Source organism: Amycolatopsis echigonensis (assembly GCF_002846615.1).
In the GTDB taxonomy this organism is placed as follows: Bacteria; Actinomycetota; Actinomycetes; order Mycobacteriales; family Pseudonocardiaceae; genus Amycolatopsis; species Amycolatopsis echigonensis.
In genome coordinates, this window is the sequence record NZ_PJMY01000003.1 from 7,861,665 (window position 1) to 7,975,700 (window position 114,036).

Here is a 114,036-nt window from a genome sequence, read left to right on the forward strand (position 1 = left end):
CCGGCCGGGGAACCTCCGCGCGTACATCGAAACCTCGGTCGCGTTCCTGCGCGACTATCCGCACTGCGAGCGGGTGCTGGTCGAGATGGCCGCGCACGCCGACGACCGCGACGGCTGGGCGATGACCGGCGTCATGGTCGGGCAGCTGCGCACCGGTGCGCTGCGGCGGCAGCTGGAACAAGGCCGCGAAGAGGGAGCGTTCGGCGACATCTCGCCGGACATCGCGGCGCTCTCGATCGCGCAGGCCATCGACGGGGTCGCGGCCGCGTACGCCGCGGATCCGGCCATCGACCTGGACCGCTACGGCCGGGAGCTGGCCGACCTGTTCGCCCGCGCCACCGCGCGGTGAACGCTGCCCGGCGGGACGCCGCCGGGCAGGGGGCCGGTCAGGTGTCGGCGCCGCGGAAGTCTTCCGGGGACACGGAGTCGAGGAACTCGCGGAACTTCTCGACCTCGTCCTCCTGCTCGTCCGGGATGATCAGCCCGGCTTCCTCGAGCACCGCGTCGACCGCGTGGATCGGGACGCCGATCCGCAGCGCCAGCGCGACCGAATCGCTCGGGCGGGCCGAGACCCGGATGTCGCCGTCGAAGACCAGCTCGGCGAAGAACGTGCCTTCCTTGAGGTCGGTGATCACGACCTGCTCGAGCTCGCGGCCGAGCGCGCCGATGACCTCTTTGAGGAGATCGTGGGTCAGCGGCCGGGCGGGCCGGACGCCTTGCTGTTCGAGGGCGATCGCGGTGGCTTCGACCGAGCCGATCCAGATCGGCAGGTACCGCTCGCCCTCGGTCTCCCGCAGCAACAAGATCGGCTGATTGGCGGGCAGTTCGACCCGCACTCCGACGACGCGCATCTCGCTCATCGGGCTTCGCCTCCCTCTCGTGCACACGGGCCGCAGCGCTGGCGACGGCTGACGACCGTTGTCTCCGACGCTACCCGTCATCCGGGCGCTGTGCTCGCTCGCAGCGGACTTTCTCGGTTCGTGGTCTCGCGAACCGTCTCTCACGGTACGGCATCCCGGCGCTCAGGTTCAGTCATTGACAAGTGACGAAAACCGCGTCTCGGGCATGCGGGGTCAATCGCCGGCGACCCCGCGGATGCCGGCTTTGACGAGGAGCGTGTGCAGCGTGACCGACAGCGCGGCCAGCTCGCGCACGACCTCGTCCGCGCGGGCTTTCGCGTCCGCGTCACGATGCCGGTACGCCGGGGTCACGATCTGCTCCAGCAGGCCGACCTCGCGGTCGGCCGCGGCGCGGAACGCGCGCAGATGCCGCGGTTCGAGCCCGAATTCGGTCATCGCCTTGACGGTGCGCGCGATCAGCACCGATTCCGGGCCGAAAAAACCCGCCGCGCCGGGGCGCAGCAGGCCGTACTGGCACAGCTCGGCCAGCATCGCGTCGTCGATGCCCGCCTGGTCCAGCAGGTCTTCCTGAGTGAGCCGGGTGTCCGGCCCGGTCTCGAAGTCCGCCGCCGCGGGCAGTCCGGCCGGATCGCTCCCGTCGCCGAGCGGCACGAGCCGCCGCGGGAGCTGGGGGGCCGCCGGGACCGGCGCGGGCGGTTGCGCGCCCGCGTCGGCCGCGTCGAGCTGCTCCTTGATGACCTTCAGCGGGAGGTAGTGGTCGCGCTGCGCGGACAGCACGTACCGCAGGCGTTCCACGTCCGCGGGCGAGAACTGCCGGTACCCCGAGGGCGTGCGGCCCGGGCGGACCAGGCCTTCCGCCTCGAGAAAGCGGATCTTGGAAATCGTGACATCGGGGAAGTCCCCGCGCAGCTGCGCGAGCACCGCCCCGATGCTCAACCCGTCCCGCCGGGCCTCCTGACGACCGGGCTGCCCGGCCGCCGTCACTGCGCCCCCTGGCCCCCGTGCCCCGGGCCGGTCAGGAAGACCAGGCGGAACTTGCCGATCTGCACCTCGTCGCCGCCGGCGAGGACGGCCTGGTCGACCGGCTCGCGGTTGACGTAGGTGCCGTTCAGGCTGCCCACGTCGATCACGACGAACTCCCCGCCCTCGCGCCGGAATTCCGCGTGGCGGCGGGAAACCGTGACGTCGTCGAGGAAGATGTCGCTGTCGGGGTGCCGTCCCGCGCTGGTGGTGTCGCGGTCGAGCAGGAAGCGGGAGCCCGCGTTGGGCCCGCGCTTCACGACCAGGAGGGCGGAACCCGGAGGAAGGGCGTCGACGCCCTGCACCGGTGCCTCGGCGGCCGGCGCGGACTCCTGCTGGCCTTCCATGTCGGCCAGGAAATCGGCCCGGAAGACAGAGGTCCGCTCCGGAGACTGCTCCGGGGGAACGCCGGGCCCGTCGTTCGTGCTCACCTGAGCTCTCCTCTACGCATGAAGTGTTGTCATCGACCAAGAACGTGTAGCTGCCAACGTACCGTGCCCGACCGGCCCGGAACCCTCGGGCTCCCCTTGAGGCTCCGGGCGCCGGGCCGGGCGGCTCAGCCCTTGATGAGCGCCTGGTAGGCCTCGGCCTCGAGCAGCGCCTCGAGACCGGCCGGGTCGTCGAGCCGGATCTCCACGAGCCAGCCCTCGCCGTAGGGGTCGGAGTTGATGAGCTCCGGCGAATCGGAGACCGCGGAGTTGACGGCCACGATCTCGCCGTCGACCGGCGCGAACAGCTCCGAGACGCTCTTCGTGGACTCGACCTCGCCGAACGGGTCCCCCGCGCCGACCTGCTTGCCGACCTCGGGCAGGTCGACGAACACGACGTCGCCGAGCTGGTCCTGCGCGTACTCGGTGATGCCCACCCGCACGAGCGAACCCTCGCGGGTCGCGACCCACTCGTGTTCCTCGGTGTAGCGCAGTTCTTCCGGAGTGGTCAACGCCGCTCCCCTTCCTGATGCTGGCTTTCCTGCGGACAATCTTCTATCACCGGGTGCGCAGCGCGCGAGCCGCCTGCACGACGTAGAGCGCGCCGGACCAGACATACAGGACGCCGCCCCACACCATGAACGCGTACGCGATCGGCCGCGCGACCGCGGCGACGTCCGAGCCGCCCTGCGTGAGCAGCAGGAACGGGAAGGCGTACATCAGGACGAAGGTCGCGCCCTTGCCGATGTAGGTGACTTCGGGCGGCGCGAACCCGCCGCGGCGCAGCAGCAGCACGCAGACGCCCAGGACCAGCTCGCGCAGCACCAGCGGGGCGACGACCCACCACGGGACGATGTCGCGGATCAGGAACGCGACGAGCGTGGCGAGGATGTAGAGCCGGTCCGCGGCGGGGTCGAGCAGCTGCCCGAGCCGCGACATCTGGTCGAGCCAGCGGGCGAGCTTGCCGTCGAGCCAGTCGGTGAGCGCGGAGAAGATCAGCAGGGCGAGCGCCCAGCCGTCCTCTTTCGGGCCGAGCAGCAGCCACAGGAACACCGGGACGCCCGCCAGGCGCAGCAGGGACAGCAGGTTGGGAACGTTGAGCGCCTGCCGCCACAGGGAGGGCTCCGTCTTGGGCTCGTCGGGGACCGTGGTCACGCGGCCAGCCTAGAGCGAGCGCGGGCGCGAGGTTTCTCCCGGCGGGTGAAGTTCAGGGGTTCCGCCTCGGCAGGCGGTGGTTCAGGCTGCGAGGGGCGGGCGGCGTTGGTGCCCCGCTTGTCGCAGTCGGTGCCTCCCGCCCAGACGGAGCGGCATCGCTGGTCGGCGCGGCGTCTGGTTCTCGGGCGTCCCCAAGTGAGCCTTTCGCACTAGCGCGCGGGGCTTCTCGCCCCCTGCCGACAGGCCGGGCTCGCGAGGCCGAGATCCGTGAGGGCCCCAAGGGAATCAGAGCCCCCTCACAAACTTCCGCGGGCGCGAAGTCCCGCGGGCCGTCTCAGCTCAGCCGGTGCTGCGCATTGCGAAGCGAACCCGCAAGCACACCGCACTGCCGAGAACGCCCCAAGGTGGCAGTGAATGCGTCAAATGCACCCAATGCGGCGTTCGGTGCGTTGAGCGCACCCGATGCGGCATTCGGGCGCTCGGCACGACGGAGGATCGGACGAACCCGCTCGCCCGGCACTGGACCGATTCCGCCGACGGCGCGAGCAGATCGGCCACGCGAGCGCATCGCTCGCGGGAGCGGATCGGCTGCGCCAAGCTCATCGCTCGCGGGAGCGGATCGGCCGCGCAACCGGATCGCTCACGGGAGCGGATCGGCGGCGCAAGCAGACCGGCGGCGCGGGCGGATCGACCGCAAGCGGGTCGGCGGCACGCACGATGCGGCGGCACGGGCGATGCCCAGCGAGTGAATCGATGCCGGGGACGAATCGGCACCGGGGCGTATCCGCACCCGGGGACGAAGCCGGGGGTGAATCGGTGCGGTGGCACGGAATCCGGCGGATCCGCCGGTCCGCGGCCGGGACCCCTCCCCGGTTCCGGCCGCGGACCGGCGGAAGTCTCAGCGGGTGTGCCGCCTGCTGGCCGCGCGGCGGTGGCTCCAGCCGCGGCGCCGCAGCTGCGCGTTGCTCAGCGTTTCCGGACGGCCGCGGCCGTCGGTGCCCACCCAGCGCGGGCGCACGGCTCCGGCTTCGAGGACGTAGGGGCGGCCGCCGCACCACACCACGCTGCAGGGTTCGGTCGGCGGGTCGGTCGGGGCGTCGGGGTCGGCTGCGGGGGCGGTTTCGGGGCTCATGCTCTCGGTGACTCGTGCTCTCTGGCGTCGGGCTTCGGGGACCTGGAGCGCGCGGGGCGCCTGTCCTGTACGTCGGCGCGGGCCCGCCGAGCGTTAACCGCCCCGGGCCGGATTCCCCCGAACGATGCGCCCCGGCGATGCGGATTTCTCAGTCCGGAACCGGAAACCAACCGTCCACAGTAGACTGAACACCGGCCGCTCCGGTGTGTCGGTGCCGCTCAGCGGGGGCGCGAGGGGCCAGAATGAGCGCGACCCCGGAGAAAGGATCGCGGTGCTCCCGTCGAAAACCGTGTACGGGCCGCTGTGTGCGGCTGTGGTGGTTTTGCCCGCGCTCACCGCCTGTTCGGGGGATCAAGCGCCACCCGCGGCCGCGTCGTCGGCGCCCTCCGCGATCGCCTCGGCCGCGCCGAGCACGCACGCTCCCCCGCCGCTGCCGCAGACCGCCGGCGCGAGCAGCCCGCCCGCCGCGCCCAGCAGCACCGCGGCCGCGCCGAAGCCGTCGAACCAGCCTCCGCCGTCCGCTCCGGGCACGTGCGGCACCGTCACCGCGGCGAGCGGGATGACGTTGTACGTCTACGACAACAAAGCCATCCCGTGCGCGGACGCGATGGCTCTGGTCAAGAAGTTCCACCAGGCGATCAACGGCCGCCAGGCCGCGGGCTCGAACAACCCGGTCAACGCGACCGTCGACGGCTGGCTGTGCGTTTCCGGCCCGCCCGCCGCGCAGGGCGGCACCACGTGCAGCAAGGGCGAGCAGACCGTGCTGGCGGCGGTGGTTCCGGCCGAGTAACGACACCCGGCCGGAACCGCCTCTCAGGACTTGAGATCCGGGAAGTCGTCCTCGCGGAACTCGCCCTCGGGCCGCTCGCCGCCTTCGCGGCCGCGCAGTTCAACGCGGCGGATCTTGCCCGAAATGGTCTTCGGCAGGTCCCCGAACTGCAGCCGCCGGATCCGCTTGTACGGCGCGAGGTGCTCCCGCGCGTACGCGAGGATCGCCCGCGCGGTCTCGGCGTTCGGCTCGTGCCCGGAGGCGAGCACGACGTACGCCTTGGGCACGGCCAGCCGGATCGGGTCCGGCGCGGGCACCACGGCCGCCTCCGCGACCGCTTCGTGCTCCAGCAGGACGCTCTCCAGCTCGAACGGCGAGATCCGGTAGTCCGACGCCTTGAAGACGTCGTCGGTGCGGCCGACGTACGTGATGTAGCCGCGTTCGTCGATCGAGCCGACGTCTCCGGTGTGGTAGTAGCCGCCCGCGAACGCCGCCGACGTGCGTTCGTCGTCGTCCGCGTAGCCCGCCATCAGGCCGACCGGTCGGTGCGCCAGGTCGAGGCAGATCTCGCCCTCGGTCGCGCGCTCGCCGGTGACCGGATCGACCAGCGCGACCGCGAACCCGGGCAGCGGGCGGCCCATCGAACCGGCCACGACGTCCTGGCCCGGCGTGTTCGCGACCTGGACGCTGGTCTCGGTCTGCCCGAAGCCGTCCCGGATGGTGACGCCCCACGCCTTCTCGACCTGCTCGATCACCTCGGGGTTGAGCGGCTCCCCCGCGCCGACGACCTTCTTCGGCGGCGTCTTCAGCGCACTGAGGTCGGCCTGGATCAGCATCCGCCACACCGTCGGCGGCGCGCAGAAGCTGGTGATGCCGCAGCGGTCCATCTGCGCCATCAGAGCCGCCGCGTCGAACCGCGTGTAGTTGTACAGGAACACCGTCGCTTCGGCGTTCCACGGCGCGAAGAAGTTGCTCCACGCGTGCTTGGCCCAGCCCGGCGACGAGATGTTGAGGTGGACGTCGCCCGGCTCCAGCCCGATCCAGTACATTGTGGACAGATGGCCGACCGGATAGGAAACGTGCGTGTGCTGCACGAGTTTCGGCTTCGCGGTGGTGCCTGAGGTGAAGTACAGCAGCAGCGGGTCCTCGGCGCGGGTGACGCCGTCCGGGGCGAAGTCGGCAGACGAGGCGTACGCGGTGTCGAAGGCGTGCCACCCGGAAACCGGTTCGCCGACCGCGATCCGCGTGTAGTCGCCCGCGACGTCGGCGAACTTCTCCGTGTCGACCGCGCGGACGATCACGTGCTTCGCGTGGCCGCGCTCGACCCGGTCCACGAGGTCGGCCGGGCCGAGCAGGGTCGACGCCGGGATCACGACGGCGCCCAGCTTGATCGCGGCGAGGATGGTCTCCCACAGCTCGCCCTGGTTGCCGAGCATGACGATCACCCGGTCGCCGCGAGCGACGCCGAGGCCGCGCAGCCAGTTCGCCACCTGGTTGGACCGGGCCGACATCTCCGGGAACGTCCAGCGGTTCTCGGTGCCGTCCTCCTCTACGATCCACAGCGCGTACCGCTGCGCGTTCGCCGGGTCCGCCGCGATCGTGTCGAACCAGTCCAGCGCCCAGTTGAACTCGTCCAGCCGCGGCCACGAGAACTCGCGGTAAGCGGTGTCGTAGTCCTCGCGATGGGCCTGCAGATAGTCCCGCGCCGCGCGGAATGCCTGGTAGCCGGTGACCTCAGCGCCGTTGCTCACGTCGTACTCCTCGTGCTCGCCTTCCGTGCCTGTTCTACTCGCCCTTGAACTCCGGCGCGCGTCGCTCCAGGAACGCCTGGACGGCTTCCTGGAGGTCCTTGCTCGGCAGGAACGCGGAGTTCCACGCGGCGACGTAGCGCAGGCCCTCGGCGACCTGGCGTTCGGTGTTGGTCGACAGCACCTGCTTGGTGCCCTGGACGACCAGCGGCGGGTTCGCGGCGATCTCCGCGGCCAGTTCGCGGGCCTTGGCCAGCAGCGTCTCCTGGTCCGGGTACACGTCGTTGACCAGGCCGATCTTCTCCGCCCGCGCGGCGTCGATGTCCTTGCCGGTCAGGGCGAGCTCGCGGACGTGGCCCTCGCCGATGATCGGCGCGAGCCGCTGCAGGCTGCCGATGTCGGCGACGATCGCGACCTTCACCTCGCGGACGCTGAACTTGGCGTCCTCGCTGGCCAGGCGGATGTCGGCGGCGGTGATGACGTCCACGCCGCCGCCGATGCACCAGCCGGACACGGCGGCGACGACCGGTTTGCGGCATTCGGCGATCGAGCTGACCGCCTGCTGCAGCCGCTGGACCTCGCGGTGGAACTCGGTGCGCGGCCCGGCCAGCGCGTCGCCGGCCAGCAGCGGAGCCCAGCTGCCCATCATCGCGGGCAGGTCGAGTCCGTAGGAGAAATGCTTGCCGCTTCCGGCGAGGACGACGGCGCGCACGCGCGGGTCGGCGTCGAGGGCGGCGAACACCTGCGGCAGCTCGCGCCAGAAGTCGGGGCCCATCGCGTTGCCCTTGCCCGGGCCGAGCAGGGTGACCTCGGCGACCGGGCCGTCGAGGCCGACGCGGAGCGAGGCGAGTTCGGGAAGGGCGGCTACTGGTTCGGTCATGCGATCATCTTGACTCATCGTCCGCACCCCAGCTCATCCGGTTGACACTGTGCCAACACAGCCGCGGGATGCTTTCCTGGAGACCCGAGGTGGAGAGGGAGGCGCCCGTATGGACCCGGCACCCGTGCCCGTCGCCGACGCCCCGCCGGCGGAACCCGCGGCGGCCCGCAAGGCCCGGCCGATCGAGCTGTCCGGCTCGTTCCGGCACGAGGGCCAGCGCCTGTGCTACACCGAATACGGCAGCGGCGACCGCGTCGTGGTGCTGATGCACGGGATCATGTTCACCCGCCGGATGCACGCGCCGCTGGCCCGGCGGCTCGCCCGCGCGGGATTCCGCGTGGTCACCCTGGACCTGCTCGGCCACGGCGATTCCGACCGGCCGACGCAGTCGTGGCGCTATTCGATGCCCGCGTTCGGCGAGCAGGCCGTCGCGCTGCTCGACCATCTGGAGATCGAGGACGCGGTGGTCGGCGGCACCTCGCTGGGCGCGAACGTGGCGCTGGAGGTGGCTGTCGCCGCGCCGTCGCGGACGCGCGGGCTCATCGTCGAAATGCCGGTGCTGGACAACGCGATCATCGCCGGGCTGCTGACTTTCGCGCCGCTGCTGTTCGCCGCGCGGTTCCTGCCCGCGACGGTGCGCGGCGTGTCGCTGGCCGCGCACCTCGTGCCGCACGGCAACCAGTGGGTGGACGTCATCACGGACACGCTGAGCCAGGAACCGGCGCCGATGGCCGCGTTGCTGCACGGCGTCCTGTTCGGCCGGATCGCGCCGCCCAAGTCGATCCGGGGCACGATCACCACGCCGACGCTGGTGATCGGGCACGAGGGCGACCCGATCCACCCGTTCGGCGACGCGGGCAGCCTCGCCGAGGACCTGCCGAACGCCGAGTTCGTGCAGGCTCGCAGCCCGGTCGAGCTGCGGTTCGACCCGAAACGGCTCAGCGCGGCGATCCGGGACTTCGCCTTCCGCCGCTATCCCGCCTGATTCCCCCGGCCCCGAGGTCCGTGAAGGACTCCTTGAGGGAATCAGATTCCCTCAAGGAGTCCTTCACGGAACGTCTCGGATCAGTCCTCGTCGGGATCGGGGAACTGCGGCGGTGCCTGCAGGTCGTGCGCGCGGAACAGAACGGCGTGCTCGACGCCCGCGGCCTTGCCGCTGATCGCCGTGAACTGCGGAATGAAGTCCGCGGGCGCGGGATGGTCCGGGAGTGCGGCCAGGTACGCGGCGTGCGCCTCCAGGGACGCGACGCCGCGCCGCAGCGGCTCGCCCGTGACATCGACGCCGTGCGTCGCGCCGGAACCGGGAAGTCCCGGGACGAGGTACCAGCGCGCCGAATGCACGGCCAGGCCCTCGTCGTCGATCTGCTCCGGGAAGACCCACCGGTTGCCCGCGTCGCGGATCGCGTCGAGCGTCGCGAGCCCGGCCGCGCGGTGGTCGGCCTGGTCGAAGCCGTAGGGCGTTTCGACGTCGAATCCGCAGCCGAGCACGACGTCGGGCTTGAACCGGCGGATCTCGCGGGAGATGTCCCGACGCAGGTCAAGGCCGTAGACGAGCACGCCGTCCGGGTGTTCGAGGACGGTCAGGCGCTCGACGCCGACGGCCGCGCAGGCGTTGCGCTGCTCGGCGACGCGCAGGCGGGCCGTCTCCTCGGGCGGATTCGGCATGCCTGCCTCGCCGCGGGTGAGCAGGAGGTATCCGACCTCGATGCCGCGCGCGGTCCAGCGCGCGACGGCCGCGGACGTGCCGTACTCCATGTCGTCCGGGTGCGCGACGACGCAGAGCACGCGCCGGAAGGATTCCTCGGGCAGGGCAGGCAAGGTCATAGCCGCCATCTTCGCGCGCGGACGGCCCCGCTGTCTGCGTTATCCCGCTTGGTTCCGGTCCAGACCGGCCACCGGGCCGAACACGATCACCGCGGGCGGCCGCACGCCCGCGGCCTCCGCTTCCTCGGCCACCGAGGCGAGCGTGGACCGCAGCACGCGCTGGGTCCGCATCGTCCCGTCCTCGACCACCGCGACCGGCGTGTCGCCCGGACGGCCGCCTTCGAGCAGGGCGGCGGCGAACTTCGGCAGCCGTTCGACGCCCATCATCAGCACGATCGTCCCGCGCATCCGGGCCAGCAGCGACCAGTCCACCAGCGACCGCTCGTCCCCCGGCGCGACGTGCCCGGACACGACGACCACCTCGTGCGCGACCCCGCGGTGCGTCACTGGGACGTCCGCCACCGCGGGCACCGCGAACGCCGAGGTGATGCCCGGGACCATGGTCACCGGCACGCCGGCTTCGGCGCACGCCTGGACCTCTTCGAACCCGCGGCCGAACAGGTACGGGTCGCCGCCCTTGAGCCGGACGACGAACTTGCCTTCCTTGGCCTTCTCGATGAGCGTCCGGTTGATCACGTCCTGGCTCGCCGCGCGGCCGTACGGGATCTTCGCCGCGTCGATGACCTCGACCTCGGGCGCGAGCTCGTCGAGCAGCTCGCGCGGTCCGAGCCGGTCGACGACCACGACGTCGGCGCGCGACAGCAGCCGCCGGGCGCGGACGGTGATCAAGTCCGGGTCGCCGGGCCCGCCGCCGACCAGCGCGACCCCGGGCAACGTGCCTTCCGGATACGGCTGGCGGCCGTCCTCGATGGTGCCCGCGTGCAGGCCGTCCAGCATCGAATCGCGGACCGCGGCCGAGCGGAGCGGTTCTCCGCCGGACAGGACGCCGAACAGGAGACCGCCGTGCCGTCCGGTCGCCGGGGTCACCGCCGAGCCGGACTCGCCCTCGTCGGCGCGGACGCAGAAGACGCGTTCCCGCTCCGCCTCGGCGCAGATCGCGGCGTTGGTCTCCGGGTCGTTCGTGCAGGCCAGCGCGTACCAAGCGGCGCGCAGATCGCCCTCGGCGTAGCGGCGCTGATGCCACACCAGCTCCCCCGCGTCCGCCATCCCCTGCACCGACGGCGTCGTGTGCGGCGACACCAGTTCGACGCGGGCGCCCGCGCTGATCAGCCGGGGCAGCCGGCGCTGGGCCACGGAACCGCCGCCGAACACCACGACGCGGCGGCCGGTCAGGTTCAGGCCGGAAAGGTAGTGCGGGTCGTCCATGCTGGGAATCTAACAGCGGCGCGAAGCTCCTCGTTCAGGGCAGCGGAGGGAAGGAAGGCGGAGTTATGGGCGGGGTGCCGCTTTCGCACGCCGAGTGTGGGTCATGCCACTGACAGATCTCGGAACGACGGTGCCGACTGTCCCTTTCCGGCAGTTCACCCGACGGATCCGGGCGCGGCTGGACGAGCCCCGCGTCCGCCCAGCCGCGCCTCCGTTTCAGCTCCTCGCCGCCGTCGGGTAGGGCAGCAGCGCCATCTCCCGCGCGTTCTTGATCGCCGTCGCCACCTGTTTCTGTTGCTGCGGCGTCAGTCCGGTGACCCGGCGGGCTCGGATCTTGCCGCGGTCGGAGATGAATTTCCGCAGCAGGTCGACGTCTTTCCAGTCCACCGTGGTGATTCCGGCCGCATGGAAGGGGTTCGGGCGACGGCGCGGCGTCCGGTCCGGTTTAGGCATCGCGCTCACCAGCTCGACTTCGAAACGCCGGGCAGTTGCCCGTTGTGCGCCATCTGCCGCATGCGCACCCGCGACAGCCCGAATTTGCGCAGGTATCCCCGCGGACGGCCGTCGGCGGCGTCGCGGTTGCGGATGCGCGTGCGGCTGGCGTCGCGCGGCATCCGTTGCAGTGCAACCACTGCGTCGGCCTTCTCCTCGGCCGACGCGGTCGGCGATGCGATCACCGCCTTGAGCGCGCGCCGGCGTTCCACGTACCGCGCGGCGATCACCTTCCGCTGCTCGTTCTTCGCGATTTTCGACTTTTTCGCCATCAGCGTTCTTCCTTGAATTCGACGTGCTTGCGCGCCACCGGGTCGTATTTGCGCAACACCATCCGGTCCGGGTCGTTGCGTCGGTTCTTCTTGGTGACATACGTGTAGCCGGTCCCCGCGGTCGACCGCAGTTTGATGATCGGCCGGATATCGGTGCTCTTCGCCATCTAGAACTTCGCCCCCTTCGCCAGGAGACCGGCGACAACGGCCTCGATGCCGTGTTTGTCGATCGTCTTCATGCCCTTCGCCGACACCTTGAGCCGCACGGTGCGGCCAAGGCTCGGCACGTAGTAGCGGCGCGTCTGCAGGTTCGGCTCCCACCGGCGCGACGTGCGGCGGTGCGAATGCGAGACCTGCTTGCCGTAGCCCGGCGCGCGGCCGGTGACCTGGCACACGGCTGACACGGACCCTCCCAAGTTGATAGTGACATTCATGTTCAACTACGCTCGCCACCGTACCCCGACCCGTCGTCTGGAGATCCAGTGCCCCTACGTCCGCGTGTCCCGCTCGTGCTCTGCGGCGGGATCGCCCGCACCAGGCAAGCCGACGCCCTCGCCGCGCTCCTGCTCCGAGCGAGCCCCGGCACCGCCGTCGTCCACCACGACCTCCGCGACATCGGATCCGGCATCGTGCGCCGCCGGATCCGCCTGCGCGGCCGCGACGAGCTGACGCCGCTCGAACTCGCGCACGGCTGCGTCAACTGCACGCTGCGCGAGGACCTGCTGCCGCTGCTGCGCCGGCTGGCCCGGATGCCGCAGGTCGACCGCATCGTGGTGCGGCTGGACGAGGCGATGGAGCCGGAGCCGGTGAGCTGGGCGATCCGCAACGTCCTGGTCGGCGACCGCCCGGTGAGCGACGACGTCGAACTCGAAGCGGTGTTCACCGTGCTCGACTGCGCGACCTGGCTCGCCGACGTCACCGGCGACGACCTGCTCGCCGAACGCGGTCTGCACGGCAGCCCCGAGGACGAGCGGACGGTCGCGCAGGTCGCACTGTCCCAAGTGGAATCCGCGGACGTCCTCGTGCTCGCCGGAGCCGCACCGGACGCCTGGTGCGCGGCCAAATCCTCGGCCGTGCTGGACCGGGTCGCGCCGTCCGTCCCGCGGGTCGAGCTGGCCCGCACCGACGCCGCCGGGCTGTTCGCCGCGATCCCGGCCGACGCGCGCCGCGGCGAGGTCACCGACCTGCACGGCGCGTTGCTGCGCGGGGCCCCGCCCCTGCATCCGGACTGCGGGATCGAACTGCTGCGGTTCACCGCGCAGCGCCCGTTCCATCCGGAGCGGCTGCACGAGGCGATCGACCTGCTGCTCGACGGCGTGGTCCGCACCCGCGGCCGGGCTTGGGTGGCGAGCCAGCCGGACGTCGCGTTCTGGATCGAATCGGCGGGCGGTGGGCTCGGCATCGGGCACGCCGGGCCGTGGCTCGCCTCGCCGGACGGACCGGACTGGGCCGACGTCTCCCCCGAACGCCGCACGCTCGCCTCGCTGCGCTGGGACCCGATGCACGGCGACCGTGCGCAGGAGCTAGTGATCGTCACCGACCAGGCCGCTCCGGCGGAGATCGAGAGCGCGTTGCGAGCCGCCCTGCTCACCGACGCCGAACTCGCCGAAGGCGAAGCCGCCTGGCGCGAGTACCCCGATCCGTTCGGGGACTGGCACGAGGACCCCTGCGAAGAAACCGAAGAACCCGACCGGCACGCGAACGCCGCCAACCAGAAGGACGAAACCCTGTGAAACCCGGCATCCACCCCGACTACCACCCGGTGGTCTTCAAGGACTCGTCGACCGGCGACGCGTTCCTGACCCGGTCCACCGCCACCTCCGACCGCACGATCGCATGGTCCGACGGGAACACCTACCCGCTCGTGACGGTGGACATCAGCGCGTGGTCGCATCCGTTCTGGACCGGCACCCAGCGGATCCTCGATTCGGCGGGCCAGGTCGAGAAGTTCCACCGCCGCTACGGGCAGCGCAAGAGCGGAGGTGCGCACTGATGGCCGTCCCCAAGCGGAAAATGTCGCGCAGCAACACGAGGTCCCGCCGCTCGCAGTGGAAGGCGGCGGTGCCGGACCTGGTGCCGATCGTCGTCGACGGCAAGCGGAAACTGGTGCCGCGCAAGCTGATCAAGCACTTTCAGCGGCTCGAGCGGTGAGCGTCCCGGTCACTGTCCTTTCCGGATTCCTGGGTGTGGGCAAAACGACGCTGCTCAACGAGATCCTGGCCAACCGCGACGGCCTGCGGGTCGCGGTTATCGTGAACGACATGAGCGAGGTCAACATCGACGCCGCGCTCGTGCGGGACAGCGTGTCGCGGACCGAGGAGCGGCTGGTCGAGATGACGAACGGGTGCATTTGCTGCACGCTGCGCGAGGATCTGCTCGACGAGGTCGCCCGGCTCTGCGAGGACGGGCGGTTCGACCATCTGCTCATCGAGTCCAGCGGGATCTCCGAGCCGATGCCGGTCGCCGCGACGTTCTCGTTCCCCGCCGAGGACGGCTCCCCGGTGCTGTCGTCGGCGCGGCTGGACACGATGGTCACCGTGGTGGACGCGGCGAACTTCGCTCGGGAACTGGCCCGCGGGGACAGCCTCGCCGAGCGTCGCCTGGACCAGTACGAAGGCGACGAACGCACGGTCAGCGACCTGCTGATGGACCAGATCGAGTTCGCGGACGTGCTGCTGCTGAACAAAACCGACCTGGTCGCTCCGTCCGAAAAGGACCGGCTGCTCGCCTCGCTGCGCCGCCTCAACCCGGCCGCCGACGTCGTGCCCGCCGAGTTCGGCCGGGTGCCGCTGGCGCGGGTCTTCGGCACCGGCCGGTACGACGCCGAACGAGCGCGGCAAGCACCGGGCTGGGTGGCGGAACTGAACGGCGACCACGTGCCGGAGACCGAGGAGTACGGCATTTCCAGCGTCGTCTTCCGCTCCGCCCGCGCTTTCGACCCGGTGCGGCTGTGGGAGTTTGTGACGACGCGGCTCGACTCCGGCGAGTTCGGCACGGTGCTGCGGTCGAAGGGGTTCTTCAGCCTCAGCACCCGTTCGGGCACGCTCGGCCTGTGGTCGCAGGCGGGCAGCGTCGCACGGTTCGAGCCGCAGGGAGTCGCCGACGAACCCCGGCAGGAGCTGGTGTTCATCGGTGTCAGTCTCGAGCACGCCGCGTTGCTCGACGCGCTCGAAAGCTGCCTGTCCGACGCTGTCGCCGCCAACGACCCGTTCCCCGAGTGGGAACCGGTTCACGTCCACTGAGGACGGATCCGGCTCACGGCCGCAGCACCGTGAGCCGGAACCGTCCGCCCGCCTCGGCCGCGTGCTCCACCGCCTCGCCCGCCGAGGACAGCGCGAACTCGTCCACCTCGAACTGCGTCAAGTCCAGCAGTCCGCACCGAGCCAGCGCGATCAGCTTCGGCACCGCGTCGCGCGGATACATCCACCGGCCCCGCACTGTCACGCTGTTCAGCATCAGCCACGGATACGGCAGCGCCAGTTCGTCGCCGACCCCGCCCATCAGCACCACGCGGCCGAACTCCCGGACCGTCATCGCGGCCGCGCGCACGGCGGCGACCGAAGCCGACGGCGGCAGCAGATCCAGCACCAGATCAACCGGTCCCGCCGCAGCCGCCCGCATCGCCGCGCGGTCGCACCGCTGACCAGCACTGTCTCCCCCGGCTGCAGTCCGCCGTCGAGCAGGCCGCCGTAGGGCACCAAGCACATCCCGAGAGCTGCCCACCGGCCGGCGTCGGCCTCGTCGATCTCGCCCAGCGGGGCCGCGTTCTCGGTCGGGACCATGATCCGCTCAGCGAAGCCGCCGTTCCGGAAGTGGCGCTGCAAAGCCAATCCTCCGTCGCCGCGGGCGGTCAGGCCCTGCAGCACGATGTCCGGCGTAACCGCGTCGTCGCGGGAGCGGACTGTCGGATCGCAGCGGACCCAGTCGCCCGGCCGGAGTTTCGTCGCGTCCGGACCGGCCGAACGCACGCGGCCGACCGCGCCGGTGCCCAGGATCGCGGGCAGGTCGAGGAGATACCGCCGGACGCCGCTGATCACCTCGGCGGTGTAGTGCAGCACTGGCGCCGCGACGACGTCCACAACGACTTCCCCGGTGCCCGGCACCGGTTCCGCGACCTCCTCGACCGACAGCGGACGCCCGAATTCCTTGAGCACGGCAGCTTTCACCGGATCCTCCTTCTCTCTCGCCCCATCGTCGGCGAGGAGGGAGAAGGCAACCAGGAGCGCGCCGCTACCAGGATGGTTCGTCCGGGATACCCGTTTCGCACGAGTTGAACAGGCTAGGTTTATCAGTCTAGGCTGTTGATTGTGGCGGATCGGACGATGGACACCCAGACGCGCCGCGGCGGGCGCTACAAGTGGGTCGCGCTCTCCAACACCACGCTCGGCGTCCTGATGTCGGCGCTGGACGGGTCGATCGTGATCATCTCGCTGCCCGCGATCTTCCGCGGCATCGGCCTGGATCCGCTGGCCCCGGCCAACATCGGCTACCTGCTGTGGATGATCCTCGGCTACCTGCTGGTGTCCGCGGTCCTGGTGGTGACGCTCGGGCGGCTCGGCGACATGTTCGGCCGCGTCCGGATGTACAACGTCGGCTTCGTGATCTTCAGCGTCGCCTCGGTGGCGCTGTCGTTCGACCCGTTCCACGCGGGCGGCGGGGCGCTGTGGCTGATCGGCTGGCGGGTCGTGCAGGCGGTCGGCGGCTCGATGCTCACCGCGAACTCCGCGGCGATCCTCACCGACGCGTTCCCACGCGAGCAGCGCGGAATGGCCCTGGGCGTCAACCAGATCACCGCGCTGGCCGGGCAGTTCCTCGGCCTGGTCGCGGGCGGGCTGCTGGCCGAACTCGACTGGCGCGCGGTGTTCTGGGTGAGCGTGCCGTTCGGCATTTTCGGGACGGTCTGGTCGATCCGCAGCCTCCGCGAGATCAGCCGTCCGCAACGGGCGCGGATCGACTGGGGCGGCAACGTCACCTTCGCCCTCGGCACCGCGGTCATCCTCGCGTCGATCACCTACGGCATCCAGCCCTACGGCGGCGCGGCGACCGGCTGGGGCAACCCCTGGGTGCTCGGCGGGCTCGGCGCCGGCATCGCGCTGCTGGCAGGGTTCTGCGTGATCGAGACCCGGGTGCCGTCGCCGATGTTCCAGCTCTCGCTGTTCCGGATCCGCGCGTTCACCGCCGGGAACCTCGCCGCGCTGCTCACCGCGATCGCGCGCGGCGGGATGCAGTTCATGCTCATCATCTGGCTGCAGGGGATCTGGCTTCCGCTGCACGGCTACGACTACGAGAAAACCCCGCTGTGGGCGGGGATCTACCTGCTGCCGCTCACCGCCGGGTTCCTGATCGCCGGCCCGGTGTCCGGCTTCCTCTCCGACCGGTTCGGCGCGCGGCTGTTCTCCACCGGCGGGCTGCTCCTGGTCGCCGGGTCGTTCCTCGGGCTGCTCGCGCTGCCGGTGGACTTCAGCTATCCGGCGTTCGCGCTGCTGCTCGTGCTGAGCGGGATCGGGCAGGGCATGTTCTCCGCGCCCAACACCTCGGCGATCATGAGCAGCGTGCCGGACAACCAGCGCGGCGTCGCCTCCGGCATGCGCTCGACGTTCCAGAATTCCGGGACGTCGCTGTCCATCGGCGTGTTCTTCTCGCTGATGATCGCCGGGCTGGCCGGTTCGCTGCCTTCGACGCTGACCGGCGGGCTCCAGGCGCACGGCGTCCCGGCGGACGTCGCCGCGAACATCGCCCAGCTGCCGCCGGTGAGCACCCTCTTCGCCGCGTTCCTCGGCAGCAACCCGGTCGCGCATCTGGTCGGACCCGGGCTGCTCAATCAGCTCTCCCCCGCCGATTCCGCGGCGCTGACCGGCAAGGAGTTCTTCCCCAATCTCATCTCCGGGCCGTTCCACGACGGACTGGTCACGGTCTTCGTCGCGGCCGCGGCGATGGCGCTGGTCGCCGCGCTGGCGTCCGCGTCGCGGGGAAAGCGGTACTTCCATCAGGACTAGCCCGCCCATCGCGAGCGCTGGGATAAGGTGGGCCGCGATGACTACCGGGACGGCTTCGCGCCACTCACGGATCGGCTACCCGGCGCTCTTCTGAGCGCCGCGCGGGCTCCTCCTCCTTCGTCGTTGGCACCGAAACCTCAACGACGACAGGAGAAATTCATCCCCGACAAGACTGTCCAGATCCCCACCGCCGACGGTGTCGCGGACGCCTTCGCCGTGTTCCCTGACGACGGCAAGCAGCACCCCGGCGCGCCCCGCGCCAGTGCTCGAACTTCCGGAGCTCATCGGCGAAGACGAGCGCCCCGGACTGTTCGCGCGTGCTGCCGTTGATCGAAGCGCACACCCCCGAACTGGTCCTGCGCGACGCCAGCGCTTACCTCGGATTTCTCACCGCCCAGCCCGAAGTCAGCACCGGTCCGGTCGGGGTGACCGGCTACTGCATCGGCGGCCTTCTCGCCGTCCGCACCGCCGCGGCGCATCCGGATCAGGTGGCGGCTGTGGCGGCATTCCACGCGCCGGTGGGCGCGGCGGGGTCCGAGAGCTTCTCGCGGATCACTGCTCAGGCGCATTTCGGCCATGCCGCATCGGACCTGACGCCGGAGACTCTCGGCGAACTCAACGAGGCTCTCGATGCGTCAGGGGTGAACTGCACGTCCGAGATTTATCCCGGCACGGTCCACGGGTTCACCATGGCGGACACCGACGCGTTCAATTCCGCTGGTCTGCACCGTCACGGGGAACGGCTGCTGCCGCTCCTCGGGCGCACCCTCTGAACGTCCTCCCGGCCGGATAGCGCAGCGCGCGCCGTTTCGCTGGTCGCGCCGGACGGCCGAACCCCACTGGCCGTTCGGTTGCGCTACTGCGGAGACGGCGTGTACAGCGCTCCGAGGAACTCCACCAGCAGCCGCTCCCGCAACGGTTCCGGCGCGGCGGCCAGCAGCGCGTTGATCGGCGCCATCCGCTCCGGCAGCCCGTCGCCGCCGGTCAGGCCCGCCGCGGCGAGCAAGCCGCCGAACTGCTCGGCCGTCAGCGTTTCCGGGTCCAGTGCGGCCACGAACGCCGCGACGTCCGGATCGACCCGCACCGGGCCTTCCGCCCGCGCTGCCTCGACGGAAGCCGCCAGATCGGCGAGGAATTCCGGCTCGCTGCCGTGGTTCGCGGCGGTGACGGTGAGATGCAGGTTCAGCGGAGAAGTCCCGTGCGCGAACTGCGGCTGGACGTACCAGCCGCGCGCCTTCATCTCGTCGGCGACGGTGAACAGGTCGAAACCGTCCGAGCCGGTGAACGCGACCAGCGTCGACACCGGATCGCCCAGCACGCGCAAGCCCGGAATCCCCGCTACACCAGCACGAATCCGCTCGACGGCCTCCCGCGCACGCGAGGCCAGCTTGAGGTAGCCGTCCTCGCCGAGATGGTGCACGACGGCCCACGCGGCGGCGAGCGGGCCGCCGGAGCGGGTGCTCTGCAGCGTCGGGTTGAGCATCGTGTACCCGGGCCAGGCCGCGCTCGCGAAGAAATGCGTCCGCCGGAGTTCCGCCGAAGCGTGCAGCAGCACCGAGACGCCCTTGGCACAGTAGGCGTATTTGTGCAGGTCCACCGAAATGCTGGTGACGCCCGGAACGCGGAAGTCGAACGGCGGCAAGTCCGCGCCGAGCTTCGCGAAGTACGGCAGCACCCAGCCGCCGATGCACGCGTCGACGTGCATGCGCACCCCGCGTGCCGAAGCGGCGGCGGCGATCTCCGAAATCGGATCGACGACGCCGTGTGCGTACGAAGGCGCGCTCGCCACGACGAGCACGGTGGAATCGTCGATCGCCGCGGCCATCGCCGCCGGGTCCGCACGGAAGGTGTCCGGATCGACCGGTACCACGATCTTCCGCACGCCGAACAAATGCGCGGCCTTGTGGAAAGCGGCGTGCGCGGTTTCCGGAAGCACGATCGACGGAGACGCGACGTCCGGCCGGGCGTCGCGGGCGGCGAGGACCGCCAGCAGGCACGATTCGGTGCCGCCGGACGTCACCGTGCCGACGGTGTCCGGCGTGCCGCCGAGCAGTCCGGCCGCGCGGGCGACCAGGTCGTTCTCCATCCGCAGCAGGCTGGGGAACGCGGTCGGGTCGAGCCCGTTGGCCGAACTGGCCAGCGCGTGCGCGGCGGCGGCGATTTCGTCTACTTCGGACAGCCCGCTGTCGTACACGTAGGCCAGCGTGCGGCCGCCGTGCGTCGGCAGGTCGCCGGAGCGGAGTTCGCGCAGCCGCGCCAGCACGTCGGTCACGCCGGCCGTTCCAGGACCGAACGGCGCAGCAGCGGGATGCCGAGCGCGATCAGCACGGCGGGCAGCACCGACGCGCCGAGCACGATCGCGGTGATCGCCGAGGGCGGCTGTGGGACGGCGGTCGTGCCGGTGCTCGACACGTAGCTCCCGGCCTGCAGCACGAGCCCGAACAGCCCCGGCCCGAGCGCGAGCCCGAGGGTCTCGGACGCGGTCCACACGCCGGCCGTGACGCCCGCCCTGGTTTCGCCGGTCCGCTCCTCCTCGGCGCTGATCAGGTCCGGCAGGATCGCCAGCGGGAACACCGAAATGCCCGCGTACCCGACGCCGGCGAGCGCCACGAACACCAGCGTCGCGGCGAACGGGAGCCGGTCGGCGAAGTACATCGCCACCAGCCCGACGAAGAACGACGTGGTGGCGATCCGGAACCCGGCGAGCTTGCCCCAGCGCGCGCCCAGCCGCGGCCAGACCGGCATGGTGATCAGCGCCGGGCCGACGAACCCCACGAACAGGTAGGTGCGGTAACTCGGGTCGCCCAGGACGTGCTGCGCGAAGTACGGGATCGCGGCCAGCACGGTGCCGATGCCGAGCGCCTGGATGAAATAGACGCCCATCAGCCACCGGAACGAACGCCACTGCGCGATGGTGCGCGCCAATTCCTTGAGCCGCACGGTGTTGGGCCGCAGCGAGCCGACCGGCGCGCCCTTCAGGCCGAAGTAGACGCCGAGCGTGGCGGCCAGGATGATCACCGCCATCACGAGGCCCATCACCCGGTAGCCCGCCACGCCGGGCAGCAGGTCGGTGATCGCCGGGGCGCCGCCGCCGGACACCAGCACCGCGACCGCCAGCACGCCGATCCGGACGCTGGTGAGTTTCGTGCGTTCCTCGGCGGAATCGGTCAGCTCGGCCGGAAGCGCGTTGAACGGCACCTGGAAGAACGCGTACGCGGTGGCGCACAGGAAGAACATCACGACGACGTACGTCGCGTCCCACAGCGGCGTACCGAAGCCGGGATGCGCGAACAGGGCGAAGAACAGGACCGCGACGCCGAGCCCGCCGCGCAGCAGGAACCGCCGCCTGCTGCCGCTGCGCGCGAGGTCGGCGTCCGACAGCCGCCCGGCGACCGGGTTGAAGACCACGTCCCACGCCTTGGGCACGAACACGATGATCCCGGCCGCCGCGGCGGGCACCGCCATCGTATCGGTGAGGTACGGCAGCAGGAGCAGCCCCGGCACCGTGCCGAACCCGCCGGTGACGAAGGAGCCGAGCGAGTAGCGGAATCTCGTGCGGCGGGACAGCGACGCCAAAGGTCCTCCTCGAGGGCGGAACGACGAACGCATGCCTAATGGATCTTCGCCGGTTCCCGGTAGTGGTCGGGAGGAATCGTGCCACCGTCGTGATGCACCGGCAGTACCGGGCCGACTACGCCGTCGTGAGTGCCTGTCGCGGTTCTAACCGGGAAAGGCACTCACGAGCTTCTCTCCTCAGGACAGCGCTTTCGCCGCCCGGGCCAACGACCCCGCGTCCCCGCGCAGCAGCAGCGTCGTCACCACCGTGGCCTCCCAGGCGGCCAATTCCTCCCGGATCTTCTCCGGGGGCCCGATCAGCGAAGTGTCCTCGACCAGCGACGTCGGGATCGCCTTGACCGCTTCCTCCTTGCGGCCGGCCAGGTACAGCTCCTGCACCTTGTCCGCGACATCCGCGTACCCGAGCCGGGCGAACACGTCGTGGTGGAAGTTCACGCTCTTCGCGCCCATCCCGCCGATGTACAGCGCCAGCGGCGGTTTGATCCAGCTCGCCGCCTCCTCGACGTCGTCGTGCACGATCACCGGCACCGACGCGGCCACCTCGAAATCGGCCAGGCTCCGGCGCGCGCCCGGGCGGGCGAAACCCTCTTCCAGCGCGGCCCGGTAGAAGCCGTCGGACTTGGGCGAGAAGAACAGCGGCAGCCAGCCGTCGCAGATCTCCGCGGCCAGCGCGACGTTCTTCGGGCCTTCGGCGGCGAGGTAGATCGGCAGGTCGGCGCGCAGCGGATGCACGGTCGGCTTGAGCGGTTTGCCCAGTCCGGACCCGCCCTTGAGCGGCAGCTGGAAGAACTGCCCGTCGATGGTCACCGGTTCCTCGCGGGCCAAGACCTTGCGCACGATCTCGACGTACTCGCGCGTGCGCGCCAGCGGCTTCGGATACGGCTGGCCGTACCAGCCCTCCACCACCTGCGGGCCGGACGCGCCCAGCCCGAGCACGAACCGGCCGCCGGACAGGTGGTCCATGGTCAGCGCGCTCATCGCCGTCGCGGTCGGGGTGCGCGCGGACATCTGCACGATGTTGGTGCCGAGCTTGATCCGGCTGGTCGCCGCGCCGAGCCAGGCCAGCGGCGTGAACGCGTCCGACCCGTACGCCTCGGCCGACCACACCGAGTCGAACCCGAGCCGTTCGGCTTCGAGCACGGATTCCCGCGCGCCCGGGATCGGCCCGCTACCCCAGTACCCGAGGTGAAAGCCCAGCTTCATCCAGCCCTCCTGATCTCGAAGCCCGTGAAGGACTCCCCGCGGGAATCAGATTCCCGCGGGGAGTCCTTCACGGCACGTCCGGCGAGTAGTGCTCCGGTTTCCCGCGCTCGGCGAGCGGGGGAAGATTGCGGCGCGGGGTTTCGACCGGCGGCGTCCCCGGGGCCAGTTCGCCGCGGGCGCGCCGCCAGCCCGCCCGTGCCCGCGGATGGTAGCGGCGATCGTGCGGAACCAGCGTGAACACCGCGTTGATCAGCTTGCCGACGCGCCGGTGCCGCCGCGCGTCCCGCCCGGTCCAGCGGAAACCGAGCAGGTCGCGCACTTCCGGGTCGTACATCCCGACGGTCAGCCACACGAACTGTTTCGCGATGATCTTCGCGACCGGTTTCCACAGCGCGTCCGGCAGCCACGGCAGGAACGGCGGTTTCGCGATGCCGCGGAGGTCGAGGACGTCGCGCGTGGCTTTGTTGTCCTCCAGGACCTCGGCGCACATGTGCTTCCAGTACCGCTGGAAGTCCTCCCACGACTCGGGCACCGGCCGCATCGTCATGTCGTACATCCGCCACCAGCGCACGTGCTCGTCGAACAGCGTGCGCTTTTCCTCTTCGCCGATGCCGCCCATGAAATTGTCGGCGATCAAGATCGTGCTGACGAAGAACGTCGAATGCGCCCAGTAATACGTGTCCGGGTCGAGCGCGTGGTAGCGGCGGCCTCGCGCGTCCACGCCCTTGATCCGGTCGTGGTAGCCGCGCACCTCCAGCGCCGTGCGGTGCGCGAGCGGGCCGTCGTAGACCACGCCCCCGATCGGGTACAGCGAACGGAACAGCCGCTGCCAGCGTTCCTCGAAGAACTTCGAATGCTGCTCGACGCCCGCGCCGAGCCCCGGGTGCATGTTCTGCATCGACCCGGCCCACAGCGCGATCAGCAGCCCGCGCCAGTCGCCGAAGTATTTCCAGGTCAGCGAGTCCGGCCCCAGCGGCTCCGGTGCGTCCCTGCTCATCGCGGCTCCTCGGCGGGTCGGCGAAGTGACTACAGCTGTTGTCAGGTTAGGATGTGACAACATCTGTGGTCAACTCGGGACGGGAGCGGGTATGCCGGGCCGCACGTGGGCGGGCACGACGCTGGACGACCGCAAGGCCCAGCGTCGCGCGCAGCTGCTGGCCGCCGGGCTCGACCTGCTGGGCGAGCAGGGCAGCGCGGCGGTGAGCGTCCGCGCGGTGTGCCGGGCCGCGAAGCTGACCGAGCGGTATTTCTACGAAAGCTTCGCCGACCGGGAAAGCCTGGTCGCCGCGGTGTACGAGGACGTCGGCGACCAGGCCCGGAAAGCGTTGGCCGACGCGGTTTCCGGCGAGGCCGATCCGAGCCGCCGCGCCGAACGCGCCGTCACCGCGTTCGTGGAGCTGGTGCTGGACGATCCGCGCAAGGGCCGCGTGCTGCTGCTCGCGCCGCTCACCGATCCGGCGCTGACCCAGCGCGGCCTGCACCTCCTCCCGGCGTTCACCACGCTCGTCGGGGAACAGCTTTCGCGCGGCGACGAAACCGGCCGCCAGCTCGTGGCGATCGGTCTCGTCGGCGCGCTCAGCAACGTGTTCATCGCTTACCTCGACGGCACGCTGAAGGTGAGCCGCGAGCGTCTCGTCGAGCACTGCGTGCAGCTGGTGCTCGGCGCGGACGCTTTCGACCCGGAAGCTCACTGAGCGGCTGCCCGCTCGTCGCGCAGCCGCAGCGCAATGTCGATGATCATGTCCTCCTGGCCGCCGACGTAGCGTTCTTCGCCGACCTTGTAGAGGATTTCGTGCGCCGGAACGCCGTAGCGCTCGGCGGCGCGTTCGGCGTGCAGCAGGAAGCTGGAGTACACGCCGGCGTAGCCCTGGATGATCGACGACCGGTCCATCACCGGCAGCCGGGTCAGGTACTTTTTCACCACGTTCTCCGCGGCTTCCATCAGAACGTCTTTGTCCACCCCGGTTTTGATGCCGAGCCGGTCGAAGGTGGCGGCGAGGACTTCCGTCGGCGAGTTGCCCGCCCCGGCGCCGAGCGCGGCGAGCGAACCGTCGATCTGCCGGGCCCCCGCGCGGTACGCGAGCACCGAGTTGGCGACGCCGAAGCTCAGGTTCTGGTGCCCGTGGTAGCCGACCTGGGCTTCGTCGCCGAGTTCCGCGACGAGCGCGGCGACGCGGTCGGAAGCGTCGTCCAGGATCAGCGCGCCCGCGGAGTCCACGACGTAGACGCACTGGCAGCCCGCGTCGACCATGATCCGGGCCTGCTTCGCCAGGTCCTCCGGCGACGACATGTGCGACAGCATCAGGAACCCGACGGTTTCCAGGCCGAGATCGCGAGCCGCGCCGAAGTGCTGGATGGACACGTCGGCTTCGGTGCAGTGCGTCGCGATCCGCACCGCGCCCGCGCCGAGGTCGGCCGCCGCGCGCAGGTCGGTGACCGTGCCGAGACCGGGCAGGAGAAGCACGGCGATCTTCGCCTGCTTCGCCTCGTCGACCGCGGCGGCGATGAGCTTTCGCTCGTCCACCAAGGAAAAACCGTAGTTGAAGGTCGAGCCGCCGAGACCGTCGCCGTGGGTCACCTCGATGAGCGAGATGCCCGCGTCGTCGAGCGCGCGGACGGTGTCGCGCACCTGCTTTTCGGTGAACTGGTGCGCCATGGCGTGGCTGCCGTCGCGCAGGGTGGTGTCGACCAGCCGGACGTCGGTGTTGTTCACGCGGCCACCTCCTGAGCGGCGAAGAGATCGCCGACGCGCGCGGCGGCGGCGGTCATGATGTCGAGGTTGCCCGCGTACTTGGGCAGGTAGTCGCCGTTGCCCGCGACTTCCAGGAACACGCCCACGCGGGCCCGGCCGCTCCAGTCCGGCCGCGGCCGGTCGAACTGCGGATCGGCCTTGAGCGTGTAGCCCGGCACGTACTGCTGGACGTCTTTCACCATGCGGTGCACGGATTCGCTGATCGCGTCGAAGTCGGCGTCCGGGTCCACCGCGCAGAACACCGTGTCGCGCATGATCATCGGCGGGTCCATCGGGTTGATGATGATGATCGCGCGGCCCTTGTCCGCGCCGCCGACCTGCTCGATCGCCTGCGCGGTGGTCTCGGTGAACTCGTCGATGTTCGCGCGCGTACCGGGACCGGCCGACCGCGACGACACCGACGCGACGATCTCCGCGTACGGCACCGGCGTCACCCGCGAAACCGCGTGCACGATCGGGATGGTCGCCTGGCCGCCGCAGGTGATCATGTTGACGTTCCGGTCGGTCAGCTGGTCGGGCGGATTCACCGCCGGGCACGTCAGCGGGCCGACCGCGGCGGGCGTCAGGTCGATCGCGCGGATGCCGGCCTCGGCGTACCGCGGCGCGTTGGCTTTGTGCGCCTTCGCCGACGTCGACTCGAACACCAGCTGCGGCAGTTCCGCCCGCGAGAGCAGCCAGTCGACGCCCTCGGCGGACGTCTCGAGCCCCAGTTTCGCCGCGCGCGCGAGCCCGTCCGACGCCGGGTCGACGCCGACCATGTAGCGCACTTCCACGTGCTCGCTGCGCTGGAGTTTTGCCAGCAAGTCCGTACCGATGTTGCCCGGGCCGACGATCGCGGCCGTCACCTTGCGTTCCGCCATGCCTGCACGGTGCTCGCCGGGATGGGGCACACTCAACCCATGCGTACCACTGGACGGAACGGCGACGGGCTCGTGACCGCCCGCGTCGCCGCCGTGCTGGAAGCGTTCCGCCCCGGCGACGACGCGCTGGGCGTCTCCGAACTGGCGCGCCGGACCGGGCTGGCGAAAACGACCGTGCACCGGCTGGCCGGGCATCTCGCCGACACCGGCCTGCTGGAACGCGACGGCACGTCCGTCCGGTTAGGACTGCGGCTGTTCGAGATCGGCCAGCTCGCGGTGCGCCGCCGCGGCCTGGTCGAGGCGGCGCGGCCCTACCTGGCGGATCTGCGGGAGGCCACGCGGAACACGGTGCATCTCGCGGTCCTGGAAGGCACCGAGGTGGTGTACCTGGACGTGCTGCGCGGGCCGGACGCACCGGATCTGCCCTCGCGCACCGGCGGGCGGTTTCCGGCGCACGCGACCGGGGTCGGGAAGGCGATCCTGTCCCGGTCCCCCGAGGACGTCGTGACGCGCGTGATCGATGCCGGGCTGCCCCGGGTCAGCGCGCGGACGATCACCGCGCCGGGGTTGCTGCGCCGCCAGCTGGCGCGGATCCGCGAGGACGGGATCGCGTTCGAGCGCGAGGAATCCGGCGTGGGCGTGGTATGCGCGGCCAGTCCGCTGGTCGACGCGAACGGACTCGCGGTAGCCGCGGTGTCGATCTCCGGATGGGCGACGCGGATGCGCACCGAACGGGTCGCGCCTGCCGTGCGGACCGTGGCGCTGGCGTTGTCGCGGACCGTCGCCGAAACCTGATCACCGTCCCTAGGATTGCCCTTTGCTCATCCGCAGAATCAGGGCGAGGGCGTCGTCCGGGCGGGTTCCCGGAGTCAGCACTTCCTGCAACAGCAGACCCCGAATCGCGGCAACCGCGACAGTCGCCATCGTCCGCGCTTCCCCGGCATCGCGCCCTTCGCGTTCGGCGAGAGACGCCAGCATCTTCGTCAGATCGTCGAGCGAGCCGATGAACTCGCGGAAGTCCTCCGGCCGGTACGCGGCCAGTCCCGCGACGTGGAAGAACCCGCGGACCCGCGACAGCAGCTCCGGGCGGGTGTAGGTCCGCCAGATCTCCACGACGAACTCGTCAAAGGTGCAGCGGCGGGCGGTTTCGGAAAGCACCTCGTTGTCGCGGGATCGCTGCGCCTCGAGCATGGCCGTCAAGACGCCCGGCAGCGACCCGAAGTGGTAGCGCAGCAGCGCGTGGCTGGTTCCGGCCCGGGCGGCGACCTCCCGGAGCGACACGTCCGGCGAGGGAAGGGCCTCGTCGAAGGCATCGAGAAGCCGGGCCAGGAGGCGCGTGCGGGCGTCGTCTCGGGGTTCCGCGCTTGACAGGCTCACTCCGGCAGTTTATCCATTGGAAAAGAACGCTGCAACGGCGGAGGGAACACTCGTGGGACGTTTTCAGGTAGTCGGCGCGACAGTCGTCGACGGGTCCGGCCGCGATCCCGCGGACGTCACCATCGCCGTCGAAGACGGCCGGATCGCCCAGCCCGGCGCGTCCGGCGAACGCCTCGAGGCCGACGGGCTGACGATGACGCCCGGCCTGATCGACGCCCACGCCCACCTGGGCCTGTCGAGCCCGATCGAGCCGCAGTTCTCGTTTCGGCTCAGTGCCGCCGAGATCGCGGCCGACATCTTCGCCACGGCCGGCGCGGCGCTCGACGCCGGCTTCACGACCGTCCGGGACACCGGCGGGATCGACGGCGGCGTCGTCACCGCGATCGCCAAGGGCAAGGTCCGGGGGCCGCGCGTGCTGTCGTGCGGGCCGGTTCAGTGCCAGACCGGCGGGCACGGCTACTACGGAGCCGAGTGGGAACCCACCGAACTCTGGAGCAGCCACCACATTCCGGGTCTCTGCGCCCTGTCCATGCAGTCGGGAAACGCGAACGAGCTGCGCGGCAACGTGCGCGAGGCGTTCCGCCGCGGAGCCTCGTTCCTGAAGCTGTGCGTGACCGGCGGGGTGGTCAGCGCGCACGACCAGCTCACCGACACCCAGTTCACCGTCGAAGAAATCGCCGTCGCGGTCCAGGAGGCCGCGGCACGGAACACCTACGTGACGGTGCACGCCCACAACAACGAGGGCATCCGGAACGCGGTCGAAGCCGGGGTGCGCTGTGTCGAGCACGGCACCGACCTCGATGAGCCGACCGCCGCCCTGATGGCCGCGCGCGGCGTCACTCTCGTGCCCACCTTCGCGGTCGTCGAGCAGCTGCTGCGGGACTCCGCCGGCACCGGGCTCAACGAGTCGATCCGCGATCGCGTGCTGGGGGTTCGCGAGCGGATGGCCGAGGCGCTCGCGGTCGCCAAGGAGGCCGGGCTGCGGATCGGGCTGGGGTCCGATCTCATCGGCCCGGGCCAGGACCGCCGCGGCGAAGAACTCCGATTGCGTGCCGAGCTCGAAACGCCGATGGAAGCTCTCGTGGCGGCCACCAAGACCAACGCCGAAATCCTCGGCCTGTCCGGCGAGGTGGGAGTCATCGCGCCCGGCAGGCAGGCGGATTTCGTGCTCTGGAACGGAAACCCGCTCGACAATCCGCAGCTCTTCTCCGACCGTGACAACGCCGTTGTCGTCGTCCAGGCCGGACGTATCGTGAAGGACCTCCGATGACCGCCATGTGGAACGGCTGCCTCGCCGACACCGACTACTTCGAAATGCGTTCCCGGGGCGGGCACGAGTACGGCGTCTGGGTCACCACGCCGCCCGGCTACGACCCCGCCACGCCAGCACCGGTCATGTATGTGCTCGACGGCAACTGGACCGTGGGCATGACGGCTCCGCTCATCGTCACCCAGGCGGATCCCATGCAGCAGATCCGGCCGTACGTCCAGGTCAGCGTCGGCTACGCGGGCGAGGAAGCACAGCACTGGGCGACGCTGCGCAACCGCGACCTCGTGCCGCCCGGGGAGCCGGTCGCCCCGGAATTCGTCGATGCCGTGGAAATGGGAGTCGACACGGGCAGAATGACCCGCGAGCAGGCCGACGCCTACCTCGCCGAACTACGCGACACCCGTGCCGATGCGTTCCTGGCCTTCCTCACCGAAGAACTGAACCCGCGGATCGAACGCGAATACGGGACAGCGGCGAGCGGTCACGGCCTCTTCGGCTACTCCTACGGCGGGCTGTTCAGCCTCTACGCCTGGCTCAGCGGCTGCACGCTCTTCGAGAGCATCGGCGCGGGCAGCCCCGGCGTCGTCGGTGAAGACAGCCAAATTTTCGCCCGGCTCCGCGAGCTCGGCGACAACCTGCCCGCCGCCAAGCTTCACGTGACCGTCAACGAACGGGAGCTTTTCGGCGACCTGGCGGTTTACCAGAACCTCGCGAAGAACACGGCCGTTCTCCTGCACCGCCTCGGCTCCCGCGACGGAACCGTCACCAGCGAGGTCCTGCGCGAAACACACGTGACCGGCCTGCAAGCCTCGTTCCTCAGCTACCTCCGGACCTGCCGTTCCCAGTAGCCGCGGCGGGCCGCGCACGCGCCGCCACTCACGGCTCTCCTTACTGAGCAGCCACCGCCCGCTCCCCCGGCACCGCCCGCACCGCCGGAACCTCGGCCAGCAACCCGCGCCGGGCCAGCTCCGGCCGCACCCCTTCGCCGAACCAGTACGCCTCCTCCAGATGCGGATACCCGGAAAGGACGAACTCCGACACCCCAGCCTCGTGGTACTCCTCGATCAGGTCCGCGATCTCCGCGTAACTGCCCACGAGCGCCGTCCCCGCGCCGCCGCGGACCAGGCCGATCCCGGCCCACAGATGCGGGTGGATCTCCAGGTCCCGCGCGGTCGTGCCGGCTCGGCCGCCGTGCAGGGCGACCATGCGCTGCTGCCCGACCGACTCGCTCGCCGCCAGCTGTGACTGGGCCTTCGCGATCTGCTCCGGGCTCAGCGCGTCGAGCAGCTTCTGCGCCTCCGCCCAGGCCTCCGCCGAGGTGTCGCGCGCGATCGTGTGCAGCCGGACGCCGAACCGGACCGTCCGTCCCTCCTGCTCCGCCAGCTCCCGCACCTTGGCGATCTTCTCCGCGACCTGGGCGGGCGGCTCGCCCCAGGTCAGGTACACGCCGGCGTGCCGCGCGGCGACCGGGAGCGCCGCCGCCGAGGAGCCGCCGAAGTACAGCGGCGGCAGCGGATCCGGCGCGGCGAGCGTGGTGGCTCCTTCGACGCGCAGGTGGTCGCCGGCGAAGTCGAACGGCTGGCCCGACCACACGCCGCGCACGATGGAGAGGAACTCGTCGGTCCGGGCGTAGCGGGCGTCGTGGTCGTGCCAGTCGCCGAAGCGGCGCTGTTCGATCGCGTCGCCGCCGGTCACGATGTTCAGCAGGACCCGGCCGCCGGACAGCCGCTGGAACGTGCCGGCCATCTGCGCGGCGAGCGTCGGCGAGATGACGCCCGGCCGGAACGCGACCAGGAACTTGAGCCTGCTCGTCTCGCGGATCAGCGCGGCGGTGGTCAGCCAGGCGTCCTCGCACCAGGTCCCGGTCGGCGTCAGCACGCCCTCGAACCCGAGCCGCTCGGCCGCGCGGGCGACCTGCGCGAGATAGTCGAGATCGGCGGGCCGCTGCGCGCTCGGACCCTGGGATTTGTTGGCGTGGAAGCGTTCCACGATCGTCCGGCCGTCCCCGGTGGTCGGCAGGAACCAGTGCAGTTTCACGCTCATCCGTTCCTCCTCGCGGCCTCGATGTCGGGCCCGTAACGGCGGTCGACGAACGCCGCGAAGTCGACCTTCCCGGGCAGCGTGCCCTCGTTCGTGAACGCGTCGGAGAGCTGTTGTTCGGACGCGACGACGGAATCGTCCAGCGGAATCGGACGGTCCCGTCCGGCGGACACGGCTTTCTTCGCCACTTCCGGCTTCAATCCGGTTTCCGCCGCCCACGCGCGCGCCCATTCGTCCGGATGCGAGTTCGCCCAGAGCTGGGCTTTCACCACGCGCTGCACGAAATCCTTGATCGCCGAGTTCTTGCCCGGATCGGCCAGCGCGGTGGTGCTGGCGGTCTCGAAGGCGAGCCCGTTGGACGCGCCGCGACCGTCGGCGAGCACCCGGGCGTGGGCATCGATCTGGGCCTGCGCGGTGTAGGGATCCCAGATCGCCCACGCGTCGATCTGGTGCTGTGTGAACGCGGCGAACGCCTCGGACGGCTGCAGGAACGAGATCTTGATGTCCTTGGTGGACAGTCCGGCCTTCTTCAGCGTATTGAGCAGCTGGCCGTGCGCCGAACTCCCCTTCGCCACGCCCACCGTCTTCCCGCGCAGGGAAGCCACATCCGTCAGCGGAGAATCCGGCGGCACCAGAATCGTTTCCCGCTCCACATTGCTCTTCGCCACGCTGACCACGGAGATCTTCGCCTTCGACGCCGCCGCGAAAATCGGCGGTGTATTGCCCACCCGGCCGACGTCGATCGCGCCCGCCGACGCCGCTTCCAGCAAGGGCGGCCCGGACGTGAAGGTGGACCATTCGATCCGATACGGCGTGCCGCTCAGCTGATTCGCCGCGGTGAGCAGGGATTTCACCCCGCCCTTCTGGTCGCCGACGCGCAGCGTGACCTTCTTCAGCTCCGCGGGCGACACCGCGGCGGGCACCGGCGCGCGACCGTCCGAAGCGGACGACGAGCAGGCGGCGAGCCCGGTCAGCAGAAGCGCCGCGGCCAGGACGTTACGCAGGTGCACCTTCGGTCACTCCCAAATCGGCCAGGACGCGGCTGCGCACCTCGGCATTGTCGGCGGCCTTCCGCGGACGTGGCTGGCCGAGAACGTGTTCGGCGACGATGTGGCCCTCGCCCAGGACCAGGATGCGGTCGGCGAGCACGAGCGCTTCGTCGACGTCGTGCGTCACGAGCAGCACCGCGGGCTGATGTGTGCGCCAGAGATCCTCGACGAGCCGGTGCATCGCCAGCCGGGTCAACGCGTCGAGTGCGCCGAAGGGCTCGTCCAGGAGCAGCAGATCCGGCTCCCGGACCAGTGCCCGGGCGAGCGAAACCCGTTGCGCCTCACCGCCGGACAGCGTGAGCGGCCACTTGTCGGCGTGCTCCGCCAGCCGCACCTCGGCCAGCGCTTTCTCCGCGACGGCGCGGTCGTTGTCCTGCCGCAGGCCGAGCACGATGTTGCGCCAGACCTTGCGCCACGGCAGCAACCGCGGCTGCTGGAACGCGACGGAGACCGTCCCGTCGACACTGGTCGTGCCCTCGATCTCCTGGTCCAGCCCGGCCAGCACCTTCAACAGCGTCGACTTCCCGGACCCGCTTCGCCCGAGCAACGCCACGAACTCGCCGCGGCCGATGTCCAGGTTCAGTCTAGTGAGGACAGTCCGATCCCCGAACTTCTTCGCGAGGTCACGGACCTCGACTACCGGGCTCGCCATCGCAGGGCCCTCCTTTCGAGCAGCCGGACGAGCGCGTCGGTGACGAGGCCCAGCACGGCGTAGACCACGAGCCCGACCACCACGACGTCGGTGCGCAGGAATTCGCGGGCATTGTTGATGAGATAACCGATCCCGGCGTCCGCGTTGACCGTCTCGCCGACGATCAGCGCCAGCCACGCGACGCCGAGCGACTGCCGCAGCCCGACCAGGGCCTGCGGCAGCGCACCCGGCAGGACGACGTGCCACAGCCGTTCGGCGCGGGTGAATCCCAGTGCCCGAGAGGCTTCCACGAGCTGCGGGTCGGCGGTGCGGATTCCCGAGTGGACATTCAGATACAGCGGGAACGCCACGCCCAGCGCGACCAGAAAGATCTTGGTCTCCTCGCCGATTCCGAACCACAGGATGAACAACGGGATCAGTCCGAGGAACGGCAAGGTGCGCAGCATCTGCACCGGCGGGTCGACCAGTGCCTCGCCCCAGCGGGACAGCCCCGCGACGGCCCCGAGCAGGAGCCCGGCGATCGCCCCGAGCGCGAATCCCGCACCGACGCGGCCCAGCGAAACCACGAATGCGCTGCCGAGTTCGCCGCTGCGGGCGACGTCGACTCCGGCTTGCAGGACAGTCCAGGGCGAACTGAGTTTGTCGGGCGGCAACGCGCCGGTCGAGCTGGCGAGCTGCCACGCCGCGACCAGCGCGACCGGGCTGATCCAGCGGCGCAGCGACGGTGCCCGCCAGCGGTGCGCGCGTTTCGGCGCGGCCGTTTCGGCGCGCGGCAGCACGCCCGTGGTGGAAATCGACACGGATTTCTCCCGGGTGGGGTTTTCGTTTCAGGGAAAGGAATTCAGCGGCGGGACAGACAGACCGCGCTCGCCTGCTGCCGGAGGTCGACGTGCAGGCGGCACACGAGGAGGACGCCGCGTTTCATGCCCCGAGCTTCGATCCCCGGACGGGTGAAGTCAATGTCGCGCCGCACGGCTCTCACGCACTGGAACCTGCGCGGCGGTGTACGGAGTTTGTTCACCGAGCGGGCGCGCGGAGGCCCGCGATGCGGGACGGGTTTCCCCGTCCGCTGCCGAACATGGGACGTCTCGGGCTGTTGCGCGGTCGCTCCAGCTGTCGCGGCGACCGTCTCCGGGGGCGTTCCCCCGTCGAAGCCGAGGGCCCGGCCGGAAACCCGCCGCCGCAACGGTGACTGGCCGATCCCGCTCAGCACCACCCACCTGAGGTGAACACCGGCGTTCTGGGCTCAGCCCGAAATTGTCGGTGCTGTGCGGTACAAGATCACTATGTTCATTTCGCAGGCACTGCAAGCGTTCCTCGCCCGTCACCCGCACTGCGCGCCCCGTCTGCGCGACGGGGCCGTGCGCGCCTTGCCAGCACGCGTCCGACCGCACAGCCGGCGGCCCGAACCGAGACCCAGCTCAGCCGCCGAACATCCTCCGCCATTCTTCGAGCGACCGCGGCCGGAACACGAAATTCGTGCTCTTCACCCGCGACAGCGACGCCGACGATTCCGGCGAATACTGGTGCCCCGGGTACACCACCGGATCGCCCGGCAGGGTCGCCAGCCATTGCAGGCTGCGGAAAATCGCGTCGGCGTCGCCGCCCGGGAAATCGGTCCGGCCGCAGCCCTCCAGGAACAGCGTGTCCCCGGAAACCAGCCGGTCGCCGACCAGGAAGCACTGGCTTCCCGGCGTGTGCCCGGGCGTGTGGAGCAGCCGGATGTCGACCGAGCCGACCGTCACGACGTCGTCGTGGTCGTGGGCGCGCAGGTCGGTGTCCGACACCCCGGTCACCCGCCGCACCCACTCGCTTTCCTGCGCGTTGACGTGGATCGGCACCTGCCGCAGCGCGAGCAGTTCCGCGATCCCCGGCAGCGAGAAGCCCATCATGTCGCCGCCGACGTGGTCGGGGTGGTGATGCGTGGCGAGCACGCCGGTCAGCCGCATCCCGTCGGCCTCCAGCGTCTCGACCAGGTCGCCGACCGCGTACGCCGGATCGACCAGCACCGCCTCGCCCGACTCGCGGTCCCCGATCAGGTAAGCGAAATTCACCATCTGGGTCGCGACGGGGTCCCCGACGGCGAAATCGCGGCCGGCGAGCAGTTGGCGGAAGTAGAGCTGGTCTGCCATGCCCCGCAGCCTAACGGTCGCCGGTCACTCCCCCACGGACCCGTCGGCGAGTTCCCGCAGCGCGTCGAGGTGCCCGACGTGCCGCGCGGTTTCCTGCACGACGTGCGCCAGCACCCAGCGGACGGTGAACTCCCCGGACCGCCGGGTCCGGTCCTCCGGCGTCAGCCCGGCCAGCGCCGCAGCCGCCCGGTCCCACTCGGCGCGGTAAGCCGCGACGACCCCGGCGACGTCGTCTTCGGGGGGCAAGTCCCAGCTCGGATCCGGCGAGCCCGGCCACAGCGACGGCTCGCCGGAACCGCCCGCCTCGATCACCAGCCACCACCGCTCGACCGCGGTCAGGTGCTTGAGCACGCCGAGCGCAGTGGTCCGCGGCGAGCTGGGCAGCGGCGCCGCGGCCGCCCGCTCCCGGGTCAGCCCGGTGACCTTTCGCACCGCGGTCGCCCGGAGGAAGTCCAGGAACCGCGTCTGCACGGTCATCTCGTCGCCGTCGAGCGGATCCGGCCAGATGCGTTCTGCCTCCCCCATGGCCCCGACCGTACTAGCACTGGACAGGAATACGCTCGGTGTCATGGTGTGGGGATTTCTGTGCGCGCTGCTGTCCGCGGTGGCCTACGGCGTCGCTTCAGTGATGCAAGCGGTGGCCGCGAAGGCCGCGCCGGACAAGGGCGGCGCCGGGGTCGACCCGCGCTTGCTGCTGCGGGTGCTGAAGCAGTGGAAGTTCGTCGTCGGCCTGGTGCTCGACGGCCTCGGATTCGTCGCGCAGATCGCCGCCCTGCACGTTCTCCCGCTGTTTCTCGTCCAGGCGACGCAAGCCGCGAGCCTCGCGGTGACGGCCGTCGCGGTGCGGGTGTTCGGTGTCCGGCTCGGGGCGCGCGAATGGACCGCGGTCGGCGTCGTGGTCGCCGGGCTCGCGCTGCTCGGTTCGTCGGCAGAAAGCGAGGGCTCGAGCGAGGTCGGCCTGGGCTTCCGGCTGGCGCTGGCCGGTGCCGCCGTGGTCCTCGGGATCGCCGGGCTTCTCGTCGGACGCGCCGGCGACCGGATCCGCACCGCCGGGCTCGGGCTGGTCGCCGGGCTGAGCTTCGGGCTGGTCGCGGTGGCGGGCCGGGTCATTCCGAGCCTCGCGCCGTTGGACCTGCTGCGCGACCCCGCGCTGTACGTCGTCGCCGTGGCGGGCGCGCTGGCCATGCTGTTCTTCGCCACCGCGCTGCAACGCGGCGGCGTCACGACCGCCACCGCGATGATGGTGCTCGGCGAAACGGTCATGCCGTCGCTGATCGGCGTGCTATTGCTCGGCGACCGGACGCGGCCCGGCTTCGCTGTCGTCGCGCTGATCGGGTTCGTCCTCGCGGTCGCCGCGGCGCTCGCGCTGGCCCGCTTCGGCGAGCCCGAACCGGCCGTCGTCTCGGCCGGAGGGCAGCCCCCGGAGGCGGAGCCCGCAGGTCGCGACGCCCGCCGGTAGCTCCCTCGCCTCGGCTCGGCCAGGTCGACCGCTGAGGCGTGCCAGCACCCAGCGCGACCATCAGCGCTCCGGGCCCCGGAGCACCCGCCGACGAAGAAGGCGGCGACCCCGGCGAGCGGGCCGTTCCCCGGCTCCGCGCCGACGGACGATTCACTGCCGATCGGCGCGCTGGCACTTCGTGCGCACCACCCCGCCACCTCTCGGCCAAAAGTTAGGCTAGCCTTTCCTGCGAGTGGACGAAAGGGAGGAACCGGCGCGCGGACCGGCCTCCTCCGCACGAACGGAGGCGCCGATGACCACCGGCCGGGACGTCCTGCGCAGTGCCGTCGCCGGGCAACGGAAATCCGTGCTCGCCGCGTCCGTGCTCGCCGCCGGGCACCAGGCCGGCGAAGCGCTCGTCCCCGTGGTGATCGGCGTCGTGCTGGACCGGGCCGTCGCCGACAGCTCAGCGCTCACCCTCCTGAGCTGGCTGGCCGCGCTGGCCGTCGTCTTCCTCGTCCTTTCCTCCAGCTACCGCTTCGGCGCGCGGGCCGCCGAACGCGCGTCCGAACGAGCCGCGCACGAGATCCGGCTCGCGGTCAGCCGTCGCGTCTTGCACCCTCGCGGCGGCGCGGAGAACGGTTCCCTCGCGGGGGAGTTGGTCAGCGTCGGGACCTCGGACGCCCGCCGGGTCGGGATGATCAACGCGGTGCTGCCGTTCGGCATCGCCGCGCTCGCCGGGCTGATCGTGAGCGCGGTCGTGCTCCTCCGGATGTCGGTTCCGCTCGGACTGCTCGTCCTCCTCGGCACCCCGCCGCTGCTGTTCCTCGCCCACCTCATCGGCAAGCCGCTGGAGAAGCGCAGCGAACTGGAGCAGGAACGCGCCGCGCACGCCTCGGGCGTCGCAGCCGACCTCGTCAGCGGGCTGCGGGTGCTGAAGGGCATCGGCGCGGAACCGGCGGCGACGGCGCGGTATCGGCGCACCAGCCGGAATTCCCTGCAAGCCACCATCCGCGCGGCCCGCGCGCAGGCGTGGCACAACGGCGCGCTGCTCGCGCTGACCGGGATCTTCATCGCGATCGTCGCGCTCGTCGGCGGCTCGCTGGCCGCGCACGGCGAGATTTCCGTCGGAGACCTCGTCGCCGCGGTCGGGCTGGCCCAGTTCCTGCAGACGCCGTTCACCATTTTCGCCTGGGTCAACGGGCAGCTCGCCCAGGGCCGTGCTTCCGCCAGCCGGGTCGCCGCGGTGCTCAGCGCACCCCCGGCAGTCCCGGACGGCACCGGCGCATTGCCGGCTCCGGCTCGCGGCCACGTGACGTTTTCCTCGGTATCGCACGGGAAACTCCGCGAACTCGGCCTCACCGTCCCGCCCGGCGAACTGCTCGGCGTCGTCACCGCCGACCCCGCCGCGGCCACCGATCTCCTCGACTGCCTCGGCCGGTTCGCCGATCCTCGCGCCGGCACTGTGCACGTCGACACGGTGGATCTGTCCACTGTGGATCCCGACCGGGTCCGTGACGTCGTGCTCGTCGCCGCGCACGACACCGATCTGTTCGAGGGCACCGTGGAAGACAACGTCCGAGGCGGAATGCCCGCCGTGCCCGACGGCGTGCTCACCGCCTCAGCCGCCGACGAGGTCGCCGCGAATCTCCCCTCCGGCACCGCCACCACTGTCACCGAACGCGGGCGATCGCTGTCCGGCGGGCAGCGACAACGGGTCGCCTTGGCGCGCGCCCTCGCCACCGAAGCACCGATCCTGGTGCTGCATGACCCGACCACGGCCGTCGACACCGTGACCGAAGCCCGCATCGCCACCGGAGTCGCGGAGCTCCGCCGAAACCGGACCACCATCGTGGTCACCACCAGCCCGGCGCTGCTCGCCGTGGCCGACCGGGTCGTGCTGCTCGAAGACGGGCGGGTCACCGCTGACGGCAGCCACGCCGAGCTGGTCCGCGCCGAGGCGGCATACCGAGCGGCGGTGCTCTTGTGACCGAACGCGAACTCCTGCCGGTCGCCGCTGGACCGCGCATCCGGGCTGTCCTGCTCGACCTGCTGCGGCAAGCGAAAGGCCGCGCGATCGGGTCCTTCGCCTTCGTGGTCGGCGCGACCGCGATCGGCCTGCTCACCGCTCCCCTGCTCGGCCGCGTCGTCGACCTCGTCGCCACCCGGCAGCCCGCGTCCGCGCTCGGCTATCCGGTGGCCGGCCTCGTCCTGGTCGCCGCGACGTCCGCGACCGCCACCGCCATCGGGGTTTCGACGCTCGCCCGGCTCGGCGAAACGATGCTCGCCGACCTGCGCGAACGGTTCGTCGACCGGGCTCTCGGCCTGCCGCTGGAGCAGGTGGAAAAGGCCGGTTCCGGCGACCTGACCGCCCGGGTCACCAACGACGTCTCGGTCGTCGCCGAAGCGGTCCGGCAAGCCCTGCCCGCGCTGGCCCGTTCGGTGCTGACGATCGTGCTGACCCTGGTCGCCATGGCGGTCCTCGACTGGCGCTTCCTCGCCGCGGCGCTGCTCGCGGTCCCGATCCAGCTACACACCGTCCGCTGGTACGTCCGCCGCGCGACCCCCCTGTACGCGGCCCAGCGGGCTGCCGTCGGCGCGCAGCAGCAACAACTTCTCGACACCATCGGCGGAGCCAAGACCGTCCGCGCGTTCCGGCTGGCGGACGCCCACGTCGACCGCGTCCGCGAGCGCTCGAACAGCGCGGTCAACCTGGCGTTGCGCGGGGTCCGCCTCGCCACCCGGTTCTACGGGCGGCTGAACCTCGCCGAGTTCGTCGGGCTTTCCGCCGTACTGGCCACCGGTTTTCTGCTGGTGGGCGCGAATCTCGCCACGGTCGGCGTCGCGACGGCGGCCGCGCTGTACTTCCACAGTCTCTTCGGACCGATCAACACCGCGCTCGCCCTGGTGGACGACGCTCAGGCGGCGACCGCGAGCCTGTCCCGGCTGATCGGCGTGGCGGATCTGCCTTCACCGGCCGAATCTAGCCGCGTGAGCCGTCCGGTCGACGCGTCGGTGAAGGCCGTCGGCGTTGGACACTCCTATGTGGACGGCCATCCGGTGCTGCGCGACGTCGACCTCGAAGTCGCGCCGGGCGAGCGCGTCGCACTGGTCGGGACGAGCGGAGCCGGGAAGACGACACTGGCCAAACTCGTCGCCGGGATCCACCAGGCCAGCAGCGGCACGATCTCCGTCGGCGGCGTCCCGCTCGACCAGCTCGGCCCGGCCGCCACCCGGCGCGCGGTGGCGTTGATCAGCCAGGAAGTGCACGTTTTCAGCGGGCCGCTGGCCGACGATCTCCGCCTGGCCGCTCCCGAGGCCAGCGACGAGGATCTCCGCGCCGCAGTGGCCAAAGCCGGTGCTGCCGAGTGGGTCGAAGGCTTGCCGGACGGGCTGGCGACGGTCGTCGGCGAGGGCGGGCATCGGCTGACCGTCACGCAGGCTCAGCAGCTTGCGCTGGTCCGGCTGGTGCTGGCCGACCCGCCGGTGGCGATCCTCGACGAGGCCACGGCCGAGGCGGGCAGCGCTGGGGCGAAAACGCTGGAAGCCGCCGCGGCCGCCGCGCTCGAAGGCCGCACCGGGCTGATCGTGGCCCACCGGCTGACCCAGGCGGCGGCTTCAGACCGCATCGTTGTCCTGGACGCAGGGGTGGTCGTGGAATGCGGGACGCACGACGAACTCGTCGCCGCGGGCGGCCGGTACGCCACGCTCTGGACCGCCTGGTCCGGCCTGCGCAGCCACCGTCCGTGAGGGACTCTGATTCCCTCACGGACGTTCAGTCTTCTTGGGACTTGATCAGCGAGAGCGGACGCAGATCGGTCCATGTCTGCTCGATGTGGTCCAGGCACGCCTGCCGCGCGTCCGGACCGAAGGTGGTCCGCCAGCCGTCCGGCACGGCCACGAAATCCGGCCACAGGCTGTGCTGGCCCTCGTCGTTCACCAAGACCCGGTAAACGCCGTCCGGGTTTTCGAACGGATTCGTCATGGTTCAGTCCCTTCCTCAGCGGATCCCGCTGACCGCGTACTCCACCGGATCGGCCTCCGCGACCCTCCGGTCCACAATGGACTGCAAGATCTCCCCCACCCGCACCGCGGTGTTCGAGAGCAGCGACGACGTGATGCCGTGCGTGTGTTCGGTGCCGCCCTGCAGGTAGAGCCCGCCGCGCACGGCCGGATCGGTGGTGATCCGGTAGTCGCGTTCGACCTTCAACCGGCCCTCGTCGTCCCGGCGGCACTGACTGGCCAGTGCGCCGAGCAGCGGCGTCGGGTCGGCGGGCAGGTAGCCGGTCGCGTAGACGACGGCGTCGGCTTCCAGCAGCGAGCGTTCGCCGGTGGCCAGCGATTCGACGGTCGCGCGCACGTGGCTGCCCTGGTCGGCGACCTCGACCGGCCGCGAGACGTTGAACAGCCGCAACCGTTCCACGCCAAGCACCTTTTCCTGGTAACGCCGCCGGTACAGCTCGTCGATGAGGTCGAGATCGACCGCGGAGTAGTTCGTCGCGCCGTGGTAGCGCATCAAGCGGTCCTTGACCGGTTCGCTTGCCGTGTAGAAGGAATCGACCGCCTCGGGGTCGAAAATCCGGTTGGCGAACGCACTGTCGTCGGCAGGGCTGTAGCCGTAGCGCGCGAACACCGCGCACACCTCAGCGCGCGGGAATTCGTCGTGCAGCAAGGCGGCGACCTCGGCCGCGCTCTGACCGGCGCCGATCACCACGAACCGCCGCGGGTCCGTGCCGCGCAACGACTCGACGCGATGCAGCAGCTCGCTGTTGTGCCAGATCCGTTCCCCGGCAACGACCCCGTCCGGCAGCTTCGCGCGCAATCCGGTGCCCAGCACCAGATTCCGCGCCCGCAGCTCGGTGATTTCGCCGTCCGCTTCGGCGCGCACGTCGAAGTACGCGATCTCGCCGCCGTCGCGCACCGGTTCGACCGAGACGACTTCGCTGCCGTAGGACACCAGGTCGTCGACCTTCGCCGCGGCCCATTCGAAGTAGTCGTGGAACTCGACGCGCAGCGGGAACAGGGTCTTGTGGTTGATGAAATCGACCAGCCGGCCCTTCTCGTGCAGGTAGTTCAGGAAGGTGAACGCGCTCGCCGGGTTCCGCATCGTGACCAGGTCCTTGAGGAACGACACCTGCATGGTCGCGGTGTCGATCAGCATCCCGCGATGCCAGCCGAAGCGGGGCTGGCGCTCCAGGAAATGCGCCGTGACCGTCTCGCCCGAGCCCGCGTTGTGCTCGGCGAGGGCGATCGCGAGCGCGAGGTTGGACGGCCCGAACCCGACTCCGACCACGTCGTACACCGGCACCTGGCTGTCCTCGGCCCCTGCTCGTGACATGAAAGTCCCCTAGCGCGGCACTGCCGCATCACCGTTTCCCGACTGATCACTGCCCAAGGAACCCTAACCTAACTTAGGTAAGCCTCAACTAGTACTGTCCGGTGATGTTCGTCCCGACCACGAAAGGTGCACCGCCGATGCGCGTGGCCATGTTCGGCTACCAGACCTGGGGACATCGCACCCTCAAGGCCCTCCTCGACGCAGGCCACGACGTGCGGCTGGTGGTCACCCACCCGCCGAGCGAGCACGCCTACGAACGGATCTGGAGCGATTCGGTCGCCGAACTGGCGCAGGAGCACGGAATCCGCACGCTGCTGCGCATGCGCCCGGACGACAGCGAGCTGCAAGCCGAACTGAAGGCCGCGGACCTGGACCTGATCGTCGCGAACAACTGGCGCACCTGGCTGCCGCCGGAAATCTTCGCCCTGCCGCGCCACGGCACGCTCAACGTGCACGACTCGCTGCTGCCCGCCTACGCCGGCTTCTCCCCCCTCATCTGGGCGCTGATCAACGGCGAGCCGGAGGTCGGCGTCACCGCGCACATGATGAACGACGAACTCGACGCAGGCGACATCGTGGCCCAGCGCGCCGTTCCGGTCGGCCCGCGCGACACCGCCACGGATCTGTTCCACCGCACCGTGGACCTCATCGAGCCGCTCGTGACAGAAGCCCTGGCCCTGATCGAATCCGGCACCGTAGTCCCGATCGCGCAAGACCGGACCAAGGCAAGCTTCTTCCACAAGCGCGCCCCGCGCGACAGCCTCATCGACTGGACGTGGTCGGCTGAGGAACTGGACCGTCTGGTGCGTGCGCAATCCGACCCGTACCCCAACGCGTTCACGTACCACCGCGGCTCGCCACTGCGCATCCTGCAAGCCTCGGTTTCGGACGGCCGCTACGGCGGGACGCCTGGCCGGATCTTCATCCGCGAAGGCGAGGGAGTGGTGATCGTCGCCGGCCGGGACGCGCGTCGCGGCCAGTCGCCGGGTCTGCGGGTGGAACGGGTCCGGACGGCCGATGACCGGGAGCTGCCGGCGACGGAGTACTTCACGACTATGGGCGGATATCTCACCGACCGCCCGTAGGTGACGCGCTGTCTCTCGGCAGCGGACCTGGCTCTGACTTGAGCCAGGTCCGCTGCTTAGCAATCTTGTACCGATTGCCGGTCGTCATGTGGCCGTCCAATGGGGAACTGGGGCACCCGCGCGGCCGGTCTGCGCCGCCGTCCCGGTTCGCGACCCACTAGCGCTACGGGTTGCGGACCGGCGGCACAAAGCGGCCTGCAGCATGGCCATATCCGGGCTCGGGGACGGCAGATCGGGTGCGGTCTTCGAGATGGCGGCGAGAACGTCCGGGTCGGAGTAGATCTCCTCGGGGCTGCGCAGCATGCCCATGAGTTCCCAGAGGGCACGGAACGCCGTGGCGTCGACAGCGGCCGCGGCCCGCAGGTGTGCAAAGCCGATCGGTTGAGCGCCTCTCCCCTGGACAACGAGCGGAGTGCCGAGGACGACGTGCCGCAAGGCGGCGAGCCTGGCCAGGTCAGTTCTGGCCTGCTCCTCGTAGTAGGGGACGACGTGGTGGGCGATCCGGGCGTCGAGGGCGAGGACCTGCGCGACGGGCTCGCCGGAGTGTTCGGCGAGGACGTCGGCTACGTCGGCGGCTCCCCAGGCGGCCAGGCTCAGGCCTCGTCCGAAGGTGGGGTTGGTGGTCGAGACCGCGTCGCCGACGGGCAGAAGCCCGGTGGCTCGCGGTGTCGCGTCGACGACCAGGCGGCGGAGCGTGTTCCGCGGTGCGACCATCTGACGGACGGGGCTGATCGGATCCATGCACGGCATCCAGGGGGCATGGGTCGGCAATGCCCGCAGCACGGCGTCGTACACGTCCTCGTGGGCCAATTGCCGGTAGCGGCGGTCGGCGGTCAGCGGAGCCACTGCGGTCTGCACGGCACCGCTGTCGGAGCAGAACAGCACCGCGGTGAACTCGTCGAAGGGCACCACGATTCGAGTGTTGGCAAGGCCGGGCAGAGCGGCCTGGGTTCGCAGCCGGTAGTGGCGTCCGTAGTACGTGACGCCGCATTCGGCCGACTGATTCTCAGCCGGGCGGGCGTCGAGTTCTTCGAGCCACTTGTCGACGGGCGAGCGTCGGCCCGAGGCGTCGACGACCGCGTCGGCGGAAATCGGGCCCTGCGCCGTGCGCACCCCGCAGACGTGCGGAACCGGACCGGGCCGAGCCACCAGGCCGGTGACCCGCTCGGCGCGGATCTCGACGCCGCTTTGCCGGGCGGCGGCTCGACGCAGGACCCAGTCGAAAGTGGACCGCCGGGTCATGACCGTGGTGAGCCGTTCGTCGCCCGGCCGGACGGGCAGGCTGGCCAAGGTCGGCGGCCGCCGATCCGCCAGCGTGGCTTCCACCGCTCCGGCGTCGATCAGGTCGGCGAGGACGTCGGGCAGTCGCTCGGCCAGCACCAGGCGGCAGCGAGGCATGACGATGTGGGGCTGCACCGCCTGGGGCGCGCCCGGCCGGTAAGCCTCTTCGGCTGCTGTTTCGGGATCAGCGGCGGGAGCCAGGTCGTCCTGGTCCAAGACAACGACCTCGCGACCGTCCCGGGCGAGCAGGAGCGCCGAAAGGAGTCCGGCTGGTCCGCCGCCCACTATTGCTACCGACATGGTCCTGCTCCTGCACTCGAGAAAGAAACCGGACGCCCCGTGCGGGGACTCTGGGTGCTTCGCCCGACCGTGTCGGTGCCCCGCGACTGAAGCCCGCGGGCATGCCCGCGTCCGAGCACGATGCGGCTCGGAAACCGCGGATGGTGCTCCCGGCGGTCCGCCGGCCCGCCCAGAGATCGGGGCGGGGCCACGCGCGCGCCGGTCACCGCGTCGCCTCCACGACGGGCACGCCCAGGCGGCCACCGGCGGCCAGCGCCTCGTGGATGGAATCGAGGAGCCCCTCGTGTCCCCACGGCGTGTCGTCGCAGCTGCCCGGAACCCAGGTGTCGTCCACGGTCCGCCCGCCCCAGCCGTATTCCAGACGGAACCGCGACGGGGAGGAGAAGTAGGCGCTGACGGTGCCGTCTGGCGGGTGGTAGCCCAAGGCGACCGGCTGGTCGACGCCGGCGTGGCGAGCGGTGTCCATGGCGCGGCCGAGGTCGTGGATGCTTTCGGCTTGCACGAAGAGGTGGTCGATGCCGGTGATGCCGACGTCGAAAAGGACCAGGCTGTGGTGCCGGCCCCCAGCGCGCAGGAACGCCGCCCCGATTTCGGGGATTTCCTCGGAGATCCGCAAGCCCATCACGTCGCGGTAGAACTGCAAGGAGGCGTCGAGATCGCTGACGTAGAGGGCTACGTGGCCGACCCCGAGCTCGCCGGTGACGAAGCCCGCCATCCCCGCCGCCGGCTCGAACCCGCGGTCCGAGCGGGCGACCGGCGTGGCGAATTCGACCCGGTTCCCCGAAGGGTCGACACACCACAGCAACCGATCGACACATCTGCGATCGAGCTCGTCCGCCGAGCCCTCCCGAAGGCGGACGCCGGCGTCGTCGAGGCGGTTCCCCATCGCCTCCAGGGCGTCCCCGTCGGGCACTTCCCATCCCAGATACCCGAGACCCGGCTGCCCGGCTTCGACCACGATCCGCTGCGCGCGCTCGTCCGCACGCAGGCGGACCGCCCCGGACCCGTCCTGTTCCGGCCTGAGCCCGAACACCTCGGCGTAGCCGGCCCATTCTCGCGGGGCTTCGGTCCGGACTCCGACATATCCCAACGCCGTTACCGTCATGATCTCCTCCTTTGTGCTGGACAGGAGGAGCATGCGGCGGCCGGGCCGGACTGCCATCGGGGGTTTCCCCCTATCGGCCCCCGATCCGCGCCAGGGCGGCCGCCACCTCGCCTCGCCGGCGCAGGCCCAGCTTGGCCAGGATGCGCCCGACGTGATGCTCGATCGTCTTGGGACTCAGGTAGAGGCGACGGGCGATCTCCTGGTTGGAAAGGCCCTCCGCGATCAACCGCGCCACGTCCAGCTCCCGCCCGGTCAACTCGGCCAGGGCCGAGCTCCCCCCGTCGGCGACCCGGGCACCGAGCGACCGGAGATGGGATCGGGCCGCCGCCGCGGCCGTTTCGGCGCCGAGCCGGGTGAAGATCGCCAAGGCTCCCCGTGCCTCGACTTCCGACCAGGACGGATCGGTGCCCGCGACCGCGCGGGCCAGTTCCAGGCGAATGGCGCCGCCCAGAAGGGGTTTCTCCTCGTCTTCCAGGCAGGCGAGCGCTCCTTCGCACTCCGCGGCCGCCGACGCGTGGTCGCCCCGCGCGGCTGCGACCCGCGCCGCGGCCAGACGGGCCTCGGCCGCCAGCGACGAGATCTCGGTCTGCGACGCCGCCTGCTCCAGCGCCTCGGCCGCCTGGGCTGCCCGGTCAAGATCTCCGCCGGCAACGGCCGCCTCCACGACCAGCGCCCACAGCGGTACTGCGCGCAACCGGTCCCCGGGGATCTTTCGCAGCGCGGACAGGACCGTCGCGACGGCCCGATCCGGTTCCCCGCGGCCCAAGGCGACCCGGCCGGAGGCCTCGGCCAGCTCCAGCCGGTCCTCCCAGCCTTCGAGCAGCGCAGCCGCCTCTTCGACCCGCCCTTGCAGAACCCGCAGCGACACCAAACTCGACAAGCATTCCCACAGGGTCACCGGTGAGGAGCGCCGCCCCGCCTCGACCGCCTCTTGCAGGAGAACCTCGGCTTGATCCCATCGACCGCACGTGCACAGCGCCGCGCCGTACTCGCTGCGGCAATGGCTGACCTGATAGGCGCCCATCGTCAGACCGCGTTCGTTCCACTGCTCCTCGAACAGGCGGGTCCACTCCGCGGCCCGGGCGGCGTCACCGGTTCGGGCCGCCGCCGACAAGATGGCGCAGAACACCGCCGATGCCATTCGCGGATTGGCCACCTCGCCGGCCGTGACCGCCGCGCCAGCCTCGTCGAGGCGGGCCAGGCCTTCGGCGATCCGTCCGGCCGAGACCAGCGCGAGGCCGCTGTCGGCCAGCGCTCTCACCTCCAGGTCCGCATCGCCGAACTCGCGAGCGATCGCCAGCGCCCGCTCGGACGCGGCCGTCAGCGCGGGGATGTCCGACTCCCAGCACGCCAACAACGCCAGCTCCAAATACCCTTCCTCCAGGCACGGACCGTGTTCGGCGGCCAACCGGCGTCCCCTGGCCTGCCAGCCCTTCGCCGCCGCCAGGTTGCCGAGAAATCCGTAATGGACCCGAGCCAGGCCGGCCGCCACCCGGATAGCCGCCGGCCCTTGACCGGAAGTGCGATAGCCGCGGAAAACCCGTTCAAGCCAAACCCGCGCTGCCGGATAGTCGCCCTTCGCCTCCGACAGCTGAGCCCTGGCCTCGTCCACCTCCGGTGCTTCACCGCCGGCCGCGGCACTTGCCAGCAACTCGTCAGCCGCGGCCAGATCACCAGTCTGCAGGGCGGACAAGGCCGCGTCGAGCACGCTGCGCCTGTCCAGGTCCAGCCCCTCGCCGCGACTCGCCTCCGCCATGCCCGAAACGGTATGGGACTGCCGGTCCCAACTGAAGACTCGCCGCGAGAATGCCGCGTCCGGTCCACCGGCCTCGGCGAGCGCGTACCGAAGTCTAATGTGGACGAACACCGGGCCGTACCTGTCTTGGGACGACGCAAGGATTTCGGAAACAAGGCCGCAACCGCCTTCGATCCAGGACACATTCTGTCCTGTATCGCTCCTACCGTCAGCCGCGAGCAACGACGAGGGAGACCACCATGACGACCAGCCTGATCGCCTCGACCACCGCCGCCGGCGTGCTGCCCGCGGCCCAGCCGTTCGATCTGCGGACCTCGATCCGGTTCCTGCGGGGCTTCGGCGCCTGCAAGGGCGACCAGGTCATGACCGACGACACGCTGACCAAGGCGATCGCCATCGGCGGACAGGCCGTCGTGTTCACCGTCAGCCCGTGCGACGGCGGCGTCGACTACACGCTGAGCTCGGACCGGGCCATCTCGCCCGACCTGCGCGCGGCCGTGCTCGCCAAGATCGACGGCTACCTCAGCCTGTCCGACGACCTCGCCGAGTTCTACGCCCAGGCCGCCGACGACCACCCCGACTACGCACGCCTGGTCAAGGCGCTCTGGGGACTGCACCAGGTGCGGTTCCTGACCGTGGCCGAGATCGGCGTCTGGGCGATCCTCTCGCAGCGCACCCCGAAGAACGTGTCGACCGCGCTCAAGCGCCGGATCACCGAGCGGTTCGGCCGCACGATCGCCTACGACGGACTGCGCTTCCAGGCGTTTCCCGAACTCACTGATCTGCGGCAGCTCGAGGTCGCCGACTGGCTCGCGATCGTCAAGAACGCGCGCAAGGCCGACTACCTCGCGAGTCTCGTCGAGGGCCTGCTCGACATCGGCGAGGACTACCTGGCGACGGCCTCCTACGGGCAGGCGACGAAAGCCCTGCGCGGCATCAAGGGCGTCGGCGAGTTCTCCGCCGCCGCGATCCTCCTGCGAGGCCTGGGCCGGATGGACCACGTCCCCCTGGAAATGCCCGCCTTCGCCGACGCGACCGCCAAGGTCTACGGACCCGGCTACGACAACCAGCGGCTGCGCAGCCGGTACGGGGACAACCTCGGCTACTGGGCGTACTACCTGCACACCGGCCTCGGCGCCCTGCGCAGCGAAGCCCTCGGGGCGATCGCGTGCGAGACCGGGCGATGACCGCTTCCTTCCACCACGATGAGGCGGAACGGAGCATCGGCCGAGATTGATCATTGGCGCGATGAACCCTCGCCGAGCGGTCCGACTTCGGGCCCGTTGTCGCGCAATGCGGTCGCGCACGCCAATTCCCGGCCATCGCCATCGGCAGTGCTCTCTCGCGGCGCGGCTCCACCACCGAGCATGGGCACGGCGAGCGCAACTTTTCTGTTCCTGCGAGTAGATAATTCTGCGATCCCGTAGGCCCGCCCCTGCGCGGCGGATGCACCAGGATTGCGCCCCGCAGGGAAGACTCACCTCTTGAAGCTCGACCACCTGCGACATTTTTTGGACAATGGACCGCCGTGGCGACGCCGACGACAAATCCAGTCGCTGCCTCGGCGCCCGAGCCGGATGTATTGCTCCACCGTCTGTTCGGCGAACACATCGTGGCAGCCGCCGAGCAGCCGGATCGGGATCCGAGCTTCGGCCAAGGCCAAGGAAGCCCGGCAGGGAGTCCGAAGCCGATCGTCCACGTTCGAGTGTGCCCGCCGCTCGACGAACCAGCCGGGCGCCCCCGGCGGCCGCTGCTTCGGCGGTCGCTTCGCGCTAGGCCGTCGCGAGCCGGCGGGTCTTGCATCAGCATCCACTGCGTGCGGCCGAGATTCCCCGGCCGCTCCGTCGGCGCGTGAACCGGCACCCGAGCATCCGAATAGGCGCGCGATGTCCATTCCTAGCACGCTGTCATATTTCCGAAATAGGAAACACCTGCCTCATTCACCTATGCTTTCCAGCACATTCACCCTGCCCTCCGCCGGACCGGTGATCCACATGCACGAAATCCCGCCGACCGCGGCAATGCGCCGCTGGACCGTGTCCGTCGACGGCGGCCTCGCTCTGTTCAGATGCGCTCCCTGGCTCGAAGACCACACCGCCGACCGCGTGCTGCCGCGGCTGTGGCCCGGCCGCGGCTTCGGCGTGAGCGACACGGACGCACCGGGGCTGGCGGCCGCCGTCGCCGAAACGATGAAGGCACCCGCCTACTGGACCGCCAGCCACCGCGTCGGCCGCCGCTGGCAGGACCAGCCCTGGGCACCACCCCGCCTCGACCCCGACGACCGGTTCCTCTACCTCGCCGGGCCGTGCGGAAAGCCCGACGACACCGCCGGGTACCGGCCCGCCTACCACCTGCCGATCGCACTCCCCGACCTCCGCGGGCTCCCCATCCGGCTCACCGCCCACCTGCGCGCCGCGACACCAGACCGCGTCTGAGCACGCGTCTCTAGGCAAGACGCAGGGAATCCGCGAAGCGCGCGGCACCCGCTCGGCACCGAGGTCCTCGCAGCGTCCTTCCCCTCGATCAGCAGCCGGTCGGCGGATTCAAGCCACGCTCCACTCCGAGAAGACGCACTCATTTGCCGAGTGGCGTCCGGCGACAACGCGTCTCACGCAAGCACACGAATGCGTTCCCCGGCCCGGACCACGCGGATCGGACCGTCGAACGAACCGGTGGCGTCGTCGAAGAGGTGTTGAAGCCAGGCGGGTTCGATGGACGCGAAGTGCGTCAGGGCAAGTGCCCGGGCTCCGGCTTCGGCGGCTATCCGGCCCGCGTCGCCGCCGCTGAGATGACCGTGTGAGGTGCGGTCGGGAGCGCTGAGGGTGGCTTCGGCGAGCAGGAGATCCGCCTCGGTGGCGAGTTTGACCGCGGAGTCGGCATAACCGGTATCGCCGGTATAGGCGAGAACCGCGGTGGAGGTCTCCACCCGGACCCCGCAGTTCGGCGCTACGTGGCGGAGTTCGTGCAAGCCGACAGTGGTGTCGCCGATTTCGAACCTGTCGCCGGGCGTGTACTCGTGGACGGCGAAGGCCCGCTCGAATGCTTGGTCGAGCAGAGGTGCGGTGACGACAGGGAAAAGAGCCGCCCATCGGGTGAACAGCGAACGGGCCCCCGCGGGAACGTAGAGCGGCACGGGGCGCAGCGACGAACTGCGCGCGGGCGGGCCGCCGGGGAAGTCCAGGGTGGCGGAGAGCAGCGACTTGCCGATGGGGAGCAGGTCGTAGCAGTGGTCGGCGTGCAGATGGCTGATCACCACACCGTCCAGCTCGGCCGGATCGGTCACCGCGGTGAGCGCGGCGGCGATGCCGGGGCCGCAGTCCAGCAGGAGCTTGGTGGAGGCGGTTTCGACGAGGTAGCCCGAGCTGGCTTGGCCGTCGGCGGGCATTCCGGACCGGCAGCCGAGGACGGTGAGATGCATGGACGCGTTCCGATCGTCTGGAGAAGGTTTCCGCGAAGCCTGACTGGCGCGAACCGCGCGCACCGGCTCGAAAGGAAAAGTCCTAACAACCGATTCGCGCTGCTTATCGCGCTCACACGTCGAGCACGAGCCGATCCGACCGGGCCCGCGAGACGCAGATCATCATCGTCTTGCCGGACGCGCGTTCTTCCTCCGACAGCACCGAATCGCGATGGTCGACCACGCCGTCCAGCACCGGCGTCTCGCACGTGCCGCACGTGCCCTCCCGGCAGGAGGACGGCACGCCCACCCCGGCGAGGTCGAGTGCGTCCAGGACCGACTCGGTCGCCGCCACCCGTACGGTCTGGCCGGACAGCGAGGCGAACACCTCGAACTCCTCCGCCGGTCCCGAGGTCTCCCGCGGCCGGAACCGTTCGAGCCGCAAGCGGTCCGCGGGACACAGGCGCTCGACGGCGGCGAGCAACGGCTCCGGGCCGCAGCAGTAGACCACGGCACCGGAGGCCACGATGTCCGCCAGCGGCAGCAGGCCCTGCTCGTCCTCGGGCACCACGTGCACGCGGTCGCCGAAACCGGCCAGCTCGCCGAGGAACGCCATCCGTGCGCGACGCCGCCCGCCGTAGTGCAGTGTCCACTTCGCACCCGCCGCCTCGGCCGCGCGCACCATCGGGAGCAGCGGCGTGATCCCGATTCCGCCTGCCACAAAGGAATACTCCGGTGCCGGGACGAGCTCGAAGTTGTTGCGCGGCTCGCTCACCCGCAGCTCCGCGCCGACCGCCACCTCGTCGTGCAGGTACCGGGAGCCGCCGCGGCCGGCGTTCTCGCGCAGCACCGCGATCCGCCAGCTGCCGGCGTCGGCCGGGTCGCCGCACAGCGAGTACTGCCGGAGCACTCCCGGCCGCACCTCGACGTCCACGTGCGCGCCCGGCGTCCACGTCGGCAACCCGTCGCCGCGCAGCGTGAACGACACCACGTCTTCGGCTTCCCTCGTCTTCGCCGTCACCCGTACCCGCAGCACGTGTCCTCCTCCGCGTTCGATGCGTCCAGAGTGGCCGCGTGCGCGCGTTCTCGATCCCGATCCACCGATTTCGATTCGGCCGATTGGAAATTGCAATAGCCTCGCCGAGGGCGCGGCGGGAACAACCATAACCGATGACTATCACTCGATTGAAAACGGTGATGGCCGCACCCGGAAACCGCGAACGAGACCAGGTTTCCGCAGCTCAGCACGACCGAGACCGTACTCTCGTCCGCCGTTCACCCGCTATACATTCCGCCGTGCTGGAATTCGCCGGCATCAGAAACGGACAACGAAAGGAAATGCGGTGGGCGACATTCAGATCCGCGGGGCGACCAAGCGTTTCGGCGCGGTGACAGCGGTCGACGGGGTCAGCCTCGACGTCGCCGACGGCGAATTCCTCGTGCTGCTCGGCCCGAGCGGCTGCGGCAAGTCCACGCTGCTGCGCGCCATCGCCGGACTGACCCCGCTCACCGCGGGCGCGCTCGAACTCGACGGACGCGACATCACGCACACCCCGCCGCGCGAACGCGACCTCGCGATGGTCTTCCAGAGCTACGCGCTCTACCCGCACCTGTCCGTCGAACGCAACATCGGCTTCCCGCTGCGCGCGCGACGCCAGTCCCGGCACGACATCCGGCGGAAGGTCGCCGAAGTCGCCGGCACGCTGGAGCTTTCCGAACTGCTCCAGCGCCGTCCGCGCGAGCTTTCCGGCGGGCAGCGCCAGCGCGTCGCCCTCGGCCGGGCGCTCGTGCGCGACCCCGGCGCGTTCCTGCTCGACGAACCGCTGTCCAATTTGGACGCGAAACTGCGGGCGTCCACCCGGTACGAACTCGTGGAATTGCACCGCCGCCTGCGCGCCACCTTCGTCTACGTCACCCACGACCAGGTGGAGGCGATGACGATGGCCACCCGCATCGCGATCCTCAACCAGGGCAGGCTCGAACAGGTCGGCACGCCCGAGGAGGTCTACGACGAACCGGCTTCGGAGTTCGTCGCCGGATTCCTCGGCTCGCCCCCGATGAACCTGTTCCCCGCCACCATCGTCAGCCGAGTCAGCCGAGTCAGCCGAGGCGGCGAACTCGTCGCGCTCGCGCCCGGCATGGAAGTGCCGCTGGGCCGACGCGGCGAAGTGCCGGACACGGACGTCGTGCTCGGCATCCGCCCGGAGCACCTGCGCCCGAACCGCCCGCACCCGGCGATGTCCGGAACCGTGCGGCTGCTGGAAAACCTGGGCGGCGAGGAGATCGCGCACTGCGCGGTCGGCGAGGTCCGCTTGTGCGTGCGCGGCCCGCGCCCGCTCGGACTCGCTGCCGGCGACGAGATCGGCCTGGCGGTCGAGCCCGGCCACGTCCACGTTTTCCATCCCGAGACCGGGCGCCGCCTGCGCTGGCAGGACGACGGCGCCGAAACCGTTCCGCCCTCCCCCACCGAGCACACCGAACAAGGAGTACCCGCATGACCATCCCCCGTCCCCGCGCCGGCGGCGCGCTGCTGCTCGCGGCGGTGCTGGCCAGCGTGTCGGCCTGCGGCGTCGGCACTCCGTCGACCACGGCCCCGGCAGCGGCGGCCCAGGCGCCGGAGCTCGCACCCGGCCAGCAGGTGTCGATCGTCTTCGAGAGCTACAACTTCGGCCTCGCCGGCACCTGGACCAGCACGTTCAACGAGCTGATCGGCGCGTTCGAGAAGCAGCACCCCACCATCAAAGTCACGCCGCAGAAACCGAACGGCAGCGATCCGAACCCGGCGCACAACTCGACTGCCAGCGTGCAAACGGAGATCGCCGCGGGCAACCCGCCCGACGTGGCCCAGCTCGGATTCGACACCCTCGCCTTCGCCGCGGGCCAGCTCGGAGCGAAGCCGCTGACCGACCTGTACGGCCAGCAGGAGGTCGACAACGAATTCGGCGGCCAGTTCCCCTACGCCGCACCGATCCGCACCATCGGCAACGTCGACGGCAAGACCTACGGCGTCCCGTTCGTGCTCTCGACGCCCGTTCTCTACTACAACGCCACGCTCTTCAAGCAGGCCGGCCTGAATCCGGACATGCCGCCCAAGACCTGGGCCGAGGTCGCGCAGGCCGGCCAGAAGATCAAGCAGGCCACGGGCAAGGACGGCGCGTACGCCGACTGCCTCGTGCGGTCCGCGAGCGACTGGTGCTTCCAGAGCCTCGTACGCTCGGCCGGCGGCCGCGTGCTGTCGGAGGACCGCAAGCAGCTGACCTTCGACCAGCCGCCGGTGGTGCAGGCGGTGCGGCAGATGAAGGACATGGTGTCCTCCGGCGCGATGCCTAAGCTCAGCCAGGTGCAGGCCACCGCCGCGTTCCCGCGCGGCGACCTCGGCATGATGCTGGAGAGCAGCGCCGCGCAGGGCGGGTACCTCAAGGGCGCGCAAGGCGCCGGTTGGGAGCTGCGCGCCGCGCCGATGCCGAGCTTCGGGGACAAGCCGACCGTGCCGACCAACTCCGGGGCCGCCCTGTACGTCTTCTCGAAGGACCCGGCCAAGCAGCGCGCCGCGTGGGAACTCATCAAGTTCCTCACCAGCCCGCAGGCCTACGACATCATCACCAGCAAGATCGGCTACCTGCCGCTGCGGCTCGGCCTGCTCGACGACCCGGCCCACCTCAAGCCGTGGGCGGACAAGAACCCGATGATCAAGCCGAACGTGGCGCAGCTGCAGCGCGTCGAACCGTGGGTCGCCTTCCCCGGGGCCGGTTTCCAGCAGATCCGCGACACCATGATGGACGCGGTCGAGAAGTCCGTCTTCCAGGGCGGCGACCCGCAGTCCTCGCTCGCGGCGGCGCAGAAGCAGGCGACGCCGCTGCTGGGCGGCGGCAAGTGACGCCCGAGCCCGAGCTCACCCTGATCCAGCTGAGCGACCCGCACCTGTGCGGGCAAGGGGAGCTCGTGCACGGGGTCGTGGACACCCACGCCACGCTCGAGGCCGCGTTCGCGACGGTCCTGGCGTCGGGCACGCGGGTGCACGGGATGCTGCTGACCGGCGACCTCGCCAACTCGGGCAAGCCCGAGGCCTACCGGCGGCTCGCCGCCGCGGTGGCTCCCGCGGCGACCGGGCTCGGCGCCCAGGTGGTCTACGCGATGGGCAATCACGACGATCGCGGCGCCTTCCGCCGCGAGCTGCTGGACTCCCCCGGCGACGCGCCGGTGGACGCCGTGCACTGGATCCAGGGCGCGCGGATCGTCGTGCTGGACAGCAGCACGCCGGGACGGCCGGACGGGCGGCTCGAACCCGCGCAGCTGGACTGGCTGCGCGCCGAGCTGGCGCAGCCGGCACCTCGCGGCACTCTGCTGGTGGTGCATCACCCGCCGCTGCCCTCGCCGGTGGCGTCCGCGCACCTGCTTCGGCTGCACGACGCCGAGGCACTGGCCGGGGTCCTGAAGGGCACGGACGTGCGGTTGATCGTCTCCGGGCACGCCCACCACACCGGATGCGGGTCGCTCGCCGGCATCCCGGTGTGGGTCGGACCGGCGCTGGCCTACCGGTCCGACGCACTGGCCCCGCCGGGTCGGCTGCGCGGCCTCGCCGGTGCGGGCATCAGCCGGATCGACCTGATCGACGGCCGGTTCGTCGCGACCGCAGTCGAGATCGGCGACCCTGTCGTGGTTTACGACCAGGACAAGGAGCAGCAGGTGCGCTACGCCCTCGCGAAGTTCTTCGGGAACGGGTGAGCGATGTTCGTCGAAGTAGCGGCGCCCGCGGTGGTTCTGCCGCCGCGGGCCGCCCGGCCCGCCCTCGTCCGGCGGGTCCTGCGCGCCACGCCGCCCTACCTGTACCTCCTGCCCGCGCTGGCACTGCTGGTGATCTGGACTTACCGCCCGCTCGTGCAGACCGCGCAGCTGTCGTTCTTCTCGTGGAACCTGCTGCCCACGCAGCCGGCGACGCCGGTGGGGCTCGACAACTACAGCCGCCTGTTCCAGCTGCCCGCCGTCGGGCAGTCGGTGCTGCGCACGCTGGAGGTGATCGGCGGTCTGGTGCCGTTCACGATCCTGGTGCCGCTGGCGGTCGGCCTGCTCAGCCAGCGCATCCACGGCCGGGCTCGCGCGGTCTACCAGGCGCTCGTGTTCGCGCCGCTGCTCGTCGCTCCGGTGGCGAGCGCGACGGTGTGGGAGTGGCTGCTCGAACCCGGCGACGGCGTGGTCAACCGGGTGCTGGGCACACACGTGAACTGGCTGCACGACACCGCGTGGGCGCAGCCGGCGATCATTCTCGTCACCGGCTGGCACCTGATCGGGTTCGCCGTGCTGGTGGTGTCGGCGGGCCTGTCGAACATCAACCGCGACTACGCCGAGGCGGCGATGATCGACGGCGCCTCCCGCGGCCAGATCACCCGCTGGATCACGCTGCCGCTGCTCTCGCCGACGCTGGTATTCCTCGCGCTGATGACGGTGCTGCTTTCGGCGCAATGGACCTTCCCGCTCATCGACACCATCACCCAGGGCGGCCCGTCCGGTGCGACCACGAACGTCTACTACCTGTTGTGGGACTACAGCTTCCACAGCTTCGACGCCGGGCTCGGCACCGCCGCGGGCATGCTGCTGTTCGTGGCCTTCGGGATCGTCGCGGCGGGGCTCGTGCTGCTCGGCGAAAAACTGACCGTCCACGACGACTGAGGAGCTGGACACCGTGGATTCCGTGCCGATCGCGCTCCCCGGACGCTCCCGGTGGCGCGCAGTGCCCGGCCACCTCGCGCTGGGATTGCTGGGCGTGCTGTGCGTCTTCCCGATCTACTGGCTGTACGCGACGTCATTACGCCGGCCCGACCAGGTGCTGTCGCTGTCGCCGATCCCGTGGCCGCTGTCGCTCGGCAACTACGCCGACGCGGTCCAGCTGGTCAACATCCCGCAACTGCTGCTGAACACGACGCTGGTCGCCCTGCTGACCGCGCTCGGCCAGCTGCTCACCGGGCTGCTCGCGGCCTACGCGTTCGCCGCGTGGTCGTTCCCGCTCAAGCGATTGTGCTACCTGCTGTTCGTCGGCACCTGGCTCGTGCCGTTCCAGGTGACGATGCTGCCCAACTACGTGCTGCTGCTGCAGCTGGGCCTGCTCAACACCCTCGGCGGCGTCGTCGTGCCGAACCTGTGCTCGGCGCTCGGCGTGATCCTGCTGCGCCAGCACCTCGACGGGTTCCCCAAGGAACTCCTCGAGGCGGCCAAAATGGACGGCCGCTCCTCCTGGCGTACCTTGTGGACGGTCGTGGTGCCGAATCTGCGCGCCCCGTTGGCCGCGTTGTCGATCCTGCTGTTCGTGACGGCCTGGAACGAGTACTTCTGGCCCGCGATGGTGCTGCAGCGCAGCAACGACGTCCTGCAGCTCGGGCTGCGCAGCTTCATGATCAGCGAGGGCGGGCAGGGCACTTACTGGGGTCCGCTGATGGCGGTCGCCGGACTGGCCTGCTTGCCGATCTTCGTGCTGTACCTCGTGCTCCGGCGGCACATCGTGAGCGCCTTCGTCCGCTCGGGCCTGAAGTAGAAGAAGCCCGGAAACGACCCCGGCCCGCCGTCAACGCTGACGGCGGGCCGGAGCTTGTGGCCGTGCCCGGAACTCAAGGCACGGCCGAGGCACGTCTGCCGAGATCGAAGGGCCGGACAGGCCCGGCTCTCAGCGATTTCACCAGCAGCGGGGTCCGGATCGCCGCGGCCAGTTCCGGGCGCAGCGCGCCCCGCCCCTCGCACGTACCGCGACTGGTAGATCGCCTCGTGCGACAGCCGCATCTCCGGCCGGTCGAGGAAGTCCAGCACCAGTCTCACCGAGATCTGCCGCGGCGGCCGCTTCCGGGCCAGTCCCGCCTGTACCGGTCCCCACAGACCTAAATAAACGGTCAGATAGTGATGACCGGGTATTTCGCGGACCTCAGCGTCCTTTGTGGACTCTCAGCAGTCGATGAGGCCACGTGTTCAAGGTCCTGGCAGTTGAGCTCACGGTCCGGCGATCAATGCCGGCGCAGGTGGCGGACCAGTGAAAGAAGCAGGCTCGCCGCGGCGAACGCGGTGGCGAACATCCAGATGTGCCCGGCACCGAGACCCGCGATCACGGCCCCGCCGATCGCCGAGCCGAGCGCGATGCCCAAATACATCGCGGATCCGTTGAGCGACAACAGCATCGGAGCCTGCTGCGGTGGGGCGTCGGCGATCATGCTGTGCTGTTGCGCGGGCAGGAAGGCCCAGCCGACGATGCCCCACACGAACACGAAGGCGAACGTCGCGATCAACGACTGCGAGGCGATCGGCAGCAGCGCCATGTCCGCGGTGAAGACGGCGAGAGCGGCGAGCAGCACCGGCCGCGAGCCGAAGCGGTCGACCAGCGAGCTGCCGAAGCCGAGACCGACCAGCGCGCCCAAGCCGTGTGTCATGATCAGCGCCCCGACCAGGCCAGCCCCGACCGCGGGCGCGGCGGCGAAAATCGGCTCCACATAGGTGTAAACCATGAGACCGGCGCACATGCCGGCGACTGTGACGACGAGCGCGAGCAGCACCGCCGGACGGCGCAACGGCGCCAACCGCTCGCGCAACAGCACCGACGGCGTCGCGCCGCCCGCCGAGACGGTCAGCGCGATGCCGAGCAACGCGACGACCGCCAGCGCGGCGACGAACACGAACGCCGAACGCCAACCCCAGATGTGCGACAGCCACACGCCGATCGGCACGCCCGCGAGCGTCGCGACGGAGATGCCGCCCATGACGATGGCGAGCGCGCGACCCCGCCGGTCGGCGGGCACCATCCCGGCGGCCGCAGCGGCGGCGAGCGGGCTGTAGAGGCCTGCCAGGCAACCGGCGGCGATGCGCGCCACCGTCATGACCCACGGAGCCCACGCAACCGCGGCGAGCAGGTTCACCAGCACGAACCCGCCGATGGCGAACAGCAGAAGCCGGCGCGGCGAACGGACCTGCGCGACGGTCATCACGACCGGCGAGCCGAGCGCGTACGCCAGCGAATAGGCGGTGACGAACAAGCCGGCGCCCGCGACGGACATCCGCAGGTCGCCGGCCAGGTCCGACAGGATGCCCGCGATCAGGTAGTTGTCGGTGCCCGCGCAGAACGCGCCGAGCGCCAGCATCACGACGGGCAGCCACCGGGCGGTGCTCCGGGCGGCTGCGACAGCGGAGGTCATCGGGTTCCCCTCGTTCGGCCGGTCACCAGGCGACCGGGAGTGCGTCCAGTCCGTAGAAGTTGGCGTTGGGCCTCCACGCGATGTCCTCGAACGGCACGGCCAGGCGCAGCCCGGGAAACCGCCGGAAGAGCGCGGGCAACGCCATCTGCAGTTCGAGCCGGGCCAGCGGCGCGCCGATGCAGTGGTGGATGCCGTGGCCGAAAGCGAGGTGGCCGCTGGGGTCGCGGCCCGGGTCGAAGCGGTCGAGGTCCTTCCCGAGCCGCTCGTCACGGTTGGCCAGTGGCGGCGAGCACATCAGGAGTTCCCCGGCGCGCACAAGCTGCCCGGAGATTGTCACGTCCTCCTGCGCGACCCGCGGGAACAGGTTGTGCGTGATCGACAGATAGCGCAGGAGTTCCTCGACTACCTGGTCCCGTTCCCTCTCCCCGGCGAACAGGAGCGGCACGTGTTCGGGGTGGCGCAGCAGGACCAGGGTGCCGAGCGAGAGCATCGACATCGTGGTCTCGTACCCGGCTTGCACCATCAGGTCGGCGACGCCGGCGAGTTCGCGGTCGGTGAGGTCGTCGCCGTGTTCGCGGATCAGCATCCCGAGCATGCCCTCGCCGGGATTCGCGCGCTGCTCGCGGACGAACTCGACCATGATCGCGCCCGCGCGCTCGGACGCCGCGCGGCGTTCTTCGACCGGCAGCGAGAAGTCGGTGAACTTCGAGCTGAGTGGCAGCAGCTCCGTGCGGGATTCGAGGGAGACGCCGAACAGTTCGCAGATCACGACCATAGGCAGCCGGAGCGCGAACTGGGACACGAGTTCGGCACCATGGCCGCTGCGGCCGCCGCGCTCCATCTCGTCGAGGTGCGCGGCGACCGTCTCCTCGATACGGGGCTCGAGCCGGGCGAGGCGGCGTTTGGTGAACTCGGCGGCGAGCATGCGCCGCAGCCGGGTGTGCGCGGGCGGGTTGTAGACGATGAACCAGCCGGTGCCCTCTACGCCGTCTTCGCCGTCGGCGGTGGCGAAGTACGGCGGCGGTGCGCTGGTGAACCGTTTGTGGTCGCCGAGGATCATGCGGACGTCGTCGTAGCGCGTGACGAGCCAGGTCTCGACGCCCCAGTGATGGTCCACTTTGGTCACCGGCCGCTCGTCGCGCAGGCGTTCGAGTTCCGGCAGCGGGTCGAAGCCGTCGCGCCGGGCGAACACCGGCGGCAGGGGTGTTTCCACGTCGGTCATGTCGGAACCTCTCTGGTCACCAGGGTTCGGCGCCGGCGCCGCGCAGCTCGACGGCGACGCCGGTCAGTTCGTAGATCCGCAGGCCGGGTTTCCAGACGCTCGCCTCGGCGATCACCCGGACCCGGCCGGGGCGGCGCTGCACGTCCTCGATGTGCACTTCGAGCGTCATCTCGCGGTCGTCGGCGAGGATCTGGCCGCGGTAGCGCCACGACAGCGGCAGCCCGGCCGGGACCACGAACTCCGGTGCGGTGAGACCGTCGGCCAGGCCCGCGTCGAGTGCCCATTCCTGCAGGGCCTGCAGCACCGCCTCGACGCCGAGCGAACCGGGCATCACCGGGTCGAGGTGGAAGTGGTAGGCGAAGAACCAGTCGCCGTCGGCGACCGGGCGCACGGCCCGCAGGTAGCCGCGGCCGTGCTTGCCGCCGCCGTCGACCACGTCCACAGTGTCCAGCAGGGCCAGATGTCCTTGCGCCGCACGGACCTCTCCGGGCTCGGCGCGGCGGGCGGCGACGTCGATGGTGCGGAAAGCGGGCGGCGTCTGCTGCGCGTCGAACCAGGTAGGGACGAAAGCTCCGTTGTCGAGGCCGTTCTGATTGGCCAATGCGGTCTCGTTGAAGAATCCGAAGAGGGATTCGCCGCGGTAGAAGGGTTCGCCGTCTACGGACAGCTCGTAGGAAAACGACTGGAGGACGGCTCCCACGAGGACGGTCGTGCTCAGGAGCTGGGTCTTCTGGCGGATGGTTTTGCCGCGCAGCTCGACCTCACGCAGCACGGTAGCCGTGCCGTCGAGGTTGCGCAGGCTGTAGTCCTCCTCGGGTGCGGTGAGGGTGGCACCGAGGAAGTAGCCGAGCAGCAGCGCGGACTGCAGTGAAGTCTCCATATACACGACGTTGGGCATGGAGGCGTTGGCGGTTTCCGCGTAGTACCAGGAATCCGCTGGCGAGTCGTATTCGGTGCGGGCCGTCGCCGAGGTGAGATCGCCCCGGCGGCCCTCGACTGCCATGACCCGGTCGCACAGCTGAAGTCCATGGTTCGGCATGCGCGTCGCGCGTCGGCCCGCGTACGCGGAGAACTCGGGGCCGAGTGCGATGCCGAGATCGCCGCGGGCGCTGTGGGTCATGTGGAACTCGTTCAGGAGAGCGCGTTCGCCGTCGGCGTTGTAACGGCCGAAGGACGTGCTGATCACGCCGCCGATTTCCGGAGCCACCGGAGTGCCGGGTGCCTCGCGGATTTCCAGGACCAGGTCGCGCACCCGCGCCACGACGGCACCGGCTTTGCGCAGTTCGGCCCTGACCCGGAGCCACGGACGCGGAATGAGGTCGATGCTGACGACATCGAGGATCAGCTCGCCGGTGCCGTCGAGTGGTGCGTCGATGTCCACTTCGGACCGAGTGTTCCCTGCGTGGAACCGGACACCGGCAAGGCACAGGTGCAGGCCAGTCTGGAGGGCGAAGACCTGGGCCGCCTGCCAGGCGAGTTCGATCGCGCCGAGGATATCGCCGGTATGTGCGAGGTACTCCGCGCGGAGGCGGCCGCGGTGCCAGGGTCCGCCGTGCCTCGTGAGCTCGGTGACGCGCGTGAGGTTCGCGTGTGCGCCGGAGGCGAGACGGAGGTCGGGGTTATCGCCGTGCTGGTCGTAGGCTGCGCCGAAGACCGCGGCGATATCACCGCCGGCCAGCTCCGCGAGGGCGGCTTGGTCGAGGCTGGTCACCTGGGTGCGGGCGAGTGCTTTGAACGCGCTCATCGTCGTCGCGGGCGACGGGAGTTCGAGCGCGCGACCGGGCTGTGCAGGTTCGACCGTCAGGCCGGTCTCGGGCGTGTAGGCGACAGTGACCGGATGGGTCGTGCTGCCGCCCGGCCGGGTCCGTCCGAGCGCGGCGAGCGCCCGTCGTTGGAGAGCGGACTGTACGGCCATGGCCGACAGGTGGGTCGCGACCAGTTCGGCGCGCACGTCGCGGATCAGGTCGGCGACCTGATCCGCTGCCGCTTCGTTCCGTGGTGCCGGTGAGGCGGTCGGTTCTGGTCGGTCGCTGTCCGGACGGGGTTCGGTGGGCTGTTGCTGCGCGCGAGGCGAGGCGGCGGCTTGCTTTTCCTCGCCGGGGTCAGCGGACCCCAGGAGGGCGTCGAAGGGTTCGCCGTCGAAGGCGAGGACGTCGAGATGGGCCGTCATCGGGGCTCCGTTCCGGGTGCCGGCGGTCATCGGGCGGACCGCAGGCGGACGGCCTGGGCGAATTTGGCGGTCATCTCCGGGGTCGCGATCACCGACAGGTCGGTGTAGCGCTGAAGGACGCGGCCGTCCGGAGCGCAGGCGGTGGCGGTGACCGTCACTTGGGAACCGGCGTCGCGCAGGTCGTCGACGACTACGACGAACGGCGCGTCGCCGGGCAAGGACGCGAAGTACTCGATCCGGCCGATCTCGAGCGGCAGGCAGCCGGAGTCGAGGAACCACACGCCGAGCAGCGAACCGGCCTGCAGGACCACGTCGGCGAGGACCGGGTTGTGCAGGGCGCCCGCGAAGTTGCCCTGGCCGAGCGGGGTGTCCGAGAGGCGGCACTCAACCGCCAGACGTCGCTCCTCGCGGGTCAGGATGCGGCGCACGCCTTGCAGGAGCGGGCCGTGGAACAGGTGCGCGGACTGGTAGACCTCCAGGCCGTCTTCCGGACCCGAGCCGAGCGCGGGCACCGGCAGCACGGGAGCAGGCGGAACCTGCGCGGCGAGGACGAACGTGCCGGAAAAGTGTGCCGGCGGGATCGCCTTGCCCGGTTCGTCGGAGCGGATCATTGCCTTGACCGTCAGCCGGTCGCCTGTCCACTGCCCGGCCATCGCCTCGAGACGGTGGTCGCGGTCGTGACCGCCGTCGTAGACGATGCCCTTCAGCACCTCGAATCCGGTGCACTCGACGACGCGCAGACCGGGGTTGGCGCGTTCCAGCGCGTTGATCATCCAGCCGAGCCCGGCCGCGGCCGGAAAGACCGGATGTTCGCCGACCTGGTGGTCCAGCAGGACCGCGTCGGAGGCGAGCGCGGCCAGATCGCGGCTCGCGGTGAACGCCATGCTGGCACCCGTCCGTGCGGGCGGGGCGAGCGGCACCGGCGGGCCGATCAGCATCGAGATGTCCTCGGTGCGGGGCGGCGCGAACTGTGCGGCGAAGGCGCGGGCGCCAGCGTCCGTCGCCAGCAGCGGCACGCCGCGTGAGCGGAACATCTCCCGCAGCTCCGGCGTGACCATGCCGCCGTCCCACGCACCCCAGTTGAGCGCGGTGATGTGGCGGGTCGGCGATTCGCGCTTCCAGCTGGCGGCCACGCGGTTGAGTGCTTCGTTGGCCGTGGCGTAGTCGGCCTGGCCGGGGTTGCCCAGTACCCCCGCGATGGAGCCGAACAGGATCACGTGGCGGAGGTCCGCGCCTTCCAGTGCGGCCGCGACGTTAGCGAGACCGTCCACTTTGGTCGCCAATACGGTCCGGATGTCTTGGGCGGTCTTGGTTTGCAGCAGACCGTCGGCGAGCGCACCGGCACCGTGCACCAGACCGGTGACGCGTTCGCGGTACGGAGCAAGTGGCGCGCTGGTCGCGTCGGCGTCGGTGATGTCGACCGGGACGTAGTGCCCGCGCTCGCCCAGCGCGTCGAGGGTCGCGCGGATTTCCCGCTGTGCCTGCAGATCCCGGACGAGCCGAGTCAGGTGCTGCGGCGTCGGCTTCTCCCCCGCGTCACGCAGAGCCGCGATCGCGGCCGCCTTGAGGTCGTCGTCCGCGACACCAGCGGCCCACGTGGGCTCGTCGGCGAGTGCGGTGCGGCCGAGGAGGACGAACTCGCAGCCGCTCTGCGTGGCGAGTTCCCGGACGCAATGCGCGGTCACGCCGCGGGCTCCGCCGGTGACGACGAGGACGTCTTCGGTGGTGAGCGTCGAGGCTCCGGCGGCGGTGGGCTCGACGGGCCGCGGGCGGACTGTCCAGCGGCGGCGGTCGGCGCTGATCGCGACCTCGCGGGTGTCGAGGGCAGCGTCGGCGAGTTCGGCGACGAGGGTTTCGGCCAGCACGTCGTCGCTCAGTTCGGGTGCGAGGTCGAGGGCGCGGCAGAACACCGTCGGCGCTTCGAGAGCCAGCGTCTTCACCAGACCGCCGACCCCGCCGACGATCGACGCCTCCGCCGGGCGCTCGCCGCCGTGGCCGAGCGCGCCGTCGATCCGGGTGACGGTGACGAACGCCGCGCGGGTCCCCTCCGCGGCGGTCGCTTCGAGACGCTCTCGCACCAGCTTGGCGATGAGGATGGTGTCCGCCAGTCGACGTGCGCCGGCGCCTCGGTCCGCGGGCAGCACGGTGAGGCACAGGTCGAGGTGCGTGGTGGCGTGCGGTGCGAGGGCCTGCTCGATCTCTGTTCCGTCCCAAGTGGACAGCCCGTTCCCGGTGCCGTCCGAAACCGTGACGGTGTGGACGGTCCATCCGTGCAAGCGCAGGCCCGCCGCGAGAATCTCCGCGGTGGTGTCGCCGTGGCCGACGACCAGCGCTGTCGGGCCTTCGCGGAACGCTTCTTTGAGCCGGTCGATGTCCGGCAGCGGCACCGGCTCGATGCGCAGCAGTACCGGGTCCGCGCCGTCCTCGACCGCGGGTTCCGGTGCGGTGTCCGCGGTTTTTCCGCCGAGGAAGGTGATGATGTCGCCCAGCGTGCGCAGTTCCGCCACCTGCTCAGGACCCACCGGCGGAATGCCGTCCACCCGCTCGCCCAGGGTGCCGAGGATCTGCACCCGTTTGATCGAATCCACGCCCAAATCGGCTTCCAGATCCATCGAGACATCCAGCATCTCGACCGGATAGCCGGTCTTCTCCGCCACCACCTCCACCAGCACCGACTCCACATCAGGCGCAGCACCGCGCGCCGGGGCTGGCGCGGTGCCACCGGCGAGGAAACTGATGATGTCGCCCAGCGTGCGCAGTTCCGCCACCTGCTCGGGACCCACCGGCGGAATGCCCTCGACGCGCTCACCGAGAGTGCCGAGAATCTGCACCCGCTTGATCGAATCCACACCCAAATCGGCTTCCAGATCCATCGAGACATCCAGCATCTCCACCGGATAACCCGTCTTCTCCGCCACCACCTCCACCAACACCGACTCCACATCAGGCGCGGCAGTCACCGGCTGAACACCACCGCCGAGGAAGCTGATGATGTCGCCCAGCGTCCGCAGTTCTGCCACCTGCTCAGGACCCACCGGCGGAATACCCTCGACGCGCTCACCGAGAGTGCCGAGAATCTGCACCCGCTTAGTGGAATCCACACCCAAATCAGCTTCCAGATCCATCGAGACATCCAGCATCTCCACCGGATAACCCGTCTTCTCCGCCACCACCTCCACCAACACCGACTCCACATCAGGCGCGGCGGCGGGAAGTTCGGGACGGTCCGAGGCGGCGAGTTCCGGGCGGTGACCATTCGTGGCGACCACGGTGGACACGGGAGCCGCCGGTGGCGCGACGGGCATGCGGGAAGCGACGGATTGCTGAGGGGCCGGGGCGACATCGGCGTGCTCGAGATCGGTGAGCGAGGCCAGGATCTCGTTCACCCTGGTGTGCGAGCGGCCGATCGCGAGGCTCTGGTCCTTGATCGCCGAGACGGTGGCCACCAAGCGGTCGGAGACCGTGCCCGCCTGCTGTGCCTCGCGCAGCACCGAGACGAGGTCGCCGGTCACTTCGAGCTGCGCTTCGGTGTAGCGCTCGTGCAGGGCGAGGTGCTGGTGGGCGACCTCGTCCAGGCTCGGACCGGCCGCGACGGGGACCGCGGGAGCCGGGGGTTCGGGTGCCGCGACCGGAGCTGGCGGTTCGGGGACCCGCGCCAGCGCCGACGAGACCGGCCCGGCGGCTGCGACGTGCTTAGCCGCCTCGGCGGCCTCCGCGACCGCTTCCAGCATCGTCGGCTCGCCGATCAGCCCCTCGTACAGCGCGCGCCGCGATTCCGGCACGAAGTCGCGGCCGGTGAGCTGAACGACCATGCCCTCGGCCGGAACCTCGTTGAATGGTTCCGCGTCGGCGCGGTTCACGTCGTGGATGGGTGCACCGAGGACAGCCAGGCGCAGCGCGGCCTTCTTCAACGCGACGTCGCTGTCGCCGGTCGGCCCCTGGTCGGTGGGGATCGCGACGACCTCCTCGCCGAGAGTCCGCTGGACGAGCTGGGTCAGCACACCCTTCGGGCCGAACTCGACGAACACCGTGCAGCCGTCGGCACGCATGGCTTGCAGGCCGCGCACGAACTCGACCGTTTCGAGAAGCTGTCCGGTGAGTACCTCACGGTTGTGCTCCACCGAAGCGCCGTACTCGCCGTCCGCGGAGTTCGCGTACACCGGCAGCTGCGGCTCGCCCACGAAGGTGCGGCCCACGACTTCCCGGAAGGGTTCGACAGCGTGCGCCACGTACCGCGTGTGGAACGCGCCTGCCACAGGCAGCTCACGCACCGACAGCCCCGCGTCGCGGCATGCCGACACGAACGCGGCGACGGCGGCCGTCCCGCCGCCGACCACGACCTGTTCCGGCGCGTTGTGGTTGCAGATGCCCACGTCCGGGTGTCCGGTCAGCAGTTCGGCGACCCGTTCCCGGCTCGCCTGCACCGCGGCCATCGTGCCGGGGTCCGCGTCAAGGTCTCCGGTTTCGCCGGCCATCGCGTCGCCGCGGGCCTTGGCGAGGCTGAAGAAATCCTCGTCCGCGAGCGAACCCGCGGCCCAGAGCGCGGTCAGCTCGCCGAAGCTGTGCCCCATCACGCCGGCGCACTCGAGACCTCGTTCGGCCAAGAACCGGTACTGCCCGGCCGAAAGCGCGGCGATCGCGGGCTGCGCGTGGTCGGTGCGCCGCAGCGTTTCCTCTTGCCCGGTACGGGCTTCGGGGTCGAACACCGGCGGCGGGAACACGACGTTCGCCAGGTCCGGGAACACCGCGTTGGCCTCGTCGAACGCCGCGGCGACGACGGGATTGTTCAGCACCGCGGTCAGGCCCATGTCCACGTATTGGCTGCCCTGTCCGGCGAACAACGCGCCGATCTTGAGGTCCGGCATCGCGCTTCGCCGGTAGAAAATGCCCTTGGGATGCGCGAACTCCGCGCCTGCCGACGCCAATTCCGCGACGGCCAGCTCGCGCAGCGAAGCAGCCTCTTCGTCGCTGCGCGACACGAAGCCGATCCGGGCATGGTCAGCCGGAACTCCAGCGTCGCCGTTCGGCGCGGCACCGGACCGCAACAGGTCCGCGAGCGCAGCCGGGTCGGCGGCGTGCCACAGCTGCACGCGCGCGGTGCGGTGCAGCGTCCGGATTCCGGTCCGATCCGCGGAGGCCTCCTCCAGAACAGCGTGGAAGTTGGTGCCGCCGAAGCCCATCGCGGACGCGGCGGCGCGGCGTGCCGGGCGGCGCGGGTCGCGGATCCAGGGCCGCGTCTTGGTGTTCACGTAGAACGGCGAGGCCTCGTCCAGAGCCCGGTTCGGCTTGGTCACGTTGATCGTCGGCGGCAGCACCTTGTGGTGCAGTGAAAGCGCGAGCTTCATCAGGCTCGCCGCGCCCGCGGCGCCCTTCGTGTGCCCGATCTGCGACTTCACGCTGCCGATCGCGGCGTACCCGGTCTCATCGGTCTCCGCGCGCAGCACCGCTCGCAAGGCCGTGAGCTCCGTCTGATCGCCCACGCGGGTGCCGGTCGCGTGCGCCTCGAAGAGACCGATCGACGCGGGCGAGCAGAGCGCGTCCTCGTACGCCCGGCGCAGCGCCGCCTCCTGGCCTTCGGCGCGCGGAGCGTAGATGCTCTTGAACCGCCCGTCACTGGACGAACCCATACCGCGGATGACCGCGTACACCCGGTCGCCGTCGCGTTCGGCGTCGGCGAGGCGCTTGAGCGCCAGCATGCCGATGCCCTCGCCGACGAGCGTTCCGTCGGCAGTGTCGTCGAGGGGCCGGATCTGGCCGGACTTCGAGAGAGCGCCGACCTTGCTGAAGCACAGGTACCCGAACACCGAGTTCTCGGTATCGCACCCGCCGGTGATCATCAGGTCGGACCGTCCGGACACCAGTTCGCCGATGGCCAGGTGCACGGCCGAGAGCGAACTCGCGCAGGCGGCGTCGACGGTGCAGTTCATCCCGCCGAGGTCCAGCCGGTTGGCGATCCGGCCGGCGATCACGTTGCCCAGCAGGCCCGGGAACGAGTTCTCCTCCCACGGCGCGAACGCCGCCGCGTACTTCTCCGCGATCTGCTCGGCGTCGGCCTGCGTCAGCCCGCAGCTGCGGACCACCTCCTTCAGCACCGGCGTCGACAGGCGCGCGGCGAGCGGATGCGACAGCGTCGTCGGCCCGGCCACGCCCAGCACCACGCCGGTGCGCTCGGGCCGGTACCACGGCGCGCCCACGGCGCCCGCGTCGGCGAGCACGTCGCGCGCCACGAGCAGGCTCAGCAGCTGCACGACCGTGGTGACCTCGAGCTGGTTGGGCGGCAGCCCGAACTCGGTGGTGCTGAACGGGACCTCGGGCACGAAGCCGCCGCGCCGGCAGTAGGTCTTGTCGGGAGCCGCTGGGTCCGGGTCGTAGTAGTCGTCGAGGTTCCACCGCGTAGCCGGCACCTCGGAGGTGCAGTCGGCGGCGTCGACGACGTTCTGCCAGAAGTCGCGGAAATTCCGTGCCATCGGGAACAGGCCGGAGAGGCCGACGATGGCGATCGGGTTGTCCGCGAGCCTGCGCGCGGCGAACCGGTCGTCCTCGTGCCGCTGGTGGTCGTTCACGTGCCTACCCCTGTCTCAGGTTCTCATCCGGTCAAGGCAACTGGTGTGATCGCCGTTGATCGCACGCTCCCGGCGGCGCCGGGCTGGTCAGAGCAGCGCGCAGCGCGCCTCGTCGACGAGGTCCGCCATCGCGGCTCCGATGAGTTCGTGGCCGGCCGCGCTCGGGTGCATGCCGTCCGGGCACCACATCACCGGGTCGGCGGTGACCGGCGCGTTCGCCAGGTCGAGGCAGACGAGCCCGAGTTCGGGCACGAGCCGGCCGAGATAGTCGTTGGCTTCGGCGAACCGCTGCCGCAGCACCGCGCGGGCCGCGTCGGGCAGGCCGGGAAGCCGGTCCGGGATGCGTGGCCAGTTGGTCGTGAACACGAGCCTGCCGGGGGCGGCGAGGCTCGTGTAGATCGTGCGCAGATTCCGCCGGAACCGCTCGGGGTCGTAATCGGTGACGAGGTCGTTCCCGCCGACGATCACACCCATCAGCGGCGCGGGGTTCGCCAGCGCGGCGGCCAGCTGCCGGTCCACGACGTCCTGCGTGGTAGCGCCGTACGAACCGAGGTTCAGCACCGGGCCGCGGATGCCGAGCGACTGTGCCATGTGGACGGTGAAGCCGGCGAACGAGCCGTCGGCCTGCTTCGCCGCGCCGCGGCCTTCGGCGAAGCTGTCGCCGATCACGGTCAGTTCGTGCTGAGGCAATGTCGGTCCCTTCCCCGTCAAGCCGAAGCGCCCAGGAGCTTGGCCATGCGCTCGGGAGCGAAGAACTCCTCGCCGGTCATGCCGCCGCCGATCATCGCGAAGAAATCCTTGGCGTACCTCGCGTCTCCGCCCAGCGCCCGGAAAACCGCGTGCAGTTGCGGGGTGAGTTCGAGCGTGGAGATCGAACAGGTGAACTCGAAGCTGGAGTGCGACTTCGCGTCGCGCTCGCGCTGGTACTCCGCCAGCGCGTCGGCCATCGGCACGTCGCCGGAGAGGCCGTCGTGCACTCGGTCAGCGAGCAGCTGGGCGTACTCGAACGCATCGGAGATTCCCAGCCCGGTGAGCGGGTCCTTGTGGTAGCCGGCGTCGCCGACGAGCGCCCAGCCCGGGCCGTACGACTGCCGGTAGTAGTTGTCGGGGTAACGCATCGGGTGGAACCGGTCCTCGCGCTTCCCGTGCGTGGCGAGCTCTTCGGCGAATTCGGGCACGATCGCCCGCGCGATCGCGTGGAAGTTTCCCTCGACGTCGGCGCGGAACTCCGGCATGGCCTCCGCCTTGCGCATCACGGCGACGAGCGTGCGGTCGTCGTGGGTGGGCCAGATCCCGATCTGCTCGCCCACGCCGATGCGGCTGTGGAAGTCGGTGCGCAGACCGCTGAAATAGCTGTAGTAGACGAAACATTCGGCCGGAACCTCGTGGTAGCGCTGCGCCCCCACCGCGTCGGCCACGAACGAATTGCGGCCGTCGGCGCCGATGACGATCCGAGCGTGCTCCTCTCGCACCTCCCCGTCGGCGGCGGCACCGCGGATACCCACGACCTTGCCGTCCTCGAAGATCAGTTCGCGCACGGCAAAGCCCTCGCGCACCTCAGCGCCGGCGGCCCGCGCTCCGTTGACGAGGATCTGGTCGAGCACGGTGCGGCGAGGTGCGTACGTGACGTCGATGCCGTTGATGGCGTCCGCGAACCCGGCGATCACGATGTCCCGATAGGACACCGTCATGTGCTTGATCGCCGGCACGCCGGTCGCGACGAGTTCGTCGAGCAGCCCCCACGCGGCGAGCCGGGCGAGGCCGCGCTGCTGGATGTAGTGGGTGGACACCGTGTCGCTGGGGAAGGTCGCGCGGTCCACCACCAGCACCCGGTGGCCCCGTCGCGCGAGCAGCATGCCAACCGGTGAACCAGCGCAGCGCGCGCCTATCACGATCGCGTCGTACATCAGGGTGCCTCCCAGGCGTCGCTCGAATTCCGGTGCGCGGTCACCGGCGACCACGGCGACAGTCAACCCCGGAACCGCCCTGGGGCTTGATCAGCATTCCGCCTTCCGATCACATCATTTGCGGCCCCGATTACCGACGGACAATTGTTTCCCCGGCAAGGCCGGCGAGACGGCGGCTTAATTCTCGGTTCACCTCTTCGCAGGCAGCCCGTGCGGTAATTCCGCCATGATTGCGAAAAACGGGCCCAGTACCGGAATCACCGCCGCGCAGGCGCACCTGGCGACCCTCGCCGGCGCGGCCGCGCCGGACTACGAGCAGATCCGCCGCACGATCGACACCATCGTCCCGTTCGTGAATCTCGCCGGCGTGCGGATCACCGAACTCGGGGCCGGGACCGCGGCCGCCGAGGTGCCCGCCTCCGGGCAGATGCTCAACCACCTGGGCACGGTCCACGCGGGCGCGCAGTTCCTGGCCGCCGAGGTCGCGTGCGCGGCGGCGTTCTCCGGCGCGATCGCGCCGCGGATCCTGCACGTGCGGACCTTCGTGCTGCGAGACACCCGGGCGACGTTCCTGCGCGCGGCGAACGGCCGGATCCGGGCCTACGGCACCGTGTCCGGGCCGGAACTCGACGCCGCGGTCGCGAGCCGGTCCGAGGCGCAATTCGATCTCACCGGAAAAGCATTGCTGCGCGACGACAAAGGCAACTTGGTCGCCACGATGGACTTCAATTACCTGTGTCTTCTGGCAGCGGCTTGAGGGGTCGCGAAAAGCGGTGACCGCACTCGGTCACCGCTTTCCTCGCGTCAGTTTCCGTACAGCCCAGAAATCGTCTTCTGGAATTCAGCTTCGAGCACGTGCCGGCGCAGCCGCAGCGACGCGGTTAACTGTCCGCGCTCCACCGAGAAGTCTTCCGGCAGCACCGCGAACCGGCGGATCGATTCCGCGCGGGACACCAGAGCGTTGGCTCCGTCCACCGCACCCGCGATTTCCCGCAGGAGCCGCTGGTCTCCCACCGGCACACCGTCCGAACAGTCGACGCCATGGGCCTCGGCCCACCCGGCGAGCGCGGCCGAGTCCACGGTGATCAAGGCGGTGACGAACGGTCGCCCCTCCCCCACCACCACGCAATTGCTCACCAACGGATGCAGCCGCACCCGGTCCTCCAGCGGCGCGGGCACGACGTTCTTGCCGCCGCTGGTGACGATGATCTCCTTGCGCCGCCCCGTGATGTGCAGGAACCCGTCGTCGTCGAGCAGCCCGACGTCGCCCGAGGCCAGCCACGGCGCCGGCGCCCCGGCTCGGTCGGGCCAATACCCCGGGAACAGCTGGTCGCCGCGGACAAGGATCTCGCCGTCGTCGGCGATCGCGACCGTCGTGCCGGGCACCGGCCTGCCGACCGCGCCGGGACGATTCGCGCCGGGTGCGCTCATGCTGACCGCAGACGACGCCTCGGTGAGCCCGTACGCGCCAAGCACTTCGACATCGAGTGCGGCGAAAAAGTCTGCTGTGGACGGTTCCAGCGAGGCCCCACCGGCAACGAAGTACCGCAGCCGACCGCCGACCGCGGCACGCAATTTCTCCCGCGCCGCACCGAAATCCGCTGACGCCTCCGGTTCATCCGTCTTGTGGCGCCTCGCGTGCCCGAGAGCGACGGCGGCCGCGTCCACGGCCGGGAAAGCCGCTTCGCCGACCGCCGTCCGGGCCGCCTTCCGGATTTTCTCCAGCAGGTACGGCACGCCGACCAGGAAGGTCGGGCCGAACGACGGCAGCGCGCTCAGCAGTTCCGCCGGAGTGCCGACCAAACCGGTGCGGACACCGGCCCACACGCAGCCGAACTGCGTGACCCGGCCGTACACGTGCGCGAGCGGCAGGAACAGCAAGGTCGACGCCGGTTCGCCGGACGACGGCCGGAACACCTCGTGCAGAAGCTCCACGACGTTCGCGGCGGCCGCGAGCACGTTCCGGTGGGTCAGCAGGCAGCCTTTGGGCACGCCCGTGGTGCCGCTGGTGTAGACGATCGTCGCGAGGTCGTCGGCACGCACGGCCGCCCGCCGCCGATCGACCTCCTCGTCCGCGACCTCACCCTCGGCCAGCTCGCCGAGAAGCCAGCAGTGCCCGGAAAGTCCCGCCTCGGCCACGAGCTCCCGCTGCTCCGGCGTCTCGGTGAAACCCGCGACGGGCCGCGAATCGGCGATGATGTGCCTGATTTGCTCGGCCGACGACGTCGGGTACACCGGGACGACCACGGCCCCGACGCTCAGCGCCGCGAAGTCCGCGACCGACCACTCGTAGCTGGTCCGGCCCAGGACGAGTACCCGGTCGCCGGGCTCGATCCCGGCCGACACCAAGCCATTGGCCACCTCGCGCACCTCGGTGGTGAACTCGCGGGCCGTCACGTCGAGCCAGCCGTCCGCGGTCTTGCGGCTGAACACGACGTCGTCCGGATCCCGCTCGAACACCGCGTCCGCAAGACCCTCGTCATCCGCCGGTTCGACCAGTGGCGCGACGCTGTACTCCCGCACGATGCCCTCCCGGCCGGTCACAGTGTCTCGATGAAGGTCGTGTCGTGCTCGGCCGCGCGGAACCGCGGATGATCGAGCACCTCGTGCAGGAACTCCGCGGTCGTGGCGACCCCGGCACCCCGCACTTCGACCTCGGCGAGCGCACGCCGCATCCGCGCGATCGCCGCGTCCCGATCCGGAGCCCACACGATCACCTTGGCCAGCAGCGAGTCATACAGCGCCGGCACGCGATAGCCCGGAAAGGCGTGGGTGTCGACCCGCGTAAACGGTCCGGCCGGAAGCCGGCACTCGTCGAGCAGGCCGGGCGCGGGCGCGAACTCCCGGACGGGATCTTCGGCGTTGACCCGGCATTCGATCGCCGCGCCGGTGAGCCGCACGTCGTCCTGGGTGAAGCCCAAGGGCTCACCCGACGCGACCCGCAGCTGTTCGCGCACGAGGTCCAGCCCGGTCACCGCCTCGGTCACCGGGTGCTCGACCTGCAGCCGGCAGTTGACCTCCATGAAGAAGAACCGCCGGTCCTCGTCCACGAGAAACTCGAACGTCCCGGCCCCGACGTAGCCCGCGGCCTCGGCACCGCGCACCGCCGCCGCGCCCATTTCTGCGATCAGCTCCGGCGGCAGCAGCGGCGCCGGCGACTCCTCCACGAGCTTCTGGTGCCTGCGCTGCAACGAGCAGTCGCGGGCGCCGAGGTGCACGACCGAGCCGTGCTGGTCCGCGAGCACCTGGATCTCGACGTGCCGCGCCGAGTCGAGGTATCGCTCCACGTAGAGCCTGCCGTCGCCGAACACGGCCTGCGCCGAAGCCCGCGTCTGGGTCCAGGCGCGCGGGAACTCGGCGGCCGACCGCACGACGGACATCCCCCGGCCGCCCCCGCCCGCGACGGCCTTGATGATCACCGGATACCCGATCTGCCCGGCCAATTCCGCCGCGTCCGCCGCGCCGAGCGGGTCGCGGCTGCCGGGCAGCAACGGCAGCCCCGCACCGGCCATGAGCGAGCGCGCGCTGGACTTGTCGCCCAGCTGCGCCATGACCTTCGCGGGCGGACCGACGAAAATGATCCCCTCGGCTTCGCAGATTTCGGCGAAGTCCGCGTTCTCCGACAAGAACCCGTACCCGGGATGAATCGCCTCGACGCCGCGGCCGCGCGCCGCCTCGATCACCGCGGGGATGTCGAGGTAGCTGTCCTTGGCCGCCGGGGGTCCGATTTGGACGGCTTCGTCGGCGAGCCGCACGGCCGCGGAATCGCGGTCGGCGCTCGAATGCACCACGACCGAACGGATGCCGAGTTCCGCGCACGTCCTGATCACCCGCACCGCGATCTCGCCGCGGTTGGCCACCAGCAGCGACCCGATCACGGCGCCGGATCCAGCACCAGCAGCGGCTGCCCGTGCTCGACGGGGGTCCCGTCGGACACGCGGAACTCGACGACGCGGCCCGCGCGGTCCGAGGACACCGGGATCATCAGCTTCATCGCCTCGATGATGCCGATCTGCGTGCCGGCGGCGATCACGTCGCCCTCGGTCACGAACGGCTTCGCGCCGGGTTCGGGCGCACGGTAGAAAGTTCCGACTGTCTCCGCGCACACGGACGTCGTTCCGGCCGGTTCGGCGACCGGTACCGGTGCGGCATCCGGCGAAGCGGGCTCGGTCTCGGCGACGGCAGCCACGACCGGCTCCGGCCACTCCACCTCCACCGCCACGCCGTGCGCGCTCACCCGGACGGTGGCCGGGTGTCGCGGCGACTCCGCGCACAGCGCGAGCACCTGTTCGCGCAGGACGGTCACCACCTGGTCTGTTCCTTCAGCAACGGGCGCGCTCGCGTTCACGTCGGTAGTCACCGGGCCCTCTCCGAGTTGTCCGTCCTGGTGGGGTGCGGCGCGTCGTCGAGCAGCACTGAGCCGTCCGAGCCGAAGGCGCGGAACCGCGCGCGACGGCGAGTCACGAGATTCATCTGGTCCAAGGGCACGAGCTCCGCCAGGCTCTCCGCCAGCGCCGCGCGCAACGCGGCAGCCGCCCGCACGTGGTCGGTGCCCGCACCGCCGTCGGGTTCGGGGATCACCCCGTCGATCACGCCCTGGCTCAGCAGCGAGCGGGCGTCCACGCGCAACGCCTCGGCGGCGGCCGGCGCGGCCGCCGGGTCTTTCCAGAGGATCGCGGCACAGCCTTCGGCGCTGATCACCGAGTACACCGCGTTTTCGCACATCAGCACCCGGTCGGCAAACGCCAGCGCGAGCGCGCCGCCGCTGCCGCCCTCGCCGGTCACCACGGCGACGACGGGCACGGGAAGCCCGGCCATCAGCTTGAGGTTCTCCGCGATGGCGACCGCCTGCCCGCGCCGCTCGGCCTCGATGCCGGGATACGCGCCCGCGGTGTCGATCAGGGTGACGACCGGAAGGCCCAGCTTTGCGGCGAGCCGCATGACGCGCGCGGCCTTGCGGTAACCGGCCGGGCTCGGCATGCCGTAGGTGCGGCGGGCGAGTTCGTCGGCCGTATGGCCTTTCTGCGTGCCGATGAGCACGATCGGCTGACCCTCGAACCGGCCGAGACCGGCGACCAGGGCCGGGTCGTCCTCCGACATCCGGTCGCCGTGCAGTTCGTGGAAGTCCTCCAGCAGCAGCGCCGCGTAGTCGAGCGTCGTGGGGCGGTCGAGCTTGCGCGCCGCCCGCACGCATTCCCATGCCGAGCGTTCCGGCAGCTGCCGGGCGTCGGTGATCATCGAGTCCGGCCGCGACGCCTCGGGGTGCGCCCCGTCCGGCCGGCGGGTCGCGATCGCCAGCAGCCGGCCGAGCGTCGCCCGCAGTGCGGCGCGCGGGCGGATCAGGTCCACGATCCCGTGCTCCAGCAGGAATTCCGCGGTCTGGAACCCCTCGGGGAGAGTCTGCTTGATGGTCTGCTCGATCACCCGCGGCCCGGCGAACCCGAGCCGGGCGGCCGGTTCCGCCACGATCAGATCGGTCGATGTGGCGAACGAAGCGGCGACGCCGCCGAAGGTCGGGTCGGTGATCAGCGAAACGGTGAGCAGACCGGCTTCGTCCAGCTGCCCGAGCGCCTGGCTGGTCTTGGCCATCTGCATCAGCGACAGCACGCCTTCCTGCATGCGCGCCCCGCCGGAGGCGGTGACGATCAGCAGCGGCGTCCGCTCGGCGAGCGCGACCTCGCACGCGCCGGTGATCGCTTCGCCGACCGCGGAGCCGAGGCTCCCGCCGAGGAAGCGGAAATCCATTGCGGCCACGACCACCGGGTTGCCTTCGATCCGGCCGCGAGCGCACAGCACCGCCTCGACGAGGCCGGTACGCGCGCGGGCGTCGGCGAGTCGTTCGACATAGGGCCGGGTGTCGGAGAAGTCCAGCGGATCGGTGTCGGACACCACGAGCTCCAGCGGCTGGGCCGAACCCGGGTCGAGCAGCGAATCGAGCCGCTGCGCCGCGGTCAGCGGCGCGTGCCGCCCGCATTCCGGGCAGACCCGCCCGGAGCGGGCGAATCGCTTGCCGTACAAGATTTTTCCGCAGCGGCCGCAGACCAGCCACGCACTGTCGACCTCTTGGGTCGCGGTCATCTCGTCGCCTCCCCCAGCGGAACTGGGACGTAGGTGGTGCAGCGCGCCGGCAGGCGGACCCCGGCGGCGCGCAGCTGGCTCACGCGGGCCGAGAACGCGGCTCCGCGCATGATCTGGGCCGCGAGCTCGGCCACGTGCCGGTGTCCCGGCGCGGCGAGGTAGGTGCCGCTGGCCCATTCGTTGAACGCGCCCATCGCCGGTCCGCACCAGATCTGATAGTCGGCCGCGCGGCCGGGCGCCGCGCTCATGCTCCAGCCCGAGGACCGCCCGAGGTACCAGCGGAAAACCAGCGCCATGCGCCGCTTCGGATTGCCCTCGGCGCGCTCCAGCTGCGCCGGGTCGCGTTCGGAGAAGTAGCGCACGCAGTCGTCCCACACCTCGTCGAACGAACGCTGGAAGACCTTCCGCTCCAGGTCCGCGCGCTCGGCCGCGGGGATCGCGTCCAGGCCGGCGCAGGAGCGGTAAGTGTCGTAGAGCCGCCGCGCGCGGGCCGGGAACATCGTGCCGCGCTTGAGGACCTGCACGTCGACCCCGAGTTCGAACATGTCCGACGACGGGGCCATCTCCGTGTCGGCCGCACCGGCCGCCGCGAGAAGCTTCTTGACGGCGTCGGACTGGTCGGCCTCGACCGAGGACTGGTTGATCGACCCGGTGACCACGTACGCCGCGCCCATGGCGAACGCGGCCGACGCCGCGGCGGGCGTGCCGATCCCGCCGGCCGCGCCGATCCGGACCGGGACCGCGTACGCCTGCTCCCTACTGATGCGGTCGCGCTGGGCGATCAGCGCGGGCAGCAGCACGACCAGCGGGCGGCGGTCGGTGTGCCCTCCCGAGTCGGCCTCGGCGGTGATGTCGTCGGCCATCGGGACCGCGGCGGCCCAGCGAGCCTGGTCCGCGGTGATCGCGCCGGCCTCGTGCAGCGCCCGCACCAGGCTCTCCGGAGCGGGCCGCAGGAATTTCTCGGCTACCTCGGCGCGGGAAACCTTCGCGATGACCCGGTTGCGGGCCACGATCCGGCCGTCGGCGGCGCGGTCGAGCCCGGCCACCCGGTACCGCACGACCTCGGGCGTGAGGTCGAGGAACGCGGACGCTTCGACGCAGCGGACCTCGTGCCGCAGGCAGGCGTCCACGGTCGCCCGCTCCAGCGCGGGCTCGCTCGGGCTGTGAATCAGGTTGCAGGCGAACGGCCGCCCCGGCGCCTCGCGGCGGATCGCGGCGAGCGCTTCGCCGAGCTTCGCGGGCACCACGCCCGCGGCGCCGAACGACGCCAAGAATCCGGCGCGGGCCATCGCGGCGACCAGCCGGGCCGACGCGATTCCGTTGGCCATCGCGCCCGCGTGGTAGGCGTGCCCGACTCCGTGCGCTTTGCGGAACTCCGGGTCTCCCAGCGATTCCGGTCGCATCGCCGGCGCCGCGGCGAGCACCTCGGCCCGGCGGGCGGCCGCAGCGTCGCGGGTGAGCGCGACTCCGTGCTCGTCGCGCGTCACGAACACCGGCGAATCCACTGTGGACAGTTGGTGGTAGATCGATTCCTGGTCCCTGGCCGCATCCGGCAAGGCTGTTGTGCTCACACCGCGATTCTTCGGCCGCGCCGGACGCCGGTCAACGCGGTCCGGCCGGAACTCATGACCTGATTGACTTGCGTAATGGCGGACTGGAAAACGGTCCCGCGGCGTCGAGGCATTCGAGAAACGAATCGCGCACCCGGTCGTCCTCGTCGTCGCGCCACACGACGTACAGGTCGACGGTGGGAACCGGGTCGTAAAGCGGAATCGCGACCGTCCGCGCGCCGCCCGCGACCGCGCCCGCGAGCATCGCGCGCGAAATCGACGCGAAACCGACGAGCGATCTCGCGGTCACCAGGATTTCCGTCGTGGCGGGGTGATCGATCTCGTGGACCACGTCCAGTCCGATGCCCGCCTCGTCGGCGGCGCCCACGATCGCGTCGTACATCGCCGGGCACAGGTCGCGTTCGAACAGCACGCACGGCTGCCCGGCCAGTTCGGCGAACGGCACGCCGGGCCGCCCGGCCCACTTGTGGCGCTGCCGCACGACCGCCACGATCGACTGCCGCATCAGCCGGCGGTACCGGAACTTCGCCGTGGCCGGGCGCCCGTAGACGAGCGCCACGTCGATCTCGCCGTTTTCGAGCGCGCGCAGCTGCGGGCCGGTGCGCTTCTCCTCCAGCACCACGGAGACTTCGGGGAAGCCGGCCTGCATCTTCTCCAGCACCGGCGGCAGCACGTGCTGGGCCGCCGGGAAGTTGTAGCCGACGCGGATCGTGCCCGACCGCCCGGCCGCGGCTTCCCGCGCCGAGCGCCGGGCGATGTCCACCTGCCGCACCAGCTCCCGCGCCTCGACCTCGAACGCCGCGCCGGCGCGCGTCAGCCGCACTTCGTGGGTGGTCCGCGCGACCAGCTCGACGCCGAGGGTGCGTTCCAGGCGCTGCAGCTGCTGGCTCAGCGAGGGCTGGGTGAGGTGCAGTTTCGCGGCGGCGCGGCCGAAGTGCAGTTCGTCCGCGATCGCCAGGAAGGCCAGCACATGCCGGTACTCCACCGCCACCACCTCCGCCCGCACGGCGCGGTCCATAGTCGTCCGCCAAGGCGAACGAGCCGTGAACCGCACGGGCGTTTGTGGCCTATGTCACCCGGGAACCTTGCCCGAGGTCATCCACGCGGCGACCGCCGGGCCGACCAGGTCGCTGTCCTTCACCCAGGAGGCGTGGCCGAGGTGCTTGAGCCCCGACGATCCGTCGATGTGCCAGCGCGCCAGTTTCGCCGCGGGCATCCGCTCGCACAGGAACCGCACCGTCGGCTCGGGGCCGAGGGGGTCGTTGTCGAGCGAGACGGCGAGCACGGGCAGGGCGAGCCCGGCGAGCAACCGGTCGTAGTCGCGGGCGCTGCCGCGGGGCCGATAGCGGCCGGTGCGGGCGTGGCGCACCCAGTCGGCCATCACCCCGCCGGTCATCGGGCCGATCCCGCCGCCGCCGGGCCAGTTTCCCCGCACCCGGCACACGAGTCCGACCCACTGCGTGGTGGCGAGGATCGGCAGCCGCCGCTGCGCCGGGAACGAGCGCCAGTAGACGGACCCAGTGCCGATGGTGGTCACACTCGCGACGCCTTCGGGTTCGGCCGCGGCGTAAAGCAACGCCAGCTGCCCGCCGACGCTGTGCCCGAACAAGTGCAGTGGTGCCTGCGGGAAGCGGGCGCGGAGGGTCGCGGCGACCGCGGGCAGGTCCACCTCCAGCAGTTCGCGGTAGCCGAAACCGGGGCCCTCGCCCAGCTTCGGCGTGCTGTCGCCCTGCGCGCGCAGATCGGCGACCGTCGCGGTGAGTCCCGCGGCGTGGAAGGCCTTCAGCAGCGGCAGGTAGAACTTCGCCTTGATCGCCATCGCCGGAAGCACCAGCACCACCGGTGCGGCCGGATCGGGGTGCGGCAGCAGGCGCAGGGCCAGCCGGGCGCCGTCCGGCGTGTCGACCATGCTCTCCTCGAGCCCGGCGGGAGCTTCGGCAGCCATCACGCCTCCGGTACGAGGGTGCAGACGTAGTCGAGCTGGACCTTGCCGACCAGCGTGCCCGCTTCGTCGTACAGCAGGGCTCGGCCGTCGACGTCCAGCCGCTGCTCGCCCTTGGCCGCGAGCAGCGTCTCGACGTCGTCGCGGTCGATGGTGCCGACCGCGTGGACGCGGCCCGTCGCGGGCTTGCGGAACGCGATCCGCGAATCGCGCAGCACGAACGAGCCGATCGCGCCCAGGCGCGTCGCCATCGCTCCCACGAACGCGCAAGCGCCCGCGACGTCGGCGGCGAGGAACAAGGCTCCGGCGTGGACGGTGCGCAAGTGGTTGCCCAGATGCGGTTCGTCGGGGATCTCGACGACCGCGCGGTCCGGGCCGAGCTGCGAGACCTCGACCCCGGCGTGCGCGCCGAACGGGATGAGACCGCTGACGATGCGCTGCAGGAGGGCGTAATCCGGGTTGTCCTGGTCGATCGCGGCGAACACGGCTCCGAAGCCCGAGGGGGCCTTCAGCTCAGTTGTCATGGCCCCAGTCCCGCACGATTCGCCGCGCGAGTGGCGCGCCATAACCAAAACCAATCGGGCGAACGCACTCCGGTCTCACCGCTCCGGACGCCCGCGCTCCGCGCTTAGCCTCGGCCTGTGTCCGCTGAAGAACTCACGCCGCGCGCACCGGACGCGGCGGTGGAAGACGTGGAATCGACCGAGTCCGGCGGGCCCGAACGCCCGGGTCCCCGCCGGAAGGTGCTGAGCAGCCCGTACCTGCACAAGCTGCAGCGCCGCCACTTCCTGCTGTTCGACATCCTGCCGATCGTCGGCACCGCCGGCGCGTTCGCGTTCCTCGCCGTGCATCCGCTCCGGATCAGCGACGTCGTGCTGCTGTTCGCGATGTGGCTGCTGACCGGTCTCGCGATCACAGTCGGCTACCACCGGCTGTTCACCCATCGCACGTTCAAGGCGACCCGGTCGGTGACCGTCGTGCTCGCTGTGCTCGGCTCGATGGCCGGGCAGGGCTCAGTGATCTCGTGGGTCGCGTTGCACCGCCGTCACCACGAGTGCAGCGACCGCGAAGGCGACCCCCATTCGCCGAACCTCTCCGGCAGCGGGCTCGCCGGCCGGCTCAAAGGGCTCGCGCACTCGCATTTCCTGTGGATGCGCCGCCACGAGTACCCCAACATCGTCCACTACGCGCCGGACCTGCTGAAGAACCAGCCGCTCGTGCGGGTCGCGCGCCTCTACTACTACTGGGTCGTGCTGGGGCTGCTGCTCCCCGCGCTGATCGGCGGCCTCGTGACGATGAGCTGGACCGGCGCGGCGAGCGGCCTGCTGTGGGGCGGGTTCGTGCGGATCTTCCTGCTGGAGCACATCGTCTGGGCGATCAACTCGTTCCTGCACATGTTCGGCACCCGGCCCTACGTTTCCCGCGAGAACAGCCGCAACGGCGGCGTCTTCGCCCTGATCACCCTCGGCGAGGCCTGGCACAACAACCACCACGCCTTCCCGGACTCGCCGTCGTTCGGCCTCGACTGGTACCGGCTCGACCCCGGGTTCTGGCTGATCCGGCTGCTGGCCGCGGCCGGCCTCGCCTGGGACCTGAAACTGCCCGACGAAGACCGCCGCGCGGCCAAGCGGATTCCCGTGTCCGCCGCGACCCGAGCATGAGGACGACCGACATGGACCACAGCGAAGACGCGATCCTGCGGTTCTGCCGCGGTTACGTGGCCGACCTGCTGGAGATCGCCGTGGATTCGGTGGACCCCGACGCCGATTTCGACCGGCTCGGCATCGACTCCGCCATCGCCGTCGCATTGCTGACCGAGGTCGAGGAGCACTACGACGTGGACCTTCCGCCCGAAACGCTGTTCGAGAACCCGACTCTGCGCGCGGTCGCCGCTTACTTGCACGACCAGCTGCGCCAGCGCGTCGCGCCGTGAACGCCCCGACGGCACAACGAGCGGCCGGCGCGATCAGCCACCACTACGACGTCGGCAACGAGTTCTTCGCGCTGTGGCTCGACGAGTCGCTCACGTATTCCTGCGCGCTGCGGAAAACCGAGGACGACTCGCTCGAAGAAGCGCAGGAACACAAACTCGCCTACCACCTGGACGCGATCGGCGCGGCCGGAGCCGGCAGCGTGCTCGACATCGGCTGCGGCTGGGGTTCGATCCTGCAGCGGCTCACCGAAACACATCACGTGCCGCGCGCCGTCGGCCTCACGCTGTCCCGGCGACAAGCGGAGTTCATCGCCTCCCGCGAGTATCCGGGTGCGGAGGTGCTGCGGGAAAGCTGGACTGATTACGAGCCGGAGAGCCGGTTCGACGGGATTGTGTCGATCGGCGCGTTCGAGCATTTCGCCCTTCCCGACGATCCTCCGGCGGAGAAGATCCGCGTCTACCGGCACTTCTTCCGCCGCTGCCGCGACTGGCTCGCGCCCGGCGGGGTGCTGTCGCTGCAGACCATCGCCTACGCCAACATGTCTCGCCAGGACGCGAGCGAGTTCATGCAGCGGGACATCTTCCCCGACGCCGACCTCCCGACGTTCGCGGAAATCACCGCCGCGGCCGAAGGCCTGTTCGAACTCCGCTCGATGCACAACGGCCGGCTGGACTACGCGTGGACGTGCGGGCAGTGGGCGAAGCGGCTGCGGGCCCGCCGCGACGAGGCCGTCGCACTCGTCGGACCCGACGTCGTCGCGCGCTACGAGCGCTACCTCAAGCTGTCGGCGCTCGGCTTCCGCATGGGGAAGATCGGGCTGCTCCGGCTCGTGCTCGCCCCCTACGGCGACGGGCATTTCACGCGATGAGCACGGCGATCCGGTTCAACCCGCTGGGCGCGGACTTCCGCGCGGACCCGTACCCGCAGTACCGGCTGCTGCGCGAAACCCGGCCGGTGCACAAAACCCTCGGCATGTGGGTGCTCACTCGGCATGCCGACGTGCGGGCCGTGCTGCGTGATCGCACGTTCAGCGCGGACCTCATCCCGCAGCTGGTGCGCAAGCAGGCCGGGCGGGTGTCCGGGCGCGATGTCGGGCGGATTGAACGCCTGGGACGCAAATCGCTGGTGTTCACCGACAATCCCGACCACGCACGCCTGCGCGGCCTGGTGAACCGGGTTTTCACCGCCCAGGCAGTGGCGGCACTGCGTCCGTCTGCCGAGAAGATCGCCGGGGAATTGCTCGACCGGGCGCTGGCCTCCGGCGGCATGGACGCCATCGCCGAGTTCGCCGCGCCGCTGCCGGTCGCCGTGCTGTCGGAGTGGATGGCACTGCCGCTCTCGCTGCGCGAGCACGTCGGGCACTGGACGCACGACATCCGATTCCTGCTCGAACCCGGCCTCATGCGCGGCGACGACTTCGCGCACGTGTGCGATGTCGTCGAGAACTTCGTGGCAGCGCTGACGGAAGTTCTCGCCGCTCGCCGCGCACATCCGGGCGACGACCTCGTCAGCCGCCTCCTCGCCGCCGAAACCGGCGGCGGCGACCGGCTGGCCGACGAGGAGGTCGTCTTCGTCTGCATGATGTGCTTCGTCGCGGGCAACGAGACCACGAAGTCGCTGATCGGCAACGGTTTGCTGGCCCTGCTGCAGCACCCCGGCGAGACGGAACGGCTGCGTGCCCGGCCGGAACTCGTGCCCGCGGCCGTGCAGGAAATGCTCCGCTACGACTGCCCGCTCCAGCTCACCAAACGCCTCGCCACGCACGACGTCGAGATCGGCGGGCAGCTCGTGCGCGAGGGCGACCAGGTGCTGCTGTGCCTCGGCGCGGCCAATCGCGATCCGGAGGTCTTTCCGCGGCCGGACGAGTTCGACGTGACCCGCGACGCCCATGGCCACCTCGCGTTCGGCCACGGCATGCACGGCTGCCTCGGCGGTCTGCTCGCCGAATTGCAAGCCGAAGTCGCGTTCGAACAACTGCTGCGGCGCGCCGGTCGCCTGGAACCCGATGCCTCCGTCGTCGAGTACCAGGACCACAGCTACATCGTCCGTGGGCCGCGAAAGCTGCCGGTGTCCTTCGGGGCCAGCGCATGACCGCGATCGCGAACCCGCCCTGGCTCCGATGGTCCGGCACGCCGACGAACCCGCTCCTGCTGTGCCTTCCGCACGCCGGAGCCGGTGCCGCGTCGTTTGCCCGCTGGCCGGAGCTGCTCGGCCCGGGCATCACGACCGTCCGCGTCCAGCTGCCCGGACGCGAGGACGCCGCCGCCCGGCCGCCGGTGCGCCGGCTCGACGAGGCCGTCGGCGGACTGCTCCCCCAGGTCGTCGCCCTCGGCACCAGCCCGCTCGCGCTCTACGGGCACAGCATGGGCGCGTTGCTCGCATTCGAACTCGCCCGCGCGCTCTCGACCGCGGGCCGGGCACCAGCGCACCTGTTCGTCTCCGGCCGCCGGGCACCGCACCTAGCGGCGCGCAAACCGCCGATCCACCGGCTGCCCGAGACCGAATTCGCCGAGGCTCTCGCGGACCTCGGCATGCTGAACGCGCCTCAGGCCAGCGCGGCGTTCCGCCGCTACGCTTTTCCGCTCATCCGCGCGGACCTCGCCCTGTCGGAGGACTACACGCACGAGCCCGAACCACTGCTCTCGTGTCCGGTCACCGTTTTCGCCGGAACCGAGGACCCGATCGTCGACGCTGACCAGGTCGCAGCGTGGCAGGCCGTCACCACCGGACCGTTCGCGACCCATGCGTTCTCCGGCGGCCATTTCTTCCACCAGCACCACCGGGCCGCCATCGCGGCCCGGATCACCGAGGCACTGGAGCGATGATGCTGCTGCCCGAAATCCTGCGCGGCCGGGCCGCCGGGGAACCGGACCGGCGCGCCTACGTATTCGTCAACGAGAACGGCGACGAGACGGCGGAACTGAGCTACGCGGCATTGCACCGGCGCGCGCTCGCCGTCGCCGCGGAGCTGAGCCGGGTCTGCGCACCCGGCGACCGCGCACTCCTGATGTTCCCGCAGTGCCTCGACTTCATCGTCGCCTACTTCGGCTGCCTCTACGCGGGGGTCATCGCCGTGCCAGTGAACCCGCCGCGGCGCAACCGGGTGCAGGACGCCACGCGCAGCATTGTCCAGGACTGCGAACCCGCTGCCGTGCTCACGCTCTCGGGACTCGCGCCGCTGAAGTCCGATGTGGACAGTCTGGTGGGCGGGCTCGCGTGGCTCGCCGTCGACGAGCTCCCGGACGCGGACTTCACGCCGGTCGAAGCCAGCGCGGACACGCTGGCGTTCCTGCAGTACACGTCCGGCTCGACCTCGGCGCCCAAGGGCGTCATGGTCTCCCACGGCAACCTTGTGGCCAACGAGGACATGATCCGCCACGGATTCGGCCACGATGCGGAGTCCACTGTGGTCGGCTGGGCCCCGTTCTTCCACGACCAGGGTCTCATCGGCAATGTGCTGCAGCCGCTGTACGTCGGCGCGACCGCCATTCTCCTGTCGCCCAGCGCGTTCATCCGCCGACCCGCTCTGTGGCTTTCGACGATCTCCCGCTACCGCGCCCACACGAGCGGCGGCCCGAACTTCGCCTACGACGCGTGCGTCGCGCAAGCTGAACGCTCCGGCGTGCCGGAGGGCCTCGACCTGTCCAGCTGGCGAGTCGCGTTCAACGGAGCCGAGCCGATCCGGCCCGAGACGCTGCGGCGGTTCTCGGAGACCTTCGCTCCGGCCGGGTTCCGGGCTTCGAGGTTCTACCCGTGTTACGGGCTGGCCGAGGCGACGCTGATCGTGACCGGCAGTCGCAAGGACCGCGGCCCGCGCACGGTGACCGCCGACGTCGAAGACCTCGCGAACGGCAAGCTCACCGCGCGACCCGGCGGACGCGAGCTGGCCGGCGCCGGCGCCGTGCTGCCCGGAGCGGACGTTCGGATCGTCGACCCGGAGACGCGGATCCCCTGCCAGCCCGGGGAAATCGGCGAGATCTGGGTGGCGGGCGACCACGTGGCCCAGGGCTACTGGAAGCAACCGGAGGCCACGGACGAGACGTTCCGCGCGCGCTGTGCCGGTTCCGACCGCGACTTCCTCCGCACCGGCGACCTCGGCGTCCTGGCCGAGGGCGAGCTCTACGTCGCGGGCCGCCGCAAAGACCTGATCATCCTGCGCGGCCGCAACCACTACCCGCACGACCTCGAGCGCACCGCCGAAACAGCGCATCCGGCCGTGCGCCGCGGGTCGGTCGCCGCGTTCGCCGTGCCCGGCGCGGAAACCGAGAAGCTCGTGCTCGTCGCCGAGATCCAGCGCGACCACCGCCATGACGCGCGCCCGGCCGACGTGACCGGCGCGATCCGGGCCGCCGTCGTCGCCGAGCACGACCTCGCCCTCGGCGACCTCGTGCTCGTCCGGCACGGCCAGCTCGAGAAGACGAGCAGCGGCAAGATCAGACGCGCCGCCGCCAGAACCCGTTACCTCGCACGCGCTTTCACCCGATGGCCGCAGGATTCCGAAAGGACGCAACCGGTGACCGCACCCAACCCCGACTTCGCCCAGGCCGTGACCGACGTGGTGCTGAGCATGCCCGCCGCGAAACACCTCGGCTTCTCCTTCGGCCGCATCGAACCCGGCACGGCCGAGATCATTCAGCCGTGGCGCGAGGAACTGTCCCAGCACAGCGGGTTCTTCCAGGGCGGCGTGCTCGGCTCGCTCGCCGACTTCGCCGCCGGATCCGCTGCCGGAACTCTGCTGCCCGCCGGATGGGTCAACATGACGGTGGACTACACGGTGAAGCTCCTCGCGCCCGCGAAAGGCGAGAAAGTGATCGCACGCGGCCGGACCGTCAAAGCCGGCCACACCACGACCGTCGCCGCGGCAGAGCTCTATTCCGTGACCGATGGCGAAGAAACGTTGTGCGCCACAGCTTTGGTGACCATGCGCAACATCAAGCTCCCGCAGGACTGAGCGGTGACGGGCAGCGCGTACGTGTTCGACCTGTTCGCCGACGGGTTTGCCGAGAATCCCTACCCACACTACGCCGAGCTACGCGAAACCGCGCCCGCGCACGAGCACCCGCTCGGGTTCTGGCTGCTCTCGCGCTACGACGACGTGGCACGGCTGCAGCGCGACAGCCACTCCGTCGACGAGCAGCACCTCTCCCGCCTGCCGAGCTGGAAAAGCGACTCCGGCACGCTCGGCAAGGAGAACCGGATGATGCGCGGGCTCGCGTTGCTGGACCGCGACCCGCCCGACCACACCCGGCTGCGCCGCCTCGTCTCGCAGGCGTTCACGCGACGCGCGGTCGAGGCACTCGAACCGAGGATCATCGAACTGGTCGACGAAGCGCTCGACCGGATCTCCGAGGCGGGCGCGGCGGACGTGGTCGCTGAGCTCGCGTTCCCGCTGCCGTTCACGGTGATCTCCGAGCTCCTCGGCATCCCACGAGTCGAACACGACCGGCTGCGCGACCTCACCGGAACCCTTGCCCTCGGCCTGGAACCGCTGGCCTCGCCGGACCTGCAAAGCCGCACGCGCGGAGCCAGCCGCGAACTCGAAGCCATGGTCGCCGACCTCGTGGACTGGAAACGCGGCCGCCGCGACGACGACCTGCTCGCCGCCTTGCTGGCGGCCGAACACGACGGCGACGTGCTGAGCCGGGACGAACTCGTCGCCCAGGTCGCGTTCCTTTACGTCGCGGGCCACGAAACCACCGTCAACCTGATCGCGGGCGGAATCCTCGCGCTGCTGCGCCACCCCGAGCAGTACGCCCTGCTGCGCGCCGAACCCGCGCTCGCCGTCAACGCCGTCGAAGAGCTCGTCCGCTACGACACCCCCGTGCAGCTCATGCGACGCATCACCCGGGAACCGGTTTCGGTGCGGGGCTCGGTGATCCCCGCCGGCAGCTGGGTCGTCGCGTGCCTCGCCGCGGCCAACCGAGACCCGGAATTCTGGGGAGCCGACGCCGACGAACTGCGCCTCGATCGCGACAACGCGCACCGCAACGTCTCCTTCGGCGCTGGCGTGCACCACTGCGTTGGAGCCGCGCTCGCCCGGCTCGAAGCCCGGATCGCCTTCGAACGGTTCACCCAGCGGTTCGCCGCACCCGAACTCCAAGGGGTGCGGTGGAACGGCCGGATCAATGTCCGTGGCCCGGCTTCGCTGCCGATCGCGGTGCCCTAGGAGCGCAACATGCCGACCATTGAGCGCGACGGCGCCACCGTCGCCTACACCGACACTGCCACGCCGGACGCCCCGGTGATCGTCTTCGGGCACGGCCTGCTCTTCAGCGGCTGGATGTTCCATCCCCAGATCGCGGCCCTGCGCGACCGGTACCGCTGCGTGACGATCGACTGGCGCGGCCAAGGCGAAAGCCCGCCCGCGCCCGGCGGCTACGACATGGACACGCTGACCGCCGACGCCGTCGCTCTGATCCGCGAACTCGGCGTCGCGCCGGTGCACTGGGTCGGGTTGTCGATGGGCGGCTTCGTCGGGCTGCGGCTCGCCGCACGGCATCCCGAACTGCTGCGGTCCCTCGTGCTGCTCGACACCAGCGCACGCGGCGAAGAAGCGGAGAAGTCGCGGCGAAACCGGCTCCTCGCTCGCGTGCAGCAGGTGGCAGGCATCAAAGCCGTGCTGGGCAAGGTGAAACCGATCCTGTTCGGCCCGGCGTTCCTCGCCGATCCGGCCGCGCGGCCGGTGCTCGACGAATGGGTCCGCCGCCTCGTCCGGGTCGACCGGTCCGGTCTGCGCCAAGCCGTCCTCGGAGTGAGCGAACGCGCGCCGGTCACCGCCGAACTAGAAGCGATCACCGCGAAAACCCTCGTCGTGGTCGGCGCCGACGACACCGCCACCCCTCCCGCCGAGGCCGAGGAACTGGCCGCCGGCATCCCGAACACCACACTGCGCGTGCTGGCGGATTGCGGGCATACCAGCACTCTCGAACAGCCCGCCGCCGTCACCGGCCTGCTCGAAGAGTTTCTCGCCTGACCTCAGGCGATCCGGGCCTCGGGACGCGCCGGGGCCCGGAACGGACCGGCCTCCTCGAGACAATCGAGAAACGCCGACCGCGCCGGGTGCGCTTCGTCGCCGTCACGCCACACCGCGTACAGGTCGATTGTCGGAACCGGGTCGTAGAGCTGCACCCACGCCGGTCGCATGCCGCCCGCCGTGGCCCCGCCGAAGAGCCCCCGCGACACCGACGCGAACCCGATCAGCGGCTTGACCGACACGAGAACCCCGGTCGCGACCGGGTCGTCGACGACCTGGGCCACGGTCAGCCGGACCCCGGCCTGCTCGGCCGCCGTCGTGATCGCGTCGTACATCGCCGGGCACTTGTCGCGGGTGAAGAGAATGCACGCCTGACGGCCCACCTCCGCGAACGGGACCCCCGGTCTGCCCGCCCACCGGTGCCGCTGCCCCACGACCGCGACCATCGGCAGACTCATCAGGTGCCGGTGCCGGAACTCGCTCGTCACCGGATGCCCGTAGACGAGCGCGACGTCCAGCTCACTGCCGGCCAGGGCGGCCAGCTGCGCGCCCGTGCGCTTCTCCTCGAGCCGCACGGTCAGGCCGGGATGTTCCCGGTGCATCCGCGCCATCGTCGGAGGAAGAACATGCTGCCCGGCGGGGAAGTTGTACCCGACCCGGACCGTGCCAGTGCGCCCGGCCGCGGCCTCGCGCGCCGAATACGCCGCTTTGTCCGCCTGCGCCATGATCGCGCGCGCCTCGATCTCGAACGCCCGGCCCGCCGACGTCAACCGGACTTCGTGCGACGTCCGGTCGACGAGCTGGACGTCGAGCGTGCGCTCCAGCCGCTGCAACTGCTGGCTCAGCGACGGCTGCGTACGGTGCAACCTCGCCGCGGCCCGTCCGAAGTGCAGCTCCTCGGCGACCGCGAGAAAACCCTCCAGATGTCTGAACTCCACGCTCCACACCTCCGCCCAGTTGTGTCGGTCAGCCTCGTCCAGTACCAAGAACAGCCGGTGAACCTGCGTTGCAGGCAGCGAGTCGCCCCGATTAGATGCTGGTGCGGCGGCTCGCGCGGGAAAGGTGAAACGGCTTGCCCGAGCCGCCGCCCTTCCCGCCTGATGAGGGCCGTGCATCTCGCAGCGTGCTGTCCTCGAATTGCTGCCGCTCGGGTCAGCGCGGCCGCGTCGGCGAGGACGTCCGGCAAGTTCGTCCGCGGAACCGAGCGATCGGTCCGTGCGCGGAGGGCGTCACTCGCTTGAACGGCTGCCGGAACACGCCCAGCGACCCAGCACGACACGCTCCAGCGACTCCGCGGCATCGACGCTTGCCGAATGTCATTCGATCTAGCGAGGATATTCGCGATTGTTCATGATCCAATTCGTCGTCGATCAGTCTCGTTCGACCCTCAATTTCGCCCTTGAATCGCATTTATTTCAACGTTCAGGGACATCGGCCGCACCACACTGGAACCTGGTGACCGTTCAAGCACTGCCCATCTCCTGAGCAGGTCGCCCAGCCGCAGCGGGCTCGCCACGGCTCGACGCCGACGTCGTCCACCCGTGCAACCGCCATGCTGGCCACTCACCGACGGCGGCGTGGTTCATCCGGCCACGGGCGGCGGCGTGAATCCGCCGATGACCTCGGCGGCCAGTTCGGCGAACGTGATCGCGGTGTCGTCCTCGTGGCGGGGGCCGAGGATCTGCACGCCGACCGGCAGCCCTCCCGGTGCGCGGCCGACCGGGGCGCTGAGCGCGGGCAGACCGGCCAGGGAGGCGTGCGCGATCCAGAACCCCAGTTCGCGATAGGGCCGCTCGTCGTCCGGACCGAGGTGCGGAAAGGCCGTGGTGCAGGTGGCCGGGCAGAGCAGGACGTCGACCTCGGAGAAATACCGGTCCCACGCGGCGCGCGCCGCCATCCGCCGGTCGTGCTGCTCCACCACCGCCGGCAGCCCGGCGAAATCCGGGTCCCCGCCGTGGAAGGCGAAGAATTGCCGCACCTGGAATCCGAAAGACTCGGCCTGGCCGACCGGGTCGATCCCGTCCGGCCAGCCTTCCACGATCGTCGCGCCCGCCGCGCCCAGGGCGTCCACGGCGTCCGACAACACGGCGCCCACATCGGAGGCGACGGCGGCAGCCGGATGGTCGAGCACCACCCCGACCCGGAAGTCGGTCAACCGGGCATGACGCGGGGGCGCCAGGTGCCAGGTGTAGGCCTTGGCGTCCGGACCGTTCGGCCCGGCGGTGACGCGCAGCGCGGTCCGCAGGTCAGCGGCCGAACGAGCCAGCGGCCCGATCGAGGACAGGAAGGCCATGTCAGTGGACCCGGCGGGCGGGCCCGGCGGCTGGAACCCCTCCAGCGGGACCGTGCCGGCAGTAGGTTTCAGCCCGTACACCCCGCAGAAGCTGGCCGGGATCCGGATCGAACCGGTCAGGTCGGAGCCGTACTCCAGAAAGGACAAGCCGGCCGCCACCGCGGCCGCCCCGCCCCCGGTCGAGCCACCGGGCGAGCGCGTGCTGTCCCACGGGTTGACGGACCTCCCGTACACCGGGTTGACGCACTCCACGACGTCGGCCAGCATCTGCGCGACATTGGTCGTGCCGAACAGCACCGCCCCAGCCGAACGCAGCCGCGACACGACCACCGCGTCACGCTCGGCGACATGGTCGGCGAAAGCCGGGTCGCCCCAAGTGGAACGCATCCCGGCGACGCGGATGCCCTCCTTGACGGTCATCGGCACCCCGTGCAACAGGCCCGCCTGCGCACCTCGGGCCAGCGCCCGGTCAGCATCATCGGCAGCACGGAGCGCGCTCTCTCGGCGCAACTCCACCACCGCGTTCACTCCAGGGTTCACCGCGTCGACGCGATCGAGCACCAGCTCGACCAGCTCCCGCGCAGACAGCCGGCCCGCACGGAGCTCCTCCGCGATCCCGGCAGCGGACCGCAACAATATGTCGTTCATGGCCCCGGTGTACGGCCTCACACAGTGTCAGAGTCAACACACGCGACCAGCCGGAGCGCACGGGCCGACGTTCGTCTCGGCGCTGATTTCTAAGCTTGGTCCGGAAAGGACATTCACATCCTCGACGCCATTCCCGGCGCGGCCATTGATCCGAATAGATTCTGCGCCGCCGCCCGCACTCTGCCCCGCATGTGGTCCGGACACGGGCTTGCGACCCGCGACCCGCCCCGGACGACGGCTTCGTCTACCTGACCGGCCCGTGCGACGCCCCGGCGGATTCGTCGGATACCGCCCGTCCTACCGCCTGCCGATCGCGCTGCCCGACCTCCGCTGACTGCGGATCCGCGACGTGGCATTCGCCCCGCTCCCTGCCTGAATCGTCAGCACAGCCCGCAGCCGCCGCCAGCACGACCGGCCAGCGTTGGCCCCCGGCTCCGGGTCAGTCGCTCAACTCTTCCGGCACCGCGATCGCGTCGACCAGGGCGCCGTTGCGCAGGACGGTGACCTCCATCGGCTGCCCGATCGAGTCGGAGAACAGGCGCTTCTGCAGCGACTGCGCGTCGCCGAGCGGCACGCCGTCGACCGCGAGCACCAGGTCCGCCGCCTTCAGCCCGCTGCGCGCGGCCGGACTGTTCTCGACCACCTCCACGATCCGCAGCGCCGTGCGCTGCCCGAACCGGTCAGCCTGAACCGGAGTCAACGGCGCGGGCGTACTGACCAGACCGAGGTAGCCGCGCCGCACCCGACCGTCGTGCATGAGCGCGTGAATGATCCGATGAGTAGTCGCGTTGACCGGCACCGCCAGCCCGAGACCGACGCCGGCGACCGCGGTGCTGATCCCCACCACCCGGCCGCGGCTGTCCGCCAGCGCACCGCCCGAATTGCCAGGATTCAGCGCCGCATCGGTCTGGATGACGTCCTCGATCAGCCGGGCCGCGCGCCGAGTCCTCGCCGGCATGCTCCGACCCAGCGCGCTGACCACGCCCGCGGTGACCGTTCCGGCCAGCCCCAGCGGGTTGCCGACCGCGACCACGAGCGAACCCACCCGCAACCCGTCCGCATCGCCGAACTCCGGCGGCGCGGGCAGCGGCCGGTCCGCCCGCACGACCGCCAGGTCCGACAGCGGATCCCGGCCCACCACATCGAAACTCGCCACAGTGCCGTCCGCGAACTCGGCCGTCCCCCGGTCCCCGTCGGCAACCACGTGGGCATTCGTGACCAGATGGGACTCGCCGGTCAGCACCACCGCCGACCCGGCCGACTCGCCGCGCGAGGACCGCACGCGCAACGCCGCCACGCGCGGCGTGAGCTGCTCGGCCACCGACGTGACGATCGCCGAATAGACGTCCATCGCCCCGGCGTCGATCTCGTCGTTCTCCATGACCGCACAACGCCGCCGGCGAAGCACCCGATTCCCCAGTTCACCCACGGCGAACCGGACCGCGATGCCCGATCAACTCGCCGCCCCGTCCGCCGCCGTCGGCCAGACCGTTCATCCGGCAGGTTGTGCGGCAGCTGATCGGCAGCAGCAGATGCCTCGAGTTCGTTGCGCGACATACCGCGTGTCCGGCGACGTTGCCTAGCCTGGAACGCCACTGCTCGCGCCGAACCTGGCGCCATCCCGGTGGCAGCGAACTCGTTGCGTTGAGTTCCCAATGAACATCCAGCGGCGGGCTAGTACTCCAGCTGTAGTTCGTGATCTTGCTGGAGGGGTCGTGTGAGACGGGTGCGGCCGCCACGTGATCATGGTGTTTGTGAGGACAACTCAAGATCATGTGGCGGCCGCGGCTGCCAGCGTAGACCCTGCGCGATGGCAGTCGTTGCTGGGTGAGATGTTCGTGCGGATCGGGCGGCGGTTCGTGCGGGTGGAGTCGCGTCGGCGGGCCGGGCGGTTCGTGCAGGGTCTGTTGTCCGGGCTGGCGCGGGTGAACTGCTGGACCATTGCTGAGCAGGTCGGAGACCGGACCCCGGACGGGATGCAGAACCTGCTCTCGCGCGCGACATGGGACGCGGACGGGGTCCGCGACGACCTGCGCGAGGTCGTGGTCGAGCACCTGGGTGTCGAGGACGCGATGCTGGTCATCGACGAGACCGGTGACCTGAAGAAGGGCGTCGAGTCGGTCGGGGTGCAGCGGCAATACACCGGCACCGCGGGACGGATCGAGAACTCGCAGATGTCGGTGTTCCTGGTGTATTCCACCCCGGCCGGGCACACGTTCATCGACCGCGAGCTCTACCTGCCCGAAAGCTGGGCAGAGGACCAGGCCCGGCGGGACCGGGCCGGAGTGCCCGCGCAGACCCTGTTCACCACGAAATCCCGGCTGGCCTTGGCGATGATCGCTCGTGCGCTGGAGGCGGGAGTCCGGGTGGGGTGGGTGACCGGGGACGAGGCCTACGGCAAAGACGCCGCCGGCCTGCGCGATCCGCTCGAGGCCCGCGAACAGGCCTATGTGCTGGCCGTGGCCTGCGACCACCGCGTTCCCGGTCCGGGCGAGGAGAGCGTGCGGGCCGACGAGCGCGCCGCCGCGCTGCCGAAGCGGGCCTGGCAGAAGCTCTCCGCCGGGGCCGGCGCGAAAGGCCGCCGTTACTACCTGTGGGCCCGGCTGCGGCTGCATCCGGCAGGCAAGACCGGATACCACTGGATCTTGATGCGCCGTAACCGGCGGACCGGGGAAACGGCGTTCTACCGCTGCTACAGCCCCCGCCGGGTCGCGCTGGCCGACCTCGCGCGCGTCGCCGGGCGGCGCTGGACGATCGAGGAGACCTTCCAGACCGGCAAAGAACTCACCGGCCTCGACGAACACCAGGTCCGCACTTGGACCTCCTGGTACCGCTGGACCACCCTGGTCATGTTCGCGCACGCCTTCCTCGCCATCGCCGCGGCTCAGGCTCGCAGCACACCGTCGGCCGAGGACCTGATCCCGTTGACACGCAACGAGATCAGGCACCTCTACGCCCAGCTCATCCTGCAACCAGCACGCAAGATCATCGACATCCTGGCCTGGTCCGCCTGGCGCCGACGACACCAACACCGCTCCCGCCAAAGCCACTACCAGCAGCGACACCAACAACCAGCACCCGATCACGAACTACAGCTGGAGTACTAGGTCCGCCGGAGAGTTCCCCGCGCGGATCAACCGCCCGGCGGCTCCGGAAAGTCACCATCGCCGGAGCGCCGTTGCTCGCGCTCCTGCGCAGCCCGTTGCTGATCGTCAAGCAACCGCTGATTACGGGGCCGAAGGGCGGACTTCCGGCCCAGCGGCCGCCACCAGCGCCGCGTCCTCACAGACCGAGCCTCCAACCGGGCAGCGAGACTCGATGCCAGCTGGGCATCGCCTACCTGACGCGCCGCAGCCATCATGACGTGTTCCGGCGAAACGTACGGGTGCCGCCGGAGGGCCGCCTCGTGCGCCGCAGCGGCCAGGAGCTGCTCCAGCGTGGCCGTTTGCGGGTACTGGGATGCCAGAGATGGATACGCGAGACGGCCGAGCAGCTCAGCGGGCGTCGACACCCCGTCAAGTGCCGCCCTGAGCGGCCGAGTCATCCCCAGCGGCATGTTCGAACTGTACGTCGGCGTCGCAACGGCAGCGATCAAAGAACCAGCGACGTATTCGCGGCCGAACAGATTCAGTCGGGCGCTCTCGCGGCCCGCACAAGGTGCGTGCCACGACTGCCCCAGCAGTTTGCCGTTCGAGCCGATGCAGAACACCGGCCTCGCACCCGAATGCGGTCTCTCCGACCGGATCGCGTTCTGCCCATGCGATATCGCCCACCCGCCGCGCCGTTCAGTACACCGTGGCCTGCACCGACAAGCACGTCGCTTGCGCCACCAACATGTTCGGCAGTTACAGCGAACCCGCGCCGTCGCACCAGCTCGACGCGCTCAGCGACCCCGCGTAAAAATCGACACTAAATCACCCTCGCTCACGGTCAAAACCCAGATCGTCGATCTGGACTCTTCTCCCCCGCTTGCACTCGAACCAAGAACCCTTCGGTTAATTGTGGCAAGCCATTTCAGCCAGATATCATTCAATCCGGCTGGAACTTTTGCGATCCATGATTATCTGGTTCAACGTCTACTTACCTCAGTGGGATCGACGCGGCCGCACCAACCAGGTGCGGCACCGCAGCAGCGGCTGCGCGCTGGATATCGGCGATAGCTGAAGACGTCCCTGCGAAAGCACGGCATCGTGTTGCGGTGCGACTACCACGGTACTGGTCCCTCGTCATTGAAGAATCCACCGGCCGGGCCGTCGTCGGGCAACGTGGCGAGATCGACGATGATGCGTGCTCCTTCGGCGACCGACCGGCCGCGTTACGCAGTCGGGTCGGAGGCCCTTGCCCAGAAACGGTCGTCGGCGTCCTGCAGCCGCCGGTCGGCGCCGACCAGGTGGGTACGCGCCGCTTCGCTCGCCGCTCGCGGGTCGCGGGCGCGGATGGCCGCGGCGATCGCGGCGTGTTCGTCGCGGACCTGCTCGACGAAGTCCTCGCGGCGGGCTTCGTTGGCGCGGGTGACCTGGATGCCCGTGCGCATGACCTCGCCGAGGTAGCGCACCGTTTCCGCCAGCACCGGGTTGCCGCTCGCGTCGGCGATCGCCCGGTGGAACGCCAGGTCCTCGTCGACCCCGTCGCCGCCGGCCTCGACGGCCGCGTCGATCGCGGCCAGCGCTTCGCCGATCCCGGCGAGGTCCGCCTCGTCGGCGCGCTCGGCCGCCAGCCCGGCCGCCTCGGCCTCCACCGCGCGCCGGACCTCGACGATCTGGAGCACTTTCGCCTTGATCCCCGGGCTGAACGATTCGTCCACGGACAGGTCGAGCGGCGCCGTCTGCGGCTTGAGCACGAACACGCCCGAGCCCTGCCGAGATTCGACGAGGCCGGCATTGCGCAGCATGGAGATCGCCTCCCGCACGACCGTGCGGCTCACGCCGAGCTGCTCCACGAGCGCGACCTCGGTGGGCAGCTTCGACCCGACCGGCCACCGGCCGCTGCTGATCTCCTCGGTCAGCACGGCCGCCGCCCGGTCGGCCATTTTCGTCGACGCGTTCACCCTGGTCAGCACAACGACATGCTACCGGCCGGCGGCAGCCCGGTCCCGGGCGAACGCACGGACGACGTCGAGCGCGTCGGCGTCCGCGTGCAGGCCCAGCTCCGCGGCCCGCCGGTTGTCGAACCGGGCCGGCCAGGAGCCCACGATCGCCTCGACGGCCGGGTCCCGCCGCATCTCCACCAGCGCCCGGGCGTCGCTGCCGCCCACGGACTCCAGTGCGTCCAGCAGGTCCTGGACGGTCACGGTCAGTGCGGGCAGGTTCACCGGAATCCGGCCGCGGAGCCGGCCGGGGCCTTCCCCGCGCTCCGCTTCGGCGACGGCGAGAAGGCCGTTCACCGTCCGGGCCGGCGAGGCGATGGCGACTTCCAGCGACGGGTCGACCGGACATACCGCGGGCTCGCCGTTCAACGGCTCGCGCACGATCGAGGACAGGAAGCTCGAGGCCGCGGCATTCGGCCGCCCGGGGCGAACCGCCACGGTCATGAGCCGGACGATCCGGCCGTCCACCGTGCCCTTCCGGGTCGCGTCGGCGATGAACTGCTCGCACGCGAGCTTCTGCACGCCGTAGCTCGACTGCGGCGCCGGCAGCGTCGTCTCGTCCACAATGGACGGCAAGGGTGCCGCCGGGTCGGCGCCGTAGACGGCGACGCTGCTGGAAAACACGAAAGTCGCGACCCGGCCCGCGGCGGCCTGCTCGCGGCACGCTGCCAGCAGGGCGCGGGTGGCGTCCACATTGGACCGCATGCCCAGCTCCGTATCCGCCTCGACCTCCGCCGAGACCGCGGACGCGAGATGGATCAGCACGTCGACCGGTTCGGCGAACAACCGCGGCACGACCTCCGCCAGATCGCCGGTGACCGCCTCGACGCGCGGGTCCGAGACCCGGGCCGGCATCCGGTCGGCGAGCACCAGCGAGGTGACCTCCGAGCCGCGGAAAACACCGCGTTCCAGCAATTCCCCGGCGACCAGCGACCCGATGAACCCCGCGCCGCCGGTGATGACGATTCTCATTGCACTCCACCGCATTCCGCAATCCAGCGAAGACCGGCCGACGTCTCCCCGGCCGGGTGGTACTCGCAGCCGATCCAGCCGTCGTAGCCGAGCTCGTCCACGACGGCCAGCACCCGCCGCAGGTCGAGCTCGCCGCGGTCCGGCTCGTGCCGGTCGGGAACCCCGGCCACCTGCAGGTGGCGGACCCGGCCGGTCGGCAGGTCCCGGCGCAGCGTCGTCGTGACGTCGCCCTCGCTGACCTGAAGGTGATAGAGGTCCAGCTGAACCCCGAGGTTGGCGGCGCCGATCTCGCTGACGAGCGCGTGCGCCTCGGCCTGGCGGGTCAGCAGGTAGCCGGGCATGTCCCGGTGGTTCAGCGGCTCGACGAGCACCTCGAGGTCGCCGGCCTGCGCCGCCGCCCACGCCAGGTTGTTCCGGTAGGTGTCCAGCCGGCGCGGCCGGTCCTCCGGCGCACCGACCCCGGACATGACGTGCACCCGCGGGCAGGAAAGTGCGTCGGCGTAGGACAACGCGGCCGTGAAGGCCTCTTTGAACTCGTCCTCGCGTCCGGGGACGCCGGCGATGCCCCGCTCCCCCGCCGCCCAGTCGCCCGGCGGTGCGTTGAACAGCACCTGCCGCAGGCCGTTGTCCTCGAGCCGGGCGCGCAACTCGCCCGGTTCGTAGTCGTAGGGAAACAGGTACTCGACCGCGGTGAAGCCGTCGGCGGCAGCCGCGGCGAACCGGTCGGGGAACGCGTGCTCGGGGTAGAGCATCGAGAGGTTGGCGGCGAAACGAGGCATCGGCGGTTCCTTTCCCTCAGCGGTTCACGGTGCGCTTGTCGGTCGTCAGCACCGCGAGGGCGCCGATCACCAGCACTCCGGCGAGGACGAACATCGGCACGACGCTCGATCCGGTCGAGTCCTTGATGGCGCCGATCATGTACGGGCTGACGAACCCGGCGAGGTTCCCCACCGAGTTGATCACCGCGATCCCGGCCGCCGCGCCCACGCCGCCGAGGAACGACGTCGGCAGCGACCAGAACAGCGGTGCGCAGGTGAGCACGCCCGCGGCCGCGATCGACAGCGCGATCAACGACAATGCGACCGAGCCGTGCACGGCCGCCGCGGCGGAGAAGCCCACCGTGCCCATCAACGCGGGGATCACCAGGTGCCAGCGGCGTTCCCGCCGCCGGTCGGCCGAGAAGCCGAAGAAGTTCATCGCGACGAGCGCCGCGACGTAGGGCACGGCGCTGAGCAGCCCGATCGCGACGACGCTTTTGACCCCGCTGGACTTGACGAAGGCCGGCATCCAGAAGGTCAGTGCGTATTGCCCCATCACGAAGCAGAAGTAGATGAAGGCCATCAGCCACACCTTCGGGTTCCGGAAACCCTCGGACAGCTTGCCGTGGCCGACGGTGCGGCCCGCGTCCTCGGCGACCGCCTTTTCGACTACGGCCTTCTCCTCGTCGGAAAGCCATTTCGAGCCGCGCACGGAGTCGTCGAGATAGAACAGGCACCAGATGCCGACCGCGATCGCGGGCAGCGCCTCCAGCACGAACAGCCATTGCCATCCGGCCAGGCCGGCGACCTGGTCGAAAGTGTGCATGATCCAGCCGGACAGCGGATTGCCGAAGATGCCCGCGACCGGGATCGCCGACATGAACAACGCGATCGCCTTGGCGCGCCGCTGCGCGGGGAACCAGTAGGTGCAGTAGAGAATCACTCCTGGGTAGAAGCCCGCTTCGGCGACGCCGAGCAGAAACCGCAACGCGTAGAACGACCATTCGTCGCGCGCGAACATCGCCGCCGCGGACACCACTCCCCAGCTGATCATGATCCGCGCGATCCAGACGCGGGCGCCGACCTTCTGCAGCAGAATGTTCGACGGCACTTCGAACAGGAAATAGCCGATGAAGAACAGTCCGGCGCCGAGGCCGAACGCCGCGTTGGACAGGTTCAGGTCTTTGGACATCTGCAGCTGCGCGAACCCGACGTTGACCCGGTCCAGATAGGACACGACATAGCAGAGCATCAGGAACGGCACGATCCGCAGCACGACTTTGCGGAACACGGCTTTTTCCGTGACCCGCTCGGACACGGACCGGTCTACCGGCGTGGACATGCGACCTCCTTGTCGCTGGGTGAGGCTGGGGAGAGGGAGCGGCCGTCGCCGGTCACCACGGGGCGGAAAAGGCGTCCCGCAGTTCGGCGATGGCGGAATCGGCGAGCGGTCGCGGCCGGTGGCCGGTGAGCACCCACAGGCGGGCGGTCTCTTCCGCTTCCTCGAGGGTGGCCATCGCGGTCGCGACGTCGGGGCCCCATACGACAGGGCCGAGTCGTTCGAGCATGACCGCACGCAAGGACGGCCGGGCCGCGATCGCGGCCTCGACCAGGTCCGCCACCTCGGGATCGCCGGGGCGACGGTACGGGATGAGCGGCAGGTGGCCGACTTTCATCACCTGGTACGGCGTCAGCGGGGGCAGGATGTCGTCCTGCGACCACACGCCGAGCAACGTCAGCGCCACCAGATGGGTGGCGTGTGTGTGGATCACGACGCGCGCCGAGGGGGCGGCGGCGTAGATGCGCCGGTGAAGGGCGAGGGTCTTGCTCGCCCGGTCCCCGGACAGCTGGGCGCCGTCGGCGGCGACGTGCGCGAGCCGGTCGGCGTCGAGGAAACCGAGCGGCGCGTCGGTCGGGGTGATCAGGTATCCGTCGTCGACGCGCATGCTGATGTTGCCGGCGCTGGCGTGGACATACCCGCGGGCGAACAGGCTCGCGCCCGCGCGCACGATGTCGGCGCGTCCTGTCATCGCAACGACTCCCATGCCTTGGTGAAGAAGTCGGGGGTGCCGAAGTTTCCGCTCTTCAGCGTGATGTGCAGGGTTTCGCCGCCGGGCAGGGCGGCGGCGCACCACGGCACGCCGGGATCGATTTGGGCGCCGATCCGGAGCTGATCGACGCCGAGAGCCTGAACGACGGCACCGGAGGTCTCGCCGCCCGCGACGACCAGGCGGCGCACCTCGCGCTCGATGAGCCCGCGCGCCACTTCGGCCAGCGCGTGCTCGACGAGGGCGCCGGCCTCGCTCGCGCCGAGCCGCTCCTGCACCGACCGGACTGCCTCTGGTGCGGCAGTCGAGTAGACCAGGACCGGACCGGCTGAGAGGTGCCGATCGGCGAAGGCCAGCGCCTCCGCGACGACCGGCTCCCCGGCCGCGATCCGCAGCGGTTCCACCGCGAAGGACGGAACCCCGGCGCGGATCGCGCGCTGGACCTGACCGTTGGTCGCGGTCGAAACCGAGCCGGACAGGATCGCGGCCCGCCCGCTCGCGGCCGGGAGACTCGCCGCCTCGGCCGACGGCGTGATGCCCCAGTTCGCGGGAAGGCCGAGCGCAATGCCCGAACCACCGGTCACCAGCGGCAATTCCGCCAGTGCCGGGCCGATCCGGACCAGATCGCCGGTGGTCAGCGAATCCACTATGGACAGTGAAACGCCGTCGGCGCGCAGCGCGGAGAACCGTTCCCGGACCGCGTCCGGACCCGCGGCGACGACGGCGTGATCGACGAGGCCGACCTTGCCCCGGGACTGCGCCTGCAGCACCCGGACCAGATTGGCATCGGTCATCGGGGTCAGCGGGTGATCGCGCATCCCGCTCTCGGACAACAACTCGTCGCCGACGAAGAGATGTCCTTTGTAGACAGTGCGGCCGTTGTCGGGGAACGCGGGGGCAGCCACCGTGAAGTCCGCGCCGAGCGCGTCGAGCAGCGCCTCGGCGACCGGGCCGATATTTCCGTCCGAAGTGGAATCGAACGTGGAGCAGTACTTGAAGCAGATCTGCTCCGCGCCCGCCGCGCGCAGCCAGGCAAGCGCTTCCAGCGACTGAGCGACAGCGTCCGCGGCGGGAATGGTGCGCGACTTGAGCGCGACCACGACGGCGTCCGCAGCGAGGCCGGACGGCGGCTCGGCCGGAGTGTTGATCGTCTGGACGACACGCATGCCCGCCCGCACGAGGTTGTTGGCCAGATCGGTGGCGCCGGTGAAGTCGTCGGCGATGCAGCCGAGGCGGATTCCCATGTCAGCGCCCCGCCTTCGGCAGGTCCACGTCCGGGAAGATCTTGATGACCGCGCTGTCGTCTTCCCCGCCGTGGCCCTGCGCGGACGCCTGCAGGAACATCTGCAGCGCGGTCGAGGCGAGCGGCGCCGGCGATTTCCGAGGCCGCGCCGCGTCGAGGACGAGGCCGAGATCCTTGACGAAGATGTCCACCGCGGACAGCGGCGTGTAGTCGGCGGCGAGCACGTGCGCCATCCGGTTCTCGAACATCCACGAGTTGCCCGCGCTGTGGGTGATCACCTCGTAAATGTCGTCCGCCGCGATCCCGGCCTTGATTCCCAGCGCCATCGCCTCCGCGGCAGCGGCGATGTGCACGCCGGCGAGCAACTGGTTGACGATCTTCACCGTCGACCCCTTGCCCGCCGCGTCGCCGAGGCGATACACCGTCTCGCTCATCGCTTCCAAGACGGGATCCGCGACCGCGTACGCCTCCGGAGCGCCGGAGGTCATCATCGTGAGCTGTCCGGCGGCGGACTTGACCGCGCCGCCCGAGATCGGGGCGTCGAGATACCGGACGCCGCGCTCGGCCAGCCGCTGCTCGAGCTCGGCCGACCACGAGGGAAGGACCGTCGAGCACATCACGAACACCGACCCGGGGCGCAACGTCTCAGCCGCGCCGTGGTCGCCGAAGAGCACCTGCTCCACCTGCGCCGCGTTGACGACCACGCTCACCAGCACCTCGACCTCGGCGGCCAGCTCGCCGGCCGTCCGGTACGCCGTGCCGCCGTCTGCCGCGAACTCCTCCGCGACACCAGGACGGGCGTCGACCACCCCGATTTCGAACCCGGCGGCCCGCAGCGATGTCGCCATCCCCCGGCCCATCGCGCCCAAGCCGACCACCCCGACCCGCGGACGGGTGGCGGTGTCCTCGTGCATCTGGTCGCTCCCTTGCGGCACTCACGCGGACTGGATTCCGCAGGTCATATGATGACATGCGGAATAATGAAGGCCTGGGGCGCAGTCGTCAAGAGCTGCGCTTCGACCCGGCCGCACTAGAGACGGCCACTGAGCACCAGTCGATGAGGACCTGGGAGCGGGGCAAGGTGAGCGACGGCACAGTGTGACCAATGCTCGCCGTCGTGCCACTCGAGTTCACCTCGCGGTCGATTTCCCGCAAGCAGCTGCGGCTAGCGTCCCGGCGTCCTATGTGGACAACTCAGGGTTTTGCCGGTACGTGCAGGAGGCACGCATGAGATTTCGGGGCCGGGGCGGGCTCGTCAAGTTCGCCGCAGGCGTGGTGGCACTCGGCGCGGTCGGGGCGTCACTCGTCGGAGCAAACAGCAGCGCCGCCGCATCCGCGGACAGCGACGGCCACGGTGCGAAGCCGCACATCGGTCACGTGTGGACGATCATCCTGGAGAACAAGTCCTACGAGGCGACGTTCACCGGACTGAACAAGAACGACTATCTGTGGAAGACGCTCCCGTCGTACGGCGAGTTGCTGACGCAGTACTACGGCACCGGTCACTTCAGCCTGGACAACTACATCAGCCTCGTCTCGGGCCAGGCCCCGGCACCGGACAACCAGGCCGACTGCGACCAGTACAAGGACGTCGCGCCGGGGACCCCCGCCGCGGACGGCCAGGTCCACGCCTCCTCCGGCTGCGTGTACCCGTCCTCGGTCAAGACGCTGTTCAACCAACTGGACGGCAAGCACCTCCCCTGGAAGATCTACAACCAGGACATGGGCAAAGACGCCACGCGCGAGGACGCCTACCGGTGCGGCATCCCGGGCGACCCGTCCGGCGCGGGCGTGAAGGACCCGGGCGGGGCGACGCCGACCGACCAGTACGTCGCCAAGCACAATCCGGCGCCGTGGTTCCGCTCGATGATCGACGACCCGGCCGCGTGCAAGAACGTGGTGCCGCTCGACGGCCTGGCGGCGGCCCCCGGGCACCCCGCTGAGCCCGGCATCGCCAACGACCTCAAGTCGATCGACACCACACCCGCGTTCTCTTGGATCTCCCCCGACAACTGCTCCGACGCGCACGACGCGACGTGCAAGGGCGACAACCTCAGCGGCGACCCCAACAACCACCAGGGCGGCCTCTACGCGGCGGACCTGTTCCTGAAGAAGTACATCCCGATGATCATGGCCTCGCCGGCGTTCCAGAAGGACGGCCTCATCCAGGTCGTCTTCGACGAGGCCATGCCTCCGTACAAGATGTACGGCAACTCGACCGCCGACTTCCCCTACAACGCCGGCCCGTGGGGCCCCGAGTCGTCGCCCGTTCTCGGCACGGACAGCAAGACCGGCCAGCCGGTCGCGGCCGAAGCCAACACGGCCCAGTCCGTCGTCGCGTGCTGCAACGAGCTTCCGGGCCCGAACACCGACCAGCCGGGCGCACAGGCCTTCCACCAGGACACGACTCCGGGCGGCGGCATCACCGGCGCGGTGATGATCTCGCGGTTCATCAAGCCGGGTTCGGTGAGCAAGCAGCCGTACAACCATTACAGCTGGCTGCGCAGCATGGAGGACCTGTTCGGCATCGACGAAGGCGGCACTGACCACCACGGCCACCTGGGCTACGCCGCGGCCGACGGGCTGCGCCCGTTCGGCGGCGACATCTACAACAACCCGTCCGGCAAGGCGCTCCCCCCGACCCCGTCGGGCGCGATCGTCTACCCGGCCGTCGCGGGCGCCGGCGCGACCGGCGAGCCCGTGATCCCGGCCGGCAGCGTCTACGCGCGCTGACCGCCGGATCTCCGTCGCATCCCGGAAAGGCCGAGCACACCTCGTGACCACCAGCCATTCCGCGACCGTGCGCCGGGCCGGCACCCGCCGGCCCGGCGCCCGCCGCGGCCACTCCCTGCTGAGCCTGCTCGTCGCCTCCGCGCTCGCCCTGGGCACGGCGGCCTGCAGCACGTCCACCGCCGACGACTCCGCGCGCGACGTCGTGCAGAGCCTTGGCGCCGTACCGATTCCGACCGCGCCGGCGACCGAGCCAACGCCGACCGCCGACCAGCAGCACCCGCAACTCCTCGCGATCGGCGCCCCGGTCGAGGCGATCCTCCCCACCGGCCGTGCCACCATCACCGCGCTCGGCCCGGAGATCGACCTGCCCACCGGCACGACGAAACCGCCCGAGCAGGTGAACGGCACCATCACGCTCCGCGTCGTCACCGAGTCCGGCTCGATCACCGTCGCCGCGACCGACCTGACGAGCCGCGACGACAGCGGCAACGACATCCGGCTCACCCCAGTCGGCGCCAGCGGAGCTACCGGTACGCCGGGCACCGCGGTGGAGCTCAAGGTAGCGGCGACCTTCCATACGGGGGCCGCGCAGATCACCCTTCGCCACGCGGGGAAGATCATCGCTCTCTGGACCTTCAACGTCGAAAACGGCTGAGCAACTCAGTCGCACGAACGCCGACGAAATAGCCGTGGCTGTCGAGCAGCGGAGTGAGGCTGCCCAGGAACCCCGGCAGCACGGCGCGGCCACGTCAGCCCGCCTCCGGGCCGCAGCGCACGGTGGCAGTCGTTGCGGGCGAGGCGAGGTCGGCGTACATCGTGAATCCTCGAGGCACATCTGGCTTGGAAACCCGCTCAGGGCAATCGGCGTGCCGCTCGGCGCAGTGGTTCAGCCGCTGCTCCGTCTCGGCTGCGGACGGGGCGCCGAACACCTCGCGGACTTTCAGGTCGCGGTGCCAGCGGCCCGGGCGTTCGACGCAACCGCCGCGGAATTCGCGCCATTTGTCCTCGCGGTCGGCAGTGAACAGCGCGACCAGGACCAGCCACATCTCCACGGCGTCACGCTCACGAATGCATCACGCGCTACCTCACGAGACGTGCCGAACGCGATCGGGCAAACAGCGTCAGTGTTCCTGTCGATGAGGCGGCTCCGCGGCCTGCTCCGCCCCATTGGCGAGGGTTTGCCACGATTCCCGCGGCGCGCTCGTCACGACGAACCACAACGGAGTCCGGCCCAGCCACCACACCAGACGGGTGAGGATCCGCTTGAGCAGCAGCCAGCCCAGCACCGCCACCAGCGCGCCGAGAAGGAGGCCGGCCGCGACGTCGTGCGGGTAGTGGGCGGCGATGTAGACGCGCGCGAACGCGATCGCCACCGCGGCGACCGTCGCGATCCAGCCCAGCAGCCGACGGCGCGCGACGAACAGGCCGGCCGCGACGGCACCGGCCATCGTCGCGTGGTCGCTGGGAAACGAGAAGTCCGCGCTGCGATCGGCCAGGACGAGCAAGTGCGGCATCGTGGTGTAAGGACGAGCTTCGTGGGCGGCGTTGACGATCGGCTGGTTGATCCCGACCGCGGCGAGAGTGCCGACCCCCGCCCAGATCGCGGCGGCGACCCCGGCCGCATCGCCCGCGCGGCGGGCGCTCCACCATCCGGCCACCAGCAGCACCGCGAACAACGCGATGCCGTAGGTCGCGTAGCCGTACATCAGGCCGTGCAGCCACGGGGTGGCGCGGGCGAAGTCGTTGACGGCGTTCATCAGTCCGCTGTCGGGAATGCCGGAGTCGGCGGCCGCTGTCAACGCGGTGGTCATGGCAGTGGCTCCTGGAGTGCGGATCGTGGAAGAGGGCCCAGGACTATGACAAGAGTCGGAGAAGTTCAACGCTGACTGTAGACGACCGACGGGGTGGAACTGCGCCGGCTGGTGGCCAGTCCGAAGTGGATGGTCGGTCAGGGGCCACTGGTCGTCGCCGTCCGCGCAGCTCGGAAGCCAGTAGGCGTACGCCCGTGGCGCGTTGTCGTGGTCGCTGCCCGCGCTGGTGCTGACGGACCCGCTTGCCGCGGTACCCGCTGCGCGTTTCACCGGCCGAAAATCCCGTTCCAGCCGGGCCGGCGACAGCGTCGGCTTCCGATCCCGCCAGGAGTCACAGGGCTCTCCACCATGACCTGGTTTCCCGCCTGGCCCGACAGTCTCATTCCTTCTTCCGGACGGGCGGAAGCGATCGTGGCAGGGCGAACGATGGCAGCGCGGTGTTCTCGAAGCGGGTCATTGCGCAGATCCGGTCGCCGGTGAGCGTGAGGACGAAGATGCCGGTTCCGGGGCGGACGCCGGCATGCGTGCGCAGGTACGTGCCGAACGCCGGTTGACCGTTGGCTCGAGTCGGTACGAGGTCGAACGTGCGGCCGGTGCCGAAAAGCGCGGCGCAGAAGCCGGCCACGGCGGCTCGGCCCTCGTATTCCAGCGGCAGTGGTGGCATGGAGATGAAGGCGTCGTCGGTCAGGAGGGCTACCAGCGCGTCGACGTCGGCGGATTCGAACGCGCTGACGAATTTCGCCGCGATCGCCTCCTCCGCGGGGAACCTGCGGCGGGAGGCTCGCAGTCAGGGGCTTGCGGCCACCGGCTCCGCAGGCCGGTGCGGGCGCGTTTCAGCGCGCTCTTGACCGAGTCCGCCGTTGTGTCGAGCATGTCGGCCACCTCGTTGGTGGGGAATCCGAGCACGTCGCGCAAGACGAGGACGGCAAGCTGACGCGGTGGCAGGGCCTGAAGAGCGGTGATGAAGGCCAGGGAGATGGATTCGGTCTGCTCGTAGCGGGCCTCCGGGCCCAGCGGCACAGTGATCGCACCGTCGAGGAGCGCGTCGGGGTAGGGCTCGAGCCAGGCGACTTCGCCGAGGCGGGTCGGCTCGGGCGGTCGCACCCCGGGGATGTCCCACTCCTTGGCCGGACGCCGGCTGGCCGACCGGAGCACGCTCAGGCACCTGTTGGTGGCGATCCGGTAGAGCCAGGTGCGAATCGAAGCGCGACCGTCGAACCCGGCCAGGCCTCGCCAAGCGGACAAGAGGGTGTCCTGAAGAGCATCCTCGGCGTCCTGGAAGGACCCGAGCATCCGGTAGCAGTGCACCTGCAGCTCGCGGCGGTGCGGCTCGCTCAGCGCCCGAAACGCGTCGCCGTCCCCGGCCCGCGCCCTGCTGATCAGGTCCAATTCCACCTTCGCCGCCTCTCGTCGCTGCCGCATTGTGTCGCGCTTCCGTCCTGTATAGACGCTGCCCGGCTGGCGAACGGGGCGGTTGATCAGCGCCCCGTTTTCCGGCGTCGCCGCGTCTAGATCCGCGACAGCCGACAACGTCGGTGACGAAGGCACCGGTTCGGAGCCGGTGCCGCAGGTTTCGACCAAGGAGGGCAACGCCATGCGGAAGGTGATCGGGTACGTGCTGGTCTCGGCGGACGGCGTCTTCGAAGACCCGGTGGCCATGGGGGTCGGCCAATACCAGGACGAGGCCTACCTGCGGGACGGTTTGGGCCTGCTGACGGCGTGCGACGCGATTCTCTTCGGCCGCCGCACCTACGAGGCGTTCGCTGAGCTGTATGGCGGCGGAACGCACAAACCGATGTGGGCCGAGCGGCTCAACGCGATCCCGAAGTATGTGTTCAGCTCGACGCTGGAGAAGGGCGCCTGGGGAAATCCGATCGTCGTTCGAGGCGATGCGGTAGCCGAGGTGACCCGGCTCAAGCAGCAGGAAGGAGGGAACCTGTTGCTCATGGGCCACGGCCTGCTCGGCGAGACGCTGCTGCGGGAGCGGGTGATCGATGCGATAGACCTCGCTGTCTACCCTTTTCTGGCGGGGGCCGGGAAACAGTTCTTTCGGGAGGGCCAGGACGCCAAATTGAGGCTCGTGGCCGTGAAGGCCTTCTCGAAAATCGTGAAGCTGACCTATGAAGTCGACAGATGAACGGAACGGCCTTGGCTCTGCACTCGGTTCAGCGGCAGCACCGGCTTTTGCCGGAATGGTCATCGGATCGCTTGTGCCCCAGCAGGCCGCACACCGCCAGCCAACCAGAGGCCGCGCGTGCCCCAGCACTGAACTCGCCGGTTCATGCCGACCCGTTTTCCGCCGACGCGACGTCTGTCTCTTCGACGGCTCGGCCCATCTCGGCCGGAATCAAGCCAACCCAAGGAAACGAAGATGACATCCCGTACTTTCGTTCTCGTCCACGGTGCGTGCGACGCCGGATGGACCTGGCGGCCGGTCGCCCTGCACCTGCGCGCACGAGGCCACACCGTGCACACGCCGACGCTGCCTGGTCTGAACACCGGTGACCAGCCCGCGAACGTCCACCTCGCCGACACCGTCGACTACCTGGCCGGCTATGTCGAGCGCGCCGACCTGCGCCAGGTGGTCCTCGTCGGCCACAGCTGGAGCGGCTTCCCGGTGTCCGGAGCAGCCGCACGACTGGCCACCCGCATCTCACGTCTGGTGTACTGGAACGCATTCGTGCCGCACAGTGGCGAAACGATGATCGACCTGTGCCCGCCTCAACTCGGCGACGTGTTCCGGGCGTCGGTTGCCGCGTCGTCGGACAACTCGGTCAAATTCCCGTTCGAGGTCTTCTGCACCGCCTTGATGCAAGATGCCACGGCCGAGACCCAGAAAACGATCTATTCGCTGCTGGAACGCCAGCCGTTCCACACCATCAGCGAACCGCTCGACCTCACTGAGTGGGAGCGGCTGCAACTGCCGTCGTCCTACGTGCTGGGCACGGACGACATCTCCATGCCGCCAGGGGAATTCGCCTGGGCGCCCCGGTTCCCGCAGCGCCTGCCGGGAGCTCCGCTGATCTACACCGCGGGCAGCCACCTGGCACAGCTCACGCAGCCCGAATCCCTGGCCGAGGCGCTGATCCGAGCCGCTGAGGGCTAGTCGTCATCGCGGACTCGATCACGCGCACGCCCCGGCGGCGCCACTGTCAAGACGCCGCCCGCACTGTGCCGGTTGCCGGGCGGCGTTGCCCCGGCCGAGGAAGCGCAGTGGATAACTTTGCGGAGCTCGGAAGCGCAGCAGGATGGGCATAGTCGTGCACCCGGCGGCAAGGAAAATCCCGGGCTGGCGTTGAACGCCAGCCCGGGTTTTCTTTGTGTTGCGTGATGCGGGGCCGGAGGAGGGTTCCGGATCTTTGCGGGGTTTCTGGCACCGCTGCTGGCTCGCCACGGGTGCCGAAGCACGCAACACGATGGCTCCCCGCGGCACCCGCTGGAATCCGGCGGTGAGTGCTCCGGGGCGTGCGGTGGGCGACCAGCAGGGGGCTGGTCTCGATCCCGCTGGACACCGCCACGTCGAGCCCCCGCCCGAGCTGGAAAGGGTGCTGAACAGGCTGGGCCAATCCGGCTTTATCCTTCGCCACGCCCGTGTTCGCGCCCTTCCACCTCCGGCATAAGGCGTCGGCGGCGGCCTCGATCATCTCGTGATACCCGACTCGGCTGTTCAGGCCTCGCGGGCGCGCTCGTAGGTCAGGTGGGCAAGGCCGTTCCCCACGATCTTCGTGCGGATCAGGCGCAAAGGTCGCTTGTCGCTGGTCTCGCCGAACAGGCGCTCGCCCGCGCCGAGCACAACCGGGAAGACGGTCAGGCGCAACTCGTCGACCAGGTCGTGCTCCATCAGGGTGCGCACGAGCGGGCGGCTGGCGTACACGACGATTTCCCCCGGTATCTGTCGCTTGAGCTTCGAAACCTCGCTCACTGCCTCGCCCGACATGACGGTCGCGTTCGTCCATTTGGGCTCTTGGAGCGTCGCGGACACGACGTACTTGGGCAAGCGATTCAACCTGTCCACCCACTCGCCGTTCATCAACGGCGACCGTGCGCCGAAGTACTCGTCGCTCCGCCGGCCCATCAGCAGCGCCTCGGCACCCTCCGCCTCGGCCAGTTCGAGCTCCTCCCACGCCTCCCAGTCCTGGCCCATGAACTGCTGGAACCACCCGCCGTGCCTGAACCCTCCCTCGCCACTCGGGTCCTCGACGACGCCGTCGAGCGTGACGTTCTGGCTGACCACTATCTTTCCCATCTCGGTTCTCCTTGCTTTGCCTGGCGGGTGCTCCGTGCGTTGAGACGTGCGCGACGAGGGAAATTGAGCGACGAATTCCGGACGTGCCGGCGTCATTACAGTCATGCGGGCGAACGGAATAGCCGGTGCGAGACCACGTTGTTCACGACTCAGCGGCTTCCAGCACGGGACCGACCTCGACTCCGCCGCCGACCCGCATCACCGGGCAGTCCTTGGCCAGCGCCAGCGCGGAGTCCATGTCCTCGGCGGACACCACCGAGTAGCCGGCCATCCGGTAGTCACTGCCGCCGACCTCGCCGAGCGAGGCGTACTCGGTCACCGCGTTCCCGACGTCCGCCAGGGCCGATCCCAGCCCGCCGAACCAGGCCCGCCACTCGGCCAGCGTCCCGGCGCCGGGAGCGTAGTCGGAGGGCACGCGGAAGGAGAAAACGTACTTGGCCATGATCTGTGGTCCTGTTCTGTGTCCGCGGCGCGCCCCGGACTGGGACCGCCTCCATCCGGGTAGACGCCACCGCCCGTCAGGATGGGGCGCTGCGATGCGCAGGATGCGGGCCGACGCACCATGTTTTCCTCCATTGCCGCTCCCCAGCCCTCCAGGTATCGGTTCAGGCCCATGCGGGTCAGCGTGGCCAGCGGCTGCTCGGCCAGCCGCACCACGACGTGGCTTCGCCAGCCGACACACTTTCGCGGCAATTCAGACAACGGGGCCGCTTCCGCATTTCAGGCGACAATAAGCATCGAAACAGCGGATTTCGGATCGCCCTGGAGGTTGTGGAGCGCGGTGTTCGCGCACACGAACATGCGTGCGGCTTTCAGATTACGTCGCTGCCGCGTTACCCAAGGTTCGTCTGGCGCGCCCTGCCGATTCCATGCAGCGTGGTTAGGTTCTTCGAGCCGCGCGAATCAGCGAGGCACAACGTACGAAACTGCTCGTAATTCGCGGAGATAGTGATTTCGTCGGCGAGGTCGTCGGGTGAGCGGTAGGTCGTCGACGGTGACAGCGTTCCGGATGATCTGCTCGCCCCGATTGAAGGGATAGGTTCATGCAAGTCACGAGACGGCGTCGAGAAGTCTCGGGAGTGCGCCGGCAAGGCCGCAGTCTCCGCACCGTGGCAGCCGGCGCGGCTGTCGTCGTCGCCGTGGGCACCGGCGTGGCCGCCGCGGCCCCCGCGCCGCTCGGCGGCAACCAGGTCGGCACGCAGTACCGCGACGGGCTGCAGGTTTCCGACAATCAGCTCGTCAACCCGCTCGGCGCCCGGCTGATGACCCCGTTCGGCAAGTTCATGGGCTCGACGGTCAGCCCGGACGGACGGTTCCTCGCGGCGAGCAGCGCCGACAAGTCGGTGGCTCTGCAGGTCTTCGATCTGCACAGCTACCGGCTGATCTGGACGGCGGGCAGCGCATCCGGGGTCAACCAGAAGCTTTCCGACGGCTCCGTCGGACAGGAGGGCCCGACCTTCTCGCCGGACGGCAAGTTCCTCTGGCTTCCCCAGCAGGACGCCGTCACCCGGTTCCCGGTCAACGCCGGCGGCACCCTCGGCGCGCCGACCCGCTTCCCCATCCCCACGTCGGGCACCCACCTCGCCGACAACGACCGCCATACCGCGCCCAACTCCGCGCTGGTCGGCCAGCTCAAGTACGCGCCGGACGGCTCCGCCCTGTACGCGGCGCTCAACGGCCAGAACACGGTCGTGGCGCTTGACCCCGCCACCGGCGCGGTCAAGAAGACCTGGCACGTCGGCACCGCGCCCCGTCAGCTCGCCTTCGCGGGCGGCAAGCTGTACGTGAGCAACGAGGGCGGCCGCCCGGCTCAGCCCGGCGAGACCGCCATGGACTCGTACGGCACGCAGGTGCCCGCGAACGGAGCCACTGGCGCCTCGACGACCGGCACGGTCAGCGTGATCAACCCCGCGGACCCCGCGGCGCCGGTCGGATCGATCGCGGTCGGGCTGCACCCCACCGCGATGTATGCCAAGAACAACGCGCTGTTCGTCGCCAACACCAACAGCGACACCGTCTCGGTCGTCGACACCGCCAAGAACCAGGTCGTGCAGACGATCGACACGAAGCCGTGGCCGTCGTCGAGCGTCGGCTACGAGCCCACTGGCATCGCACTGACCGCCGACGGGCACCTGCTGGTGTCCCTCGGCCGGGCGAACGCCGTCGCGGTCTACCGCTACGACGGCGCGCCCCAGCAGCCGGTGGGCTTCATCGGCCTGCTGCCGACGGACTACTACCCGTCGAACGTGGCGACGGTCGGCGGCCAGATCGTGGTCACCAACACCCGTGGCATCGACGCGCGCGGCCCGGCCCTGACTACCTCCTATCCGGGCACCCTCCCGGCGACCGGACACAGCACGCACAGCACTACCGCGTCGCTGACCCGCTTCGCCCTGCCGAGCGACAAGGACATCTCCGGCAAGTACACCGACGCGGTCTTCGCCCAGAACGGCTGGGGCAAGAAGGACGACCAGCAGGCCAAGGGAGCCAAGGCGGCGGCCGTGCCGGTGCCGGCCCGCGTCGGCGACCCGTCGACGATCAAGCACGTCTTCCTGCTCATCAACGAGAACCGCACCTACGACCAGATCCTCGGCGACATGAAGCAGGGCAACGGCGACCCGACCCTGACGCAGTTCGGCGCCAAGGTCACGCCGAACCAGCACGCCTTGGCCAAGCAGTTCGGCCTCTACGACAACACCTACGACCCCGCGACCAACTCCGCCGAGGGCCACAACTGGCTCACCCAGGGCGACAACCCCGAGTACACCGAGTCCTCGGCCGGTGAATACCAGCGCAGCTACGACACCGAAGAGGACGTCCTCGGCCACCAGCGTTCAGGCTTCCTGTGGACCGGGGTCAAGGACGCGGGCAAGACCGCCCGCAACTACGGCGAGTTCGAGTACATGGAGGGCAGGCCGTCGGGGACCTGGCAGCAGTACTACTGCGCGTCCAGGAGCGTCGAGAAGGGCGGCGACCCCAGCCAGCTGACCTCCCCCGCGCTGAAGGGCAACTACGGCTCGGCGATTCCGTCGCTCAACGCGATCGCCGACCCGCAGTCCCCTCCGTTCGACCTCTCGATCCCGGACATCTACCGGTCCCAGATCTGGAAGCAGGACTTCGAGAAGAACGGTCCGGCCAACCTCAACATGGTGTGGCTGTCCAGCGACCACACCGGCGGGCCGACCACCCCGTCCGCGGGCGTGGCCGACGGCGACCTCGC

108 protein-coding genes and 2 pseudogenes (2 of these 110 running past the window's edge) are annotated in these 114,036 nt (G+C 70.3%); 39 read left to right on the forward strand and 71 right to left on the reverse strand.

Translation table 11 applies throughout. The features are described 5' to 3' along the window. Positions 1-349: the 3' portion of a TetR/AcrR family transcriptional regulator gene (locus tag ATK30_RS42130; RefSeq protein WP_101440253.1), read on the forward strand. 281 nt of this gene lie to the left of the window's left edge; 349 of the gene's 630 nt are visible here — the last part of the coding sequence; the start codon falls outside the window, past its left edge; its stop codon occupies positions 347-349. Between the two features lie 37 nt (positions 350-386). Here ATK30_RS42130 and ATK30_RS42135 read toward each other — a convergent pair whose 3' ends face one another. The 7 genes from ATK30_RS42135 to ATK30_RS46710 all read right to left on the reverse strand — a co-directional run bounded on the left by ATK30_RS42135 (position 387) and on the right by ATK30_RS46710 (position 5,126). Continuing rightward, the gene (locus ATK30_RS42135; RefSeq protein WP_009078856.1) at positions 387-860 is read right to left on the reverse strand and encodes a bifunctional nuclease family protein; all 474 of its coding nucleotides are present in this window, start codon (positions 858-860) and stop codon (positions 387-389) included. 213 nt (positions 861-1,073) lie between these two features. Further along, positions 1,074-1,844, reverse strand: coding sequence for a transcriptional regulator FtsR (ftsR, locus tag ATK30_RS42140; protein WP_167442090.1), 771 nt, complete (start codon positions 1,842-1,844; stop codon positions 1,074-1,076). Continuing rightward, positions 1,841-2,311 (reverse strand): glycogen accumulation regulator GarA, encoded by a 471-nt coding sequence (gene garA, locus ATK30_RS42145; RefSeq protein WP_009078859.1) that lies wholly within the window; start codon positions 2,309-2,311, stop codon positions 1,841-1,843. Before garA ends, ftsR begins: the two co-directional genes overlap by 4 nt. 125 nt (positions 2,312-2,436) lie before the next feature. Next, positions 2,437-2,820: a glycine cleavage system protein GcvH gene (gene gcvH / locus ATK30_RS42150; protein ID WP_009078861.1), complete on the reverse strand. Its 384-nt coding sequence runs from the start codon at positions 2,818-2,820 to the stop codon at positions 2,437-2,439. Positions 2,821-2,866: 46 nt separating this feature from the next. Then, a complete protein-coding gene (locus ATK30_RS42155) occupies positions 2,867-3,463 on the reverse strand; it encodes a CDP-alcohol phosphatidyltransferase family protein (protein ID WP_101440255.1) in 597 nt (198 codons plus the stop codon). Positions 3,464-4,361: 898 nt separating this feature from the next. After that, positions 4,362-4,595, reverse strand: a complete 234-nt coding sequence (locus ATK30_RS42160; RefSeq protein WP_101440256.1) for a hypothetical protein — start codon at positions 4,593-4,595, stop codon at positions 4,362-4,364. Between the two features lie 351 nt (positions 4,596-4,946). After that, positions 4,947-5,126, reverse strand: coding sequence for a hypothetical protein (locus ATK30_RS46710; RefSeq protein ID WP_158242580.1), 180 nt, complete (start codon positions 5,124-5,126; stop codon positions 4,947-4,949). A gap of 28 nt (positions 5,127-5,154) precedes the next feature. Between ATK30_RS46710 and ATK30_RS46715 the strand changes: the two genes are divergently transcribed. Then, positions 5,155-5,385 carry a hypothetical protein gene (locus ATK30_RS46715; protein WP_037714276.1) on the forward strand — a complete coding sequence of 77 codons (231 nt, stop codon included), beginning with the start codon at positions 5,155-5,157 and terminating at the stop codon, positions 5,383-5,385. 23 nt (positions 5,386-5,408) lie between these two features. On the opposite strand, the gene ATK30_RS42175 is transcribed toward ATK30_RS46715, so the two are convergent. Together ATK30_RS42175 and ATK30_RS42180 are read right to left on the reverse strand one after the other, a co-directional pair. Then, positions 5,409-7,115 (reverse strand): AMP-binding protein, encoded by a 1,707-nt coding sequence (locus ATK30_RS42175; protein ID WP_101440257.1) that lies wholly within the window; start codon positions 7,113-7,115, stop codon positions 5,409-5,411. A gap of 34 nt (positions 7,116-7,149) precedes the next feature. Next, the gene (locus ATK30_RS42180) at positions 7,150-7,992 is read right to left on the reverse strand and encodes a crotonase/enoyl-CoA hydratase family protein (protein WP_101440258.1); all 843 of its coding nucleotides are present in this window, start codon (positions 7,990-7,992) and stop codon (positions 7,150-7,152) included. 109 nt (positions 7,993-8,101) lie between these two features. Here ATK30_RS42180 and ATK30_RS42185 point away from each other — a divergent pair, with 109 nt between their 5' ends. Then, positions 8,102-8,977 carry an alpha/beta fold hydrolase gene (locus ATK30_RS42185; protein ID WP_101440259.1) on the forward strand — a complete coding sequence of 292 codons (876 nt, stop codon included), beginning with the start codon at positions 8,102-8,104 and terminating at the stop codon, positions 8,975-8,977. Positions 8,978-9,057: 80 nt separating this feature from the next. Here the strand turns inward: ATK30_RS42185 and ATK30_RS42190 are convergent, their stop codons facing one another. The 6 genes from ATK30_RS42190 to rpmB form a co-directional block, all read right to left on the reverse strand. Beyond that, on the reverse strand, positions 9,058-9,825 hold the full coding sequence (locus tag ATK30_RS42190; RefSeq protein ID WP_101440260.1) for a PIG-L deacetylase family protein: 768 nt from the start codon (positions 9,823-9,825) through the stop codon (positions 9,058-9,060). A 30-nt stretch (positions 9,826-9,855) separates the two neighbouring features. Then, a complete protein-coding gene (gene cobA / locus ATK30_RS42195; protein ID WP_101440261.1) occupies positions 9,856-11,082 on the reverse strand; it encodes a uroporphyrinogen-III C-methyltransferase in 1,227 nt (408 codons plus the stop codon). A gap of 216 nt (positions 11,083-11,298) precedes the next feature. Further along, positions 11,299-11,544, reverse strand: coding sequence for a 30S ribosomal protein S18 (gene rpsR, locus ATK30_RS42200; RefSeq protein WP_101440262.1), 246 nt, complete (start codon positions 11,542-11,544; stop codon positions 11,299-11,301). Next, a complete protein-coding gene (gene rpsN, locus ATK30_RS42205; protein ID WP_101440263.1) occupies positions 11,541-11,846 on the reverse strand; it encodes a 30S ribosomal protein S14 in 306 nt (101 codons plus the stop codon). The genes rpsR and rpsN overlap by 4 nt, the downstream gene beginning before the upstream one ends. Then, entirely contained in the window at positions 11,846-12,013 is a 168-nt protein-coding gene (rpmG, locus tag ATK30_RS42210; RefSeq protein ID WP_005149953.1) for a 50S ribosomal protein L33, read from the reverse strand. The genes rpsN and rpmG overlap by 1 nt, the downstream gene beginning before the upstream one ends. After that, positions 12,014-12,250, reverse strand: a complete 237-nt coding sequence (gene rpmB, locus ATK30_RS42215; RefSeq protein WP_101440264.1) for a 50S ribosomal protein L28 — start codon at positions 12,248-12,250, stop codon at positions 12,014-12,016. 78 nt (positions 12,251-12,328) lie between these two features. Here rpmB and mrf point away from each other — a divergent pair, with 78 nt between their 5' ends. From mrf to ATK30_RS42235, 4 genes are read left to right on the forward strand one after another with little or no spacing between them, the layout of a single operon-like run. Next, positions 12,329-13,579, forward strand: coding sequence for a ribosome hibernation factor-recruiting GTPase MRF (mrf, locus tag ATK30_RS42220; RefSeq protein ID WP_101440265.1), 1,251 nt, complete (start codon positions 12,329-12,331; stop codon positions 13,577-13,579). Then, positions 13,576-13,839 (forward strand): type B 50S ribosomal protein L31, encoded by a 264-nt coding sequence (locus tag ATK30_RS42225; protein ID WP_101440266.1) that lies wholly within the window; start codon positions 13,576-13,578, stop codon positions 13,837-13,839. Before mrf ends, ATK30_RS42225 begins: the two co-directional genes overlap by 4 nt. After that, positions 13,839-13,997, forward strand: coding sequence for a 50S ribosomal protein L32 (rpmF, locus tag ATK30_RS42230; protein ID WP_101440267.1), 159 nt, complete (start codon positions 13,839-13,841; stop codon positions 13,995-13,997). Before ATK30_RS42225 ends, rpmF begins: the two co-directional genes overlap by 1 nt. Beyond that, positions 13,994-15,088, forward strand: a complete 1,095-nt coding sequence (locus tag ATK30_RS42235) for a GTP-binding protein (protein ID WP_101440268.1) — start codon at positions 13,994-13,996, stop codon at positions 15,086-15,088. The genes rpmF and ATK30_RS42235 overlap by 4 nt, the downstream gene beginning before the upstream one ends. Before the next feature lie 13 nt (positions 15,089-15,101). On the opposite strand, the gene ATK30_RS46720 is transcribed toward ATK30_RS42235, so the two are convergent. Together ATK30_RS46720 and ATK30_RS42240 are read right to left on the reverse strand one after the other, a co-directional pair. Beyond that, complete coding sequence (locus ATK30_RS46720) at positions 15,102-15,434, reverse strand: hypothetical protein (RefSeq protein WP_244194886.1); 333 nt, start codon at positions 15,432-15,434, stop codon at positions 15,102-15,104. Continuing rightward, entirely contained in the window at positions 15,377-16,012 is a 636-nt protein-coding gene (locus tag ATK30_RS42240; RefSeq protein WP_244194887.1) for an alcohol dehydrogenase catalytic domain-containing protein, read from the reverse strand. Before ATK30_RS42240 ends, ATK30_RS46720 begins: the two co-directional genes overlap by 58 nt. A gap of 156 nt (positions 16,013-16,168) precedes the next feature. Here ATK30_RS42240 and ATK30_RS42245 point away from each other — a divergent pair, with 156 nt between their 5' ends. Together ATK30_RS42245 and ATK30_RS42250 are read left to right on the forward strand one after the other, a co-directional pair. Beyond that, positions 16,169-17,842 carry an MFS transporter gene (locus ATK30_RS42245; RefSeq protein ID WP_101440269.1) on the forward strand — a complete coding sequence of 558 codons (1,674 nt, stop codon included), beginning with the start codon at positions 16,169-16,171 and terminating at the stop codon, positions 17,840-17,842. A gap of 317 nt (positions 17,843-18,159) precedes the next feature. Beyond that, positions 18,160-18,615, forward strand: a complete 456-nt coding sequence (locus ATK30_RS42250; protein WP_244194888.1) for a dienelactone hydrolase family protein — start codon at positions 18,160-18,162, stop codon at positions 18,613-18,615. A gap of 83 nt (positions 18,616-18,698) precedes the next feature. Here the strand turns inward: ATK30_RS42250 and ATK30_RS42255 are convergent, their stop codons facing one another. The 4 genes from ATK30_RS42255 to ATK30_RS42270 form a co-directional block, all read right to left on the reverse strand. Next, the gene (locus tag ATK30_RS42255; RefSeq protein ID WP_101440270.1) at positions 18,699-20,114 is read right to left on the reverse strand and encodes a pyridoxal phosphate-dependent decarboxylase family protein; all 1,416 of its coding nucleotides are present in this window, start codon (positions 20,112-20,114) and stop codon (positions 18,699-18,701) included. After that, a complete protein-coding gene (locus tag ATK30_RS42260; RefSeq protein WP_101440271.1) occupies positions 20,111-21,418 on the reverse strand; it encodes an MFS transporter in 1,308 nt (435 codons plus the stop codon). Before ATK30_RS42260 ends, ATK30_RS42255 begins: the two co-directional genes overlap by 4 nt. 177 nt (positions 21,419-21,595) lie before the next feature. Then, on the reverse strand, positions 21,596-22,621 hold the full coding sequence (locus ATK30_RS42265) for an LLM class F420-dependent oxidoreductase (RefSeq protein ID WP_101440272.1): 1,026 nt from the start codon (positions 22,619-22,621) through the stop codon (positions 21,596-21,598). 67 nt (positions 22,622-22,688) lie between these two features. Next, positions 22,689-23,618 (reverse strand): oxygenase MpaB family protein, encoded by a 930-nt coding sequence (locus ATK30_RS42270; RefSeq protein WP_101440273.1) that lies wholly within the window; start codon positions 23,616-23,618, stop codon positions 22,689-22,691. Between the two features lie 91 nt (positions 23,619-23,709). On the opposite strand from ATK30_RS42270, the gene ATK30_RS42275 reads away from it, so the two are divergent. Next, positions 23,710-24,315, forward strand: a complete 606-nt coding sequence (locus ATK30_RS42275) for a TetR/AcrR family transcriptional regulator (protein WP_101440274.1) — start codon at positions 23,710-23,712, stop codon at positions 24,313-24,315. On the opposite strand, the gene dmpG is transcribed toward ATK30_RS42275, so the two are convergent. Further along, entirely contained in the window at positions 24,309-25,334 is a 1,026-nt protein-coding gene (dmpG, locus tag ATK30_RS42280) for a 4-hydroxy-2-oxovalerate aldolase (RefSeq protein ID WP_101440275.1), read from the reverse strand. The two genes, ATK30_RS42275 and dmpG, sit on opposite strands and share 7 nt — an antisense overlap. After that, positions 25,331-26,233, reverse strand: a complete 903-nt coding sequence (locus ATK30_RS42285; protein ID WP_101440276.1) for an acetaldehyde dehydrogenase (acetylating) — start codon at positions 26,231-26,233, stop codon at positions 25,331-25,333. The genes dmpG and ATK30_RS42285 overlap by 4 nt, the downstream gene beginning before the upstream one ends. Before the next feature lie 39 nt (positions 26,234-26,272). On the opposite strand from ATK30_RS42285, the gene ATK30_RS42290 reads away from it, so the two are divergent. Further along, the gene (locus tag ATK30_RS42290) at positions 26,273-27,028 is read left to right on the forward strand and encodes an IclR family transcriptional regulator (RefSeq protein ID WP_101440277.1); all 756 of its coding nucleotides are present in this window, start codon (positions 26,273-26,275) and stop codon (positions 27,026-27,028) included. A gap of 9 nt (positions 27,029-27,037) precedes the next feature. Here ATK30_RS42290 and ATK30_RS42295 read toward each other — a convergent pair whose 3' ends face one another. Then, positions 27,038-27,610, reverse strand: a complete 573-nt coding sequence (locus ATK30_RS42295) for a TetR/AcrR family transcriptional regulator (protein WP_101440278.1) — start codon at positions 27,608-27,610, stop codon at positions 27,038-27,040. 52 nt (positions 27,611-27,662) lie between these two features. Here ATK30_RS42295 and ATK30_RS42300 point away from each other — a divergent pair, with 52 nt between their 5' ends. Then, entirely contained in the window at positions 27,663-28,880 is a 1,218-nt protein-coding gene (locus ATK30_RS42300; protein ID WP_101440279.1) for a metal-dependent hydrolase family protein, read from the forward strand. After that, on the forward strand, positions 28,877-29,728 hold the full coding sequence (locus tag ATK30_RS42305) for an alpha/beta hydrolase (RefSeq protein WP_101440280.1): 852 nt from the start codon (positions 28,877-28,879) through the stop codon (positions 29,726-29,728). Before ATK30_RS42300 ends, ATK30_RS42305 begins: the two co-directional genes overlap by 4 nt. A gap of 40 nt (positions 29,729-29,768) precedes the next feature. Here ATK30_RS42305 and ATK30_RS42310 read toward each other — a convergent pair whose 3' ends face one another. The 7 genes from ATK30_RS42310 to ATK30_RS42340 form a co-directional block, all read right to left on the reverse strand. Continuing rightward, entirely contained in the window at positions 29,769-30,923 is a 1,155-nt protein-coding gene (locus ATK30_RS42310; RefSeq protein ID WP_101440281.1) for an LLM class flavin-dependent oxidoreductase, read from the reverse strand. Next, on the reverse strand, positions 30,920-31,930 hold the full coding sequence (locus ATK30_RS42315; protein WP_167442091.1) for an ABC transporter substrate-binding protein: 1,011 nt from the start codon (positions 31,928-31,930) through the stop codon (positions 30,920-30,922). Before ATK30_RS42315 ends, ATK30_RS42310 begins: the two co-directional genes overlap by 4 nt. Next, positions 31,917-32,621, reverse strand: a complete 705-nt coding sequence (locus tag ATK30_RS42320) for an ABC transporter ATP-binding protein (RefSeq protein WP_101440282.1) — start codon at positions 32,619-32,621, stop codon at positions 31,917-31,919. The genes ATK30_RS42315 and ATK30_RS42320 overlap by 14 nt, the downstream gene beginning before the upstream one ends. Continuing rightward, positions 32,606-33,421, reverse strand: a complete 816-nt coding sequence (locus ATK30_RS42325) for an ABC transporter permease (RefSeq protein ID WP_101440283.1) — start codon at positions 33,419-33,421, stop codon at positions 32,606-32,608. Before ATK30_RS42325 ends, ATK30_RS42320 begins: the two co-directional genes overlap by 16 nt. Positions 33,422-33,462: 41 nt before the next feature. After that, entirely contained in the window at positions 33,463-33,603 is a 141-nt protein-coding gene (locus ATK30_RS45870; protein ID WP_208637770.1) for a hypothetical protein, read from the reverse strand. Between the two features lie 439 nt (positions 33,604-34,042). Next, a complete protein-coding gene (locus ATK30_RS42335; RefSeq protein WP_101440284.1) occupies positions 34,043-34,753 on the reverse strand; it encodes an MBL fold metallo-hydrolase in 711 nt (236 codons plus the stop codon). A gap of 24 nt (positions 34,754-34,777) precedes the next feature. Then, a complete protein-coding gene (locus tag ATK30_RS42340; protein ID WP_101440285.1) occupies positions 34,778-35,278 on the reverse strand; it encodes a DinB family protein in 501 nt (166 codons plus the stop codon). Positions 35,279-35,321: 43 nt separating this feature from the next. Here ATK30_RS42340 and ATK30_RS42345 point away from each other — a divergent pair, with 43 nt between their 5' ends. The 3 genes from ATK30_RS42345 (at position 35,322) to ATK30_RS42355 (ending at position 39,941) form a co-directional block, all read left to right on the forward strand. Beyond that, the gene (locus tag ATK30_RS42345; RefSeq protein ID WP_244194889.1) at positions 35,322-36,212 is read left to right on the forward strand and encodes a DMT family protein; all 891 of its coding nucleotides are present in this window, start codon (positions 35,322-35,324) and stop codon (positions 36,210-36,212) included. Positions 36,213-36,504: 292 nt separating this feature from the next. Further along, positions 36,505-38,181 (forward strand): ABC transporter ATP-binding protein, encoded by a 1,677-nt coding sequence (locus ATK30_RS42350; protein WP_101440287.1) that lies wholly within the window; start codon positions 36,505-36,507, stop codon positions 38,179-38,181. After that, positions 38,178-39,941: an ABC transporter ATP-binding protein gene (locus ATK30_RS42355; RefSeq protein ID WP_101440288.1), complete on the forward strand. Its 1,764-nt coding sequence runs from the start codon at positions 38,178-38,180 to the stop codon at positions 39,939-39,941. Before ATK30_RS42350 ends, ATK30_RS42355 begins: the two co-directional genes overlap by 4 nt. A gap of 25 nt (positions 39,942-39,966) precedes the next feature. Here the strand turns inward: ATK30_RS42355 and ATK30_RS42360 are convergent, their stop codons facing one another. Next, positions 39,967-40,176 carry an MbtH family protein gene (locus ATK30_RS42360; RefSeq protein ID WP_101440289.1) on the reverse strand — a complete coding sequence of 70 codons (210 nt, stop codon included), beginning with the start codon at positions 40,174-40,176 and terminating at the stop codon, positions 39,967-39,969. A gap of 15 nt (positions 40,177-40,191) precedes the next feature. Further along, a complete protein-coding gene (locus ATK30_RS42365) occupies positions 40,192-41,529 on the reverse strand; it encodes a lysine N(6)-hydroxylase/L-ornithine N(5)-oxygenase family protein (RefSeq protein WP_101440290.1) in 1,338 nt (445 codons plus the stop codon). Positions 41,530-41,666: 137 nt separating this feature from the next. Here ATK30_RS42365 and ATK30_RS42370 point away from each other — a divergent pair, with 137 nt between their 5' ends. After that, positions 41,667-42,614: a methionyl-tRNA formyltransferase gene (locus tag ATK30_RS42370; protein WP_101440291.1), complete on the forward strand. Its 948-nt coding sequence runs from the start codon at positions 41,667-41,669 to the stop codon at positions 42,612-42,614. 84 nt (positions 42,615-42,698) lie between these two features. Here ATK30_RS42370 and ATK30_RS42375 read toward each other — a convergent pair whose 3' ends face one another. From ATK30_RS42375 to ATK30_RS42385, 3 genes are all read right to left on the reverse strand, one after another. Then, positions 42,699-44,195: an NAD(P)/FAD-dependent oxidoreductase gene (locus ATK30_RS42375; RefSeq protein WP_107503650.1), complete on the reverse strand. Its 1,497-nt coding sequence runs from the start codon at positions 44,193-44,195 to the stop codon at positions 42,699-42,701. A gap of 202 nt (positions 44,196-44,397) precedes the next feature. Next, the gene (locus ATK30_RS42380) at positions 44,398-45,300 is read right to left on the reverse strand and encodes a VOC family protein (protein WP_158242581.1); all 903 of its coding nucleotides are present in this window, start codon (positions 45,298-45,300) and stop codon (positions 44,398-44,400) included. A gap of 70 nt (positions 45,301-45,370) precedes the next feature. Continuing rightward, positions 45,371-47,239: a LuxR family transcriptional regulator gene (locus ATK30_RS42385; RefSeq protein WP_143271487.1), complete on the reverse strand. Its 1,869-nt coding sequence runs from the start codon at positions 47,237-47,239 to the stop codon at positions 45,371-45,373. Between the two features lie 56 nt (positions 47,240-47,295). Between ATK30_RS42385 and ATK30_RS42390 the strand changes: the two genes are divergently transcribed. Both ATK30_RS42390 and ATK30_RS42395 read left to right on the forward strand, forming a co-directional pair. Beyond that, entirely contained in the window at positions 47,296-48,243 is a 948-nt protein-coding gene (locus ATK30_RS42390; RefSeq protein WP_101440295.1) for a DNA-3-methyladenine glycosylase family protein, read from the forward strand. A 759-nt stretch (positions 48,244-49,002) separates the two neighbouring features. Beyond that, positions 49,003-49,491 (forward strand): hypothetical protein, encoded by a 489-nt coding sequence (locus ATK30_RS42395; protein WP_101440296.1) that lies wholly within the window; start codon positions 49,003-49,005, stop codon positions 49,489-49,491. 173 nt (positions 49,492-49,664) lie between these two features. Here ATK30_RS42395 and ATK30_RS42400 read toward each other — a convergent pair whose 3' ends face one another. Both ATK30_RS42400 and ATK30_RS42405 read right to left on the reverse strand, forming a co-directional pair. Further along, positions 49,665-50,474, reverse strand: coding sequence for an MBL fold metallo-hydrolase (locus tag ATK30_RS42400; RefSeq protein ID WP_101440297.1), 810 nt, complete (start codon positions 50,472-50,474; stop codon positions 49,665-49,667). Positions 50,475-50,586: 112 nt separating this feature from the next. Next, the gene (locus tag ATK30_RS42405; protein WP_416332874.1) at positions 50,587-51,489 is read right to left on the reverse strand and encodes a PDR/VanB family oxidoreductase; all 903 of its coding nucleotides are present in this window, start codon (positions 51,487-51,489) and stop codon (positions 50,587-50,589) included. Positions 51,490-51,796: 307 nt separating this feature from the next. On the opposite strand from ATK30_RS42405, the gene ATK30_RS42410 reads away from it, so the two are divergent. Genes ATK30_RS42410 through ATK30_RS42430 form a run of 5 tightly spaced genes read left to right on the forward strand, consistent with a single transcriptional unit; the run spans position 51,797 to position 56,979 of the window. Further along, on the forward strand, positions 51,797-52,951 hold the full coding sequence (locus ATK30_RS42410) for an ABC transporter ATP-binding protein (protein WP_101440299.1): 1,155 nt from the start codon (positions 51,797-51,799) through the stop codon (positions 52,949-52,951). Then, positions 52,948-54,330 (forward strand): ABC transporter substrate-binding protein, encoded by a 1,383-nt coding sequence (locus ATK30_RS42415; RefSeq protein WP_101440300.1) that lies wholly within the window; start codon positions 52,948-52,950, stop codon positions 54,328-54,330. The genes ATK30_RS42410 and ATK30_RS42415 overlap by 4 nt, the downstream gene beginning before the upstream one ends. After that, the gene (locus tag ATK30_RS42420) at positions 54,327-55,178 is read left to right on the forward strand and encodes a metallophosphoesterase (protein WP_101440301.1); all 852 of its coding nucleotides are present in this window, start codon (positions 54,327-54,329) and stop codon (positions 55,176-55,178) included. The genes ATK30_RS42415 and ATK30_RS42420 overlap by 4 nt, the downstream gene beginning before the upstream one ends. A 3-nt stretch (positions 55,179-55,181) precedes the next feature. Further along, positions 55,182-56,120 (forward strand): carbohydrate ABC transporter permease, encoded by a 939-nt coding sequence (locus ATK30_RS42425; RefSeq protein WP_101440302.1) that lies wholly within the window; start codon positions 55,182-55,184, stop codon positions 56,118-56,120. Between the two features lie 13 nt (positions 56,121-56,133). Next, entirely contained in the window at positions 56,134-56,979 is an 846-nt protein-coding gene (locus ATK30_RS42430; RefSeq protein WP_208637569.1) for a carbohydrate ABC transporter permease, read from the forward strand. A 151-nt stretch (positions 56,980-57,130) separates the two neighbouring features. Here ATK30_RS42430 and ATK30_RS47835 read toward each other — a convergent pair. The 7 genes and pseudogenes from ATK30_RS47835 to ATK30_RS42460 form a co-directional block, all read right to left on the reverse strand. After that, positions 57,131-57,302: pseudogene (locus tag ATK30_RS47835) on the reverse strand (IS30 family transposase); the annotation flags it as partial. Between the two features lie 137 nt (positions 57,303-57,439). Next, positions 57,440-58,618, reverse strand: a complete 1,179-nt coding sequence (locus ATK30_RS42435; RefSeq protein ID WP_101440303.1) for an MFS transporter — start codon at positions 58,616-58,618, stop codon at positions 57,440-57,442. A gap of 22 nt (positions 58,619-58,640) precedes the next feature. Then, positions 58,641-59,840 carry a cytochrome P450 gene (locus tag ATK30_RS42440; RefSeq protein WP_101440304.1) on the reverse strand — a complete coding sequence of 400 codons (1,200 nt, stop codon included), beginning with the start codon at positions 59,838-59,840 and terminating at the stop codon, positions 58,641-58,643. Positions 59,841-59,856: 16 nt separating this feature from the next. After that, entirely contained in the window at positions 59,857-62,010 is a 2,154-nt protein-coding gene (locus ATK30_RS42445) for a hotdog family protein (protein WP_101441362.1), read from the reverse strand. 26 nt (positions 62,011-62,036) lie between these two features. Continuing rightward, positions 62,037-68,573: a type I polyketide synthase gene (locus tag ATK30_RS42450; protein ID WP_208637570.1), complete on the reverse strand. Its 6,537-nt coding sequence runs from the start codon at positions 68,571-68,573 to the stop codon at positions 62,037-62,039. Positions 68,574-68,660: 87 nt separating this feature from the next. Beyond that, entirely contained in the window at positions 68,661-69,263 is a 603-nt protein-coding gene (locus ATK30_RS42455) for a GDSL-type esterase/lipase family protein (RefSeq protein ID WP_101440305.1), read from the reverse strand. 17 nt (positions 69,264-69,280) lie between these two features. Continuing rightward, positions 69,281-70,480: an NAD(P)/FAD-dependent oxidoreductase gene (locus ATK30_RS42460; RefSeq protein WP_101441363.1), complete on the reverse strand. Its 1,200-nt coding sequence runs from the start codon at positions 70,478-70,480 to the stop codon at positions 69,281-69,283. Between the two features lie 226 nt (positions 70,481-70,706). Here ATK30_RS42460 and ATK30_RS42465 point away from each other — a divergent pair, with 226 nt between their 5' ends. After that, positions 70,707-71,237 carry a PaaI family thioesterase gene (locus ATK30_RS42465; RefSeq protein WP_101440306.1) on the forward strand — a complete coding sequence of 177 codons (531 nt, stop codon included), beginning with the start codon at positions 70,707-70,709 and terminating at the stop codon, positions 71,235-71,237. A gap of 47 nt (positions 71,238-71,284) precedes the next feature. On the opposite strand, the gene ATK30_RS42470 is transcribed toward ATK30_RS42465, so the two are convergent. From ATK30_RS42470 to ATK30_RS42505, 8 genes are read right to left on the reverse strand one after another with little or no spacing between them, the layout of a single operon-like run. Beyond that, positions 71,285-73,024 (reverse strand): AMP-dependent synthetase/ligase, encoded by a 1,740-nt coding sequence (locus ATK30_RS42470; protein ID WP_101440307.1) that lies wholly within the window; start codon positions 73,022-73,024, stop codon positions 71,285-71,287. Further along, the gene (locus ATK30_RS42475) at positions 73,021-74,358 is read right to left on the reverse strand and encodes an acetyl-CoA carboxylase biotin carboxylase subunit (RefSeq protein ID WP_101440308.1); all 1,338 of its coding nucleotides are present in this window, start codon (positions 74,356-74,358) and stop codon (positions 73,021-73,023) included. Before ATK30_RS42475 ends, ATK30_RS42470 begins: the two co-directional genes overlap by 4 nt. Next, entirely contained in the window at positions 74,355-74,840 is a 486-nt protein-coding gene (locus ATK30_RS42480; protein ID WP_101440309.1) for an acetyl-CoA carboxylase biotin carboxyl carrier protein, read from the reverse strand. Before ATK30_RS42480 ends, ATK30_RS42475 begins: the two co-directional genes overlap by 4 nt. Further along, entirely contained in the window at positions 74,837-76,558 is a 1,722-nt protein-coding gene (gene accD, locus ATK30_RS42485) for an acetyl-CoA carboxylase, carboxyltransferase subunit beta (protein WP_101440310.1), read from the reverse strand. Before accD ends, ATK30_RS42480 begins: the two co-directional genes overlap by 4 nt. Further along, on the reverse strand, positions 76,555-78,129 hold the full coding sequence (locus ATK30_RS42490) for a PfaD family polyunsaturated fatty acid/polyketide biosynthesis protein (protein ID WP_101440311.1): 1,575 nt from the start codon (positions 78,127-78,129) through the stop codon (positions 76,555-76,557). Before ATK30_RS42490 ends, accD begins: the two co-directional genes overlap by 4 nt. Before the next feature lie 52 nt (positions 78,130-78,181). Then, the gene (locus ATK30_RS42495; RefSeq protein ID WP_244194891.1) at positions 78,182-79,147 is read right to left on the reverse strand and encodes a LysR family transcriptional regulator; all 966 of its coding nucleotides are present in this window, start codon (positions 79,145-79,147) and stop codon (positions 78,182-78,184) included. Positions 79,148-79,201: 54 nt separating this feature from the next. Next, positions 79,202-80,074: an alpha/beta hydrolase family protein gene (locus ATK30_RS42500; protein WP_101440312.1), complete on the reverse strand. Its 873-nt coding sequence runs from the start codon at positions 80,072-80,074 to the stop codon at positions 79,202-79,204. Continuing rightward, positions 80,074-80,595 (reverse strand): YiiD C-terminal domain-containing protein, encoded by a 522-nt coding sequence (locus tag ATK30_RS42505; protein ID WP_101440313.1) that lies wholly within the window; start codon positions 80,593-80,595, stop codon positions 80,074-80,076. Before ATK30_RS42505 ends, ATK30_RS42500 begins: the two co-directional genes overlap by 1 nt. Before the next feature lie 117 nt (positions 80,596-80,712). Between ATK30_RS42505 and ATK30_RS42510 the strand changes: the two genes are divergently transcribed. The 8 genes from ATK30_RS42510 to ATK30_RS42545 are packed head-to-tail and all read left to right on the forward strand — an operon-like array spanning position 80,713 to position 88,978. After that, a complete protein-coding gene (locus tag ATK30_RS42510) occupies positions 80,713-81,732 on the forward strand; it encodes an acyl-CoA desaturase (RefSeq protein WP_244194892.1) in 1,020 nt (339 codons plus the stop codon). 11 nt (positions 81,733-81,743) lie between these two features. Further along, positions 81,744-82,004 carry an acyl carrier protein gene (locus tag ATK30_RS42515; protein ID WP_101440314.1) on the forward strand — a complete coding sequence of 87 codons (261 nt, stop codon included), beginning with the start codon at positions 81,744-81,746 and terminating at the stop codon, positions 82,002-82,004. Then, positions 82,001-82,873, forward strand: a complete 873-nt coding sequence (locus ATK30_RS42520; protein ID WP_101440315.1) for an SAM-dependent methyltransferase — start codon at positions 82,001-82,003, stop codon at positions 82,871-82,873. Before ATK30_RS42515 ends, ATK30_RS42520 begins: the two co-directional genes overlap by 4 nt. Next, positions 82,870-84,096, forward strand: a complete 1,227-nt coding sequence (locus ATK30_RS42525; RefSeq protein WP_101440316.1) for a cytochrome P450 — start codon at positions 82,870-82,872, stop codon at positions 84,094-84,096. Before ATK30_RS42520 ends, ATK30_RS42525 begins: the two co-directional genes overlap by 4 nt. Continuing rightward, positions 84,093-84,830: a thioesterase II family protein gene (locus ATK30_RS42530; RefSeq protein WP_101440317.1), complete on the forward strand. Its 738-nt coding sequence runs from the start codon at positions 84,093-84,095 to the stop codon at positions 84,828-84,830. The genes ATK30_RS42525 and ATK30_RS42530 overlap by 4 nt, the downstream gene beginning before the upstream one ends. After that, positions 84,830-86,956, forward strand: a complete 2,127-nt coding sequence (locus ATK30_RS42535; RefSeq protein WP_101440318.1) for an AMP-binding protein — start codon at positions 84,830-84,832, stop codon at positions 86,954-86,956. The genes ATK30_RS42530 and ATK30_RS42535 overlap by 1 nt, the downstream gene beginning before the upstream one ends. Before the next feature lie 3 nt (positions 86,957-86,959). Next, positions 86,960-88,171 (forward strand): cytochrome P450, encoded by a 1,212-nt coding sequence (locus tag ATK30_RS42540; protein WP_101440319.1) that lies wholly within the window; start codon positions 86,960-86,962, stop codon positions 88,169-88,171. Positions 88,172-88,180: 9 nt separating this feature from the next. Further along, entirely contained in the window at positions 88,181-88,978 is a 798-nt protein-coding gene (locus tag ATK30_RS42545; protein ID WP_101440320.1) for an alpha/beta fold hydrolase, read from the forward strand. A 2-nt stretch (positions 88,979-88,980) separates the two neighbouring features. Here the strand turns inward: ATK30_RS42545 and ATK30_RS42550 are convergent, their stop codons facing one another. The 3 genes from ATK30_RS42550 to ATK30_RS42560 all read right to left on the reverse strand — a co-directional run bounded on the left by ATK30_RS42550 (position 88,981) and on the right by ATK30_RS42560 (position 93,300). Next, positions 88,981-89,916 carry a LysR family transcriptional regulator gene (locus ATK30_RS42550; RefSeq protein ID WP_101440321.1) on the reverse strand — a complete coding sequence of 312 codons (936 nt, stop codon included), beginning with the start codon at positions 89,914-89,916 and terminating at the stop codon, positions 88,981-88,983. Between the two features lie 644 nt (positions 89,917-90,560). Further along, the gene (locus ATK30_RS42555) at positions 90,561-91,919 is read right to left on the reverse strand and encodes an amidase family protein (RefSeq protein WP_101440322.1); all 1,359 of its coding nucleotides are present in this window, start codon (positions 91,917-91,919) and stop codon (positions 90,561-90,563) included. 439 nt (positions 91,920-92,358) lie between these two features. Then, positions 92,359-93,300: a S1C family serine protease gene (locus ATK30_RS42560; RefSeq protein WP_101440323.1), complete on the reverse strand. Its 942-nt coding sequence runs from the start codon at positions 93,298-93,300 to the stop codon at positions 92,359-92,361. A gap of 451 nt (positions 93,301-93,751) precedes the next feature. Between ATK30_RS42560 and ATK30_RS42565 the strand changes: the two genes are divergently transcribed. Further along, entirely contained in the window at positions 93,752-95,026 is a 1,275-nt protein-coding gene (locus tag ATK30_RS42565) for an IS701 family transposase (RefSeq protein ID WP_101433821.1), read from the forward strand. A 26-nt stretch (positions 95,027-95,052) separates the two neighbouring features. Here ATK30_RS42565 and ATK30_RS42570 read toward each other — a convergent pair whose 3' ends face one another. The 9 genes and pseudogenes from ATK30_RS42570 to ltnD form a co-directional block, all read right to left on the reverse strand. Continuing rightward, a complete protein-coding gene (locus ATK30_RS42570; protein ID WP_143271488.1) occupies positions 95,053-95,628 on the reverse strand; it encodes a hypothetical protein in 576 nt (191 codons plus the stop codon). A 495-nt stretch (positions 95,629-96,123) separates the two neighbouring features. After that, positions 96,124-96,228 (reverse strand): annotated as a pseudogene (locus ATK30_RS47840) (dehydrogenase); the annotation flags it as partial. A gap of 6 nt (positions 96,229-96,234) precedes the next feature. After that, on the reverse strand, positions 96,235-96,978 hold the full coding sequence (locus ATK30_RS42580; RefSeq protein ID WP_208637571.1) for a FadR/GntR family transcriptional regulator: 744 nt from the start codon (positions 96,976-96,978) through the stop codon (positions 96,235-96,237). Positions 96,979-96,987: 9 nt separating this feature from the next. After that, complete coding sequence (gene denD / locus ATK30_RS42585; protein WP_101440325.1) at positions 96,988-97,977, reverse strand: D-erythronate dehydrogenase; 990 nt, start codon at positions 97,975-97,977, stop codon at positions 96,988-96,990. Further along, positions 97,974-98,756 carry a 2-oxo-tetronate isomerase gene (otnI, locus tag ATK30_RS42590; protein ID WP_101440326.1) on the reverse strand — a complete coding sequence of 261 codons (783 nt, stop codon included), beginning with the start codon at positions 98,754-98,756 and terminating at the stop codon, positions 97,974-97,976. Before otnI ends, denD begins: the two co-directional genes overlap by 4 nt. Positions 98,757-98,772: 16 nt before the next feature. After that, positions 98,773-100,077 (reverse strand): MFS transporter, encoded by a 1,305-nt coding sequence (locus tag ATK30_RS42595; protein ID WP_101440327.1) that lies wholly within the window; start codon positions 100,075-100,077, stop codon positions 98,773-98,775. Between the two features lie 52 nt (positions 100,078-100,129). Beyond that, positions 100,130-100,765 carry a class II aldolase/adducin family protein gene (locus tag ATK30_RS42600; RefSeq protein WP_208637572.1) on the reverse strand — a complete coding sequence of 212 codons (636 nt, stop codon included), beginning with the start codon at positions 100,763-100,765 and terminating at the stop codon, positions 100,130-100,132. Further along, entirely contained in the window at positions 100,762-102,027 is a 1,266-nt protein-coding gene (gene otnK / locus ATK30_RS42605) for a 3-oxo-tetronate kinase (protein ID WP_101440329.1), read from the reverse strand. Before otnK ends, ATK30_RS42600 begins: the two co-directional genes overlap by 4 nt. A gap of 1 nt (position 102,028) precedes the next feature. After that, entirely contained in the window at positions 102,029-102,940 is a 912-nt protein-coding gene (gene ltnD, locus ATK30_RS42610) for an L-threonate dehydrogenase (RefSeq protein ID WP_101440330.1), read from the reverse strand. Positions 102,941-103,253: 313 nt separating this feature from the next. On the opposite strand from ltnD, the gene ATK30_RS42615 reads away from it, so the two are divergent. Continuing rightward, positions 103,254-104,759: an alkaline phosphatase family protein gene (locus tag ATK30_RS42615; protein ID WP_208637573.1), complete on the forward strand. Its 1,506-nt coding sequence runs from the start codon at positions 103,254-103,256 to the stop codon at positions 104,757-104,759. A 43-nt stretch (positions 104,760-104,802) separates the two neighbouring features. Beyond that, positions 104,803-105,414: a hypothetical protein gene (locus tag ATK30_RS42620; protein WP_101440331.1), complete on the forward strand. Its 612-nt coding sequence runs from the start codon at positions 104,803-104,805 to the stop codon at positions 105,412-105,414. Between the two features lie 94 nt (positions 105,415-105,508). Here ATK30_RS42620 and ATK30_RS45875 read toward each other — a convergent pair whose 3' ends face one another. The 4 genes from ATK30_RS45875 to ATK30_RS42635 form a co-directional block, all read right to left on the reverse strand. Next, a complete protein-coding gene (locus tag ATK30_RS45875) occupies positions 105,509-105,805 on the reverse strand; it encodes a Chromate resistance protein ChrB (protein ID WP_341867398.1) in 297 nt (98 codons plus the stop codon). Between the two features lie 75 nt (positions 105,806-105,880). Continuing rightward, entirely contained in the window at positions 105,881-106,570 is a 690-nt protein-coding gene (locus ATK30_RS42630) for a phosphatase PAP2 family protein (protein ID WP_101440332.1), read from the reverse strand. A gap of 379 nt (positions 106,571-106,949) precedes the next feature. Further along, positions 106,950-107,357 (reverse strand): nuclear transport factor 2 family protein, encoded by a 408-nt coding sequence (locus ATK30_RS46735; RefSeq protein ID WP_341867399.1) that lies wholly within the window; start codon positions 107,355-107,357, stop codon positions 106,950-106,952. After that, complete coding sequence (locus tag ATK30_RS42635) at positions 107,264-107,992, reverse strand: RNA polymerase subunit sigma-70 (RefSeq protein ID WP_244194893.1); 729 nt, start codon at positions 107,990-107,992, stop codon at positions 107,264-107,266. Before ATK30_RS42635 ends, ATK30_RS46735 begins: the two co-directional genes overlap by 94 nt. A 52-nt stretch (positions 107,993-108,044) precedes the next feature. On the opposite strand from ATK30_RS42635, the gene ATK30_RS42640 reads away from it, so the two are divergent. Beyond that, a complete protein-coding gene (locus tag ATK30_RS42640; protein ID WP_208637575.1) occupies positions 108,045-108,707 on the forward strand; it encodes a dihydrofolate reductase family protein in 663 nt (220 codons plus the stop codon). A gap of 234 nt (positions 108,708-108,941) precedes the next feature. Continuing rightward, a complete protein-coding gene (locus tag ATK30_RS42645; protein WP_101440333.1) occupies positions 108,942-109,676 on the forward strand; it encodes an alpha/beta fold hydrolase in 735 nt (244 codons plus the stop codon). A 561-nt stretch (positions 109,677-110,237) separates the two neighbouring features. Here the strand turns inward: ATK30_RS42645 and ATK30_RS42650 are convergent. Together ATK30_RS42650 and ATK30_RS42655 are read right to left on the reverse strand one after the other, a co-directional pair. Further along, positions 110,238-110,816 (reverse strand): dihydrofolate reductase family protein, encoded by a 579-nt coding sequence (locus ATK30_RS42650; RefSeq protein ID WP_101440334.1) that lies wholly within the window; start codon positions 110,814-110,816, stop codon positions 110,238-110,240. 142 nt (positions 110,817-110,958) lie between these two features. Further along, positions 110,959-111,258: a hypothetical protein gene (locus tag ATK30_RS42655; protein ID WP_101440335.1), complete on the reverse strand. Its 300-nt coding sequence runs from the start codon at positions 111,256-111,258 to the stop codon at positions 110,959-110,961. A 667-nt stretch (positions 111,259-111,925) separates the two neighbouring features. Here ATK30_RS42655 and ATK30_RS42660 point away from each other — a divergent pair. Beyond that, positions 111,926-114,036, forward strand: partial view of an alkaline phosphatase family protein gene (locus tag ATK30_RS42660; protein ID WP_341867386.1) — the 5' portion only. It continues 649 nt past the right edge of the window; only the first 2,111 of its 2,760 coding nucleotides appear in the window; the start codon lies at positions 111,926-111,928; the stop codon falls past the right edge of the window.

Excerpts from the sequence above, each read along its gene's own strand:
- ATK30_RS42135 (WP_009078856.1), bottom strand. The coding sequence starts at position 860 with ATGAGCGAGATGCGCGTCGTCGGAGTGCGGGTCGAACTGCCCGCCAAT.
- ATK30_RS42160 (WP_101440256.1), bottom strand. The coding sequence starts at position 4,595 with ATGAGCCCCGAAACCGCCCCCGCAGCCGACCCCGACGCCCCGACCGAC.
- ATK30_RS46715 (WP_037714276.1), top strand. The coding sequence starts at position 5,155 with ATGACGTTGTACGTCTACGACAACAAAGCCATCCCGTGCGCGGACGCG.
- ATK30_RS42180 (WP_101440258.1), bottom strand. The coding sequence starts at position 7,992 with ATGACCGAACCAGTAGCCGCCCTTCCCGAACTCGCCTCGCTCCGCGTC.
- ATK30_RS42185 (WP_101440259.1), top strand. The coding sequence starts at position 8,102 with ATGGACCCGGCACCCGTGCCCGTCGCCGACGCCCCGCCGGCGGAACCC.
- ATK30_RS42190 (WP_101440260.1), bottom strand. The coding sequence starts at position 9,825 with ATGGCGGCTATGACCTTGCCTGCCCTGCCCGAGGAATCCTTCCGGCGC.
- cobA (WP_101440261.1), bottom strand. The coding sequence starts at position 11,082 with ATGGACGACCCGCACTACCTTTCCGGCCTGAACCTGACCGGCCGCCGC.
- rpsN (WP_101440263.1), bottom strand. The coding sequence starts at position 11,846 with ATGGCGAAAAAGTCGAAAATCGCGAAGAACGAGCAGCGGAAGGTGATC.
- rpmG (WP_005149953.1), bottom strand. The coding sequence starts at position 12,013 with ATGGCGAAGAGCACCGATATCCGGCCGATCATCAAACTGCGGTCGACC.
- rpmF (WP_101440267.1), top strand. The coding sequence starts at position 13,839 with ATGGCCGTCCCCAAGCGGAAAATGTCGCGCAGCAACACGAGGTCCCGC.
- ATK30_RS42245 (WP_101440269.1), top strand. The coding sequence starts at position 16,169 with ATGGACACCCAGACGCGCCGCGGCGGGCGCTACAAGTGGGTCGCGCTC.
- ATK30_RS42265 (WP_101440272.1), bottom strand. The coding sequence starts at position 22,621 with ATGAAGCTGGGCTTTCACCTCGGGTACTGGGGTAGCGGGCCGATCCCG.
- ATK30_RS42270 (WP_101440273.1), bottom strand. The coding sequence starts at position 23,618 with ATGAGCAGGGACGCACCGGAGCCGCTGGGGCCGGACTCGCTGACCTGG.
- ATK30_RS42275 (WP_101440274.1), top strand. The coding sequence starts at position 23,710 with ATGCCGGGCCGCACGTGGGCGGGCACGACGCTGGACGACCGCAAGGCC.
- ATK30_RS42285 (WP_101440276.1), bottom strand. The coding sequence starts at position 26,233 with ATGGCGGAACGCAAGGTGACGGCCGCGATCGTCGGCCCGGGCAACATC.
- ATK30_RS42290 (WP_101440277.1), top strand. The coding sequence starts at position 26,273 with ATGCGTACCACTGGACGGAACGGCGACGGGCTCGTGACCGCCCGCGTC.
- ATK30_RS42305 (WP_101440280.1), top strand. The coding sequence starts at position 28,877 with ATGACCGCCATGTGGAACGGCTGCCTCGCCGACACCGACTACTTCGAA.
- ATK30_RS42310 (WP_101440281.1), bottom strand. The coding sequence starts at position 30,923 with ATGAGCGTGAAACTGCACTGGTTCCTGCCGACCACCGGGGACGGCCGG.
- ATK30_RS42320 (WP_101440282.1), bottom strand. The coding sequence starts at position 32,621 with ATGGCGAGCCCGGTAGTCGAGGTCCGTGACCTCGCGAAGAAGTTCGGG.
- ATK30_RS42335 (WP_101440284.1), bottom strand. The coding sequence starts at position 34,753 with ATGGCAGACCAGCTCTACTTCCGCCAACTGCTCGCCGGCCGCGATTTC.
- ATK30_RS42340 (WP_101440285.1), bottom strand. The coding sequence starts at position 35,278 with ATGGGGGAGGCAGAACGCATCTGGCCGGATCCGCTCGACGGCGACGAG.
- ATK30_RS42345 (WP_244194889.1), top strand. The coding sequence starts at position 35,322 with ATGGTGTGGGGATTTCTGTGCGCGCTGCTGTCCGCGGTGGCCTACGGC.
- ATK30_RS42350 (WP_101440287.1), top strand. The coding sequence starts at position 36,505 with ATGACCACCGGCCGGGACGTCCTGCGCAGTGCCGTCGCCGGGCAACGG.
- ATK30_RS42360 (WP_101440289.1), bottom strand. The coding sequence starts at position 40,176 with ATGACGAATCCGTTCGAAAACCCGGACGGCGTTTACCGGGTCTTGGTG.
- ATK30_RS42365 (WP_101440290.1), bottom strand. The coding sequence starts at position 41,529 with ATGTCACGAGCAGGGGCCGAGGACAGCCAGGTGCCGGTGTACGACGTG.
- ATK30_RS42370 (WP_101440291.1), top strand. The coding sequence starts at position 41,667 with ATGCGCGTGGCCATGTTCGGCTACCAGACCTGGGGACATCGCACCCTC.
- ATK30_RS42375 (WP_107503650.1), bottom strand. The coding sequence starts at position 44,195 with ATGTCGGTAGCAATAGTGGGCGGCGGACCAGCCGGACTCCTTTCGGCG.
- ATK30_RS42380 (WP_158242581.1), bottom strand. The coding sequence starts at position 45,300 with ATGACGGTAACGGCGTTGGGATATGTCGGAGTCCGGACCGAAGCCCCG.
- ATK30_RS42390 (WP_101440295.1), top strand. The coding sequence starts at position 47,296 with ATGACGACCAGCCTGATCGCCTCGACCACCGCCGCCGGCGTGCTGCCC.
- ATK30_RS42395 (WP_101440296.1), top strand. The coding sequence starts at position 49,003 with ATGCTTTCCAGCACATTCACCCTGCCCTCCGCCGGACCGGTGATCCAC.
- ATK30_RS42400 (WP_101440297.1), bottom strand. The coding sequence starts at position 50,474 with ATGCATCTCACCGTCCTCGGCTGCCGGTCCGGAATGCCCGCCGACGGC.
- ATK30_RS42415 (WP_101440300.1), top strand. The coding sequence starts at position 52,948 with ATGACCATCCCCCGTCCCCGCGCCGGCGGCGCGCTGCTGCTCGCGGCG.
- ATK30_RS42425 (WP_101440302.1), top strand. The coding sequence starts at position 55,182 with ATGTTCGTCGAAGTAGCGGCGCCCGCGGTGGTTCTGCCGCCGCGGGCC.
- ATK30_RS42435 (WP_101440303.1), bottom strand. The coding sequence starts at position 58,618 with ATGACCTCCGCTGTCGCAGCCGCCCGGAGCACCGCCCGGTGGCTGCCC.
- ATK30_RS42440 (WP_101440304.1), bottom strand. The coding sequence starts at position 59,840 with ATGACCGACGTGGAAACACCCCTGCCGCCGGTGTTCGCCCGGCGCGAC.
- ATK30_RS42445 (WP_101441362.1), bottom strand. The coding sequence starts at position 62,010 with ATGACGGCCCATCTCGACGTCCTCGCCTTCGACGGCGAACCCTTCGAC.
- ATK30_RS42460 (WP_101441363.1), bottom strand. The coding sequence starts at position 70,480 with ATGTACGACGCGATCGTGATAGGCGCGCGCTGCGCTGGTTCACCGGTT.
- ATK30_RS42465 (WP_101440306.1), top strand. The coding sequence starts at position 70,707 with ATGATTGCGAAAAACGGGCCCAGTACCGGAATCACCGCCGCGCAGGCG.
- accD (WP_101440310.1), bottom strand. The coding sequence starts at position 76,558 with ATGACCGCGACCCAAGAGGTCGACAGTGCGTGGCTGGTCTGCGGCCGC.
- ATK30_RS42495 (WP_244194891.1), bottom strand. The coding sequence starts at position 79,147 with ATGGACCGCGCCGTGCGGGCGGAGGTGGTGGCGGTGGAGTACCGGCAT.
- ATK30_RS42500 (WP_101440312.1), bottom strand. The coding sequence starts at position 80,074 with ATGGCTGCCGAAGCTCCCGCCGGGCTCGAGGAGAGCATGGTCGACACG.
- ATK30_RS42505 (WP_101440313.1), bottom strand. The coding sequence starts at position 80,595 with ATGACAACTGAGCTGAAGGCCCCCTCGGGCTTCGGAGCCGTGTTCGCC.
- ATK30_RS42515 (WP_101440314.1), top strand. The coding sequence starts at position 81,744 with ATGGACCACAGCGAAGACGCGATCCTGCGGTTCTGCCGCGGTTACGTG.
- ATK30_RS42525 (WP_101440316.1), top strand. The coding sequence starts at position 82,870 with ATGAGCACGGCGATCCGGTTCAACCCGCTGGGCGCGGACTTCCGCGCG.
- ATK30_RS42530 (WP_101440317.1), top strand. The coding sequence starts at position 84,093 with ATGACCGCGATCGCGAACCCGCCCTGGCTCCGATGGTCCGGCACGCCG.
- ATK30_RS42535 (WP_101440318.1), top strand. The coding sequence starts at position 84,830 with ATGCTGCTGCCCGAAATCCTGCGCGGCCGGGCCGCCGGGGAACCGGAC.
- ATK30_RS42545 (WP_101440320.1), top strand. The coding sequence starts at position 88,181 with ATGCCGACCATTGAGCGCGACGGCGCCACCGTCGCCTACACCGACACT.
- ATK30_RS42555 (WP_101440322.1), bottom strand. The coding sequence starts at position 91,919 with ATGAACGACATATTGTTGCGGTCCGCTGCCGGGATCGCGGAGGAGCTC.
- ATK30_RS42560 (WP_101440323.1), bottom strand. The coding sequence starts at position 93,300 with ATGGAGAACGACGAGATCGACGCCGGGGCGATGGACGTCTATTCGGCG.
- ATK30_RS42565 (WP_101433821.1), top strand. The coding sequence starts at position 93,752 with ATGTTCGTGCGGATCGGGCGGCGGTTCGTGCGGGTGGAGTCGCGTCGG.
- denD (WP_101440325.1), bottom strand. The coding sequence starts at position 97,977 with ATGAGAATCGTCATCACCGGCGGCGCGGGGTTCATCGGGTCGCTGGTC.
- otnI (WP_101440326.1), bottom strand. The coding sequence starts at position 98,756 with ATGCCTCGTTTCGCCGCCAACCTCTCGATGCTCTACCCCGAGCACGCG.
- ATK30_RS42595 (WP_101440327.1), bottom strand. The coding sequence starts at position 100,077 with ATGTCCACGCCGGTAGACCGGTCCGTGTCCGAGCGGGTCACGGAAAAA.
- ATK30_RS42600 (WP_208637572.1), bottom strand. The coding sequence starts at position 100,765 with ATGACAGGACGCGCCGACATCGTGCGCGCGGGCGCGAGCCTGTTCGCC.
- otnK (WP_101440329.1), bottom strand. The coding sequence starts at position 102,027 with ATGGGAATCCGCCTCGGCTGCATCGCCGACGACTTCACCGGCGCCACC.
- ltnD (WP_101440330.1), bottom strand. The coding sequence starts at position 102,940 with ATGCACGAGGACACCGCCACCCGTCCGCGGGTCGGGGTGGTCGGCTTG.
- ATK30_RS42615 (WP_208637573.1), top strand. The coding sequence starts at position 103,254 with ATGAGATTTCGGGGCCGGGGCGGGCTCGTCAAGTTCGCCGCAGGCGTG.
- ATK30_RS45875 (WP_341867398.1), bottom strand. The coding sequence starts at position 105,805 with ATGTGGCTGGTCCTGGTCGCGCTGTTCACTGCCGACCGCGAGGACAAA.
- ATK30_RS42630 (WP_101440332.1), bottom strand. The coding sequence starts at position 106,570 with ATGACCACCGCGTTGACAGCGGCCGCCGACTCCGGCATTCCCGACAGC.
- ATK30_RS42635 (WP_244194893.1), bottom strand. The coding sequence starts at position 107,992 with ATGCGGCAGCGACGAGAGGCGGCGAAGGTGGAATTGGACCTGATCAGC.
- ATK30_RS42645 (WP_101440333.1), top strand. The coding sequence starts at position 108,942 with ATGACATCCCGTACTTTCGTTCTCGTCCACGGTGCGTGCGACGCCGGA.
- ATK30_RS42650 (WP_101440334.1), bottom strand. The coding sequence starts at position 110,816 with ATGGGAAAGATAGTGGTCAGCCAGAACGTCACGCTCGACGGCGTCGTC.
- ATK30_RS42655 (WP_101440335.1), bottom strand. The coding sequence starts at position 111,258 with ATGGCCAAGTACGTTTTCTCCTTCCGCGTGCCCTCCGACTACGCTCCC.